Consider the following 115,343-nt stretch of genomic DNA (forward strand, 5'->3'; position numbering starts at 1 on the left):
ACATGATCGCAGCTAAGCTGTAATCACTCTTACCAATTACAAATAGGGGAACGTTCAGTTCCCCTACTTTTATCAATTTTGTTTTTCTTAATTTTTATTCGGAAGTTCTTATGAATCGCAAACATCTAGCTAACGCTATTCGTGCTCTAAGCATGGACGGCGTACAACAAGCAAACTCTGGTCACCCAGGCGCACCTATGGGTATGGCTGACATCGCTGAAGTACTTTGGCGTTCTCACCTAAACCACAACCCAGCAAACCCAGAGTGGGCAGACCGCGACCGTTTTATCCTGTCTAACGGCCACGGCTCTATGCTGATTTACTCTCTGCTTCACCTTGCAGGTTACGAGCTTTCAATTGAAGATCTTAAGAACTTCCGCCAACTGCACTCTAAGACTCCAGGTCACCCAGAGTACGGTTACGCACCAGGTATCGAAACAACGACTGGTCCTCTAGGTCAAGGCATCACTAACGCTGTTGGTATGGCTATGGCAGAGAAAGCGCTAGCGGCACAGTTCAACAAAGAAGGCCACGACATCGTAGACCACTACACTTATGCATTCATGGGTGATGGCTGTCTGATGGAAGGTATCTCTCACGAAGCATGTTCTCTAGCGGGTACGCTAGGTCTTGGTAAGCTAGTTGCTTTCTGGGATGACAACGGTATCTCTATCGATGGTGAAGTGGAAGGTTGGTTCTCTGACGATACACCTAAGCGTTTCGAAGCTTACGGCTGGCACGTAATCCCATCAGTAGATGGCCACGACTCTGACGTTATCAACGCAGCGATTGAAGCAGCTAAAGCAGACCCTCGCCCTACTCTAATCTGTACTAAAACAGTGATTGGCTTTGGTTCTCCAAACAAAGCAGGTACGCACGACTGTCACGGTGCACCATTAGGCGCTGAAGAAATTGCAGCAACACGTAAAGAATTAGGTTGGGAGCACGGTCCTTTTGAAATTCCGTCGGAAGTTTACTCAGAGTGGGATGCGAAAGAAGCAGGCGCAGCTAAGGAAGCAGCGTGGAACGAGAAACTTGCAGCTTATGAAGCAGCATACCCTGAGCTGGCAGCTGAATTCAAACGCCGCGTAAACGGTGATCTTCCTGCTGAATGGGAAGAGAAAGCAAACGCAATCATTGCTGACCTACAAGCTAACCCAGCAAACATCGCTTCACGTAAAGCGTCTCAAAATGCTTTAGAAGCATTCGGTGCTATGCTACCAGAATTCATGGGTGGCTCTGCTGACCTTGCGCCTTCTAACCTGACTATGTGGTCTGGTTCTAAGTCTCTTGAAGCAAACGACTTCTCTGGTAACTACATCCACTACGGTGTACGTGAATTCGGTATGACGGCGATCATGAACGGTATCGCTCTGCACGGTGGTTTCGTACCATACGGCGCAACCTTCCTAATGTTCATGGAATACGCTCGTAACGCTATGCGTATGGCTGCTCTGATGAAAACTCAGAACATCCAAGTTTACACACACGATTCTATCGGCCTAGGCGAAGATGGTCCAACTCACCAACCAGTTGAGCAGATCGCTTCTCTACGTCTAACGCCAAACATGAGCACGTGGCGTCCATGTGACCAAGTTGAGTCTGCTGTTGCTTGGAAACTAGCAATCGAGCGTAAAGATGGTCCTTCTGCACTTATCTTCTCTCGTCAAAACCTTGCACAGCAAGATCGTGACGCTGAGCAAGTAGCTAATATCGCTAAGGGTGGTTACATCCTGAAAGATTGTGAAGGCAAACCTGAGCTTATCCTTATCGCAACAGGTTCTGAAGTTGAACTAGCGGTTAACGCTGCTGCTGAACTAACGGCTGAAGGTAAGAAAGTACGCGTAGTATCTATGCCTGCAACTGACGCATTTGACAAGCAAGACGCGCAGTACCGTGAGTCTGTACTTCCATCTGACGTAACTGCTCGTATCGCTGTAGAAGCTGGCATCGCTGACTTCTGGTACAAATACGTTGGTTTCGGTGGCAAGATCATCGGTATGACAACGTTCGGCGAATCTGCACCAGCAGGTGAGCTATTCAATATGTTCGGTTTCACTACTGAAAACGTAGTAAACACAGCGAAAGAGCTTCTAGCTTAATCTTGAATACAGTGTCTCGCCCTCAAATGGGTTGATGCATACAGAAAGCCCCGCATGAAAATGCGGGGCTTTTTTGTATCTTTGCGCCTTTAGCCGCTAAAACGTAAACCGCGCCCCCACTCGAATCGTATTCTGCTTTAGGTTTTTGCTATAAGTATGGTCATATCCAGCATCGACAGCGAGCCAAGAAAGAATATCAACTGAACTCACAATCCCGAAATTATTTAGACCATGTTGATGGGTATCTGAATAGCGATAAAAAGGTTGCAGTGACCAACGATCATTGAGTGAAACGACCGCCCCCGCCTCACCAATAAAACCCTCATCGTAATTTTTAATGGTCTCTCGATCACACGGTTCCCAAATGGTGTCATTACGGCACGACGAACGTCTCTGCGGCATAACCCAATTCACCCCGCCAGAAGCGTAAAGCTCAACCTGCGAAGTAATAGGATGATACCAACCCAACTGAACAGAAAAATCAGACAGTGTCGTCGAAGAGCGTGTCGTCGCAGACGAATCAAAACCTAAGAATACAGCATCGTTTAAAGCATAGTTTCCACCGAAATAACCACCGTAAAGCTGCTTACTTCCTGAATTATTGTAGGCGCCATCAAAGTAATCTTGAAAACCATCATCACTCACTCGCGTATTCTGATAGCCCGTATAAAGGTAATTGGATCCTTTTGACGCCAAACAAGGGACGCTCATAAAACTCAAGCAAATGATAGTAACAATAAGGGGGCGCATACTGATGCTCTAACTTTGAAGTGGAATACAGGAAGTGTAACTCAATCACAATTGAACGGTGTTTTATTTTTGTTTCAAATTTTTACAAATAGACATTCCCACTTCCTTGTTATGCAAACCAACACCATCTGTGCATACGCTTGGCTTCTTACATTTACTTAAAGAACTTAAAAGTACCGCAATATAGGATCGGATAGAGTAATTAATCAACAATGGTAACGACATGCTTAGAAGACTATTCACTACATTTACAATAATGCTTTCCTGTAGCAGCGCCAATGCAGCTTTTTTCGAAAAAGAACTTTATACGCCTTTAGCTGAAGCTTATTCTTCTGATAAATCGATAGACAAATTCTTCTCATTGACGTGTAATCCGTGTTGGAACATGTCTACACTGTTCGAAAAAAATAGTCGACTAAAAGAGCTAGAAATCAACCTTATCCACGCGGTTTTTGATGATCTGACTGAAACTTCGGCAAGGCTTTACTATACAGCTAAAGTGCAAGTCGACCCGGTTCCGCATGCTTTGCTTTACGAACTATTTGCGATCGTACAATCAACTGGTGAACTGAGGCTTTCGGATGCTGATTTATTATTTTCTGATTTTAAATTGCTCAATACACAGCAGTTGTCAGAAGATCAACTCGTTGAAGTCGAATCAATGATCCACGACTCTATAAATCTAACAGAGACCGCCCGAATCTCGGCAATTCCCGCATTTGTCGTCAATGGCAAATTCAGCGTAAATTTATCGAACCATCGTTCTATTGATCAGTTTATTGACACACTTAACCGTCTAAAAGACGCATAACGTATAGGGTTCTTAGGAGGAAGTACACTTCCTCCTAGCAGCAAGACTACCCTCTACGAATCACGAGTGTGACTTTTCCTCCAACGTTACTGTTTGAAAGCAAAACAATCCCATCTAAAACCTTCGTCAACTCAGATATGAGTATTAATCCAATACCATATCCTTGCTGTGATTTAATTTCCCCTAGCGTCCCCGCATTGAACGCGCTGATGATTTTCTCTTCTATGCCACAACCATCATCGCAAAAACGTAGTACGTCATGTTTGGGATAACGAGCTAAAGAGACCATGATTTCTGTTTTAGCATGCTTCAACGCATTCGAGATAATGTTGAGAAATACAATTCTTACGATAGCGCTATCTGTCTGTACCAACGTATCACATCCATATGTTGTTAACGTTTGATGTGAACCAAGAACATTGTTGAACGATGATAGAATAGTTTGCAGGTTAACTTGTCTTTTTACCGCTTGGATATCTCCGTTCATCAATTTAAACAAATACAAACTGCTCTCACATAAGGTGTTCAAACTATCAACTTGAGTTGCCAATTTCTTTGTCAGATACTGATTATCACCTTGTTCATAAAGGAGCATATCACTAGTCAGTTGAATCGAAGCTAGCGGAGTACGAATGTCGTGTGGCAAAGATGCATAAATAACTTTTTGTTTGTTTATCAAGCTAGTCAGAGATTCTGCCATGATATGCTGGTTATCGATTAAGTTACGAATAGGTTCAGGGCCTGTTCTACAAGCGCGACTCGAAAAATTTCCTTTCATATACTCGGTTGATAATCGCTGCATTTCTTTCAAGCCATTCGACCAGGTCCTCAGTGATATCAAGAGAACAAATAATGTACAAGTAACCTGTAACAAACCATCAAGTAAACCTAACCACCTAAGTCGCTTAACGTGTGCGTCATCCTGATATGCTTTACTGTTAAAAGCACCGAGAATAAAACGGTCAGTATCGTAACGTTTTACAATGGTATGGATGTCGCCTTTCGATTGAATTTTGTCAGTATCTGAAACAACGTCACACTGAAATCGCCAAACATTATCAGCATCTATTTGTCGGCTCTGATCATGTTCAATGAAACCTTCAATAACCATTTCAACACGTTTAAGGTTGAGCTCACGCTCTGCATCTTTTTTCAAGGGCATAATAAGGCTAAAAGACAACACAGAACTAATCAAATAGCCTATAACAACGGATGCAACGATTTGAGACAAAAAAGCATTCATAACTTGCTCACTGGATACGCTAAATAGAACCCTTTAGCCCTTCGATTTTTAATTAGCTGTACCTCGGGTAAGTAACGAAGTAACTTTTTACGTAATGATGAAATACGCATATAAATAGAGCGATCTTCGACATGGTAACTAAACCCATGAATCTTCTCGAAAATATCACTAACCATCATAGGCATATTTGCATCGATTAAAACCTCGACTAGTTCGTATTCTGAAGGGATCAAGCTAACAACAATGTCGTTATAAATAAGAGCTGAATCTTGCTCGCGCAAGTAGAAGTTGTTTGAATCACAAGAGATAGTTGCTTTTTTGTCAACCGCACTTAGTTGACGTTTAATACGCTCTACTAGTACATTACTGCGAATAGGCTTCGAAACGTAATCATGCGCACCTAACACAAGAGAATTCGTCTCACATAATTCACTATCATTGGCTGTCATCATGATAATCGCAGACGGTATATTTTTTCGTTTTACTTCGCTTAGGATTTCCAAACCAGATTGCCCGGGAAGTTGTATATCTAACAAAATTAACCTAGGCTTTTTTGATTCAATGTGCTCTATCGCTCCTTCTCCCGTTGCTAAAGAATCAACGTTAAACCCCTCAACAATTGACAGTAAGTAACTGAGCATTTCTCTCAACTCGTTATCGTCTTCAATAATTAATATGTCTAACATTTAACCAACCTCTTTTTATGCTTACTAAACAGCTAAAAGTATACCTTAAACTAGCTTAGGTTTCTTTAAGCCAATATAAGATAACCTCTGACTTATGCTGCGTCGTTACTTCATTACTCTTTAACTCGATTACTATCGATACGAGTACAAGTGATGTAATTTGACGTGAATAATAATTTGACGGGGGTCATATCAATTGAGCAAAGAAATAACTTTTCCTGCTAGTTTTAACTTACTATCAACAACAGATTTACATAGCTATATTACTTATGCCAGTGACAATTTCTGTACCGTTGCGGGTTTTAGTTATGAAGAACTAAAAGGGCAACCACATAACTTGGTTCGTCATAAGGATATGCCAAAAGCTGCATTTAAAGATATGTGGTCGCATTTGCAATCTGGAAAATCTTGGATGGGCCTCGTAAAGAATAGAACTAAAAACGGCGATTACTATTGGGTGGATGCATATGCAACCCCAATTAAATTGAATGGAAAAACTGTAGAGTACCAATCTGTTCGTCTAATTGCAGATCAGGAGAATGTTTGCAGAGCTAACAACATATACAAACGCCTAAATAATGGAGAAAAGATAAAAAGATTATCACTACCAAAGCTAAAGCTTTGGCAAAAAATAACGCTATCGAATTCTCCTTTATTCTTGGCGCTGGCCTACGCAACACCGGTGAATTATAGTTTAGCTTTTGGGCTATTTACGCTACATATGACATCGACTTTTGTTTTAACAAGACGACTAGATAAGTTAACAAAAAATGCGCAGAAAATTTATGACAACCCTCTAGCACAGTTAATATATACCGGTAGTCTAGATGATGTTAGCCAAATTGAACTTGCACTAAAAATGCGTAAGTCAGAGTTAAACGCCGTAGTAGGAAGAATCCAAGCCTCCAATACAGATACGCTAAATACTGCGAAAGACAATATGACTGCTGCTAATATTACATTGACTAATATTAGTCAGCAAAACGATCAATTATCACAAACCGCAACCGCGATCACTGAAATGGGCAGTGCGATTTCAGAAATTGCTGAGAACGCGTCTAGCACATCGAGAAATGCAGAAACTTCTATAGAGTCAGTAGACAAATGTAAAAAAGCAGTCAACGAAACAGCACAACACATATCACGAGTCTCTGATGAATTAACTCAAACATCTAGCTCTATTATCAAGCTAGTCGAAAAGCTCGACAGCATAGACGAAGTCGTGGACTTGATATGTAAAGTTTCAGAACAAACAAAACTGTTAGCGCTAAATGCTGCAATTGAAGCTGCTCGCGCAGGAGAACATGGTAAAGGGTTTGCGGTGGTAGCAGACGAAGTGAGAACTCTTTCACAGCAAAGCCAAAATGCAACCTTAAAAATCACCACTCTGACGTCTGAAATTCAAAGTCAAACTCATAAAGCCGCAATGTTAATAGATGACGCTATTGTTGCATCTAGCTCATGTATCGAGGCTTCTGACGAAACAGAGCGAGAGCTTAATGATGCATTACTAAACGTGAACAACATATCCGATAGAAGCATTCAAATTGCAACCGCTATTGAAGAGATGACTTCAGTTAGCCACGAAATGAACCAGTCGATACAACAGATATATGACAAATCGGTTGAAAATCAGCTTGCTGCCGAATCTAGTACCAAGTCAAGTGACCAACTGACTCAATATCTAGAAGACCAACAAAACTTAGTTGCTCAATTTAGGCAAGTTTAATATAGCTTAACAAAGCTCAATCCAAGGTTTTTTAACCCTAGCTTTTCACCATCGTAATCACCATGCCAGTAGGTAGCGAATCCTGACTCATTGGCATGGTGGTCTTCTCCTAATAAATAATACCTCCCCCCCCAAAAAAATTAGGCTTCGTTCTCAAATACAAGTTCAATATTCACAATAAGTTCGGCAACCTAAATGTGTTGGCAAGCAAAAGTAAAAACTTGGCAGACTTAGGCTAGACATTGCCCCGTTCGGCGTGAAATATATTCAACAATACAGAGCCTAATCTAAGCGTGTACATAAGTAAGTATCGCTATACCTCGAAATATTTAACCTGTTACGTCGTTACAATATTCCTCGACTATTTGAACTATGTAAAACTTATTAATACCAAACACCCCGAATAGGTCAGAATGGCTGATGGGTTTAAATGAGTTTCTTAATACTCTAAAAATGTTAATTACAAAGAAAAAGAGACATGAAGCAGTATGATTGTGAGACAACAGTCAAATGAATTACTTCGCTTCACAGCCTCCTCTAAACAGTGTTAAAACAACACTAACTATCAATCTTAGATATTTTGACACTTACTTTTCTTATCTTGATACATGCGCTTATCGACCACTGCAAGCGCTTGCCCCAAAGATAACTTATCCATATCAACAATCAAGCAACCTAGTGAAGCCTCAATATTCATTTGTATTCCATCAAGATTGATCTGGAAACACCTTAACTGAGTAACAATACCACTCAAGCCTGGAGTAACTTTATCGCATATCAGAATAAACTCATCTCCACCGATTCGGTATGCGTTTCCCGGCCACATTGAAGAGATAATCTGTGCATATCTCGCGAGTATACGATCTCCAGCCTCATGACCATAATTATCGTTAATATACTTAAATTCATCAATATCGACATAAAGTAAGACCGAGTTTTTCGGGAGGCGATTTTTGCCTTTACGATAAAGTGCTCTCCTATTACCTAGATCTGTTAACTGATCAGTCAGTGACTCTTTGTATAGTGCAATAATGATTACAAACATAACAACGCCAGCTATAGCAATAATTGCCGAGCCAATGATCACAAGATTCTGAACCTCGACCATAGATGTTCGCCAGTTCTTCCTATAATTATAGCGACCAATTAACTTCTGGAAATCAACGATTTGCAATGCTTCAGAGAAAAGTTTTGCATAGGCTTCACCTTGTTTGTTATTTTGAAAAGCAGCAGCGATGCCATATTCGATTGGAAGTTTGAATTTTCTCATGACCTCAATCGGCAGTTTATAATCTGATTCAAACATCAATTTATGAAAATTCGCCGAGCCTATAGGCATAATATCAATATGTCCCTCTATTAATGCTGTAGTTAGATCATCTTGTGTTTCATAAAGGTATAAAGACTTACCTACTAATAACTCTTTTAACAGCTGTTCAAAATAGTCTCCCTTAATCACACCGATACGCTCAGAGACTACTTCAGACAAACTTAGCTCGCGATCACTGTTCGAAATATCACTAACAAAATATACATTGGGGTAATAATAAATTTCACTAAAGTTAAAGTGTGCTTCTCGCTCTTGTGATACGGCCATCGATGAAATCATGTCTATCTCCTGTTTCTTAAGACTGGAATAGATGCTCTCCCAAGATTCATCAATGTCATTCGTAAATTTACACTCAAAGCCAAGTAAATCGCAGGCTCTCTCGACAGCAATCCGACTCACACTTGAATCTCTTACTATCCCATCTTTGTAGAGATCCTCCGACTTATAGTTTATAACTGGTGCGGTATTGAGCCCATGCAGGCTAACAGACGTCCTCAAGGCCGATATACGAAGTGCGTTCTCCCAGTCTTCAACAAAACGTAAGGATCTAGATAAATATTGATTTTTATCAATAGCTTTATTTAATAAAGAAATGTAATCGCTATGCTTTCCTTTTAGAGATGCAAAACCAGCAGGTGGAACAAACCATGATTTGAGAAGCCTTTGTGCGTAATAACCTTTAGATAGTAGCTCTTCAAGTTCATTGAGGCTGCCAAGAACAGCTATGTTTTTGTTACTTCTCAAAATCGAAGAAACTTTCTCGGAATGTCCATAAGAACTGATCTTTAAATTTGCGTCTGCTCGTCTTAAAAAATCTGGATATGCGCTTCCCTTTTTGACAACAAACTCGTCCACATGACTGTTAATAATGGGAATATTACTAAATACAAAAGAGTAATCCACTGAAAATGGAAGGGTAAAATCGAGAAATTTATCGCGCTCTGCAGTAAAATTTATGTTTGATATAAAATCTATTTTATTCAATTTTAACGCTTTAATTGTAGATTCATAACTATTAAACCTCAAAACCTCGAACCTTATTCCAGTATCCATCGATAATTTTTTTAGAGTTTCATCTACTACAATATCATCACCAGCAACACCAATTTTCAATGTATTAGAATACGTAAAAGGAACCCAAAGCGTAACGAATAAAATAACAAATAACCTAATCATCATTTATATACCTCACGTTTACTACCTAAGTTCAAAAGATTTACAAATGACGTTAAGTCCATAGGTTTATAAAAATAGTAACCTTGGACTAAGCAAGGGCCTAAATTATTAATTAGGTTCAATTGACTTCGGTTTTCAACCCCTTCAACAACAGTAATAGCACCTAACGCCTTAACCATCTGTATGGTAAGGGTAAATATTTCTTGTCCGATACTTGAATCAACATTTTTAGTCAATATTCTATCGATTTTAACCTTATCAAACTTATACTTAGAGAGGTAACCTAATGAAGAGTAGCCAGAACCAAAATCATCTAAAGCTATAGATACACCTAAATCTCTAAGTTCTGATATTTGTAGAACTGTGCGAGACTCATTATTTATTAGGACATCTTCCGTTATTTCTAATGTTATTTTTCTATAATCAAAGTTATTTTTATTTACAATATCAACAAACTCTTTCTTAAAGTTTCCAGACAAAAATGTTGAAGGTGAAACATTGATTGAAATGTTTTCTATCTCCGTCTTGCTACTCTTTTGTAGAGAGTTAACATCCGATAATGCTCGATTGATTACCCATAAATCTAGATCAACGATCATACCAGTAAGGTGAAAATCGGAGATAAATGTTGGTGGCGTTATCACACCCTCTATTGATTTATGACGAATTAATGCTTCTGCAGAAACAACTTCTCTTGAGTTGTTGTCACAGATAGGCTGATAAAACAGCTCAAAACTCCCCGTAGACTGAAGTTTTTCGATTCTACGCTGAGCTGAAATGTTTTTATTTATCTGCCCTACTACGTCACTTACACCGACTGATTGGCGACTATCTTCATAGTCAAAAAACTTGTCATTAGTTACCTTCGAACTAGAATTCAGAGTTAGTCGACTGATTCTCCTAAAAAAAGGATAATAAATTAACATTCCAATTACTAGGTTTAACAGTTGAACCAACATTTCATTAGATGCCCATCCGTTGAAAATATAAGTATTATAAAATACTGGCATCATCCAAGAGTAACTCTCGTAGACTGGCTCAATAATCCCGAACTCTAACAAGCAATATGACAATGACAGTTCAACAACAGGTGCTAGCATAAACGGTATCATCATAAACGGATTAAGCATTATAGGAACACCAAAAATAACAAGTTCATTGATGTTAAATATGCTTAATACCAATGAAATCGCTCCCACAGTTCGGTAACGTTCATTAGCACTTAAAATCATACATATGACCAAGCTCAGGGTGCTTCCTGATCCTCCTATTGATGAATATTGATCAATGAAGCTTGTAAGAATTACAGAACCATCAGGCACATATGACTCATAAGTACCGATAAAATTACCACCATTAACTCCAAAAAACCAAAACATGTTTTTGAGAATTATGTAAGTAACAAGGCTCAAGTACTCCGGCACTTCCCAAGATTGCCCTTCAAAAAATTCTGAGAATAAATCATATATCGCGCTAAATAATACATACACACTATAAAACCCAATAACAAATGTTGTGATCATACAAATAGTCCAGATCACTAAATTCATCGTTTGCTCAATTGCTAATGGTAAGTTCGAACGAAAAAACAAGCCCATATCATTTATTTTACGCAATGTTTTAGCTATAAATATAGGAATAACTATTGATATAAACACTGCTGATGACATAAATGTTTGCATAAGGTTAATTTGATTATTGTCAACCATCAGCAAATCAGAAAGTATAAACATAACTGAAATTGAGGGTGTAATTACAAGAGCTCTAGATATTTTATACTTATTGCATAGAAAGAGTGAAAAATACACACATAATAGAACTGGATATAAATCTTGAACCGTTCTATATGCAAAAAACAAATTCGATGAAATACTGTGATTACCAGTTATAGAAAATGCATGTGATAATAGAGCAAAAATACCTGATATAATAGGAATAGGAATCAATGTAACCATGACATTACAGATACCTAACAACAGATTACTCTCTAATTTTTTACTCATATTTATACCAAAAACTTTTTATAGATATCGTAAAACTCAATTTTATTCATTGGCTTACCGTAATACCACCCTTGCCCAAAGTCGGCATTCAGTTCGCGAGCAATTGCCAAATCATCTTTATCTTCAATACCTTCAACACACACAGTGCTTTCCTTGCTTTTTATATAATTGACAATTTCTTTTATGTGATTATATCCACCTTCGTTTTTTCTAAGTATTTCCAAAATGCTTCTATCCATTTTAACCGTGTCAAAGTGTATTTTATCTAGTACTAGCAACGACGAATTCCCTGTAGAAAAATCGTCGAGTGAGAATTTTATGCTAGATATTTCTCTCACCTCAAGTATAAATTTTTGAACGAGGTCGAAGCACTCTCTAGTCAATGTTTCTGTTATCTCAAACTCAATATTATCTAAATCATTGTTAATTGAGATCAGAGCTAATACTTTTTCTCTAAAATCATCACTCGCAATACTTTTTGAACTAACATTGACAGAAAAGTTTACATCAAACATTGATTTTTCATAGATATAATCAATCGTTTTCTTAATCATGATATAATCAAGATTATGAATCTTTTTCTTCGACTCTAATATTGAAACAAATATATCAGGTGAAATAGTCTGATTATTAACGCTTAACCTCGCTAGTACCTCGACACCATACATCTCACTGCTATCTAACTTGATTTTGGGCTGAAAATAACAATCAAATCCTTCATTAATCAGAGATTCATTGATTGAATTTTCTACTAACCTATTATCCATATAGCTCTTAGCTATTTGAGAGTACTCGTAATGGCAATAATTTTTGTTTTTTTCAGCACTGTTTACCAGCATCGCAGAGCTTGATAATTTAATATCAGAGCAGCAGTCCCCTGTGGTTTCTTTTATACCCACATCTATAATTAGGTGATACTTTGAAATTTGATGAGAAACTTCATCTATACACTGATAAATCAACATATCATCATGACAGTCGACAAAAATAATAATAGCATCATCTAGGTACCTAAAGGCTTTATAGTTAATACACTTAAAAGGGGCAAGTTGCTTTGTAAGTAGAACTACACTATCGTTACGATGCCTAGATAAGTCATTTACATCATCATAATTATTATTCACCCTTATAAATACAATATGACTATGATTCTTCTTTCTATAAAATAGATTGATCATTCTCTTATTGTATAATCCATTGATGCCGTCGGAGAAATAACTTTTTATTCGGTACGCACAAAGAGTCAAAATCAACACTAACGATATGATATATGTTATGTGCAACTTTCGCCGTTCGACTAATTTACCCTGTGTCGTCTCCTCAATCATATATGTATTAGCCACATCTTCTCTATCAATAAACCCTGTACTTTTAGCGGTAGCAATCAAGTCTGATATAGAGTCATAAATGACTTTTGAGTCTTTCATATTTTTAGGTATTGCAAACACAACAGACTCATAACCAACCAGTTGATTTTTATATTGTTCATAGCCGAGGTTAGCCATAGCTAAATGACCATCTAAATCACTAGCTATAAATCCATTAACCTCTCCGTTTTCAAAACCCTCAATCAAATCATTCGAGCACTTATAAGATATCGTCTCTCTACCATATTGATATGCTACCCGCTCGTTTCGTTGCAACACACCGACACGACCTATTTGCTCATTGTCTTCTAATGTAAACAGACTCTGCTTTAACAAGCCTATGCTCTCAGTAACATAGAAATCCTGTAATAGATCTTCTGCATAAATTGTAAGACGTGATAATTTATTACTTCCTAGCTCGCACTCTTCATCGTCACACTCTCTCGGTGCTATTTTCAAAATCCCCATTTGATTCGATAAATATTGATATTTTGAAAGCACGGAGACGTCATTATTGTCATGACTAAAAAATGGCCTTACATCGACATCTACAATTAAATCCACCTCGACCAATTTACTATTTTTTATTTCCTCTTCTAAATATATATCCCCGACATCCGATAATGCCGAGTTAAAAGGGTCTAATAAAAAATCAGCGTATTGTTTTATAATTCCAACATGTATTGATTTATTAGACGTAATAGGTGCCTTATGTGGATATAGTTTTAGTAAACTTGTGTTACCCGCTACAAAGATTGGTTTGCTATAAAGATCCGACATGCTTTCTACATAGTAGACCTTATTACGAAGGCCAATTGAATGTAAGTAGCTCTGTGCGTCCTCTCCCCAAGTTGAGCCTTTCAACGCATATACTTCATCGCCTCTTTGAAAACCTTCTTCAAAGTCTAACTTGCTATATATGAAAACAATCTCATCACGGATAGGGTTAGTGAATGAGAAAGTATCTTCTCGCCGTTCATTTTTGGATAAGTCGAATACCGCATGAACTGCACCTCTTTTTGCTAAGTCTAAAAGTTCACTTAGTGGTGCTTTTAGTAACTCTACTCGTATTCCTGGTGGTAAATATTTCTCTAAGCTATCCAAATACTTTTCGTAAACTCGCTTTTTACCTGTATCACTCACATGCTTATCGGAAGCGCTGCCTGTGATGACCCCAACTCGTAAGGTCTTAAAGTCTTCATACACAGTTGGAGTCTCATTGAAAATATTCGTGGCAAAACTCTTACTCACCGAGAGCACGCAATATATAAATGCGATCAACACACTTTTATATACATACGATTCGTTCATTCGCATCTAACAGGTTCCGGAGTGGATAAAAATAACCTAGAGATTACCGAAGCCCTCCCCCCATAAAAACTAATGTAACTTAAGGAAAGTTAAGCGAAAATTTAGCTCTCGGAAGAAGGTTGTACAAAAAGAGGAATTTTGAGGTGACAAATCTTAATTAAAATAACGTTAAAGCTGAAAATAGGTGGGGTGGTAACGGCTCCATGACAGGTGACATCCAGCAACACTGTGAGGCGGTTTTCTTTTAGCATACAGCCAAGTTGAGGGCTGATACTTGCTCTCGCAATAAACGAGCACTCTTTGCAACTAATGTGCGCATTACGAACTTTAATACAGGATGCTGCGTATATTACTTGCAGTTAATAATATTTTTAGGGAAGTGACAAATCACCATTTTTGTCAACTTCCCATTATTTCAATAGGTAGCCAAGCTACAGACAGGTTAAGCTATGAATTTAGTCGACATTACCTGTAGATGTCCAAACTTCTGCTCGTCTGTTCTCTGCTCTTCCCTCTGAACTCTCATTAGAGGCGATCGGCTTGCCCTCACCAAAAGAACGAATAACCAAGCGATTCTTCTCTACACCATCAGCAACCAAAGCATTTGATGTTGTAAGTGCTCTTTGTAGCCCCAAAGCTTGGTTGTAGCCTTCATCACCAGTGCTGTCTGTGTGCCCATCAACAGTGACCGAGTTGCCACTAGCCTGCAATTCGCTAGCTAATTGAGTTAAGGCTTTGCTGCCCATTGGCGTTAAGTTGTGTTGATCAAACCCAAAGTGAAGACGAGCCAATAGCCCGTGACGCTCTTGGTTACTTATCCAAGTCTCACATCCTGATTGATTCACACCCATGTTGGACTGTCTGGCTAAGGCTTGCTTCAATGCACTACTATCAGATTGCTGTTCGATCTGTAGAACGCCCTGTCTGTGCTGGGCAATACCCACCACATCATCAACCCTAACGCTATGTTGGTATTCACTGAATGCCGTGTCGCAATAAACGTTGATACTTTGTTCCGCGTTGGCGTGTAGACTATATTGTAACGCCGATAGGACGATGGAGCCGATCATTAACTTTTTCATATTTTCCTTTAGTACAGCTTAGTTGTTCCGCTTGTTTTTGAGCCTTTACGGATGAGTTCTTCAATCTTTTCAATTAGTTCATCTAGATTGGATACATCAATGATGTCTTCATTTGGATCAACTACGCAGTCTTGGAATCCGAATTGGTTAGACGCATCAAAATCGATACCAATCACGCCTATGTATAAACCTGGTATGGCCTCTCTCGCTTGGTTACACATTCCTCTATCAACCAACTCTTTGAGGATTCCATTTGGAGGGTTCTCTTCCCCATCGCTCAAAATCAACAGCATCTTTACCTTACTATCGTAAGCCTGTTGCTCTTGTGCATTGTCGCTGTGAGGGTTCCCATCATTTAAAATTTGAAGCCCTCTCAATATACCTTGATATGCCGATGTTCCACCGGACGGCCACATTCTATTAATCACTCCTACATCAGACAGCTTATTTGACATTGGTAGCGTATAAAACTGCATTGGGTCAGAAGCACCATGCCATTTAAATAGAGCATTGTTTTGTGCATGGTAGAAATTTGACTTTAGCGCTGATTTATCGGTGAACATAGTCGACAAAGTTGTCGGGAAATCAACGTAATCAAAAACATCCGGCGATGTTATGCGGGTTAAACGAAAGACATCCATGATACGCCTAGCTGCGTCATAATTATCTTGTCTTGGTTCATCACAATGAAGCTTATTATAGGCACAGTTGCGTATCTGTTGTTTTGAGTACTGACTCCAATAAACCCAATCCAAATCATTGTAGGAATATGGCGACAAATAGTTGTTATAGTTGCTTTTATAACTTAACTGACTCGTTACATTTGTATCGTATTTTGCAATTTTTTCTCTCGTTCTTACGTTAAAAGGTGCAAAACCAACGCGATTGAGCAACTTATTTGCGGAATTAGCTTCTTTCGGCTCAGCGCAAACCTCTTGCCACTCACCCTCCACATATACCCGACGAGTAGATGTGCAAAGCAATTTTCTTGAAATTTGATCAACTGCAGTCTTTAGGTCATCGATCTTCTTAGTATTGTCGACACCCCACCGTAGAGCCATTGAGCCAGAGAAGTCCAACACAAACGCAAGATCGATGTTATTGTCACCAAGATAAGTAGAGTACTTTCGAGCAAGAGACCGTCCCGCTAGAACTTGCTGCTCATCAAATGAAGGGATAAAACGGCTCGCAAACCAAGAGTCATGCGTCGTTTTTGCATTAACCGTGTATTGGATATATTCAAGAACTCCTGCTCCCTCATCTTCTGCTTGATGAAACCTCTGGGTAGAAAGATTCGTTGACTTAATGTCTCTCACGTAATTCTCGACATATTGGATCGCTAGCCCGCGCGCTAGATCAAGCTCATCTTCAATGGTCACTGCTATCGCTGCCGCCTCTGCAGAGTCTCTTAGGCGACTGGTCTCTTGTACGTAGCGTGTGCCTTCAACCGCCCAAAAGGTTACTCCCATGATAGGAACAAGTAATAAGCCCATCCATACCGCAGCAACCCCTTGTTGTTTTCGAAGGCTGGGGTGCTGGAGATTGATTTTCCGTTCAAGCTGCATTTTCATCTCCTTATCTCCCCGGCATGATTGAAGAAGATGTAATCTTGACGGAAGTGCTAGTACCGCCGTTAAAGAAAGGTTTGAACCAGGAGCTTTCTTCTTCACAAAGGCTAACGCGGTATAAAGGGTAAACAACACCTTTATCTACCGGCGCTAAATCCGCATGATCAATAATTGAGTCGGTTTGACAGTTTAAGCTTCTGAACTTACTACTACTAAACTCAGCAACATTATTGTTGTTGGTTAACGACTCTATCTTGATGGCAACATTGTTAACGGGCGTATTCAGCATTCGACTTGCAACTTTCACCATATCTCGTAATTCTTTCTGTGTAACGGAAACGTTTTGCCCGGCTAGCACATCGCCATCAAAGTAACGAGAGCGTTCTTTGATAATATTCACCAAAGCAAAACTCGATCGATCAAGCTTTGCGCGGGTAAGTAATTGATTGCTCAAATCAGCAGCAAAAAGGTAAACACCCCAAAGTGCGATCAGTACAAACAGTAATTCAATGGTAAAAGAGCCCTGTTGACGAGACGCGGAGCAAACACGTTGTTTACAACTCATCATCTTTCCAACCCTCATGTTCTAAATTCAAAACCATGGTACGAGAGATATCTCTATCTGCAGCACCTGCTAACATAATGACCGGCGTGTAGCGGTAGGTTATAGTGATTTCGGCAAGGTCATAGTTGAAGTTCAAACTTTGCCCAGCGTGTCCTCTGTTCGCCACGAAATCATCATAGTTTTTAAAATACCTTCCTTTGATCGAGAAACGTGAACCGTCAATTAAGAAGCGCCATAAGTTGTCATCATCTTCAATTAAGGTTCTGAACCTTTTCTCGTACTGCTCGTTGATCCCTTTACCCTCATAGATCTTGGCGTTTCTGATGGTTTCTCTAAGCGAGTACTCGGTCATGTTCACGACGTAGATTCGATAGCTCGACTCGAAAATTGCGAAGGTTGCAAAGAACAGAACCAGAGCACCCAATACAAACTCAATGGCAGTGACTCCCTTCTGCTTATTAAGGCGCTTCATTAGACGCTCCCGTTTGAGTGAGCTCGGCAGTAATAGCCTGAATTTCTTGCGTCGAAAAGTCGTCTTTTAGTAGTTTTTGGGCTGAGTTGACTTTGTCCGTTTTCATCAATGCTATCGCCAAGTTTGCTTTGACGATCTTATTAGCGGGATCTTCTTTCAACACCGGAGCTAACGTTTCAATCGCCTGATGATACTCACCATTAGCTATCTGAATCATCGCGATATTATTCTTTATTACAATGTCGTCGTAGCCACGTAAGCGAGCAAGACTCAGCTCCTGGTATGCTTTTTCGTACTGACCTATTTTTGCATATGACACACCGAGTAATACGTGGATTTGACCGGAATTGTTTCCGGCCTCAACCGAATTTATATAAGAGGAAATAGCACGGCCAATGTCATTTTTATCATCGAAAACTTGGCCCTCTAGCTGATACAAACTTGGGTTAACGATGCCCTCTTGATGAAGGTGTTGAACATAGAAATTTGCCGATTCGATATCACCTTTGTGAAAGTATGCCCAGGCCAGTCTCTGTTTCACAGCTGGATCTTCCGAGCCCTGCTCCAATTGGTATTTGTAATAGCTGATAAGACCATCGTAGTTTTTAACCTTCTCCATATTGGTCACATCAGCGTACAGTTGTTCTTGCTCAGTAGGTGTCGATTGGCAACCCGCTAACAGGCTTAGCGTTAACAACATCAAATAAGTGCGCTTTTTATTCATTCGACCGGCCCTCTAGATACTCAATGTCATTTGCATTATGCTCGGTGCAAGAATCAAAATGACGATTGGAAACATGATAAATAAGATTAAAGGCACACTCATTTTGGCAGAGAGCTTACCGACCTTCTCCTCAACCGTAAGCATTTGCTCTTTACGCATATCCTCAGCAAGGTCACTGAGTATTTGTGCGACGGACGTTCCGTATTGCAAGTTCTGAATAATAGTCAGAACAAAACTTCTCACCGCAGGGGTTGGAATACGCTCCGAAAGGTCATTCAAAGCCTTTTCGATACCATGTATTTTACCTGAGTCAGATGTGCGCTTAATTTGGTAGCAAAGGTCAGAGTCGAACTCTGCAAGCTCTAGAGCCAAATAGGCTAAACCAGCCTCTATAGTCATACCGGTTTGTACACATACTGACATCATGTCCAAGAGGTAAGGAAGCTGTGAGGAGGTTTTTCGGATAAGTATCTTACGGCGCACTTGCAACAAAGTATCTGGAAGTACAATTACAGTAATTAAAGAGGTAATCGCGACCAACAGTTGGTTACTCGAAGTCATGTCTCCCATCAGAATCAAAATAGAGACCAAAACCAATACCAATACCTTCGCGGGAAAATAGAACTTCGCCCATTTCGTGTTGTAATATCCCGCTTCGATCAGTTTCTGCTCGAGCTCATCATGATGCTCCTTGCCAAATCTAATGAAAAATCGATTCAAGCGCGAAGGCGGTTTAATAGCATCAGTCGCTAGATAATTCGCTAATTTCTGTCTGCGCTGTTCGGCCTGTAACGACTCGATGATCAAAAAGAGCAGCGACAAAAACAGCACAATAAGTGCAGCTAGTATCATCATGCGCGAACACCTCTTACTAATAACCAAACAATAAATAAGCCGATAAGCTCACTGCCCAGCACATAAAACAACACGACTCTCCCCTCGGGATCATGAAGTACAAAATCAACATTAGACGGATTGATTTGGTTAAGAATAACCATAAAAACCATAGGGATAGCAGCAACTATCTTGGCTGATATTCGGGCTTCCGAAGTCATTGCCATCTTCTTTTTTTCTAACGTTCTAGCATCGACCAACACACGAATTAATCGAGCCAACACACCTTTAAGTTGTCCGCCTCGCGCAATATTGGCTCTAAGCGTTACAGTAAAGAATAAAAACTCTGAATACGGGTAGTTTTTACACGAGCGTTTAAGTACTACTTCCGGAGACTCACCTAACTTAAGTCGGTCTCCCATCAACTTAAACTCACGCCCGATAGGATTGTGCATCACTTCGCCGACATAGCTAATGGCGTGCATTAAACTGTCACCCGCCGTCACGGCACTCATCAGAATATTCAACGCGTCAGGGAAGGTATTTTCGAAATCTCGGCGCCTTTTAGTCACCAAGAAACGATAGCCGAAAAAAGTAAAAACGAGAGCTAACACAGGTACACACCAAGCTTTAGTCATCGATAATAGATTTATCACGACGTACCAAGAGACGACCAAACTACCCATGATGTATAAAGCGATATACAAGGTTGAACGCGGCCCCAACACCATCAGGGTAGGTGAAATAGACTCTCTAAACCTGTGCCAAACCTGTCTCCCAACTAATGATTTCACGTTAATAGCGTCAAAACTTTCAACTTCTACGTCTTCAATATTGAAGAATTGATTGACTTTTTTTACCTTTGAATCTCGGATCAAAAGAAGTAAAAGAGCGAACAGGATCAATGAAATCCAAAGCATGCTAGACTCCCTTGAAGGATTCGATAAGCTCTTCATAAAGCCCAAAGAATTTCGCTTTTTTCACTAACTCAGAGCGCTGCATGATCCCATTGGTGACAAACTCCCCTTTCACATTTTCGCCGAAAAGAGCATCGTCGTGCCGAAAGCCATAAATCTCTTCCATCACCACGCTATCGCCTTCAAGTCCAACAATTTCCGATATACTGGTAATTTTGCGCGTGCCATCACGAAGCCTATTAACTTGCACAACCATCTGAACGGCACTCACGATTGTTCTTCGAATCGCATCTAACGGCTGATTCAAGTTCGCCATCATCACCATTGATTCAACACGGGCAATTGCATCTCTCGGCGTGTTCGCGTGCAGTGTAGACATAGACCCATCGTGGCCGGTGTTCATCGCTTGCAACATCTCAAATGCTTCCGAGCCACGACATTCACCGAGAATAATTCGATCAGGACGCATACGAAGCGCGTTGATCACCAAGTCTCGCTGAGTCACAGCCCCAGTTTGTTCAACACTGGAGGTTCGCGTCTCAAGTCGAACTAAGTTAGGTTGTTGCAGACGCAGTTCAGCGGCATCTTCAATCGTGACGATACGTTCATCTTCCGCAATGTATTGAGACAAAGCGTTCAATAAGGTTGTCTTACCGGAACCAGTACCACCAGAGATAAGCACATTAATACGACAGCGAGACGCTATCATTAATACTCTCGCCATATCAGGTGACATCGAACCAAAATCGATCAAATCATCAAACCCGATATTCTGCTCTCTAAACTTTCGAATAGAGATCGATGTGCCATCCAGCGCAATCGGTGGAATCACGATGTTCACACGGCTACCGTCATCTAACCTGGCATCAACCGTTGGAGAGAGGTCATCAACGCGTCTGCCTACACGTGAAACGATACGCTTAGCAATAGCCAACAACTGCTCTTCATTCACAAACGAAACTTCGGACTTTTTGACCTTGCCATGTCGTTCGAAAAAGATGTTATTGGGCCCATTAACCATGATATCGGAGATAGACTGGTCTTCGACCAGTGGCTGCAAAGGACCAAGCCCAAACAGCTCGTCGATAAGGCTTTTCACTAAACCAGATTTCATCATCGATGTGATGGGTCTCTGGTAGCTATTGGCTAATAAGTCTACTGCCGCTTGTATCTGTGATTCTAGTTCTTTGCGGCTCATTTTCTGAACCGCTTCGGCGTCTAGCGCTTCAAAAATTTGACCACGAAAGGCGAGATATAAGTCTTTATTAGAACTCATTTAACACGCACCTTCTTTAACCAAGAGTTCATCGCTTTCTGGTCGATCGGCTGGCCATTAATAAGTTTGACCAACTGCTCCATAGAGTGACTAATATTTCGGTCGTGTTTATGTCCTCGCTTGCCATCAATAATGATGTGCGCAAGCGACTTACAATAATCAAACTCTAGATCAACACTCATTCCCAGATACTTATTAAGATCCGACTTTTCCAACACAAAAGAATTTTTAGGACGATGGTAGTTAGCGACCATAATGATGCGAGTACGCGACGACAAAGTCAGCTGTAAGCTCTCTATCTTTTCATAGAGCCGCTTAGCATTTCTCACCGATGACACCGATGCGTCAAACACCAACACAACCACATCAAAATTTTCTACCAAGAGTTGTGGTTCAACTTTGAAGTCCACAGCCCCAGAAAAATCTTCAATAATGAAGTTGGTGTTTCTCGCCAACAGTCCACATAAGGTTTGGCTATAATTAAAAATACCACTTGGGCTCTTCTCACCATCAATCGCTAATAAACGAAGATGCTTACGAGCATTAAAGAGGTAGCTCAATGCACCCTCTTCGTCCATTTCGTGTAATGGCGTGGTAAACTCATCAATGGTTCGCGGCATAAAATCTTTTAGCCCAAGCAAAACATCAATATTAGTACCAGCATTTTGATGGTCGACAAGAATCGTATCTGAGCCTTGTGTCGATAACAGTGACCCAAGCTCAGTAGAGATAAACGACGCGCCCACACCACCTTTGCTACCAACAATAGCAACGTGCTTTGCTTTACGTTTCTGGCTTACACCAGAAAAGGTTTTGAGGTTCTTACTCACGTGAGTTAAGAAGTCCGCAAATTCTTGTTTATTCACCGGCCAGAAAACGTAGTAGAACCCCATCTCTTTAAGAGAGCGAAGCGTTGAAATAGCATCTTCTTTACCTATAACTACCACGCCTTTATGAGTTGGTAGTTTACTAGCGAAAGCTTTTGCATCTTCTACAACATTGCTCGACTCATTAAGCTCAAGAATCACAATATGACTGCTTTGTTGCTCGGTAACTTTGGTTAATCCGGCCGTTGTGTTTACGCAAGCTGGCTCATCCCACCCTTCAAACAGAAATACTTCTTGAACTAGATTCAAACACTCTTGTGATTGATAAAATAACGTACACCCTGCCACACCGCTCGAGGTTGTCAGAACTGGCTTGGCCTTGGTTGCTAACGCTTTTGTCAAATCAAACATTATTGTTCTCCTACCAATCTTGATTTGTGCGCCACTTGCTTCAATCTCATCGACTCAACAAAACAGTCAGACTGCCTCAAATTGACATGTATTTGGGCTGGCTTGCACGTTTGTGTCTTCAAGCGTGTTAGCGTTACTTTGATTCCTAGGTCACTTGGCAACGACTGGGCATACCGATAAACAACTCGTTGTGGTGTGATAATATGCGATGGGTACTTTTTAAAAATACTCTGTAGCAGCTGTTTGTTCGCAGCTGACTTATAATCCACCACATAGGTAGCCTCTTTATCGACCGATTCAATTTCCTGTATCAAGTCACTAATCTGCTGAACTGTTTTATCGCGTTTTTTTATCACAAACTCAAAACTATGGTGCTCTTTGTAAACTAGAGCTTCAGCACCTTGACCAACGAAATACTGTTCAGAAGCACAGCCAAACAGTGAGGCAGAGAACAAGGCTATCAATGCTAATTTCTTCATTGGATAAATCCTCCTTGCGACAGCAGACGAATTGTTGCATCAGACGACGTCACTTCCTTACCATCCCATTTGATGTTCAACCAACGTGCCAATGTCGATGTCTTCTTAATGTACGGAAGTTGAATATCTTTTGGCTTCATTGGCTCCACTAGATTTACAGTAGCGACAATAACCAATTCGGTACGTTTTCTTTCGGTGGTTGCTTTTCTGAACGCGGCGCCAAGAACTGGAATATCACCAATAAATGGGATCTTTTGCATTTTTTCCAAATCAGCGCTGCTCATCAAACCACCCAGAACAAAGCTATCACCATCGGCCAGCTCCACCGTTGTCATTGCACGACGAGAAACAAGCTGTGGCACTTTGATACCAGCGGCTTCAACATAACCCTCAACTTCACTCACTTCAGGTGCCAGTTGCATTCGGATCTTGTCTTGGCTCAACACTTTGGCCGTTAGATCCAGCTTGATACCGAACTCTTTGAATGAGATGTTGACGTTATTATTGGAAGACATGATTACAGGTACTTCCCCACCAACCAGAAAACTTGCTGACTCACCGGATAATACGGTTAAGTTCGGCTCAGCCAGAACCTCTGCGATCTGGTCATTTCCTAACGCTGTAATTAAGGTAGTGAGATTAGCCGCATCGAATTGGTCAAAAACAAATTGCCCGACACTTGAACCTACCGTGCTCCAATCAGAACCGATGGTTTGTCCAAACGATTCTGTCACTTGCGCGACCGATATTTTGACGTTCACCTGCTGAATCGTGGCGACTTCAATTCGCTCGATGATCCCTTGCCACGTCATATTGCGAGCAAACACCATGCTTTCAGACTCTTCATAATCCGAACTGTCGGATTTAAATTTTAGCTTTTGTGTTTTGTCCCATTTCTCCATTTTTTCTCGGTTTAGTAACGTCGCGACCAAGCGATAAATATCGTCACGCGTTTCTTCTGAATCAACGATACCACTCACTGCAACTTGCTCACCTATTGACTGAACCTTTACTTGAGCGTCAGGAAAATGGAATTTAAGTTGTTTTCTAACGTCCGTTAAGTTCAAATCAACAATAATACGGTCGGATAGCAGCACATCGTTATCCACTCCATAGACAATCAATCGCGATTGGCCCACACTGTTCGCAAACACAACAAGAGTGCTATCGTTGATTACCTTGTAATCGACGATGTTAGGGTTGTTTATGAACACTTGACCGATTGGTGTTTTAAGTTGAATGTGTTGGCCATCATTTAAAGTGATAGAGCGATCAGCAGCGAAAGTGTTTGTTGTTGAAAGTAAGCCAAACAGCGTTACTAGAATGGAGCCAAACAATGCTCCTTGATGGATAATCCTCATCACAAAGCCTCTCTTGGGTTGTTCTCATTACCACGTAACTCATTAACTCCTGTGTAGTTATCAATGATGTTACGCACCTCGGCAAACTCAGGCTGACTATAGGTTTGGCTGCGATAAATTTCGATGTGCATGGTTCGTTGTGCAAGGGCAAGTTTGGGTAGATCATCCGGGCTTACTTCAATAACAACCGTCGTTAAGCCAGCTTCTTCACTTGGAGAGCGAGCAGTAACCGATCTGTCCCCTGTGTCATCATTTCCGATATTGAGCACCTTGACATGTTTCAAAAACATCGACGCCTTCACTCCGCGAAAACGCTTCGGCTTATCTAGGTTGCCAGCCAAATTGGCATGAGGAGAGCTCACCGTAAGCACATCGACAAAAGACCCCGGCCGGATGTAGTCATTAATCAAGTTTTTATCGCTAACTTTCAATGGGTACAATGTCATGTTCTCGGTAACGAGAAGATCGATGTAGCCAGGTCTACCAGGGCTCACTTGATATTCAGGTAATACCACATCACCAGAGCGCAGGTTTCGATTTAATAGAATGGAAGGCGAGAAACTGATTTGTGTATCTTCTCTGACACCAAGTTTTAGTGCTTCACTAAGAGGCAATTGTTGTTTAACAACGTCTTGTGCATTGACTGCATGCCCTTTTTTAAGCGCTTCAGTTGCAATCCACACTCCCACATGTTCTTCGCTTTTTTCTACGACCACTTCATCAGCAGTGTTCGGCTCGGTTTCAGTCTTAAACAAATCGACAGCGCCTAATGCGCCCACGATTAAAGCAGCGATGGCAACAAGTAATACCAGTCGTGATCTCATAATATTCTCATTTTTTGAGGTTATATATATGGCGTAGATTTGGTTAAAATAACCAAATAGAATCCGATACTGATAGCCACACCGTACGGAATACCTTTTTGATCATTCAACGTTTTTTTCGCTAGTATTTTGTTAATCAACTTTGTCTTTACGAGATAAAAAACAACTAAAATCCCACCAGAAAAAGCCATCATAACGAGTGCCCCAACTAGATCATGAACAGGAATGGTAAGTGATAAGACAGATGCATATTTAATATCACCAGCACCAATCCAAATTAGCTTATAAAGAACAAGCCCTATACTTAGCACAAGTAGAAAGCTGATCGTTTGAATGTCTAATGGGGATAAGGAACACTGCAAAAGCAGCAATACGTATAAGGCGTTATTTTGTATTTTTCGGTAGAGAAAGTCAGTGGCTGACACATATATAATCAATATCGCCAAACCTACTAGATAAAATTCATGACTAAAAATAGGGACGCCACATAGTTTGAGTAAAATAATTTCATTTTATAGCGAAAATAAATTATGCCAGACATCTTTAACATGGTACTGGCATAATGATTTGCTATATTAAACTTCCTAGCGAATAAGATTTATTATGACTTATCACTTGCAGTGTCGATAGAAGTTGCTACTTGTGCGAACGCAGCCTCAAGCTTGCCAATGAAACCTGTAGGGCCCACAGCTGTAGTTACTAATACAGCCATTGCAACAGCAATCAGGCCATATTCGATCGCAGTCACGCCGCGTTCATCGTTTTTAAATGAATGGAAAAAATTGCTAGCAGACACGTATGCTTTAGTTAACATTAGATCTTTACCTATACAGTTGAATATCAATAATTGACTCGCTTTGAGCAAGTTAATCATCACACTAAAATTCAAGAATTAGCACATAGCTAAGTTAAGCAAGTTTAAGGCAAGAGTTTTATCCTAATTACTGAATAGCCAACAAACTGAATGTTATAAACATTAAACTCCTTGATACTATGTAACAGATAAATAAAAGCCCCGCTAAAAAGCAGGGCTGAACATTTACATTTTGTTTAATTTTGACATTTTTAATAGAGATTAAAACTTAATACATCGCTACTTTTCTTCAAAACGTTTAGCTAACTGATAGAACTCGTTTACTTGTTCTTTAAGCTCTGTCGAATGATCCTTCACAGAATGAGTGGCAACTAAATTCTGTTCTGCAGTCGACGCGATAGATTGCATGTGAAGATTAACCTCGCTCGAGAGAGTACGTTGCTTATGTGCTGAGTTTTCTACCGACTGCATCAATTCATTCATGGATTGCATCAGGTTTTCAACGTCAGATAAACGCTCTGCGCTCACCTTCGCCACATCACCGCACGCATCGGTCTGCTCTCTGTTCGCCAAAATATCTTTCTGCCAACCTTCAATGGTTGTGAGCATGGTTTCAATGCTCTCTTTAATTTGTACTGTCGCGTTCGAGGTGCGCCCAGACAGCGCACGTACTTCATCAGCCACTACGGCAAAGCCTCGGCCTTGTTCACCCGCTCTAGCCGCTTCAATCGCAGCGTTCAATGCCAACAAGTTTGTTTGTTCGGCGATTCCACCAATCTCTTCCATAATCTTGCTTACGCTCTGCGCTTGGTCGCTCAGTTGGTAAGTCGTTTGCGTCGCCTTTTCGGCCTGAGAAGCTAGGCTCTCTAAGTTTTGATGAGTTTGATTAATGCTCTCTTTAGCGCCGGCACAGGTTTGCAAAGTCACATCAACAATCTGGTGCGCTTCTTCAGTACGAGAAGATACCTCGTTCGCGGTGACTTCAACCTCTTCCGTTGCTTCACGCACTTGTAGAATGTCTTTTGTTTGTTGATCTAATGCTTCTGATACTTCAAATGATGTGGCATTCAGATTATCGGCTAAGTCCTGCAGCGGTTTCGCAGAATCGGTCATACGGCCGAGTACCGTGCGAATTCGAGCAGACAAAAGTTTTAAGTGAAAATCGGCCACGGAGAATTTGCTGTTACCTGAATAAACAAGGCGGCTCACACTGTCGAATTTCGACTGCAGTTTTTTCAGCTGTAAAGGAGTATCAATCAGCTCTTGTCGGAAAAGCAGAGCTAATGCTGAAACAGGCAGCAAGCTAAGAAGCCATTGGGATACCTGCCCTACTTCGACAAGGTTTGAAATCAGAGGCGCAGCCAGAGAACCCAACAACACCGCATAGCGAACACTATCACTGATCTGCAATGACCATTGGCGGCCAGATTTCTCAGCCTTCAATAAGCCTTGGTAGGCCTTATCTGCAACCTGCACCCACTCGTTCTTCGGTTTAACACGAACAGACTGATAACCACTCACCTTGCCGCTCTCGTAGATTGGAGTAACGTAAGCATCGACCCAGTAATATCCACCAGATTTAGTCTTATTTTTTACAATCCCGCGCCATGCCTTACCTTGCTTCAGATTAACCCACATATCGGCAAACGCCGCTTTAGGCATATCACCATGCCTAACAATATTGTGGTGTTGCCCTAGCAATTCTTGTTGGCTGTATTCTGCGATGCGACAAAAAGCATCATTACTATAAGTAATCACGCCTTTAAGGTCGGTGGTTGATACGAGTTGTTCGTTTTCGCTGAGAAGCGTTTCACGAGATTGAGAAGATGAGCTGACAGTCATTATATTAACTTTTGTTAATTATTATTTTAGGCGAGGAATATATACAATTATTAAAGTTATGACAAAATGTGAACATCACATTTTGTGTAAATGCCTGCTATTTAAACAAAAATAAGCCAGGTACCTCACAAAGCTCAATGCCTCACGTCTCTTCAATCTAACGATTACGACTCATCTAAGTTCACGGCGGTACTAAACTTCACAGTTCTCATTGACACAGAGGTGTGGAACTTACGAATGTTCAAATCTTTACGCAGTACCCGCTCAACAAAATCTTCATAAGCTTGAATGTCTTTGACCGTAACAATCAACATGAAGTCAAAGCTGCCTGAAATTTGGTAACACTGAGTCACTTCCGCAGCCTTCGAAATAGAGTAGCGAAATATCTGATAGATGTCCCCTCGATCTCGCTCCATTTCTACAGACACAACCAAAGTCATCTTACTGCCTGTAAGCTCAGGATTGATGATAGACACATCACCGACGATTACGCCCTCCTCTCTCAAGCGCCTTACTCGCTTTAAACAAGCAGGTGGTGACAAGCCAACAACCTCAGCCAGCGCCTGATTAGGAATTCGGTTATTCTTTTGAAGCTCTACGAGAATGCTTCGATCTATTCGGTCTATTTCCATAATTTCTTAGAACCACAACTTTGTGACTTATAATTTTCAATTCTACGACAATTAAAAAATTTCACGCAACTTCACAAAGCAATTTCAAAATTATGATCACAGCAATCGCGATAAGATCTTCTCATACAACATAATCGAACAATGGTCGTAACAATGAAATTCACTTATCAATTCTTTAAAGAACTCCTTAAAGAAATTTTCGATGTCACCTCGACGCTTTTTCGAATCATGATTCCAATCATCATCGTTATAAAGGTAGTTGAAGAGCTCGGCGGCATCATGATTCTTAGCGAATGGCTGAGCCCAATAATGGAAAGTGTTGGCTTACCGAAAGAAATGGGGTTGGTATGGGCAACCACCATACTCACTAACATCTATGCAGGGTTGATTATTCTCATCAGTTCCGATGTTCCCCTTACTGTCGCTCAAGCCTCAGTATTAGGCAGCATGATGCTTCTCGCCCATTCATTGCCAATTGAAGGCGCAATAGCGAAAAAAGCAGGCGTAAGCTGGCTTGCCACCTTATCAGTCAGAGTCGGCGGCAGCTTGGTATTGGCATGGCTACTGAATCTCAGCTATCAATACGGAGATTTACTCAACTATCCAGCAACCGTTTTATGGCAGCCAGAAGTATCGTCAGATAACAGTTACATCGGTTGGGCTATCGAACAACTCAAAAACTTTGCAGTGATATTCATGGTGATTTCAGCACTGCTACTGTTACTTAAAGTTTTAAAGGTTCTTGGCATCGAGAAGTTAATGGCTCTGCTGCTACGACCATTTTTAAGACTACTAGGCATCAGCAAAGATGCGACCAATCTAACCATCATAGGGATCACGCTCGGTCTTTCGTTCGGTGGCGGGTTATTGATCAACGAAGCAAAGAAAGGACATATAGCCGCAAGAGACGTGTTTACCGCCATTATGCTACTCAACCTGCTCCACAGTTTGATTGAAGACACCTTGTTGATCTTGCTGATTGGGGCTAATTTTTACACCATATTCTGGGGAAGAATCGTATTTTCAGTCCTCATCGTTGCTTTAATTTCGCACGCTATTAAACGTGTCAAACCAACGATTTGTGAGCGTTACTTTTATCGCGACGTATCCCAATCATAACAGCGAAAACTCACCTTAAACCTTTTAGCAAAAGAGCCGACACACAGGCTCTTTTATCATCAGCTTTTTCACTACCCAACTTGTTCGCCGCTCCAACCCAAAAATTTGCGTAACATTGCGCCCACAAGCGCTTTCACCTCTCCTCAATCGAAGAAATCGTGATAATTCGAGTGAAAATAATTTAAACACGAATAATCCATCATTGGGCTGACAATAAAATTCACTATTCTTATATCAACACAAAGTATAAAGGTATTTTTATTACTATCTAAAGCCTTACCTCTATTAACACGAGAGACAATAACCATATTATCCACACTGATACTTACTATTAAAACAATCAACTATAAATTCACCAAAATGAAATAAATAACTGACAATAAGATAATTATCTAAGGCTATTTGATATTAACTCTTAATGTTGAAAATAGGATAGACAATAACTTGTAAAAATTTACAGTTTGATTGGTTAATTTTATAAATATATTTTGTTACACAATCGAAACAAATGGCTAATTATAACAATGTCACATAAAACAATGGCTTTAATGGTTCTGTCCTTATCCTCACTGTCACAGGCTTCCACTATAGAGAATGATGAACCATTGCTGAAGTCATTGATTGAACAAGGCATTATCTGTCCCGGCTTAAATTATAAGGACAACCAAGAAGCTTTGCGTATCTATCTCAATGCCAAAGCAAATAAGAACCATCAGCCTAATTTCGATTTAAATAAAGATATAAAAAACCAACGTCAGGTAAATAAAGCACCAAAAGAGTGCATTAGACCAATATCGGTGAATAACACCGGTGAAGGAAGTTGATATTAATATCGACATGGAAATATAAAAAGGAAATGTAATGAAGATAATGAGAAAGACGTTGCTGGCTTCAGCAATGATTACTCTATTTAGCGTCAACAGTTATGCTAAAACACCTATTGATTTAGGTGTTGTTAATGAAGATAAGCTAATTGAAATGCTAGTAAGACAAGGCTTAGTTGATGAAAACGCTAGCGATCAAGAAAAACACAGCGCCCTTGATCGTTACCTAAAAAGTAAAATCAATTCGGGTTTTAAAGGTGATGCGCAATTTGGCAAAAAAGCCATGGAGCTGAGAGCAAAGATTCTAAAAGCCATCGAAAAAGAGTCCGGCGTCAAAAAAGCGAGTGTTTTCGCACTGGAAGTGGGTACCAAGCGCACGGACAAAGTGCTCGCGCTGCTTGTCGACTTCCCTGATCTAAACTGGGACGATAACAAGCTCACTAAAGAGCACACGCAAATGCTCTACGAGAGCTACAACCCAGAACACTACCAAGAGTTACTGTTTTCTGATTCAGGCTATACCGGACCAAATGGTGAAAACTTAATCTCGATGCGCCAGTATTATCAAAGTGAGTCAGGCGACAGTTACAGTGTGGCGGGTCAAGCCGCAGGTTGGTATCGAGCTTCTAAGCCAGCAGCTTTCTACGGTGGTAACTCCCCGACAACGGATAACGACCTAAATGCTCAAGAGCTCGTTCGCGAAGCCCTCAACCAGTTAGCTCAAGACCCTAGCATCAACCTCGCTGATTACGATATCGAAGATCGTTACGATTACGATGGTGACGGAGACTTCCGTGAGCCAGACGGCGTAATTGATCACCTAATGGTGTTCCATGCCTCTGTAGGTGAAGAAGCCGGTGGCGGTGTGTTAGGTCCTAATGCAATTTGGTCTCACCGATTCAACCTTGGGCGCACACATGTGCTAGAAGGCTCCTCTAGCTCGCTTCCAGACCGCTTTAATGGCCAGTACGCGGCGTTTGATTACACGATTCAACCGATTGACGCAGCAGCCGGTGTTTGTGCTCACGAATATGGCCATGATTTAGGCCTTCCAGATGAGTACGACACACAATACACGGGTAAAGGTGAACCTGTTTCTTATTGGTCTATCATGTCTTCAGGCAGCTGGGCTGGTCAAATTGGCGGTACTCAACCAACCGCATTCAGTTCTTGGGCAAAACACTTCCTACAGAAGTCTATTGGTGGTCGTTGGATTAATGATGACCAAATCTCAATTGATGACCTGGAAGACAATCCACAAATTTACACCCTGTTCCAAACGACAGATAACTCTCGTCCGAACATGATTAAGGTCGACCTTCCAGAGAAACAAATCGAAGGTTTGAAACCGTTCGAGGGTGAGTACTCATTCCACTCTCAAAAAGGCGACGACCTGAAAAATAGCATGACCCGTAAGCTGGAAATCCCGGCGGGCGATTCTGCAATGCTTACCTTCAAAACTTGGTACCAAATCGAGAAAGACTATGATTTTGCTCGTGTCCTTGTGAACGGACAAGCCATCGCAGGCAACATCACTTCTATGGATGACCCCTACAATACCGGCCTAGTTCCTGCGGTTGGTGGAGAGTCTGACGGCTGGATTGATGCTGAATTTGATGTTTCTCAATGGGCAGGACAAGAAGTCGAGCTTTCGTTCGAGTACATCACCGATGGCGGCTTAGCCATGGAAGGTTTCTACTTAGACAACCTGAGCCTTGTCGTTGACGGCGGCACGGTTGCGGTAGATGACGGCGAAGATAACTCTAGCTTTGCGCTTAATGGCTTCAAATTGAGCAATGGTTTCCATCAAGCTCAACACTACTACCTACTGCAATGGCGCAGTCATATGGACGTGGATGAAGGCTTAGCGAATATCAAGCGCATGGGCCAGCTCATGTCGTTCGATCCAGGTCTGATCATTTGGTATGTCGATGAGTCGCTCACTGATAACTGGGTAGGCAAGCATCCAGGAGAAGGCTGGTTAGGTGTGGTCGATGCAGACCAAAATGCCATGATTTGGCAAAACTCAGGAAAAGTCGCTCAAACACGTTACCAAGTCCGTGATGCCGCGTTTTCACTGAAAGACCATACTCCTATGCGTCTTGTGAACAGTGACAACGATGTGCTTCAGGACACAAGCCTAGTGGGTACAGCAAGCTTCTCTGATGATCAAGATTACACATCACCACAAGCTCCTGATTCGGGTCGTATTTTGACTAAGTTTGGCTTGGTGGTAGACATTGTTAACCAAAGCGATGTCAACGAATACGGTGTGGTACGTCTGTCGAAAGTAAGCCAACACAACATCGCGCCAACAGCGAACTTCGAACTCAATACAGATGGGTTGAACGTCTCAGCTCGCAACTTCAGTTCGGATCAAGATGGCGAAATCATCAGCTACCTATGGGACTTCGGCAACGGCGTAACAAGCAGTGAAATAGCGCCAACGTGGACTTACGAGCAAGCCGGTGATTACACGGTGATCTTGACTGTTGTCGACGACAAAGGTACCACAGGTTCGTTCAGCTCTGTAGTGAGTGTTGAATCTCCAAACGCCCTACCGGAAGCAAGTGCGAAGTACATCCACTTGGGACGCTGGGTAACCATGTGGTCAACAAGCTCAGACAGTGACGGTCGTATTGTTGATACTGAGTGGACGCTTCCAAATGGAAAAGTAAAACGAGGTCGCACATTCACTTCTATCTTCCCTTCATACGGGAAACACGAGGTGACCTTGAAGATAATTGATGACCAAGGCGGGATCACGACTAAGACCATTATGGTCGACCTATAAGTCGCTTCCAGCTCAAATCATTGAAATAAGTACGTAGACAATAACGTGCGTACTGATAAACCAACTTAAGTACTGCTGTCTTTGGCATGAGTCAGGACAGTAGTTTTAAGAAAACGTTATTATTTAAGCCGTAAGCAAAAGCCCTACCGTCATCGGTAGGGCTTTTTATTGGTCTGTGCTTCGGAAAAGCTAGCCTAACGCTCTGTTCAAATGAAGAGGTCTATCTCACCCAAACAGGTGACAACTACTCACACCGGCTGCTTTTGAATGCGAGATTTACGTGCGCTAAATGCAAACAATAAAATAACGGCTAGCACAAATGGCAATACGTAGATATTGAGGTTTTGCCAGCCCGCAGTCGACTCTAACCAACCAGAAAGCAACGCCGTTACTGTCACACAGCCAAAGACAACAAACTCATTAAACGCTTGAGCCTTCGCTTTGTTCTGCGGTTGATAAGATTGACTGAACAAACCGGTTGCCGCGATGAACATAAAGTTCCAGCCTACCCCGAGTAAAACCAAAGCCGCTCTGAAATGCCAGATTGATTCGCCATGAATGTTGATAGCAATACAAACAACGAACAACACCCCACCCGCCAAAATCATCATTCGTGAACCAAACTTCTCAATAAGTGAGCCAGTAAAGAATGCCGGGACAAACATACCCAATACGTGCCACTCAATCACACCGGCGGCTTTAGTAAAGTCGAATCCACAACCGATCATCGCCAATGGTGTTGCCGTCATTAGGATATTCATCACGGCATAAGCGACCATTGCAGCAAACACAGCACCAATAAAGTTAGGCGCTTTCACTATCACACTAAGAGGATCGGATTTAGGAGCCTGACTATTAAAAGAGGCTGTTGGAAATTGAATGGTTTGTAAGATGAGTAACGCAAGAATGTTCAATCCAATCAAAGAAGCAAAAGCGCCAATATACAAGCCATCTTGCGACCATTGCTGCGACATAATCGCCAAGTTTGGCCCTAATACCGCAGCTAAAACGCCACCAGCCATCGATATAGAAATTGCGCGATGTCGTGCATTTTCATCACACACTTCGATAGCAGCGAAACGATAAAGCGTACCAAAACCAATACCTATCCCGAGCAAAAATGTGGCGAAGCAAAACAAGTAGAAATGCTGCTGAGATAAAGCGTAGGTAGCAAGGCTTGCCCCTGTAATGCCAACGACATTACCAATGCTAAACCCTCTCTTTCGTCCTAGCTTACCTGAAATTAAAGACGCAGGAATCGTGGCAGCCATTAAGCCTAAAAACTGAAGCGCAACGGGCAAAGTAATCATGCTGACACTGGGTGCAATCTGCTTGCCTATCAAGCCAATCACCGAAATCAGTAAGATGTTCCCCGTCATCAATAAGGCCTGACACAGTGAGAGCAGCCAAACATTTCTATTCATCTTAGTTCCTAAATATGAGCACAGTTGGTCAATAGACCAAATAATCAACAAAGTCGCAACACTTTGTTACTCAAAACAACTCCAGCAAACAACCGAAAGCTCTGCTTCGAACAATATTCAATCCAGCGTACTTTGATCTTCGAAGCTTTACACTCTAGAGTTGAAGTTATCATTATTTGAGATAATAATAATTTTTTGTTATTTATTAGGGCGTGTTGATCTTTCGAGCTGATTTTTGCAGCGAGTTGCTGGGTATTTATACAAGGCAGAGGCTTTGATGTGTAGCTAGCCTACATGATAAGCCGATAACGCAGTAGAAATGACCAGCAAACGCTGCCCGGAGGGTTCGAGCTGGGCGCCCCCGCAAAAAGCGTTTTACTCTTTGTTGAGGGAGATTTGCTTAGAATGACTAGGCTGCTTCTCCCTCGCCGCGATTAAAACGCTTTTATCTCGAACAAAATTTAACCACGAAAGTTCAACACGCCCTAGCGCTGTTTTACAAACTTCGGCATTAAGAGGCGAGTATGATCAATCCGCTTTGGCTCAACACATTCAAGACTCTGGTTGAAGTTGGCCATTTCACGCAAACGGCTGAAAAGTTATACATGACTCAACCAGGTGTCAGCCAACACATCAAAAAGCTTGAGCAAGCATGTGATTGTGACCTGCTTTCTCGAGAAAATAAGAGCTTCGAGCTAACCGAGCAAGGTCGGATTATGTATCGCTATGCGCTCAAGCTAGAGAAAGACCAAGAAGATCTTTTCGAGTCTCTGAGTTTTGATAATCCTTATGCAGGACAATGTCATTTGTCTTGCTCTGGCTCACTCTCTTTACGTCTATATCCCAAGCTTCTTGAACTTCAGCAGCAACACCAAGATCTCAGCATCAACCTGGAAGCGGCTCCAAACAAAAAGATATTGAATGACCTACTCCAAGGCACTACCGATATCGGCATTGTTAGGCATTCTCCTAACGACAGCTACTACCAAAGCCAAGTCATTGGCAAAGAAGCACTATGTCTTATTGTCCACCATAGCCACGCCGACCTAGAAATAACACCGCAAACGCTGCATGAGATTGGACTTATCGCTCACCCAGATTCAGCGCACTACCTCTCTTTGTACTTCGACCTATGCGGTGATAAATACTTAGCGAATATTAACGTCAATGAAATTCCAAAATCTGGCTACATCAACCAGCTTCATCAGATATTGCTACCAGTATCAAAAGGATTAGGTTTTACGGTATTACCGGCTGGCGCAGTTGAACACTTCCCAGAGAGAGACAAATTGCACGTTGTGCCGCCAAAAGTAGAGGTTGAGGAGACGCTGTATTTGGTTCAAAAACGAAACCGGAAACTGCCGCACCGATACAATACAGTTATTGATTTGATCAAACAAAATGTGAGTGGCTAACGCGTTGATTCGCTGACTAAATTAAAGCCTTTAACCCCTCAGGTTAAAGGCTTTAAAGGTTATATGATAGTGATTACCACAAGCGACTTATCCCAAGTTGCTTATTCCAAGGATCTGAGAACTTCGCTGGCTCGCTCGAAATCATAGCTAACTAATGCACTTTGAATATCTTTAAGCACAGCAGCATGTGGATACTGCACGAGTAACTCAGCCACGTATTGCGTAGCATCGTTATCATAAGCTTCGAGCAGTGAGAGTAGCTTAACCTTGTGATCTTCTGTGAGCACGGATTCCATCACACTCACTTCATTCACGCATTCAGCTTGTGGCTTTACAATCTGGCTATCCGTTGCTGCAATGAGCTCAGCTAACCTCTCTTCACCTTCTCTGAGGTCTTGCTCATCACACAAACTGTTATGCGCTTTACCTTCTAACTCTCCCATTAAATCAGCTAACTGGAATCCACCAATCGACGCTGCCATGCTTTTCAAGGTATGCAGGTTTCTTTCAAGCGTAATCCAATCGTTTTGTACCAAATTATCAAACGCATCAACCATCATGCTTGGCGCAGTGCTATGGAACTTCCCAATCAATTTGTTTTGAAGTTCCGAATCATGAAGAGTGAGTTGTTCGAACCGCTGTTGAGAAAATACACTGATAGCATCATTGCTCTTGGGTTTACTTGTTAGGCTTTCAAGTGGCTCTGTCTGCCTATCTAACGGAGCTGCCTTTCCTTCTACCATCACCTCCGGCACTATATATTTGACGATCAAAGAAGTCGCTTTATCGATGATAATAGGCTTGTCTAAGAAATCCGTTACACCTGCGTCCCTTGCCTTTTGCTTAGCATCAGCAAACACATTGGCAGACACCGCTATAATAGGGACTTTCGTATCAAACTTACGGATCTGACGCGTCGCTTCAAAGCCATCCATAACGGGCATTTGAAGGTCCATTAAAATCATTTCATAGTCATTATTTTTGGCTAGCGCGACGGCTTTTTCTCCGTTCTCAGCCAAGTCAACATTCAAATTCGTACGCTTGAAAAATGCCAACGCTAAGTCTTGATTTAACTCATTATCTTCAACCAGCAATATCTTTTGCCCCTTAAACTCGATGTGATAATCCAGCTTGAGCTCCTGAGATTTAAAGTGTGCCAGTTCTTCAGCATCCGACCTAGGCAGAGTAAGAACGAAAGAAAACTCACTACCCTCTCCCAATACGCTCGTAACTGAAATCTCACTGCCCATGGCTTGTACGAGCTTTTGACTGATATTCAGCCCCAAGCCAGTACCTCCAAACTTTCTCGTGGTAGTACTGTCTGCCTGGCTAAATGCTTGAAAGAGCTTGTGCCTATTTTCTTCTGAAATCCCAATCCCTGTATCAGAAACAACTACCTTCATACTCACGCTTCGATCATTGGATTCGAGATGAGTAACATTCAAAGTCACGTTCCCATGCGATGTAAATTTGATGGCGTTCCCAATCAGGTTCAGAATGACTTGGAATAGTCTTAACGGGTCGCCAATCAACGGGGTATCTAACTCTGGGTCTATCGACATAGACAACTTAAGTTGCTTCTCATCCGCTTTCGATTCCATCAGCTCAATCACATCATTAAAGGTCGTCACGGGATCAAACGGGATGTTATCAATAACAAGTTGCCCAGCTTCTATCTTTGAAAAATCAAGGATGTCATTGATGATACCGAGTAACGAATGGCCAGAACGGTGCACTTTCTCAATATAATTTCGAGCGACAGGATTAGATATTTCGCCAATTGCCAAATAAGACAAACCAATTATTGCGTTCATTGGTGTTCTAATTTCATGGCTCATGTTAGCCAGGAACTCAGATTTCGCTTGGCTCGCTAGATCCGCTCTCTCCTTTTCCTCTGCCAACTGCTCGTTGAGGTATTTCATTTCCGAAATATCGAATGCCCAAAACAGTGTGGCGATATCCCCATCAAGCTCAAACAAGTAATAACTCGCGAGAGCCACAAAGCGAGTGCCATCTGATTTTCTCAGCACTAACTCTCGGTTTTCTACCTTACCATTGAGCTTAAGCTCCTTGTGTACCTCTTCACGTACCGCTAACGAGTCATGAATTGCAGCTACATCAAACGCATCAAGCTTTTTACCTTCTACGACGAACAGGCGCTTTGCGGTGTCATTGGCATAACGAACCTGCTCCTCAAATACCACCGCAGCGGCAATCGGAGAACTATTGAGCATATTGTAGAGTTGATTCTGCGCCTTTTTGAGGGCTTCAGTCGCTTCATTAGCAATACTGATCTGCTTCGCTAATTTTCGATTCCAGAAAATAATAAGTAGGAGGATCACTAGCGAGAAAACCGAAATGGTGTAAACCAACTGGTAGTCAACTCTTTCTATCGCTTTTGGCGCTGCCCACTTTGCTGAGATCTTCTGATGTTCTTCTGCGGAAATACTCTCAATCGCTTTATTCACAATGGAATAAAGCAAAGGTTCTGATTTGATGACATGTAAAGTTGGCGAGAGGAAAAAATCGAGTCTTCCGATAATTCCGATCTCCCGGTGACCAAATGAGTCAATGAGATAATTGAGGACGTCGACAGTATCGATCATGCCATCTAAGGTATTATAGTCCAGTCGGTTGAGTCCATCTTCTGTGGATTCTACCAGCACCCATTCAACGTTCGGGTATTGTTCGATAACCGCATCTGTATTTGCTGCATTCTTCAAGATACCGATTTTCCAACCCTCAGCTTCTTCAAGTACCAAGCTGCTGATATCTCGTCTCGATGCGATCGCTAAGCGGCTTGAAAACAAGCTTTTGACTGCTTTGACATTGTCTCCTAACGAACGGTTTTCTTGAGCCGCGGAGACCAGTTCTACTTCATGGTGATCAACCAAGCTACGGGTCTCTGACCAATTTGCAACGTCTACATGGTTAATATTTAAACCTGTTTTCTGCTCAATCAGTGTTAGATAGTCATCAATCATCCCGATGTATTCACCGGAATTGGATACCGCCTCATAAGGCAACGAATTGGGATCGATACCTATCCGAACATTCGGATTATCTTTGATCCACTTTCTCTCTTTTGGGCTGAGATTTAAGATTTCTCCAATCAAACTATTCGCTTGATAAACATCCGCTATATAGCGTTTCGCCGCATCTCCGAATGAACTGAATTTTTCGACCGAGGGAAAATAAACATGGTTCCGCTCTAACGACTTAACATCAAAATAGAAAGTCATCGAACCAGAGTTGGTGTTTCCTCCTTTGGTTCGATAATTTGCCACCTTGGTGACAGACGAAAAATGAGAGGTGTTTTTCTTCTCTCCATATTCATCAACTAGGTTGCCGATATACCAAGATTTAATCGGGCGATTGTTATTATCCGCTTGTGCGGTGATCACCTGAAATGAACTGTATGTATCAAAAATTTCAAAAACTTCCGTTAACTCTTCAAAGCGGTCATTGACAATAAAATACGCGGATACTTGCGCAATAATATTCGCTTTTTTAAGCACTTGACTTAAATCATTCTGAACCTGCACATCGATAATTTGGCTTAAACCATCATCGGCCTGTTTAAGGTTTTTAATCGCGGCATTGAAGCTGTCTCTAATTTCCTCACTCTTAAAGTCCACATAGATCGGATACTCAACTTTATACTCGTCATGTAACATTAACTCTGACATTTCGATAAAACGAGTATTGGTGATAAACCACTCTAGTACTCTTCGTTCAACCATTAGCAAGTCGACATTTTGAGCCCTCAACTGCGAGAATGCTGATTCAAGATCTTCGTAATCTTCGACACGATCAATGTCTAACTTACCCTTCAGAACTTCAACAGAGTTTTTAATTGGGGATGTTTCGTCGAACAATAACGCCCCTAATGATAGGTCTTTTTGGGATTGAAGTTGGAGTTTGCGTCGCACGAGAGACACAGGAACAAACTCAACATTAAGAACGTTATCACTTAAAAAGTGCGCATTAGGATCATCAAACTGAACACCAGATACAAAGGCAATAGAATTATTGTTATCGATAGCCTTTCTAGCGGCACTAGGAGGAAGGGTGACAACGTCACCTAACTTATACCCCATATCATTAAGAGCACGCTGAAGAATGTCGTGTTCTAGCCCGACCGCTGTGCTGTCTGGGTACATATACGGAGGGTTACCAAAGCCAAATACGCCTTTCAGTGGCACTCGATAAGAGGAGCTATCTAGCCACTTTGATAGAATCTGGTTCTTATTATCAATGTCGAAGGTTTCAATTTGTTTGTTGATTAGCGTCAGTAGCTCTGGTTCGTCAGTTCGAATCACCATTGACGCTTCTAACTTTTTCCAATGTTCCAAAACATAATTGACCGCTAGATCATGAACGCCAATCTTTTTCGCAAGATCCATGGTGGTAATTGGTTCACCGACTATGCCTTGAACATCGCCATCCCCTAACGCACGTACTGCATCAATAACGTTGTCGAACTCCACTCGTTCAATAGCGCTCAATTGAACACCTGCTCTTTGTAAGTCGATATTTTCATTAACCATCGCGATGCGGCGCTTGTTATTTTGCTCTAGGTTTCCATCGAGTTTATTGTCGATAGGTACTATTACAGCAACCTGATAAGGAACATAGGGGTCACTTGCAAGAAAACGCCCTCCTTCACTTGGGTCAAACTGTTGAAATGGGAATACATCACCTCGCCCATCGACTAACGCCGCTTTGGCCTCGACGCGCGAGTTAACTGTGATAAACCGAACATGGACACCAAAACGCTGTTCAAGATCCAATGTCCAATCTTTGATGATCCCAGAAACCAGCCCATCGTCATCGATGAATGAGTATGGGTAATGGTCGGAAAGTGCAATAAAGGTGATGGTCGGTTGGTTTTCCAACCACTGATTTAACTTTGCATCAGTCACTTCAGCCGCGTTTACACTGCGAATGACCAGTGACCACACCACTATGCCAATGACAAGAGGTACTGCAAAACGATTTAGCGACAGCATCCAGCGATCACTCATCTTTGAACTTCTCTTTAATTGCTAGAATCTCAGGTAACTTGAGGAAAAAAAGATCGACGATAGTTGGGTCAAAGTGTTTACCCTTTTGCTCTTCAAACAAGGCCAGCGCTTCATCAACGCTCCAAGCCTTTTTATAAGGCCTTTCTGCTGTCAAAGCATCAAATACATCCGCAACCGCAGCAATGCGCCCGACCAGAGGAATCTCTTCGCCCGCTATTTGATTTGGGTAGCCGCTGCCATCCCATTTTTCGTGGTGATATTGCGCGACTTGAATGGCCATTCGCATCAACTTAGAGTCACTCTGCCTGCCGAGTATCTCTACGCCGTATTCGACGTGTTTTTGCATGGTGGCCCACTCGTCCGGGTCTAATTTACCCGGCTTAAGTAACACACTGTCAGGGATACCTATCTTGCCAATATCATGCATGGGTGCAGCATCACGCAAGGTTTCCGCGTCTTCGTCTGTCATGCCCAAGGCTTTGGCTAATATTTCGCAATAATGGCTCATGCGCATAACGTGCATGCCCGTTTCATTGTCTTTGAATTCAGCCGCCCTACCCAAGATATTCAGCGTCTCTAGCTTACCTAGATTGATCTCTTGGGTTTTCTCTTTTACCTGACTAAACAACGCGCGTTGTTGGTCATAAAGAGAAATATGGGTTTTTACACGCTGAAGTGCGATTTCTGGGGTAATGGGTTTCGTTAAATAATCAACAGCACCTAAAGACAACCCTTTCACTTCAGCTTCAGGATCCATTTTGGCGGTCACAAATATAATCGGTATATGCGCGGTATTGGGTTGAGCTTTCAGTTGACGGCATACCTCGTAACCATCTATATCAGGCATCATGATATCAAGGAGAATTAAGTCAGGCTGTGGCACCATCTTCGCTATTTTGATACCGATAGTACCGTTGATCGCGACCTTTACTTGGTAAGTATCTTTGAGAATTGCAGTTAGCACATCCAAGTTACTTGGGGTGTCATCTACGACTAACACTATAGGTTTACGACTCATTGACACCTCGTATAAAAATCAAACAGTTATAATCATAGTGTAGATGGGTTTTCGCACCACTCAACATGAAAATGACAAATGATTGTTAAAAATGAAGAGTAGATCTTCGAGTGACGTCAAACTAACGATTTGAGTCTAGTTTGATGTCAAAAATTCGGCAGAAATTAATGTCTAACACAAGAGAAAATATGCTCTCTTGGACATATGAGCCAAACGAAAAGAGCTCCTCATAGGGGAGCTCTTTTATTGAACAGTTAGAAAACAAACAGCTTTGATTATTCAGTAGCCTAACGACCTGAGTAATACATACAGATTCGAACGCCATCGAACTCGCGAATCTCAAATGGGATCTCGTAGATAGACTCCATCACTGACTTTTCAACCACTTCAGAGACCTTACCCGACTTAACCACTTGGCCTTTTTTCATCGCGACGATGTTATCTGAGTAGCATGAAGCAAAGTTGATGTCGTGAATTACAATAACGACCGCTTTGTTAAACTCATGCGCTAAACGACGCAGCGTCTGCATGATTTCGACAGAGTGCTTAATATCTAGGTTGTTCAGTGGCTCATCTAAGAACACATAGTCCGTATCTTGCGCCACAACCATTGCGATGAACGCCATTTGACGCTGACCGCCACTCAACTCATCAAGGTATTTGTTTTGAATATCAGTAATGCCAAGGTGCTCGAGCGCAGTGTCGACGATCTTATGGTCTTCGTCTTTCAAGCGACCTTGTGAATGTGGGAAACGGCCAAAACAAACCAATTCGCGAATCGTAAATCGCATGTTGATGTTGTTCGACTGCCTTAACACAGCAAGGTGTTTTGCCAGCTCTTTGGTATCCCATTCAGCCAGTAGCTTGTCGCCAATAATGACTTCACCGGCATCACTTTCGGTTAAGCGACTCGCCATAGAAAGCAGTGTACTTTTACCCGCACCATTTGGGCCAATGATAGAAGTCACTTCTCCTTTCGGGAACATGGCACTGGCATCATCCACCACAAGTGTCTTGCCATACTTCTTACTCAAACCTGTTAATTTAATCACTACTTACTACCTTTACTGAATTCTGGTGCGTAACAACAAGAACATAAAATACAAACCGCCGACCAAGTTAATGACCACGCTCACAGTGGTTTCAAACGCCATTACTTTTTCGATAAACCATTGGCCTGAAACCAATAGAACGACCGCTAACAAACTGCTCGCAATGATAAGCACGCGATGTTGATAAGATTTGAATATCTGACGAGCTAAGCTCACGGTGATTAATCCAAAGAACAGCACAGGGCCAACCAAAGCCGTCGATACCGCGACCATCACTGACACAATCACCAAGGTAATTTGAGTCAGTCGCTTGGTGTTCACGCCCAAGCTTGTTGCGTTATCGACACCAAGCCAAAGCACATCAAGCTTAGGCGCTAACAACCACAGGCCAAGCAAGCTCAAACCCAATGGAATAAGGCTGAGGTAAACCAGTTCACCTTTCACGTTGTTGAAGCTCGCGAACATCACATTTTGCAGCACGGCAAACTCGTTCGGATCAATCAACATCGCCAAGAAGTTAGACAAGCTCGAGAACACGCTGCCACACACGATGCCTATCAGAAGCAGTGTGAATACGTTGTTTCGCTTGCTCTTAAAGTAGAAATGGAACAGAGCAAACGAGAACAAGATCATCACAGTCACAGACATCGAAAAGTTTGCGATTGAATCAACCACCCAGAAGCTAGCACTGCCAAACACAAACAAAAGAACCGTTTGAACCAGCAAATACAAGCTGTCAAAGCCCAAGATGGAAGGGGTTAGAATTCGATTATTCGTGATGGTTTGGAAAACCAATGACGATGCAGAAATCGCCACCGCCGCCAACACAATCGACAGTAGTTTAGGTAATCGCAGAGACAAGAAAAACTCGTAGTTATCCCAAGTAAGTCCCTGCCCCACAAATACTGTGGCCATACACAAAGACGCGATAGCCAGAATCGCAATTTTTACTGAATCACGCATTCGACTTGTCTCTCATGATTAGGTAAATAAAAATCAAGCCGCCAAAGATGCTGATGACCATTGAGATTGGAATCTCATAAGGAAAGATAACGATTCGCGCTAACAAGTCACAAGCCAATACCAAGATCACACCCCAGTAGGCTGTCCAAGGCAGAATCTTCTTCATGTTATCACCCATCATCAGCGACACGATATTCGGCACGATAAGGCCAAGGAATGGGATAACACCAACAATCATCACCACCGAAGATGCACAGATCGCGACAAGAGCAACACCAATGAAAACGATCTTTTGATAATTGAGGCCGATGTTTTTTGCGAAGCTTTCACCAATACTTGCCGCACTGAACTGACTCGCAAAGTAATAAGCCAACACACATGCAGGAATCGCGAGGTAAAGAATTTCATAGCTGCCTTGCAATACACTCGCAAAGTTCGCCATCGTCCATGCCGACATGGTTTGTACTAAATCGTATTTGTAAGCAATAAAGGTTGTTAGAGATGAGACAACGTTGCCATACATGATGCCAATTAAAGGCACCAACACCGCATTCTTAAACTTGAGGTGTTGTAAGAAGCGAACCAATAACATGGTGCCTAACACCGCAAACGCAAAGATAAAGCCTAAGTAGCTCCATTGAGCGGCATTACCCAGCACCAGAATACCGACGATGTAACCCAACATGGCGCAATCAATCGTGCCCATCGTAGAAGGAGCAGCGAACTTGTTCTGAACAATCTGCTGCATGATAAGGCCAGAAACACTTAAACCCGCCCCAGCTAGCACGATCGCGAACAGTCGAGGTATCCGACTAACAACATAAATGGAATTGGCATGTTGGTTACCATTGAAGAAGTCACTAAAACTGATTTCAGCGACCCCAATCATCAACGACGTAACGCATAACACAACAAGAAATACAGCAGCGGCAATGGGTTTCAACATAGAAATAATACTAAAGGTAGGGCTCTTTGAGTCCGTATGAAAAGTGAAAAAGGGCTTATAAGAACGTTCTTATAAGCCCGAAAATCTGATGATTGGTGACTATTGAATCGTGCGTTCAATATCACCCAACATTCTGTGAATCGCTGTCACGCCACCACCCGCCAAATACCAAGCACTTGAATCAAGGTAAACGATGTTGCCTTGCTGCGCTGCAGGTGTCGCCGCAACTAATGGGTTATCAAACAGCTGTTGTGCGCGACCTTCTGACTTACCAATCGCTTTTTCACGGTCGAGAACATAAAGTACTTCAGGTTTTGCATCGGCAATGTATTCGAACGAGATTAAGTTACCGTGTGTACCTTTAATTGGAACCACTGTCGCACTCTTTGATTCAACGTATCCGAAGTCATCAAAGATGATTGAGAAGCGACTACCTTTGTTGAACATCGCAATGTTATTGCCGTTGTTCATCAGCATCATCGCAGTGGTTTCGCCAGACGTTACTTTATCGTTTACCGCTGCAATCGAATCTTGAGTCTCTGTGATGATCGCTTCAACTTCATTTTGTTTATCAAACAGTTGACCTAGTGCACGCCAGTTTTCTTGAGCGTCAGCCCAGTACTTATCGCCCTCAATAGAGAACATGATCGTCGGAGCAATTTGTGCCAACTTGTCGTAGACCTTTAGCATGCGGTTTTCAGCAATGATAACGTCAGGCTTCAACATGTAGATAGCTTCAAAATCAGGTTCGCTCAACGAGCCAGTGTTTGCTGTCGTTGCTTTGTAAGACTCTAGGTAATCAGGCATAAGGCTATGAGGTGCGCCGACTGGCTTGACACCAATTTTATCTAGCACATCCAAGCTACCAAAACCAAGAACCACGACTCGTTGCGGCACTTCATCAAACTGCGCTGCGCCCTTCACGTGTTCAATAGTCACGGTTTCCGCTTGAGCGGTCATCATGAATGATGATGCAAGAACGATGGCAAGCCCGCTCAATAACTGGCGAACTGAATTGATTGTTTTCTTCATGTTTCTTCCTTTGCCATTGAGACAAACCACCACTCATGACAATGAAAGTCAGATGACTCATAGGTGAGCATGGGGCCTACACAACGGCTAAATAACGATAATTTAAAGTCTGTCATTGCTTCGACGACAAACCTGTAACGCAAGTGAGAATTATTATCAATTATATTTGCGTTAAATTAGCGACACAACAACTTTATTATTCAGAAACGTAAAAGTGAGTATTCATGTTTTGCGTAGTCAAGAGAAGTATTAGGAATCAGAAATAACAAAAAGACGCGAAGAGGAAAATGAGCATTAATCTGGAGAGGAAAATTGATGGCAAAAAGTGACCAACTGTTCTGTAATCATAACGCTTAACCCAAAAGCTACGACTTACAGTTTACAATGTAAAGCCTAAACATAACAAAGGCTTATGTTAAGATTAATCAAGCTAGCAATGAAAAGAACTAATTACAAAGAAGACGAAGCGGCGCAAAGCCAAAAATCTGTCAGATATCATAGTAAATATCCTAACCGTCGCTCATTTAACCTTCAGTAAGCGATGATAAGTCACTCAAAAATATTTTTTAATTTAATTGAAAATAGGGTTGTAATTTTAAAAACTAGGCGTATAGTTCGCCACCTGGCTCTAATCTATAGAGCTGTTAATGCTAAAGTAAGTCCAAGTTCCACATAGACAGTTCTCGATTCCCTCGTTACACCATCTCTGCGTCAGCTTTCACCTAGATAGTCATTCAATAGCTTCTCAATTAGATCCCACTACCGTTCTATTCGTCATTTGCTTTCTTTTTAGCGAATTCAAGATAGAGCGACTACTTAAATACAAATGTAATAAATACAAGGCACAGTTATGTCACGCAGAACAACACGACAAACCCATTGGTACCAACTATCACGCGAAAAAACAGTCAATAAACTAAAAGGTAATAAATGCTCAAGATTAAAATAGACTTACACAAAGAAGAGATTTCATGGGTCACCGAGATTCGACAGCTCAATAGCGATATACTCCACCGCCACATATTGCCCAAGCTACAACATCACAGTTATCTCATCGACTTTGAATTTAATGAACGAGAAAGCATCGGAACTATCGTTTCAGGCAACGGAAACACCCTAGGACATTTCACACTCCTATAGCATTTCCCAAAGGCGACAAAAAGAAACATCGCCTAGCTCCAAAGATATAAAAGATGTCACCCTCAATTCGCTCTAGCAGAACAAAATAGAGTAGAAGTAAAACAGATCAGAAACCTAGCCCTTTTTGCATTTCACACGCGGCTAACGCTAGCTAGGTTATCGTGCTTCTATTGAAACCAACTTATATCGAACTCTGAATCACCAATGAGTCATTATCAGTGCATTCATGGACTAATAAGTTAACGGTATCGACCTTAACTTCTGATCAAGAGTATATAAGTGTTCTGCAGCTTGCATGTGTTGAGGGTAATCACTGAATTTCTCACGATTCTCTTCATTCATCTTACATGTCTCATCCACCAGCATTAACTTCCAATACAGCTTTGTTGTATGCAGCATCGCCAGTAAAGGTTTGAATACCTCTTTCTCATAAGCTTGAATCAACTCTTCAATCAACTCGTCACGTTCGTCTTCACTTGCGATTGAACCCTCGGTTGCCGACAACACTTTTTGATACTTCAGGTTTTGTTGCAGCTTATCCATAACCGTTTGGTTTTCTTCCGCTAACTCAACAAGTTTCGACTTAATGATATTTATCCAGTTCGCTTGGCTCAGTACTGTGTCATCAACGTTGGTAAAGTCTTCTCTTATCTGTCGTTCCACATCTTTTTGAGCTTTCTTTAAAACCGCACGCACCTTTTGGAAAGGCAACTGATATTCCTTACTTAGCTCGATAATCAGTTTATGAAAACCACCATTGGGCAGGTGTAAGTTTTCCTTAAACGTCGCCATTGCAGCTTCTTGCTGTTCGGTAAGGTGAGTCATTCTGTTTCCTATTCTTTATCACTTATGGTGCTGAGCCCGGGATCATACCACTATTACCCTCGCTTTTTCGGTAACTTGCTCAGTTACACCTAGGTACGTACTTAATTTCTCTCAACTCGTTATCTTTTGACTAGTTTTCACACTACTTGGCATGAAATGGTAAATCTCATTCGGGGAAAGTTCGTACATTACGCGCTCAGGGTATATCGCCAGACAGGAGTCGTTACTTACATATGAAAGATAACAGCCAGAAGTGAGAAAACACATGACCTATTCAGAATTCAAAGAATCCGATTTGCATAAGTGCGTGAGTATTGGTGCAGAAGCAATGTTATCAGTCGCTAAGTTTGCCTTTAGAGCCTCGACCCTTTTATTTCAATTTTTCCGTTGGCTTGTCGTATCGGCCTATTCTTATGTGATGAAGTAATTCTATATTGGAGTCGTTGTTTTCATTACGACTTATCCAAATACCCAAAAGCGCGCCCTATTAGGTCGCGCTTTTTTTGTGCCCAGTTTTATACCTAGCTTTATGCCAAAAACCCGAGGACATTTGATATTGTCAGTGGCGCTAAATGGTAAAACTGATAATCGAATAAAAACCATACTACACCTGTTCCAACAAAACAGACTTCTAACTTATACAGGTACTAAAATGAAAAAGATTGCACTTAAAATTGTAGGACTAACGGTTTTGGCTTCTGCGCTAACGGGTTGTATCGGCAGTAACGCCGTAACAGGGAAAGTGATGAAATTTAACGTTGAAGTTGTCGATAACCGCTATGCTCGTGCAGGTGTAAACTTCTTATTAGCGCCTGTATACGGTATTACAACCGCAGCCGACTATGTCGTATTCAACTCACTTGAATTCTGGACAGGTAAAAACCCGATCAGCGGTTCACCACACGTATTTGATACAAAAACAGATACTCACTTCAAAGTAAACGATGAGCTAGACCCAAGCCTTAAAGAAGCCCCTGTAGGCCCAATTTCAAACAATCGCACTATTGAAACGGGTGAGATGATTATGATCGACGAGAATACGGTTCAAATGGACATCGTCTATACATCTGGTGAAACGGCTACTCTAACGGGCATCAAAGATGGGTCAAAACGTTAGCTATTACATGGATAGTCAACTTGTATCGCAAACGACTATCGCTGAATTAGAGAAGATTCAAGGCACTGAAGCTTAAGGTTTGTAGCTCACACTGAGTTCAGACTTAAAGAGACTTTGAAGCTCATAAAATAGAAGAAGCCCGGCGATTGCCGGGCTTGTTTGTATGTGCTCTATTATTTGTAAGTGTTCTATTGGGACTGAGACTGTGCAAGTCGAATGCTCACCAAACTCGCCACCATAATAGCCAAATAGAAGCTGCCGATAATGGATTCCATAAACACAAAGAATTGAGCAATAGGCAGGGCCGGTGATATGTCGCCATAGCCAACCGTGGTCAAGGTGATAAAGCTAAAGTACATCGCATTGAACAAGTTGATTAGCCAAATTTGCTCTTCTAACCCATTAAATGCATTAGGGAAGATCTCTAAAATCAACAAGTAGATGGTCGACCAAGCAAACCCTAATAACAAGTAGATACAGATTGACCCGATAATGTGATTGGGCGTCACCGTTTTTGCTTTCATCACCTGTTTTAACGCCGAGTAAATGTGTGAAAACAAAAATACAGCCAACGCCGATAACGTCACTATCGACAGGTTATAGCCTTCCAAAAATGAAAAAACGCCAGACACTAAAGCCGTAATCAATAACAGTCCATACCAAGAGCGATACAAGGCTCGCTCCTTATGAATGCCGACAATTGAACTCGCCAGAGTAATGATGATGAGAAATAGTATTGTTTTTTGGCCTTGCGGATAAAACTGCTGCATCACCGCGCAACCAAAAAACAATACCAACAGTGCATAGAATAAGAAGTAGAAGTTGTCGTCTTTAGAGACTGGCTTCATCTATTTCTCCTCTGTCTCTGCTTTGTTTGTCTCAGCATCTTCTTGGCTTTTCTCTTCAAGCCCAAGCCACGCCATCATCAGCTCATAGCTTAAACTCAGAATCACAGCACCAACAAACAGACCAACGATTCCTGACATCGCCATTCCGCCCAGTGCACCCAATAAAATAACCAGCATTGGAATATGAGAGCCTCGGCTTAGGAGGACAGGCTTCAAGATAGCGTCACTGCCGCTCACCAAAATACACCACACTAAGAACAAGCTCGCCGCCAGTGTCGATTCAACACTAAACATGTAGATGATCGCAGGTAATAGAGCAAGAATCGGTGGAAGTTGGATGATTGCAATTAACAGCACAGCTAGCGCCCAAAACGCAGCAGCAGGAACGCCAGCAATCACTAAACCGATTGCCGACATCATGGATTGAATCACAGCAACACCAATCACACCTTGCACAACACTGCGCACAGTCGATTTAGAGAGCTGTACCAACTCTTCACCTTTGCCGCCCGTCAAACGCGCCACTAAGTGAGTCACACCCGTTTTGCATTTATCGGCATTACTCATAAATGCACCAGCAATGATGGTAGAGATGATGAACTGAATAAAGCCACCACCCAACGAGCCAAGAACAGAAGCAGCTTTCGTCGCGAACTGTTTAAGTTCATCAGCATACTTTATGAAAGTGCCTTCAATATTGTTGGAGGCGGCAACCAAGGTTGAATAAACCTTCTCACCTATGAATGGGATATCTTGTAAGGACGCTTTCGGTTTAGGCAATGACAATGTGCCATCTTGAAGCCCTGTCATCAGGTCAGTAGCGCTGGTGTAGATACCAGAAGAAAGCGCCGCCAAAGGAATAAACAAAAGAATGACACCAATAAAGCTCAGCAATGCACTGGCTTTACCTTTCGACATCCCCGTTTTATTTGAAATTGCGACCGCCACTGGATACAACGCAGTCGCAATGATCGCACCCCATATCACTAAAAGAATGAATGGGCGCAAAATCGAAAAACACCAATACACGAGCATGGCAATCGCTGCGATCTTGATGGCAGCGTCTATCGCCTGTTTTGAAAAATCATCGGTTAACTTCATGAGACGTCCTTGTTAGACAAAATTAAGGCTGATTCTGTAGGAACTTCCAATTCCGTGTTTCTAGGAATAGAGAAGCCAAAATCATATATATGCCAATTAACACTAATTGGAATATGCGTATAAGGGTGTTGCTATCAATGTCGCCTGAGCTCATCAATGTGCTACCAACCAGTACTAACAACGTACTAAATGCAGTGGCGAAAATAGGTGCTTTTTCGGGAACCGTGTAGATCTTGGTTGCCATAAGAATGGCAATAAGTCCTATAAACAAAGAATAGAAGACAATGTTGGGTACAATAGAAAGAATTGAAAAAGCAGCAATCGCCAGCAATCCCCCGATACCGTTACTTATCACAAGAAAAGCGCTCAACTTTATCGACTTCTCTGACGTAATCATCAACGATAGCAACGCAATAAACATCATTGTCAGTAAAGCTTCAGATATTTGAAAAATAAAGAAAAAGCATACTACTGGGTAAGAGATAATCATCGCCCTAAAGGCCGCATACCAGCGCTGTTTCTTTTCGAGTGGCGCAGCAGCGAAACCAGAGAACTCCGATTTAGGCTCAGGAAAAAACACATGCACTAACGCGAAAATCATCACTGAAACCACACCAGAAGTCGCTAAGCCAGATGCTAGCATTACTGAAACGCCAGGGTTATCAATCGCCATGAATGGCAACATCAAAACAGCAATCAAGAGTATGGTCGCGAACAAGTTCCATTTTGGGTCGACAAACAAGTAGTAACCCCAAAGCATCATTAACCCCACTAAAATTAGCAATGGGATTGGGTAATGGGTAATTCCTCGAGACAACAATAAACCTAACCCCATAGTCACCACAACGGCCAAGAGCAATTCGTAGACCGTTTCCTTATGGAGGTTTGTTTTATCAATTAAGAACTTAGCAGTGAACACTGGCGCTACAAACGCAAGTGGCCAGTTTATCCACGCCGCCAAGAAAACAGCCAACGTGACCCCGACGGTATACCGCAGGATCCGTTGCTGTGTTTGTTGGTCAGGAATCGGCTTATCGGACATAAGACAATACGCTAATCAAACGAATCCATACTTTGCCTATCGCGTTGAACACAAAGTTGTCGCCGCTATAAACAATCACATCCGCTTGGCCGCCAACTCGGAGCATGCCTTGCATCTCATCTCGTTCAAATTCGATGGTAATAGGAAGCATCTGTGTTTGACGCAACCAACCCGTTTGTTGGCTAGCCTGAGCAAGCTTACCTGCTTGATCATTTTGCCCCCAATCAACTCCCCAATCGATACTGCTTACTCGCCCTTTTACCACTTTGCCCGGTGCGAAATCCAACGCCACTTCAACTTCATCACCTACCGTTACATTACCTAGGCTATTTTCACGATAATAAGCTTCAATCCAGATATCTTCGGTTGAAACGAAGGTCATGATCGGTTGCCCTGCTGATGCATAAAAACCTTCAGACAAGCTAAAGTTAGAAACCCCACCTTGTGTCGGTGCGGTAATCACGGTGCGTTCTAGGTTCAACTGAGCTTGTTCAAGAGCCAACAACGCGGCTTTCACTTGGCTATTTTCTTGGCCTTCTTTACCCATTTGCTTCTTAGCTCGGTCAAGATCAGCTTCTGCATTCACAACCGCAGCTCGAGACGTTGCTAATGCTGCTCGTGCTTTATCTGCATCTGATTTAGAAACCACACCTTTATCGGCCATCTCTAAAACACGCTTGGCTTGTAGTTTAGTATTTTGTCTTTCAACAATCGCAGAAGTCAGTTTCGCTTGAGCTGAAGCAATGCTCGCGGTTTGAGCACCGACATTTTGCCCAGCGATCTCTAAGTTTTGCTCAGCTTGTTGTACGGCGATGAGGTAATCAGACTCGTCGAGAATCGCAAGCTTATCGCCTTGATTAACAAGTTGGTTAGGTTGAACAAGAATATCGAGTACTTTACCCGACACCTCAGGCTTGATTGGAACGATATAGCCTTTTACACGAGCATTATCGGTAATAGGGATGATGCGGTCTGAAATGACACTGAAGATCAGCATGAACGCCACGAACAACAATAAGTAGTTTGTGACCTTTCTTACTTTGTCTTTTCCGTTTTCTTGCTGGCCAACGTCTTCCTTGGCTTCTTGCGTATTCCCGTCGACTTCTGACATGGGACTCCCTTCTAGATAACTAACATCAACAAAATTAATACTTTAAAAATAAACCCAGCAATGGAAAACTCAAGTAAATGAGGTTAGATTTAGTAAACAAAACGTTGCAAATGATATGCTCGTCTAATAACGCGACAATATATACAGGATTGTATTCTCATGACCTCTAGTCACTACCAAGTCCCGGTAATTCAAACGAACTACGCTAAAATTCTGGTTCAAGTTTTTTCTGACTATGGTCTTGATTTACATCTGTTGCTCAAAGATTCCGGTTTACCGCCCGATCTCATCGAATCTGAAAGTGACTTTGTGCCGTCAGAATCCATTAAGCGTTTGATCTATCTCACGTCGGCACAACTTGGCGTATCACGGTTCACCGATATTCTTGGACTGGCATTTCGACGTCGAATCATCCCAAACGTCTTGCATCAATTTACCGAATTCGAAACCATTGGCGATGCACTAAAACAGATCAATTCAATCTTTGCCTACGACTCCCCAGGCAGCAAGGTCGAGTTTATTCAAGAACACGGTCAGAGCTGGTTTTGCAGAACCGCACCTGAAGACAATTCCCCTATGTTTCAATGGGGCGAAGCTTTCGCTGTTATTTATATCATTGAATTAATAACCATTTTATCTCAGTCGCCATGGTTACCTACTAAGGTTCGCTTACAAGGCCATGATATCGATGTCGTCAAAACACTGGTGCCAAGTAGCTGCCAACTGTTCGTTGATCAATCATCGTCGGCTGTACTTATTCCTGAAGAGATCTTACAACTCCCTATCCGTCTTACGTCTAAAGAGCTCAGTGCAAAACCGACACTTATTGAGTGGCATACCAGCTTTACCGATAGCGTTTATGAACTGCTAAAGCCGTACATGAAAGAACAAGACCTTTCTCTTGAAGAGGCGGCAGAGCTGCTTAACTTTTCATTACGGACGTTCCAACGCAAACTCAAAAATGAAAACACCACATATCGAAAGATCAAAGAGAACCTGATGTTTTCAGTAGCCTGTGAGCTGATGGAAGAAGGTCACACGCTGACCTACATTTCTAGCCAGCTCGGTTACACCAACATCTCGCATTTCTCGAGAGCCTTTAAACGGGTGTCTGGTCTTACGCCGAAGATTTACCAACGATCAATCTCGGCTTAGACTCCGCTCAATTGATTAACCAACAACAATTGGAGCAGGAATCACCGAGCTAGGGCTACACACTCTATTTCGCCCGTTACCTTTGGCGCGGTAAAGCGCCTTATCCGCACTGCGATAGGTCGCTTCGGCTTGCGCCTGTATTTCAGACACACCACAGCTCACAGTCAGGTTCAATGTTGTTCCTTTGGCAATCACTTCTTTCAATCGATACATCGCCTCAAACGCTTCTGGCAAATCAGTTTCTGGCATCAAGATAGCAAACTCCTCTCCGCCTACTCGCGCAACAATGTCGGTGTCTCGGCAGTTATTTCTCAACAGTTCAGCGACCTCTTTTAGCGCTGAATCACCTTGGTCATGACCATGATTATCATTGATAGCCTTGAAGTGATCTAAATCGATCAACGCCAGGCAAGAATGCGTGTAACCATAACGCTCCGCTAGGTTTGAGTAATGTTTTAAGTCGTTATCAAAACGGCGTCGATTCCAGCACCCTGTTAATGAATCCGTTTCCACCAGCATTCTTAATCGGCGCTCCAATATCTTGCGTCGGCTAATATCCGTAAAGGTCACCACGTACTTATTATTGTGCGGTAGGATGTCGGTTAGCTTTTCCACTACAACGTTAACGGTAAACTGCTCACCAAGTCGACTTACGCCACTCAACTCACCTTTCCATCTCTGGTTTTCCTTAAGTGAGCGAGTAATGGTCGCGATTAGGCTGTTGTTATTCATAAAGCAGAGGTCAGAAATCGGGCGAGATTCGACTTGGTCAAAGGCATAACCTGATACCCGAAAGAACTGTTGATTAACTTGTATAACCCTCAATTGACTATCGAGAACGATAAAGCCTGCGACACCATCAATGATCGCTTCCGACAAGTTACTCTTGCTTTGAGCCATTTCATGCCGATAAAGGCGTGCGGTAATGAGAGTGCTAAGTAAAAACAACGCACACACCGAAAAAACCATGGCCGTCGTAGCTGCATTACTCAGCAACCACAAGCTAAATGCCATATTGATGACAAGTGCTGACATCACGTATAGCGGCATTTTTCGGTCATAACTTAACTTGTTCATAGTTTGCTCTAGTGATGGGCGAATGACTATAATGGCTAAGTTTTGATCAAGATATTTACCATTTTACGACACATATGAATTCAAATTAAATGCCAACCAGTAAGCTCACTGACTTATGCTAATTATTGAGTAAGAAGAGTAAACTGCCACCACTGAGCGAACTGCCGTAGTTGAAGTTAATCCCAACACCGAAGTTATCAAAGAAGTAGGAATCGTAGGGGACATCGAACACCAATCCTGCGCCAAATTCATAGTAATAGTGCGTATCAAGCGGGTCAGTGAGATCCCCTGCTACGTCTATTCTTCGAAAGTTGTAGTGAATTTGAGGGTTCTTTAACGACCAAGCATCCAATGCCACATTTTGTCTGAATTCAATTTCATTGATAAAGCGTAAACCTTCAGGGTTGCCGATATCGCCATCATTGGCTTCGCCCCATCCTGTTCCATAGAAATAACGCGCTCTTGATGACACATTCCAACTTCCCCACTCTTGTTTCTGTAGGTATTTGAGTTTGACCGACGGCTCGCCAATCAATGCCCATGCAGAAGTATTCAACGCGTATCCATCGAGCTGAGATTGAAAGGCTTGAGAGTAGCTGTTTTTATATTCGTATTTATTGCGGTAGTAGAGTAAGTGAGTGCCTAGACCATAAACGATAGACCAATGTTGATTTAAATGGCTTTGAGCACCGAAAAAGCCATACAAGCCCAATACTGAGTCTTTATTAGGGTTAATTCGGCGGTCCGATGTAACATCAGATGAAATCTCAATATCCTGCTCAGACAGCGCATAAGAGCCTCGCACCGACCAAATCAAATCTAGGTCAGGATCATCGGTTTTAATCACGGAAGAATAAGGGATAGAGCCGACACTGACTTGACTTCGAGTGTCGATGGTTTTATCGGAGCCAAAACCACTGTCGTTTAGATTAATGAACGAGTTAGGATCGAAATCCACAAAACCAATAGAGACGGCATCGCTATCTGTAAGCGCAATTGAAACGGCAAATATCTTTTCCAAACGATGTTGAATCGCCTCATTGGATGCATAGGCCGAGGAAGAAATAAGGCCCGTTAAAAGTAAAGTAATAGAAGGGGGATATAGCGATTGGGGTGAAAGCATTAAGTTGACTCCATTCAAACTTATGCTTCAAGTGTAATTGGTAATTTAACTATTTCAATCAGATAGTTAATAGCGTGGTTGATACCCCTCTCAGTTCCGATTGTAAGAGTGTCGCCAAATCTATTGAGCCCCAAAGCTCTTCTACGTCTTGGATTCTAAAATGAATAATCATATGCGCCTCTGTCTAAATTGGAGTCTTATCTTGGATCATTCTGAAACCGGGAACTTACCATAATACGCCATACCCAGTGAAATGACTGTTTACAACTCTGATAGGCGAAGTGATTGTTCATAAGAACTAATTAACGCTGGATGACACGCAGGAACGCAAAAAGTGAGCCACCATGGGCTCACTTTTTAGGTCTAAACAAGATAATAAGTAGCGGAATTAGATAAAGACTCTCGCTCTAATACCAAACACCCAAGCGCTGCTTTCATTTGAAAACGCAGGATCTTTTATGTACTGGATGTCAGGCGTGACTTGGAAATGGTCACCAAACTGCATGTTGTAGTAAATCTCCGCTGTCCATTGCTCTGTGCTACCGCTTATTGCCTTCGCATCAGCTGCAAAAGAATCACCATTCACTTCCGCCCAGTTTAGCGCTACACCTAGGTTATTCGTCGGTTTTCCTAACCCGAAATATCCCATACCAACCGAGATTGATTTATCGTAAAGGGCAACATCCCCTTCAGAGAAACCACCACGAACAAACGGCATAACTTGATCAGTCATGAATTGACTCCATGAAAAGTTAACGCCCGAGCCACCTTCCGCAGCAAGGCTATTACTGTGGCGCGTATCATCACCAAAATCCCAGAAAGTCACATGGAAGTTATCGGTGTAGATCTGCTCTTGCGAAGCCGTCCAACCTAATTCCAGTGTCGTAAAGTAAGACGCATCGCTGCCAAAAGCGGTATCAAAACCATCAAGAATATCATCTGATTGACCATTTGCATCCGCGATACCACCGACGACATAAAAATTCTCGCCCAACATATGACCAGCAGAAAGCGCAAGTACACCATCATCTGGTAAGCCCATTGCGCCTGAGCCTGTCGAGAACGCCAAGTTAGTAAAACCAGACCACGGGCTTGCTAGAGCGTAAACATCTGCATAGTTCGTTACATCCTGCCAACCGACAACAATAGTGCCTTTGCCATCGTTGATTTTTTGCTTCCAATTTAAGTCCGTAACACGGAACCCTTGGTCACTGTATGCAGGGCCAATTGCACCAACATAGCCAAGCGGGCCGAATGAATAGTCTTTTGGCGCAGTATCACCATAGGCATGCCTATGTTCCACCTTCCATACCAAGCTACCTGAGTTCTGTGTGCCATTTCCTAGTAGGTGCCATGACCCGTATAGCCGTGCGACGCCGGATGATGCATTAACGCTATCGCCACCAACGCCATCTCCAGAAATAAGGCCTAAAGCAAAGTAATCTGCCCCAAATGTAAAACCATCCGCAGCAAGCTTTTCACGCCAATCCAGTTGCTGATATTTTTGTTTTGAAATTGTATTTTCAACAGAGTCTGGACCTTCAAAATTTGCGCTATAAACCGCTGGGCTCATTGACGTTGCTAGAACCATCACAGCCATACTTACTTTAGATAATCTTGAATTCATCTTGTCACCAATGCTTTTTGAGTGAGTTCTATTTTATTCATTGCTCACATTGAAAATTGTCATTTGATGACAACCATTAATTTTCTTTCTCGTAATAGTCTTCAATCATCGAAGCTTTCATTTCATAACCCATGGTGAGGTTACTTTTTCCATCGACTAAGAAAACTTCTTCAGTCACTTTGTTCGAGCTAAAGTCACCTTCTACCCATACTGGATACTGAACGTTCTGTACCTGAAAGCCTTCAGGGAAAAACACACGCACAATCTGGTTTGCTGGCGGAGGTGGCATGTGAATACATGCGCCCGCCACTGGCACTAAAAGAAACTCAATTGCGGTCATACCTTCTGAGAACTCTAAAGGCACGATGAAACCCGGAACTCGCACTTTCTTGCCGTCAAATTCTGTCGTGATAGCTTCAGCGTTCGCCTTCATGGTTTTCATGTATTCGTCACGCAGCGCGATCATTTCGTCTGCATCAACGCCCTGCTCATTTAGCGTTTTTTTGAATAATAAAGCCTGTTGTTGAGCTTGCTCTTCCTCTGATGCACTCATTGCTATCACACCTTGTAATAGACGCATTTTCTGATCGGCAAGATCTGGCATTTTTAATTTCATTTCGTGAGATTCTGAATTCAGATCTTGCCACTCAAGATTCATCGCTGTTTCAGCAAAGGTAGGTAAAGCGACGATAGTCAGTGACATCATCGATAAGATAAGAGAAAGCGTTTTTTGCATAAGGGACACCTTGAAGAGAGGTGACCTACCGAAGTAGGTCGCCTATTAAAGCTTAACTTTTAACTGAATAGTCGCGCTGTGTTACAGCGTGTTTTTGTAGACTTTGCCATCTTTCATGATGACTTTGATGGTATCGATTTCAGGACTACGCGGCTCTGCGTCAAACCATTTTTCGTTTGCACCAATCACTGTTAAGTCTTCAAGTGGGTTGCCTTCTACAATGATGATATCGGCGTATGCACCCGCTTCAATCACGCCCAACTTACCCTCTGGATATGGGTCCATCACACCAGACAACTTAACGATCTCGCCGTTTACTGATGTCATGCCTTTCAGAGTGAAGAAGTTACCAAGCTCTTTGCCCGCAAGGTAAATCGTATGGTCGGCTTGCTTAATACAAGAAACCACGTCACCAACACAGTCTGTGTGGAAGCCCCATTTAGGTTGGTATTTGTTTACGTTCGAGATGTAATCTTTGAACGCTTTGGTTGCAGATTCCGCTTTACGCTTAGATGCAGGGTTCGAGTTAATCGCTTCGATCTGTGTTAAGTAAGGGGAGAACGCAGTCATGTTGGTTGTGATGTAAGCATCTTTATCTTCCATCTTGTCAGCGATATCACCATCGAACATGAAGCCGTGCTCGATTGTTTTAACACCCGCATCCAAGTTACGCATGATCGCTTTTTTACTGTAAGCATGAGACATCACGTAAGAACCGTAAGCATCGGCAATTTCTACAGCTGCCTCAATCTCTTCCGCAGACATCGCATTCAGTTGCCAAGGGTCAAATGATGAGGCTACACCACCCGATGACATGATCTTAATTTGAGTATTGCCTTGCTTGAAGTTTTGACGCGCAGCGGCTTTGATTTCGGTAATCCCGTCAGCATTAAAGCTCACGCTATTACGAGCCATATTGGTCGATGAACCAAAGAAGTGTTGGTTAGCCGTGGTTAGATTACTGAAATCGGCGTGTGAACCCGTTGGCCCAATAAACGCGCCTGATGTGTAGAGTCTTGGCCCCGGCAACATGCCTGAGTCGATTGTTTTACGTAGGCCCGTGTTCAAACCACCCGCATCACGCCACGTGGTAAAGCCTGATTGAAACGCAGCGTTAGCGTTGACTGTTGCTCGAGCGGCCAGTTCTTCAATCGTACGGTTGTTTTCGTGGTCACTTAGATTACCACCATTCATCAGCAAGTGACCATGGCCTTCGATTAGTCCCGGCATTAACGTTTTGCCTGTGCCATCAATCACTTCAGCTTCGCCAGCCTCGATCGGGCTTGCAGAGATTTGTTTGATTAGGTTGTCTTCGACTAATACGTGATGGTCTTCGTACAATTTGTTTTCAGTACCATTGAACACATCGACGTTAGTAAATAGCGTTGATGCTGCATTTGCAGAAAGAGCAAATGAGCACGACAGAGCAACAACAGAGAGCTTTAAGCCTGCATTTTTCATTTTTACACCTTGATTCCGTTTGTTAGTGGCGTCCACTTCCCATAACGATTCCGTAACTACTAATGAGTGTTATGAGGTTTCAAAGATGTTTTTATTGGTCGTGACACTCACAAAAATCTAATCAAAATTCTGTGAAATAATCGAGGCAAAAACAACTCATCAACATTCAATAACTTAGTAGTGATACTGCCAGTCTTCAAGGTTGATAAATGGCCATTTGATGACAATAAATCATTCTGCGTTCAGGCTCCGGTTTCTGCTTACAGGCTGGAATTTTTAGTCACTGGCTAGAGCTTCACTCCGGAGCTGTTATTGCCGGATCTCTTACTGATAGCTTTGTACTGCTGCTTACCGACGTTAGCTGTGCTCTTTTCGGTACTGTCTTGGCGTCATGTTCATCTGTCTTTTAAAGGCTCGGGTAAAGTGGGAAGAATCGGAATAGCCCATCTTTGCACCAACTTGCGTGATCGATAGATCGGACTGCTCAAGCAATTCCAAAACCAGCTCAAGAACCATCTCTTCAATCAAGCTCTTGTAGACCACTCCTTCACTTTCCAGACGACGTTGAATCGTCCTAACGTGGATATTAAGAATCTCAGAAGCCAAGCTAATCGGGAGTTTCCCCATCGTGAGGTAAGGCTTGATCACCAACTTGAAGGCATTGAGAAACGTACTAGGTAAAGGGGCGGTTGGCTCAAGTACCTCAGCAACCTTTGGCAAGACAATCGGCGCAAGCATGATTTCTTCTGGAATTTCAAAGGCCGTAACGGGTCTCTGTGTATAAAATTGAGCAGTGCCCATTTGTGGAAGAGATTGAAAACATTCGAGATCGCCACTTTGAATGCCAACCTCAGACGGCTTCCAACGTCCTTGCGTTAATACTGAAAGTAGCTCGTTTATGAAAATGACAGAGAACAATTCGGCGAACTTAAACCAAGGCGCGTTCGTAAATGGCTTCTCGCGAACAAACCACCACTTACCACCTGCGTGTTTGGTATAGACATGAGCCCCATTGGATACCAACTTTAACTGTTCACCAAATTGATCGAGTGCACTTTTCAGCGAATCCTTTTGGTTCAGTTTTGCCACAAACCTTGGTACATAAATTTGCTTGCAAAAGCTCCACATAAACAACGAGAACTCCTCTCTCGACGCCGACTCCCCCATAATCTTGACCACATTTTTTATGGTGGTCTCTGGGAGGTAATCGTAATGGTCATTGCTGGTGAGAATGTCATTGGGGATTTTGGCACTGCGTAACAAGGTGTAGATTTCACCATCGATATGTTTGAACAGTTCCGCAAACAGCTCTACTTCCTTCTTATCAACCACTGTCATTATCTGAGAGGTATTTGGCATCCTTTCCTCTTAATCTGTTCTTTCAAGAACTCTAATTATCACCTTCTTTAAGATAGCAGAACAAACGACGAGTTACCTAGGCCTACTAACCGAATGTCTCTGTCAAAATAACGAATAAACAAACGGTTAGTAGTTAAACACGTGTTTACTGACTTGGTAGATTACTGAACGGCTAGATCCGCTCGGCGTACCCATAATGCTCGGACATGATCGTAAATCAGATTAAACACAAACGCGTAAATGGTAATAAAAATGGTCACGCCGATATCCATCAAAAATGCCCGCCATAACCCCACATTAAGCAAGTATGCCATCACAGGGATCGTCGCTATCAACAAGCCAGCCTCAAATAGCACGACATGAAAAACACGTAACTTGAGTGAACGCTTGGATTTTTCACCCGTGAAATAACGATCGAAAATACGGTTAAAACAGTAGTTCCAAATCATCGCGATGGTCGCAACAACTATCATGGTTCCTGATAAGGCATTTACATCGTGCTCAGTAAATATCGCTAAACCTATAATTGACAGTGTGACAGCCAATACTTCAAATAATACAGAGTGAAACACTCTTTCTAAGGTACTCATACATTCCTCTAAATAATCTAATGCGTGTTGGATTAGCCGAGATTATGTCACCGGAAACAATAAGAGAAAGTTAACAGCCATCACGATTAGTGATAACTTAAGCATGAATAACCCATTTTGTATTGAGCGAGAGATAGCATGTACAGTTTTGAGCAACTAAAAGTCTTCGTCACAGTGTGTGAAAGTGGCTCTTTCTCTGCCGCCGCACGCAAGTTGAAACGCGCTCAATCCGGCGTCAGCCAGTCGATCGCCAATCTAGAAATCGCCATCGACCAAGAGCTGTTTAACCGAGAGAAAAACATCCCCGTTTTGACCAATACAGGTAAAGCGCTATTGCCTGTGGCTAAGTCGATTCTTGACCAGCAAAAGTATTTCGATCAAAAAGTAGAATCCCTGACACAGGAAGATGAGCACGAACTGATCATTGCCATTGACGAAAGCATCATAGATAAAAATTTCATCAAGATAATCAGCTCACTAGCCGATCAGTTTCCAATCACACACTTCGATATCATTACCACCTCAACCTTTGATGTTGAAGATCTAGTAAGACGCGGAAAAGCACAGATTGGCATCATCTACGCGGACGGTGAGCTTAAGGTTGATATGGATTTCTTCTTGCTGGGCCAAGCGCGTTTCCTAACCGTTAGTTCAGCCACTCACGAACTGAGTCACATGGCCGTAGTACAAGACTCAGACCTCAAGCGCTATCGCCAATGTGTGCATCGTAGTTCAAAACAGCGCGAACTGTGGTTCACCTACGGTATTAGCTCGATGCTTTGGTATGCGAACAACCACAAGACCATTGTTGATCTCGTTGAACAGAACGTCGGTTGGGCAAATGTGCCCGAAATGATGGTGATGGAAGGCATTCACAAAGGCGATCTTGTGGCATTGCCTGTCTCACACGAGCATGGTGGTTGGATTACTCCTGTGGGTTGTTTAGTTTCTCGCAGCCACATCAATGGCCCAGTTCTCACCAGCCTTATTGAGCAGCTTAAGGGACACTCACTGCAATACAATCAATGGCAGGCAAACTAACCTCCCCTATTCTTCACACATCGTCCATTCAGAGATTCAATATCGGCGTGCAACTCACCACAGCTACCTCATTTCTGCTTATCTTGCCGATAAATATCTTTGTCGTCTGGATAAAACACCCTAGTTGATGTCCAAAAGTGACCTAACTACACTGCGATCCCAACGGGTTTATCTTTTCAAACAAATTTAGACAGACCCAAATCGCTCTTTAACACCACTGACCCAACTTCAAGTCTCTCAGATAAACGCTCTGCCTTGCAGTCGCTTATTCCAGTTTCAAATAGATCACTTTTTGAATATTAATTCGCCCCAGTTTATGAGCGCTCATCGAGTGCTTTTTTATATCTAAATGAACCTTTTGGAAAATTTGTCGTGAACGTTTTAAGAAATATTTGCCCTGAGAAAATGGGTAAAGAGCGTAACAAACGAGAGTATGATTTACGCGTACTTAATTGTGTCAGTGAAAGCGAATATGAATCGCGTATGGCGGTTTGGAATAGTCTAGCGTTAACTGCTACTCCGTCAGCTTCGGAAACAAAGGGCTTCATCGATGAGTCTTTCAACAAGCTTCAACAAGACCTGAAAGAAGCTAGCCGTGAGTTGTCGATAAACTACACGGACTTCATCGCAATGGCGCATGAAGAGATCAACTACATTAAGGTGTTTGTTGCTGATAAAACCGCACAATACGGTTGGTACGCTGCGATCGTTCTTATGATCATCGGCACCGTTGCTCTGTGTATTCAATAGACCCAACAGTGTGTTAGATAGAGCACCTTAAATGCTCAGTCGATAAGCACATCTACCACTACTTTGTACTGGTGCTTTCACTAGAAAACAGATGACTAGCCTCATTTGTTTTCTAGTCTATAACCTCTTCACTCTCCCATTAGAGATAGTAAGTCTTGGGTCGCTTCTTTAGGGCTTTCAGCGTGACATATCGCCGACACCAAAGCCAAGCCGTGAATACCCGTCTGAACCAACTGCGGAATGTTCGACTCGTTGATGCCACCGATACCCACAATCGGCAGTTTGGTCGTTTCTAACGCTATTTGAATGCCTTCGTAACCCCAGTGTTTCTTTAGATTTGTCTTGGTAGGTGTCGCGAAAATCGCACTAAGGCCAATGTAATCAATCGGCAAACTATCGGCTTCTTGTAACTGCTGCTCAGTCTCAATCGACAAACCAAGAATCTTATCAGGGCCAATCAGCTTGCGTGCTAACGCGGCAGGCATATCCGATTGCCCCAAGTGCAAACCATCGGCATCAACGGCCAATGCCACATCAACTCGATCATTAATGATCAACGGCACACCTGAACCAGACAAAATCGACTTAACGGCCTGCGCTCGTTCAATAAAAGCTCTCACATCTCCATGCTTCTCTCTTACTTGAACCATAGTGACACCACCAGCGATTGCTTGTTCAACCACGAACTTAAGCGTTTCTAAATCTTGTTGGTCATCCGTTACTAAGTAGAGCTTATAAGGGTTCATATCGTGCCTTTGGAGTCGGAGTCTAAATTGAGTTGCTACCATTTTACCGACAATTCGCATCATGTGCATGGAAGTTAATACTAAATTAGCTCAATTAAGCGCGCACCATTGAATATACAACTCGTTGAAAGCATACCGAAAATCCTGAAATTTTTAACGAAAGCGTTACTTATTACACAAACTATTCACTTAAGCCTACCCAGAACGCTGTTTTATGGAATACTTCGCTATGAAGGAATCAGGTAAATATAGGGATAGTTATGCGCCACCTTTCTATAGCGCTCAAGATCAAGCTGGGTTATGCCATCTGCTTGCTCTTTTTCGTCATTTCAGGCTTTGTGAGTTACAAAGGTATCCAAACCTTGTCGAACGGCTTCAGCCAATACAGTGAACTCAGCCATAAAGCGACACTCTCAGGCAACATTCAAGTGCACTTTCTTCAGGTGCGTTTGGCTTCTGAACGTTACTTAGAGTCATTGGATGAACAGTACGAAACGAATTATCAATCAAGTAAACTCGCGATTGATGAACTGCTGAACAACTTAATCCAAACCACCACCAACACCGATAGCTTGTCGAGCCTGCAATTAGTGCAAGACAGCGTTGCGGCCTTTGATGTGGCTTATGGGTCAATGAAACAGAGTGAGCTCCTCATTGAACAACTGGTAAACGTTGAGATGGTCAAACGAGAGACCAACGCACTGAAAGCTGCTCAGAGCTTGTTGTATGAGTCTTACAATAACAATGATCCAAACGCGAGCTTATACGCCGGCATGTTGATGGAGAACTTCCTCGCAGCCAAGATCACCGTGCTCAGTTACTCAAACAACAACGACCTCAAAACCTATGAAGCGGGCAAAGATATCTTTGAATACGCGCTACCAGGTATCGAAGGCGACATTGAATCTCTCAAATCCTCACCTTATCAAAGTGAGCTGATTGAAGACTTCTCGAACCAACGCGAAGCGTATGCAAAGGGCTTTGAGCAAGTTCATCAACAAATGATTGAGAACACTCAAAGAACCGCTACCCTCGCCTCTATTGGCGACAGTTTAGCGATTGCGGTCGCCGATGCTCAAAGTATTCTTGAACAACAAAAGCAAGCGCTCACGCCTGTACTGCAAGCCAGTGAAAAGCGCTCGATTCAAATCATTATATTGCTGACAGGAGTTGCCTTAGTTATTGGCATGACGAGCGCCGTGTTGGTGACTCGCTCTATTACCACAGGCATCGCGCAGGTTAAACAAATCACCAACGAACTTTCTCAGGGCAATCTGAATGTTGAAGTGAACATTGAGAGCAAGAACGAGATTGGTGAACTGCTAACCAACATGGAGATCACCATTGAGTCTCTGCGCGATATTGTTGGCCAAGTGAACCGCTCTAGTGTGCGTATTGGCGAGATGTCAGAGTCGCTTAACCAGGTGACCAATAATAGCTCGACCAACGCAACACAGTTGAACAGCGAAATGCTCAATATCTCTTCTGCCGTTGATCAATTGGCTTCCAGCACATCAGAAATTGCTGCAAGTGCTAACCACGCCTCTCAAGTTGCCAACCAAGCAACCGAGAATGTGGCGATGGGACTCAAAGAAGTAGACAAAACACTGCATGAGATTGGCAGTGCCGATGAAAGCATGCAGGTCAGTAGCCAGAAAGTGACGGACCTACATAAAGAGTCGATGAACATTGGTGCCATTCTTGAAGTAATCAAAGGCGTTTCTGAACAAACCAACCTACTGGCATTGAATGCGGCTATTGAAGCAGCGCGTGCAGGTGAGCAAGGTCGAGGGTTTGCTGTCGTAGCGGATGAAGTAAGAACTCTCGCTAAGCGTACTCAAGATTCTGCAAGCCAGATCGATGAACTCATCACCTCGCTACAGCGCGGTGCTAAAGACGCACTCGAGTCGATCAAAGAGAGCCACAGCACGGTTTCCGATGCTTCGACTCAGGCACAGCAAGCCTCTCAGAATTTGCATGTGATTAACCAACACATCCAGGATTTGAATCAGGCCAACAGCCAAATCGCGATATCCGTCGATGAGCAGGACTGCTTAACCAAATCACTGGGTGAAAATGCGCAAGGTGCCAATACTATCGCACAAAGTAACCAAGAGTCTGTAAGCAGTATTTCTGGCGCAGCGAGCGACTTAACTGAGGTTGCTCATCACCTAGAGAGCCAAGTGAATCGATTTAGAACCTAGCATAAGCTGCTTTATCACAGCTGACATAGTTCTGAGTCACAAACAAAAAGCCCCCTACACATAAGTGTCGGGGGCTTTCTTTTAGTTAAAAGCTTTAAATTAAGAGCCATTAACTTCGAACTATCAGTTTTGAGCTTAGAACTAGATTAAGCCTACTGAATCTTCAGACGCTGAATCAGTGTCTCTTCATCTAGTTGATACAACTCATCAAGCAAGTTCATTTGCAAGCTACCTGGGCCACGAGAGTTCTCAGCCGCGATTTCGCCAACCACACCCAACACCGCTGCAGCAGCCAAACCACTTTCATCACCGACAGCAGCAAACGCGCCCGCCAAAGTAGTTAAGGTACAACCCATGCCCGTCACATACGGCATCATTGGGTGCCCGTTATTTAACGTCACAACACTGTCTTTCGTGACAACGTAATCCGTCTCACCAGAAATCACCACATTTGCGCCATATTCAGCCACTAAGCATTGCGCTGCGCCTAATGCAGCATCACTGCTATCTAGTGCATCAACGCCTTTGCTCTGTGCTTGCTCACCCGCTAACGCGATAATCTCAGACGCGTTACCACGAATGATCAACTTATCCGCTAAACGTGCGATTTCACGAGAAGTCTCAGTTCGCAGCGTACTTGCACCACAACCCACAGGGTCAAGAACCACCACCTTGTTGTTCGTGTTTGCTTGTTCTACCGCGAAGCGCATTCTTGGCGTCCAAACGCTGTCTAACGTGCCAATGTTAATCACCAAAGCGCCATAGAATGACATCATCTCAGCCAGTTCTTGTTGTGAGTGTGCCATGATAGGCGAAGCGCCAATTGCCAATAACGCATTGGCCGTGTTGTTCATCACGACGTAGTTGGTGATGTTTACAACCAACGGTTTTTGCTCTCGAACTGCGCGCAGTGATTGGATGATTTGTTCAGTTAGCATGGATTAATCCTTATTCGTGAAAATCGCTTTTAAGCCGCTGTTGAGTCATTAAGTGCATTCAGACCTTGCTGCCAGAAAGCCACTTCCATACGTGTTGCGGTTTTGAAGATATGAACGATGTTCTGACCGCGCTCGTTGTTAATATCAATCTCAGCCAGTAGCTGATTGAAATATTCCGCGCCCGTTGCCACGCCAGACTGGAACTCTTCGCCGCCGTAAAGCTGAAGCCAGCTTGCGTATGGGTTACCTTCCAAAACAGTATCACTGCTTTCTAACAGCGCTTTACCAATCACAGCATAACCAATTGAACATGGAGCCAGTGCCGCATAAAGATCAACAAGATCACCCGTCATACCTGCATCTAGAACGTAGCGCGTGTAAGCAACTGTGCCGAAATCTTCAGGTTCGTTTTCTAAATCCGATTCCGTCAAACCCCACTGACCACAGTAAGTCACATGGTGAGAGATTTCAGAATCTAATAAAGCATGAACACTTGGCAGTGCACGACGCATATCAGCCAGTGTTTTTGCCTTGTAAATCGCCAATGCATAAGCGCGAGCATACTGCTTCAAAAACAGAAAATCTTGTTTTAGGTAATGCAGAAAACACGGCTGAGCGAGAGTGCCGTTTGCCAGCGCTTTAACAAAATCATGCTCAGTGTAGTCTTGCCAATCTTGTTGACAGGCTTGGATTAAGTCTTGGTATTTCATGAGATTCCTTAGTCAAAAGTCGGTACGTAGTCAGCGGCTTTTGGTAGTGATTTAATAATACCTTTGTCAAACATGAACTGCGCGTAATCATCGTAACGCTTCATATCTACTGCAGAAGGGCGAAGTGCGAAACGGGTTAGTGTGTCGTTCCATGCGCGTTGGTTAAGCTCGTTGTTCAACGTATCTGGTGAATACGCCACAAACTCGCTCCATGACTCTTTTGGATGGTTCACGATGTAAGTCGTTGCTTGTTCCAATGCTTTGTTGAACGCTTTGATCGCTTCATCGTCGTGCTGCTTTGCGTTCGCCACAAAGATAAGCTCATCGTAAGCTGGCACACCGTGCTCTTCTGGGAAAAACGCTTTGGCTTTAAAGCCTTCAAGAGCTAACTGGTTAGTTTCGAAGTTACGTAAGCCACCCCAGATTGCGTCTACCTTGCCTGATGCCAATGAAGATGAAAGTGCCCAACCAACATTGATGGTTTGCACATCTGTAAAAGCAACGTTTTCTTGCGCTAACATAGTGCCGATAGTCGCTTCTTCGTTGCCAGCAATCGCAATACCGATTTTTTTACCTTTAAGATCCGCTAGCGAATCGTTCTTGCCGTTATCCAGTACCATTAGTGTGTTCAGTGGCGTCGCGATAAGAGTTGATGCACGAACGAGAGGCAAGCCTGCCGCCACATCCATGGTTAAACTTGGTTGGTAAGTTACCGCTAAATCGACCTTACCTGCCGCAACCAATTTTGCTGGCGTGCTTGGGTCAGCGGGCTCTTGAATTTCAATCTCTAAGCCTTGATCAGCAAAGTAGCCACGCTCTTGAGCGATCACAATCGGGCCATGGTTCGGGTTCACAAACCAATCCAACATCAGTGTCAGTTTCTTTTGTTCAGAATCCGCCAATGCATGACCTGAAACCAATGAAGCAAGCAGTGCCACTGCACCTACCAATTTGGTATTTTTCATAGTTAACCTTTCCTTTTGAATATTATTATTGTGTTTATCGAGCTAATTTTTAACGAGGTTTGTTTAGATAAATAGCCTTGAGCGAAGCTTTATTAAACAAAGAGTTATTGAGCTAACCATTACTGGTTCTCCCAAGGGATAGCTTTTTTGAGTAACTTGTCTGTAATGAAGTAGAGCGAGATAGACAGCACCGCCAAGATGAACAAGGCGGCAAACATCTCATCGATGATCATGCGCGCGTTGGCCTGCAGCATTAAGTAACCCAGCCCCTCACTCGAACCCACCCACTCGCCGACGACCGCTCCAATTGGCGCAATCACCACAGCGACACGAATACCAGATGCCAGTGTTGGCAGTGCAGCAGGCAGTTGGATGTGACGAAGCAGTTGCCATTTCGATGCACCCATCGTCTTAGCAAGATCGAGATAGCCTGTCGGTGTATTACGCAAGCCGTCGTAGCTACAGGTCGTTACAGGGAAGAAGATTATGATTGCCGCCATCACCACTTTTGAAGCGATGCCATAGCCAAGCCACAGCATCAATACTGGCGCGATCGCGAATACAGGAATCGCTTGGCTAGCAATTAAGATAGGCAATAGCCAACGTTTCAATGGATCAAACATCAACATCTGCAGAGCAAAAAACAGCCCCATCGACAAACCTAGCAGTAGACCAAGTAAGATCTCTTGCGCAGTCACCCAAGTGTGTTTGAGTAACACATCGTAGCGTTCAATCAACTTGAGGAAGACTTCTGCGGGAGCTGGCAGAATGAAGCTTGGCATCTCGAAAATAACTACCACCATTTGCCATAAACCCAGAATAACAGCACTGCTGATAAGCAAACGCATCACGGGGTTCATCTGACGAGGGCGTGTAGTGGCAGCCTGTCCGTTAGTTGAATGAGCCACAGCTTCGCTTCGCGTTAGATCATTCATAATCACGCTCCAACTGGTCTAAGATCGCCTGTTGCAACTCGGCACACTCACCATCGAGCACTCGTGGCGTTGACGTGTGAGGAACAGATAAAGAGTGAGCACTCGCCGGTGTGCCTTGCAACACATACAAGTTATCCGCCAAACGCACCGCTTCTTGTGGATCATGGGTGATCAGGACAACGGTTTTATCCCTTAACAGTTCACACGCTAAGGTCTGTAACTTGTGTCTCGTTACCGCATCCAGCGCAGAGAACGGTTCATCCATCAGCACCACTGGCTTGTCTTGCATTAAAGTGCGAGCCAAAGCGACTCGCTGACGCATGCCTCCAGACAATTGATCCGGCATCGCATTCGCGTAATCTGCCAAACCAACCGCAGAAAGCAACTCGAGTGCTTGATTGGTTTGTAGCGCTTTATCAGATGCTGGATTTTGAAAGCGATGACTCAGGCAAACATTGTCGATGACCGATAGCCATGGCAGTAACAAATCCTGCTGCGCCATGTAAGCGGTGCGATCCGTTAATGGCAATTCATCGGACGTTGCCAATGTGCCCTGCCACTCCACCTTATCGTCCAGCAAGCCTGCCAGATAACGCAATACCGTGGTTTTTCCGCAGCCACTTCGACCCAACAATACCGTCCACTTACCTGCGTTTAAGCTAAGCGACAACCCAGACAAGGTCGCGTGCTCACTGTCGTTATAGCGTAAGGAGGCATTGCTGAGTTGAACACCAACCGTATTAACGGACATTGCCGTACCCAGCAAAAAAGTGATTTACCGGGCCATGACCCTGACCGACTTTCAACTCGTCAGCATGCGCAATCGCGCTTGAAATGTATTGTTTACCAAGGTCGACAGCCTCTGGGAGCGTGTTACCTTGAGCCAAGAAAGAAGCAATAGCAGAAGAGAGCGTGCAGCCCGTGCCATGAGTGTTTTTGGTAGGAAAACGCTTCGCGCTAATCACAGCAGATGTGGTCGGTAGAATCAGTAAGTCATTACTGTTTTCATCTTTCTCTAGATGACCACCTTTTAGCAGAACGGCTTTAGCACCTAAAGCGCGCAAATCTTCAATCATATCCTGCATTTCGGCTTCGCTTTCAGGAACGGCCTTTCCTGTCAGTGCAGCGCCTTCCGGCAAGTTAGGGGTAATAATGTCGGCGAGCGGAATCAGCTCTTGTTTTAGCGTGGTTATAGCCGAGTTTTCTAGCAGAAGGTCGCCGCTTGTCGCGACCATTACAGGGTCAATCACTAAGTGTTTTGGCTGGTATTGTTTGACTTTGTCTGCAACGACTTTGATGATTTGCGAATCCGCCAACATACCAACTTTTACCGCCACGATATTCAGATCGGTGAACACCGCATCTAATTGGCTGGCAACATGCTCGAGTGGAATTGGGAAAATGGCTGATACGCCTTGAGTGTTCTGGGAAGTGATCGCGGTAATTACCGAACAAGCGAAGCTACCGGTAGCAGACATGGCCTTAATATCCGCTTGAATGCCCGCGCCGCCGCCACTGTCAGAACCTGCGATGGTTAAAACAATCGGAGTATTGATCGAAGAAGATTGGTTTTCTGGTGTTTGAGTGTTGCTAGGTGATGCTTGAGAAATGGAATGCAGTGTCATGGTCGCTCCTACTGTCTAAAAGACGTAAGAGAACCGAACTTTGGCCGCAAAGAGAATGTGGAGGTGAAAGCAATGAGAGATCATTGTTGAACCACGTAGGCAAAGTAATCATAGTTCCCTACGCCAGTGTTAACTGAATCAGGTTCAACGGGTCTCGAATAACGATCTCAGCAAACACCAAATAAGGTATATGCCCCCCGACTATTGATAGCGATAGTAACAGCACTCTCACAACTGAGATACTGATTTTATTCAATTATAAGAATTACGCATGAATAAATTTCAATTAGGCGCTACAAAACAAGTACTTATAACGCTATTTAAGATGGCTTCGACTGTATCAACAAGCACAGTACAATCAGGGACATACCAAACCACCCTGTAAAAGGAATCAGCTCACCGACAACGCAGACCGCGAGCACCGCTGCGACTACCGGTTCAAACAAAGTAAGTAGATTGGCACTACTCGCGGTGACATGGCGTAAACCAAAACTGAAGGCGACATAGCCCAAACATTGTGGGATTAACGTCAGATAACTGATGACTAATACGTTGGTCTGCGAGGAAAACAGGTTCTCACCAGTAAACCAGAGCGTTGGCAACAACAGCATCGCACCGAGGCCAAAAATACTGCCCATCGCCGCTTGTGACTTAATCCCTTTATCGATCAGTGCCTTTGTCGCCCAAGAATAAATGGCATAGCACAGGCCTGCCACCAAACCTAATCCAATCCCCAAAAGCTTCAGGTCGTCGCCAGAGTCACTCGCCGATGATGATTCTGAAAATACCAACAACCCAATACCTACTACACCAATCGCAAAGCTAGTGAGCCAACGTTTGTTGATATTATTAGTTTTGCTAATCAGACACTCTAGCAGTGCAGAAAAGAAAGGTGCGGTAGCAATCGAAACTACGGTACCTATCGCCACACCTGATAATTTCATTGAAGAATAGAAAGCTAAGGGATATACCGCCAAAGCCAAAGCGCTCACTGCCAACAGCTTCTTGTTCTGCAAAATTTTGTCGAAAGCGAATAGGATTTTTCGATACGCCAAGCCCGCTTGCATTAGGCCACCGAAACCCATAGAGAAAGCGCCAATCGCCAATGGGCTCAGATCGGGAGCAAAGCTTGCGGCGGTGCCTGTCGTGCCCCATAAAATAGAAGCAAACAAGATGGCTAAAGTGCCCGTTTGGAATTCATTAACGCGATTGATGGCAAGATTCATTTCTATTATCCAATTTTCATTTTTCAAATAGATAATAGTGAATGTTTATAATATTTAGTTTGCTGAAAGGACGCTATTATTGTTTCTAAAGACTGTCTTTCATGGAGCCTAGAAAAGCCCTTGGAGACATCCCAAAATGCTGAGAGAAGCGGCGACTGAAAGCAGAAACATCACTATATCCCACATTTTCGGCTATCAACTGAACGGGTAAATCGGTATGGGTTAACAAGGCTTGAGCTTTCTCCATACGATAGCGAGTGATGTATTTTAGCGCACTGATTCCAATACACTCTTTAAAGCGCTTCTTAAACTGAGTGGGGCTCAAACAGGCCGTTTCTGCAAGTTGTGAAATGGATAACGGCTGCGTGTAATTATCCGCGATCAGCCTTTGTACCGCACGAATTCGAGGGTCGATGCTCTTGCTTACTTCTTGTTGTTCTAAAAGCAGTGAAAACACATCCAAGATAGATGACTCAATACCACTGTCTACTTGGTATTCCAACTGCTTTTCAACAAACAGCAAGAAGCTCATTAAAGGTGGCGTTATCGTGAAAACCGAGAGCTCATGCTCCAACAAGTGCTGCGGCAACTCTGCCATATCTGCGACAATAAACCGCGCTGCTTCATCCGCCTTAAACGCATGCGCTGTGGTTACCGGAATCACCACACATTCACCCACGGCCACTTTGCCGACATACCCTACCATCTCGATATTGATACTGCCTTGGATCGGCAATACCAGTTGATGATGGTCATCATGAGCATGGGTATTAAATTGCTTAGTGTAAGATCGAATGCTTAAGCTAGATTTCATGAGCAACGCCGGAGTGCATTTCGCTAGGTTAAAGTAAGAGACACAAGGTTACATTATCACTTCCCTAGAGTCACACTCAATACTCATCAAATTCATGCGAGCTAGGTGACATGATCAAAAACGGCCTCTAAATAAGAGACCGTTTTTATTAAAAATCGTCATTCACATCAAGCTTAGAATGACACTTGGCTATCTTGACCAACCGTTACTTGCACGCCGTTTTGAACATCATAGATTTCAAAACCATCAGCAACCGGATCAGCATTATCTTCACCACTGTCATGTTGCGCAGTACAGGTATAACCCAATGAGTAAGTACCTGGGTCAATGAAGCCCAGTGAGAACTCATAGTCGGTCTGTGCTTCATTCATTGTCACTGACGCTGAAGTTACCGGTTTCACTTCATCACTGCCGCCAATTGGAACCATGTCAGCTTGTTCAACATTACCTTCATACAAGTAGATCGACTGAACAAATGTAGTGTCACCACCGTTACAAGTGTCATAAGTAGAAAGAGCAACAGTGCCTTCAATATTTCCGGTCTCAACCGTATTGATCAGGCTCACAGACGTTCTTTGAATGGTGTAATCAGGGAAAGTCGAACTGTTCTTTAGGCCACGTCGAAGATCGAACTCGACAACAAAATCGTTGCTTTGCTGGTTCACGTTAAAAGAGTTGTTGAAGTACAGTACGCCAGCGTTATCTTCTTTACCTACACCTTGCGGGCACGCGCCATTACCTTTCACCGTTAACTCACGATTCGTATCATCATTTTCTATCACGTAAGATGGATCTGTTGGATGATCACCATCATTCGCGAACACACACAACTTATAGCTACCTACTGGAACTACCTCATTTTCAATCAAAGGAAGCGCATCGCTGCCTTGGTAATCCAACAAATTAACACTTAACGGAATAGGATCTGCGCCATCAGGTAATGGATCGCCATTTTCATCAACGTAGTTACCGTTTTCGTCCGTTTTATACACATCATAAATCAGAGGCGAACCTCCCCCTTGAGGAAGTAAAGCGACCTTGCTAAATGTCACCGTCACATCTTTAACATCATCGATGGGCGCATCACTCACGCTCAAGGTAATCGGTGTCGTGCTGCTTGATGAACCTGAATCACCACCACAACCGACAAGCCCAGCCAGCACAAGGCTCGCCAAAGCGGTTTCCTTTAAATACTTCATAACTAATTTCCTATAAATCACTGCTCAATAAAGGGCTTAGTTTGTTGCCCTCTTATTCTTTTCCTTAATGTGACTCATAGACAAACCGCGCTTATGGCCCAAATCGGCTCGCCCTATTATTTAGGGCTGTCTTCATCCAAAAACTCTGTTCATCAAGGTGCACATCTCAGGTCGCACATAGGTTAATTAAGTCTAGTAATTAAAATGTCAGTAGTCGCACATATTTGGCAAGGTTGCTGTCAATTGTATTGGAATAGTCGGCATGTATAGGGGCTGAGAGGATGATTGAAAGCAATCAAATCAAAGTCAAAAATCGCCCCCAAGATCAAAAAAGGCCGTTAAGACAGCCTGTTGCTGAACTTAAACGACCTTTTTATTGAATGTGGATAAAGCTAATTCGATATTAGCTCATTCAAATTCACTTATTTTTGAAGTTGCTCTTTAGCCGCTTCAACCTTAGAAAAATCTAGGCCAAGCTCTTCAACTGCTTCTTTGATTAGCGCAGGGTTTTGCATTACCTGACCCATCAGCATTTGAAGTTTGTCTTGAGGTAAACCAAGTTGGCTGATCGTCGCCATTGCTGCAAGAGGGTTCTCGGTCAACGTCTTGAATAGCTCGCTGATCTGCTCGTCGCTAATATTGTTCTCTTTCAACATTGCTAAAATCGGGTTCATTTTTTTGCCTTTGAAACACTAAATTAAGTAGGAGCACAGCATACCATCTAGCTGTGCTCGATTGTACTAGCAACTTATACTTTGCCTACTATGAAATAACCCTAAGCCTAGCGAGACTCTAATGGGTAAGAGCGGTAGCTCCACATACCATACGTTCTCAGTGCGTCACGGTAGATGCCTAGAAGCTCACCACTGCTCGCTTTCTTAAGATCTTCTAGCGGCTTGTCTGGGTAAGAAACCGTATCGAAGGTGATACCTTGAGGACCCGTTTGCCAGCTCGCGATTTCAAACAGAGTTTGACCACGACGAACATGGCTTGCCGAGCTGATAATGGTCGCGTGCTTAATATCATGACGAGCAAGCGCATAGCTACTGAATAAGGCATTGCCTACCGTGCTGGTCGCGTAGTTCTCTTCAATGATGCGATCTTTACTTACCCCTTTTGAGATAAGCCAATCCGCCATTAACTTGCCTTCAGTCTTATGGTTCTTCGGCACGCCACCCGTTAACACGATCATCGCATCTGGGTTCGCTTTAGACATCGCCAACGTTGTCTCAAGACGTTCGATCAAGATTTGATGCATAGAACCATCAGGGTTAAGTGCGTAGCCCAAAGTGACTATGGCACCGTGGTCGCTCAACAGCCCCTTATCTGCAGACTCTTTCAGCGGTGTTTCTAACACGCGGTCGACCGTTGCAAAAATACGTTTGATGTCTTCTGCTTTGCCCTTATTCAGGCTTTCCAGTTTCTCCATGTGCTTGTTGGATTCACTATCATTGCCTTCAAATCTCTGCCAAACCGCAAGGTAAGCGTGAAGATCAACATCGTCTGGCGCAACCGTCAGTGCTTGTTCAAACAACTCAATAGCGCGCTCCGCATTCTTGTTGTAGATCTGAGCGTTCGCTGCCGAGATCAACAAGTCAGTACGGTAAGGTTCTAGCTGGTACGCTTCTAACAATCGGTTAGTCACAATTTCCATGTTGCTTGGCATTTTAGCCGTGAAGCCCGCGTGTGAAATTCTTGCCGGAGACTTAAACGCCTGCAACGCATCAAGAAGTAGTTGGTCGACAACTTGTCGCTTAGTCACCAACTGCGCGTAATCTGCTGAAGCCTGTACTGCGCCATCGTTAGCAGCAAAAGAATAAGGTGTTGCGCCAAAAGCGAGCATGCCACCAAGAGCTAAGGCGATAATGTTCTTTTTCATGGAAAGATCCTGTGTCGTTAAGTGTTCACATCAGATTTGCTCACCAATGTAAGTCCCTAAGATTAAAAAACTGTGAACCACACCAGAATCTCCGAGGTTAATATTCATTTGTTGCATAAGGTGTGGCAACAGATCACGATTTTGAACTTACCAATAAGCCTGTATATCCAGATAATTCTGGTTTGAACCAGTGCTCAACGTTTTTGTTGGAATATCTGACTGCGGATTTAATACGCCCTATTCCACCGAAAACTACCCATCACAAACCCGAACTCCGCAGAAAACAACACGCCAAACAGCAACTTTAAGCTCATTTTTTCAACAACTTAAAATCCAACACACCGAATTGTTCGATGTTAATCCTCACTCAAATAACGAAGTTTTAAACACATAGACTTGGAATACGAATCAACAGATTTTCAAATAATTCAAAATCAATTATTGAACGACCGTTCAGGTGATGCTTTAATGAATCACCAATACAAGGAGTTACCCCATGCTTAAGTTCTATTTTCACCAAACACCCAACCCAATGAAGATCGCTCTATTTCTAGAAGAGACAGGCCTAGATTTTGAACTTGTTCCTGTTGATACCTTAAAGGGTGAGCAGCACACTCCGGAATATCGTTTGATTAACCCGAACGGTAAAACACCAGCCATTGAAGACGATGGGCAACGCGTGTTCGATTCTAATGCCATCCTTTTGTACCTATCTGAGAAAACAGGCAAGCTAGCCGGTCAGCCAGAAGACCGAGCTGAACTATTATCTTGGATGATGTTTATCGCCAGCGGACTTGGTCCATACTCTGGCCAATCAGTACACTTCCGTCATGCTGCGCCAGCAGGCTTAGATTACGCGGTAAATCGTTATCTACGCGAAGCACAACGTCACTACGAAGTGTTAGAGAAACATATGGAAGGTCGTGAGTTTTTCGTCGGAAATGAGTACACCATCGTCGATGTCGCGGCATGGGGTTGGATTGATAAAGCACCGGTTGTGCTTGGTGAAGAAGGCTTAGAACCTTACCCGAACTTGAAGCGCTGGTTTAACGCAATCAACACTCGCCCAGCTGCAATTCGCGCCCGTGAAACTGGTAAAGACGTTGAATTTAAAATAGAACGCGATGAAGAAGCGAAACGAGCACTGTTTCCTTCGAATTATGCGAAATAACTAAACGTAAAATAACTACGCGCAAAATAAACAAGCTGTACGCAATCTCTAAGTTAAACGAGTACAACTCAAACAACAAAAGAGCGGCTAACATGCCGCTCTTTTGTTGTTCAATTCATATACGCTGCATGAGCTTACTATTCAGGTCTCGCCACAAAGTTAATCTCTCCAGAACCCGTTAAATATGGGTCTTTGATCTTACCGCTTATCTCATTCTCAGAAACAAAGTCAATCAACAATCGTGAAGCAAACTCGGAGTAGTACAAACTCTTAAATGTGCCATCAGTTAGTAAGATTGAGGCTGACGCTCGAGTACGACCGTCAACACTCAATCGGTAATAACGACCGCCGCTAAATGTTAATACCGCGTCTGGGTAAGAATCAATCTTCCATGACTTACTTTCTAAAAATGAAAACGTAGTTTGATTAATTTCAAAACCTTGAACCGCATACTTTAGTTCACCATTAGAGTTAAGAAATACGATCTCTGGCCTACCGTTACCATTTAAATCGGCTAATTCGAACTGCTGAACATCTTCACCAGGGAGCAGTGCTTTAGGAGCTATATATGACATCTCATAAGCAGAAGCTTGAAGTGATATAAATGAAATTAAAGACGTCAATAAGACTCGTGCATTCATTGCTACTTTCCTTTATATATTAGTATTTTTTAAAAAATTCACGAACTGAAAAGTAAAAGCACTTACATACCAAGAAGGCTTTTCATGTCACCAGACATATTAAGCATCCAATATTCGCCATCGCTTTTAAGCGTAATAATTTCATATTGAGTAGTGATTCGGTCGCCGAACTGCTCTTTTTTCTCAACCGTAATATACTTTTGACCTTGGTAATCAAAGTCATTAATTACACTGAACGAAGATAATTGAGCAACATTGGAGCCTTGAGCAACCTTCCGAATATTCAAGAAAGTATTCATAAAGACTTTTTCGTCCATAATCGCGATATCTTCTCTGGTAACTCCAGAACCAAAGGCAATATTCGCAATATCAAGAACATTCTGATTTTCGTTTTGAAGACCTTCAATAATGATGGATTTGAGGTCTCTAATGACATCCGTATGATAAAAACTTGCAGACTGGTTAAAACCGACCTTAGTGATGAAATCAAAATACTGCTCAACAAACTCAACGGGATCTTGAGACAAAGATAGATCCCCTTCAACCACGACATCGACGTTTTCAATCAACGCGAATACTGAACTGTAAGGCGTAAAGTTGATACGTTTGTCAACCAACCAATTCTTGTAAACCCACGATGATTCGTCCATGCAATGCTGTGAAACTTCTGCCAACGGCACTCTGTCGCCAATAGTGGTATTGTGCGTTTTTTCACCTTGAGTGTTTATCGCATACGTGTAAACCAAAACACCAGATTGTGGATAATGCGCCTCTCCATCTATCTCACTAAACGTAGTGTTGATACACACTCTATCTATGCTATTTAGCGCTATTGGCAATAAGACACTGGCTTCAGCCCTCTTTGTCAAATATCCCTCACTAAAATCGAAAAAATCAAAGCTAGGAGCTTGATACAGATCGGGTTCTTCAGTCAGTGTAGGGAGACCATGTTTTAAATTTGGACTAACCGTGTATGTTTCACTCGCAGCGTTCGCTGATAATAATAACATTGTTAATGGTGCGATATTTTTCATTATTTACTTCCTTTATTTTTGGCGAGAATATCTTTTATCCTGATAAAAAATTCAACCGTATAAACAGTAAAATAATCAATAAAAAACTCATCTGTGATTACAATCAACTATATAAGCATAATAAAATACAATTAAAACAATAAATATACAAAACACTATAAGTTATAATTAACTATTGATAGCATTAACTAAAGTTACAACTGTAGATATAAACCTCTATTTATCTCTTTCGCATTCTAATTAATTTAAATTAAAAATTGGATCATAAAATAAAATATTGATAAAAATAAAAAAACGATTACATTCACTTCCTGTACTAAATAAGAAATTACACAATGTTATTATTAACATCACTTTCAAATACCTTATATCTCAAAGTTATTAGTAGCTAACCGAAAATTTCACACCATAAGTGAAAGATAAAATCTATAACCTACGTGATTTCAACCTATCTTAAAGAGCCACTCCAAATGAAAAGCAAACTCGCATTATTAGCACTACTCTCGTTCAACACAGCTTCAGCCAGCGACTTATTCTTATTTGAACAAGTCACCGCTTTCAAGTTAGGCGGTGAGCAACATAGCCTTAGTGGAATAGAAAAGCACACGCAGCAGAGAATTCGTATTGAGTGGCGAGAAAACCCTTACGAGAATTCACAGCGTTTAGACAGATGTATTACAACGTTCCAACAAGCAATGAACCAACCGGAACGTTATTACTTGCATGTTGAGCTCGCCCAATCGACGTTCATAGGCTGTGAGATCGGAGTGAAGGAAAGCTTGTTAGCGAATTGAACTCAATAAGATTAAGATCACATGGTTGGTCGTGAATTTATCGTCGGTAGTGAGTACACCATTGCCGATGTATCCGCATGGGGTTGGATTGATAAAGCACCTTTCGTGCTTGGTGAAGAAGGCCTAGAACCTTACCCGAACTTGAGTAAAGACGATGAATAAGACCTAAAACAGAAAATGGCTTCAAGCCGTGGTGTGGGCAACTTCCGTTCAATGTTCATCAACATTCCAAACGGCAATGAGAAAGGGATTCAGCTTATCCCCGTTGGCGACATTGCAACAAAAGATGAGTACGAGAAAATTAAGAACGTCACCGTACAAGAGGTGCTCACCGGTCATCGCTTCCCTGTTGAACTGGCCGCAATCATTCCAAACGGTGGCACTCGTGGTGACCCGATTAAATTTGATTACGTTTACTGTAAAAACGAAGTGATACCCGCTTGCGAAATGTTCATGGATGCCGTGAACAGCGACCCAGAAGTACCAGAACAGCTGCATTTGACCTTCAATTTGGACAATGTAGCGGCCTAATTAGCGTGATGTTTTTTGCAATTATGTTTTTCACTGTAATTTACGCTCAGCCCTTTCTTCATAAGGGCTGAGAAACAACTCAAACGATCGTCATAAAACACAAACGATCATTAAAAAACCGACCAAAAACACAAAAACCATTATATTTCAGTAATTTAAAAAAAAACAGATCAACACAGATCGTCAGAATTTCAATTCCTTGCAATTTTTTGCACTCTTCGCAATTTTGTTAGGCGCTCTGTAAGCCATTTTGAGCGCTGCTAACTTGCGGCAAGCCCTGTTATTCCTGAAGGGCTAGCGGCTTGTTAGCCTTCCATAGCCGCGACAGAATTTCACTGAAATAGAATTGCGAAAAGACGAGAGCGAAAACGCTTCAGGTGGGGAGAAGGAGTGCGTTTTCTGTGGGTTGGGCGTGCTTTCGGTGGGGCTGTGAGACAGGCGTAAAAAAGCCACCGGGTGCGGTGGCTGTCTGAGCAAGTCTTGCTTTAAACTAGATTTTAAAATCTATTTTTTCTTTTTGAGCAATAGGTTCAACATCTTTGAGTGGTTCATATTTCCATTTTGACAATGCTTGTACAGCTACCTTTTCAAAGATCCCCTTTGGGATGGATTCGATTACAACAATATCTGTCACATACCCTTGCTTGTTGATGTTAAACGTCATGACCACATATCCTGATAGATTATTCTCATATGCTACTGTTGGGTATCTTGGATTTACAACCTCAATTGGAACCAAATCTACATATTCTGGTGACCCCGTATTGTCCTGAAAATTCGAACATCCAGCTATTAAAACAAGGGGAAATAGTTTCAAAAATCTCATAATCTTCTCTCTGATACATAACACCGTTAAGAGGGAGCGACTTTACCTCCAAACTTCGACACAATGACTACACCAACTTAGATTTATTTAAAATAGAAAACGCTAGGCTTTTCTTAAGCAACTTGTAAATTATTCATACTCGTATTCTGGCTCAATAAATAAGACTAAAGTCTTTCCATCTCTGAAGCCAGCACTGATCGAAACCCCATCAAAAATGGACTTATAAGACTTCTCCGCCTTGAGGCTTTCGTAGATACTATTAAACAAATGCTTTGTTCTGACTCCTTCCGTAAACTGAAGAATTGAACCAAGATACATATATTGCGTTAGTGTCATATAGCTACCACATTGCTCTACCCTATCATAAGGAGACGTCAATTGGAGTTCTATTACCATTTCACGTTTATCTTTCATAACTGTAAAAATAGTCACTTTGGCACAAGCATTATCATAAATATATTCATACACCTTGAACTTATCATCGTCGATATAATCGATTAATTGAGACGGTGTCTCTATTCTAAATTTATGTCCAATAGTGCCTTCAATATCTTTGATTATATTCAGAGCTCCTTCAAGGTTAAGTCTCTCTGTTTCACTAAGAGATGTTAGGTACTCTGATACTAAAGATACCTTAACGTCTGTTTTCATTACCATTAACTCAGGCTTAATTTCGACAGCCAAATCATTATAAAAATCAAATAGATTTCCAATGCTGACTTTCGTAGTGCTCACGTACAAGCCACTTTCAATTTCTGCTTGTGCATTTAAGTTCAAAATAAGAAATACTGATAGTATAATCTTCCGTAAAATAGACATATTTCACTACCACTAGGTTAATTTAATTTTCGTTACATAAGGTCTAAAGAGCTTCATTAGACTGAAAATTTCTGCATTTAAATACAAAACTTTTCTATGTCGTAATCTGATGCGAGGGAGGATACACATTGATTTGTGATATGATCAATAACTTATCTGTCGCTGATGATTGTTCACTTCACAAAATGCAGAATTTCACTTAAATAGAATTGCGGAAAGATGAGATCGAAAGCTCTGCAGATGAGCAGGAGTGCGTTTTACGTGGATTAGGCATAGTACCCTCCGCTCTTGAAGCGCCCACTTCATATCAATTTGACCTTTCTCGCTCCCCACCCAAATACGCAATTGATGTCACATAAATACGTAAAGCTTTCTTACTTAAATATACATATCAATTAGATAGCCTTATATTCACACCACAAATGCAACCAACTCATAGTAATGAACTCAGTTATGCTAAAAAATACCCTTTTATTATCAAGCTTCATATCTCTAGGTGCTGCAGCTTCACCCATTCAGATCGACAGCTGTGAACAGTTACTCAATCTTGAAGACAAAACCAACTCTGACTACGTGTTAGTTCAAAACATTGATTGCTCTGAATTCGTTCATACCAAGCCCAAATCGTTTGCGGGAAACTTTAATGGTAATGGTTACGCGATATCAAATTTAACAATTTCAGCAACAAAAGGTGATGTTGGCTTATTTTCCAGAATTAGGTCTGGGGTAATCGAGAATCTAAACATCAATAACTTTCAAGTTGATACACAAAATAAAAAAGCAACAACAGTTGGAACTTTGGCCGGGCTTCAAGACGGCGGGCTTATTAAAAACGTTAAAATTACCGATTCATCAATTTCAAATGCTGTAGGTTCTTGGGCTATAGGTTTGCTTGTCGGTAGAGCTGATAGTGCTATGCTGAAAGACATCGTTGTTCAACATAGTACTTTAAGCGCCTCAACAGATTCTGACAAAATTGGGGCTGTATCAGGATGGTTAATAGAGGGCGCTGGCGCAAACAATATAAAGGTTAATGACGTTCATATAACTGTCAAAAATAACGATTTTAACTACGTTGGGGGGGTATTTGGAAACGTAGTCGAAACACCACTTAGTTTACTCGAAATCACAGATAGCTCAGTTAAAAGAAATGATTTAGGAAAAAGTGGAAAAAACGGACTTCTAGTAGGACAACTAGATAAATCAACCATCAACAATGGCAGTGTCGTAAACGTTGTCCATAATTTGGTGCTTGGTAAATATAACGGCATTGCAGCTGGAGTAATAGTTCAATCCGAAGGTGATGAAATTGTGTTAGATAACATATCTCATAATGATGTCGATAACACATTACAATGGCACTACGTTAACCCGAGAAAAACATATAGAACCAACAATCTATACCTCAATTTGAGTAACGAATCTACATTACCGCCCCCTACATGTCGCTTCTGAGCATAAGTGTTTATCCCTTCAGAACGCTGTATAAATCATCACCATAATTTAGTACTATGAGCCTATCATTTGGATAGGTTCATGGTGTCATATGAGAGTAGTTTACCCCGAATGTGGCGAGAAAGCCCGCATACAGAAATCAAACCGTATTTCAGCGGGTTATAGCGATTTATATTGTAGTTGTAGTGACCCAGAATGTGGCCACTCTTTCGTGATGAACCTGACGTTTAGCTACACTCTCAGCCCAAGCTCAAAGACCACCTCGCAGATGGCCTTTGAGTTGCTCAAAGCACTTAGCCCTGAGAAACGGGTTGAGTTGAAGAATCAGTTGTCGATGCTTTGAGGTATGGGCTCTCCTTGAAAGTACACTTACCTTTCGTAAATTCAGGGGAATCACCTTCTTTGTATATTGATATTCTGTCTTTCGACAACAGCGCAATCTTTACATCTAGATCATTATCGATATTTTCACATAACGATGCGTCAGAGTAATATGCACCCTCCAAAAATACTTGTTTCAATTGGTTCTCAAATTTATCACCAGCCAGATACGACAGCGAGTGCGTTGGCAAGACTTGAAACGAAACATGAATAGCAAGCAGAGCAGCCCCCTAATGAAGACCTTCCTCTGAAAGTCATCAACACCTATTGCCTTCACGGTATCATTGATGACAAAGCGACACACACTTCTGCCGAACGCTGTAGAAAAAAGAGCTAACTTCACTATTCCAGAGATCAGCATGACAATGCGCTATGCCCACTTCGCACCTGATCACCTATCTGAAGCAATTATCCATAACCCTCTTTCTAACCTGTAACCTGTCGCCAAAAAAATTTTTGCTCGGCTGTCGCCACTTGCCAAATTTCAGGTAAAAAAAGAGCCACTCTAAAGTGGCTCAATTCTTAAAATTTTGAACGAGTGTTTTAAACGTTACTCTTTACCGAATACGTTGTTTTCTTGCTCTTGCACTCGGATGAAAGTCGTACGCTTAGTTAGCTCTTTAAGCTTTGCTGCGCCTACGTATGTACAAGTTGAACGTACACCACCAAGAATGTCAGAAATTGTGTTGTGAACTGAACCACGGTATGGAAGTAAAACAGTTTTGCCTTCCGCAGCACGGTACTTAGCCACACCACCTGAGTGCTTATCCATAGCCGACTGTGAAGACATGCCGTAGAACTTCATGTATTGCTTACCGTCTTGCTCTACTACTTCACCGCCCGACTCAGAGTGACCTGCTAGCATGCCGCCTAGCATTACGAAGTCAGCACCGCCGCCGAACGCTTTAGATACATCACCCGCACATGAACAGCCACCGTCACCGATGATCATGCCGCCAAGGCCGTGTGCTGCGTCGCCACACTCGATGATTGCAGACAGTTGAGGGTAACCAACACCTGTTTTAACACGTGTAGTACAAACTGAACCTGGGCCGATACCAACCTTAACGATGTCTGCACCCGCTAGAATTAGCTCTTCAACCATGTCGCCTGTTACAACGTTACCCGCAGAGATAACTTTGTTCGGGAATTCAGCACGTACTTTTTGTACGTACTCAACTAGGTGCTCTGAGTAGCCGTTAGCGATATCAATACAGATAAATACGAAGTCTTCGCTAAGCGCCATGATTTGCTTAGTCTTCTCAAACTCAGCTTCAGATGTACCTGTTGATACAAATACGTTGTTCAGTGTTTTCTTGTCTGCTGTTTTAGCGAACTCAGCCCACTGCTCTACTGTGTAGTGCTTGTGTACTGCAGTCATAACACCGTGCTCTGCTAGAGCAGCTGCCATTTCAAAGCTTGCTACCGAATCCATGTTCGCTGCAATTACTGGAGTACCAGACCATTGACGACCGCTATGCTTGAATGTAAAATCGCGGGTTAATTCAACTTGAGAACGGCTTTTAAGGGTAGAACGCTTCGGACGGAAGAGTACATCTTTGAAACCTAACTTAAGTTCTTGTTCGATACGCATGGTGTTTTCCTTGATTCATAAAATTATGTGTCTCTCGCGAAATGCGTAGTAAAACCGTTGGCAGACGAGTTTACTTTTCTTCGGACACAAAAAAACCGGAGCGTTGGCAGACGCTCCGGTTTTCAGCATTATAGGTCGTGATTTAGTAACAGCAAGTCTGATATTTCACTTTTTTTTGTGCTATCCTCTCAAAGATTCCATACCTGCTTCAAACCCCTCAGCTTTACTTTTCCACTAAATTCTTATTAATTAATAACTTAGCGAACTATTTACGCAAACGCTGTCGGTTTATTGCGCAATCGTTTTCCTCCCTATCTCACTCAATATCACCCTCATTAAGCAATAATGTGAAGAAAGTGCCTCGAAATCACATAAAAATCACACTTTTCTCCAACAAAAAAATGTCTTTTTTCTTAAATAAATTCGATTTTTTTCCAAATTATTTCTGTTTTCGTCCAAATTAGGCAAACTCATCGTGTTGCTGGTTAACCTCACCTAAGAGAAACACGCTTCAATGCACTCGATTTTGAAGGCAAGGTTCATTTGATTTCGACAATCCAAATCCCAGCCTTTATTAAAAGCCCCCTAAAAAGCCAAACTTTATAAACCACCAACAACCAAAATCATGCATCTTTGGCGTCTGGTAGTTCATTCAATCTAGATTCTTGAGGAAGAAGGTTCTAAAAAAAAGAGTTCGCTGAGCGAAAAGCAGAGTAAACATTGAAAATTTAGAGTGAGTAGATGAAAGAGATCGAAGCCTCTAAGGTCAATTGAAGAATAAAAAGCAAAAAAATGGCTAAGGTCGTTAACCTTAGCCATTTTTATTCACTCTTTAGGTTCAGTGCTAGTTCTTTTGAGAGACTAACGCTTCTGCTGTCGCATCTTGAATAGACAAAAATAGAGAGGTGACTTGGCCTGTTGGTGAACGCATCGGGTTTAGCGTGACGTTCTGATACATGAAATCAGCTTGCTGGGTTACTGGCCTAACGTTGCGACACTTAAACAGATACGGCCTTTGTTGCCATGTAATGAAGCTGCGACAGCCTAGATCGTAGACTGGCTTAGTTTTCAGTCTAAACCACTCTTCTGGGATTTCAGGGAATAACTCAAAGATCGACTTACCAATAGCATCATGCGATTGCTTTCCGCTATGGTGAGTCATGAAGCCATTCCAGACTTGCACCTGAAAATCACGGTTAATGACCACCAGTCCCATGTCGACGTTTTGAACCATGTCCACCATCCAGTGGAACTGTTCAAATTCAGCAGGAAGATTCAGCATATTAAAACTCCTCCATTAGGTAGGCCAATTTGTTGTCTAGAAGCGGCAGAGACTCATCAACAAACATAAATAGAAGGTCACAACGGATAGAAGTGCCATCAATGTTATAGCTGACTTCGAAGGTCATGGTCTTCTTAAACGAACCACTGGTATTTTCAATCACAGAGTCAATCGAGATGTGTTGACCTAGCAGTACAGGAGAGCTCTGGAAAAAACGAACTTCTGATTGCTCCCCTAATCCATTCAAGAATGAGCCAACTAGGATGTTCGACACATCCATAAGCAGTTCTAACTCTTCAAGCTGTTCGCTTTCGGTTGGTACCTTCATGAGTTTCTTAAGGTCGCTCACGCTGGAGTCACTCAGCAATACTAATGCTTCACCTGCGATGCCTTCTCCGCTGAAGCCTTGGCAAACACCCGATACTTGGTCGTTGTCGGCTAGGTCACGAAGTGCCATGTGCAATTCACTCACTTCGAAGATGTTGACGTTCGGCAGCGGTAGGTGAACAAATACATTAAAGTGGCGCGCCAATGCATCGGCTGCACGGCCTATCGCTACGTTCGCGACTTCCATATAGATATCACGTCTGCGAAGTATTGGCAGTTCTAAAGCGGTTGGAGTAATGATTTGAGGTTGTTTTGGCGGCTCGACATGCTCACGCAAAATAGCTTTGAGCGCTTCTTTATCGATCGGCTTTTGCAAAAACGCTTTGGCGCCAAGATCCATCACCTTCTGTTGTGCTTTTGGTTGTATGTCACCCGAAACAACGACAACAGGCGTGGTGTCACCTAAACGTTGCATCTCTTCCAATGTGCCATAGCCATCTAATTCCGGCATGGTGAGGTCGAGGAACATCAGTTTGAATTGGTTTTGAGCGAGCTCTTCAAGTGCATTAAGCCCATGAACAGCAAAAGTTATATCTGCATTTAGAGAACTAGGCAGTGACCGAGCCATCTGCTTCCTTGCTAATGCAGAATCATCACATATAAGAACTGGGAACGACATAAATGCACCACCGACAAATTAAAGCTAATTCGGACGAGTGTAACAGAACATTATGGTATCAGGTACGGGGTGAATGGATTTATGTGTAGATTATTAGTAAGAATGATGAAACAAGCAGGTAAGCTATTATCCGACATTATTCTTCATGAAAAACAATATGCTACAAAGGTAATAACCTTTCGTCATTATAGAGTAATAGCACTTTTTCATGGAACAACAGCGCTAATTTATGAAATGACAGCCTTAATAAGTGAGTTTATTAAGGCTCAATCTCGTCATGAATGTATCGGTTTTATATGCTCTATATAAAAGAGCGAATACAAAGGACTAAAACTGGTATGAAGGCCATAGGATCAGTAATGCGAAACGTATAACCACAGCAAACACCAACAAAGCAATGCCCAAACGGTACCATTTGTATTCTGCAATATTCATTGGGATACGCTTGTAGAACATCGTAATTACGCCTTTCCAATCGCTACTGCGTCTTCCGTACTGCATCATGCTCGTCAAAACAAACAGTGCGCCAAGCACTAGCATTCCTTTTTCAGCCCAGAACAATCCAACTTCCATTTGTGTATTCCTCGATAAAACAGTGAGCGACTTAAGTCATTCTAGTCACCTTTTAGCTCTGTTTCTGTAAGACCAAGGTCTAAGTCGTGCCGTGCTTAGATGAAGGTAACTAAATGAACGCAATGAACTCAGCAAATTTAACTGAACGACATGTTCATATCGAGTTCAGCTTACTCACCTATACTCATGTTTCCACTAACAGGAGAAACTCAATGAAATCACTGAAAAAGTCACTTTGTGTATTAACTGCTTCAGCTCTACTCGTTACCGCTCCGTTTGTGAGTGCTTCATCACCACAACAACCGCCACAGCCAGCAGAGAGCCCACTGCAAATGGTTATTGCTTCTTTGAATCTAACCGAAGAACAACATGCGGAAGTCATCGCCCTCATTGAAGACTACCAATCTGATAGAACAAAAATCGATATGGATAGTGCGATAGAACTTAAGAAAAAGCAGATCGCCTTAGTGACACAACCTGAGTTTGATGAAGCTGAGATGGAAAAGGTCATCGACACCGTTCAAGCCACTGAGAAGTCGATGGTGATGCAAGAAATGCGTCTTAAGAACAACATCTATAACGTATTAACTGAAGAGCAAAAAGAGCAATTTAAGACGATGATGAAGTCAGCTCTGTCTGGTGGAAAGTAGTTTGGTTGAAAGTAATCTGGTAATAAATCATCTGGCAGAAAATAGCTGATCCTGATATTGATTCACTCCCCCAAGAATCAATTTAGATAAACAACAGCCGCAGTCGTTTGATGACTGCGGCTTTTTCGTTATCAACTAACTTAATTAAGAGTAAGCTGAACAATCTAAGTCTGGTGTCTTACTGCTCTTGTTTAGAACGACCATCAAATGGATCAGCAATAGAATACCTGTCACACCCAAGCCAACACCGATCCCGCCCCAGATCCCTGCTAGCTCGAATTTCGGCATCAAGTACCAAGCAGCAGGCAAACCAAACATCCAGTAACCAATGGCTGTCATCACGGTTGGCATAGAGACAATCTTCATCCCTCTTAGCAGGTTAATCGCCAACAGTTGCCAAGCATCAACAATAAAACACAACGCCACTACCCAGATAACAGAAGCCAATAGCGATGTCATTGCGCCAGTACCGTCATCTAATTTGAAGATAGAGGCAATCATTTCAGGCCATATGATGAACACAGCAGACAAGGCCACACTCAATACCGACACTAATATAAAGCTTTGAATCGAGGTTCTTTTGATGCCTTCGTAGTTGCCTGCACCATAATCACGGCCTACTAAAATTGCGGCAGCTTGCGAGAAACCGAAGTTGAAGTTCCAAGTAAAGCTCAAGCATTGCAGTAATATTTGGTGCAGCGCCAGAGAAGCAATACTGATCGTGCCCGCCATTAAGGTGCCGCCGTATATCAAGCCATGCTCAAGTAACGCCGCCAAGCCGATAGGTAAACCCATTAGCAACAAAGGGCTCATCAGCTTGATGGAGTACTCTTCGGTATTTAGCCAAGGTGCGAACTGTTTGAACTCGTCACGTTTAAACACCCACACTGTGTATCCAACCATCACGATGAATGCCGCGATAGCCGTGCCTAAGCCTAAGCCTGTTAGTCCCATATCGAGTTGGAACGTGAGGAAGTAGCTCACTGGTACATTCAGAATCACTGTGATTATCGACATCACTAGAATCGAACGCACATTACCAAATGCACTGGTTAAGCCACGCAGCACCAACAAGATAAGCGAAGGCAACATCACCCACTTCAAAGCGTGCACATACTCCATGGCTAAAGTGATCACTTCTGGCGGTTGTTTGGCTGCTTCTAATACCAACGGAGCAAACCAGAAGCTCGCCATTAAGGTCACACTGAGTACGAACGCCAACATGGTTGCGCCTTTCACGGCCAATCTAATTTGAGTATTACCAAACTCTGGGCGTGCGACACGCTGACCATAAGCAATTGCGATCAGGTTTGCGACACAACCGACGGTGCTGCTCGCAATAATAAAGATGAAGAAGTAAATAGAGGCACCTAAGCCACCAGCCGCAAGGGCTGACACACTGATACGCGACATCATCCAAACATCAGTAAGGACTAAAGCCATGGATATCAGCTGTGAAATGATCAAAGGGAATGCAAGAGTGAGTATTTTTTTCATGAGCGCCTCAGTTAATTTCGCCCAAAATACGATCGATGGGGCTAGCGTTCAATTGATAAATTTGCGACCCTAGCATTCTAAAAACTCATGCGAACGAATTATGACCCCATATCCTAGCTTGCCATCGTCACATAATGGCTTAAAAGCTTTCGAAGCTGCCGCAAGGCTTATGAGCTTTACTCTGGCTGCCGAAGAGCTGCATGTAACGCAAAGTGCGATTAGCAGACAGATCAAACAGCTTGAAGATGAGTTAAACGCATCACTGGTTATTCGTAAGCATCGAGCCATAGAATTAACGGTACAAGGTCATGATTTGTATGTCGCTTTGCGAGAAAGCTACGGCAATATCGAAGCTGTTATCGCCTCTTGGAGTGAACCGAAGCAGAAACGTATCGTGATCAAAGCAACCTTGAGTTTCGCAACGCGGGTATTGATCTCTAAAGTCAGAGAATTAAACGAGCGTTATCAGGAATATGAGATCGTCATAGTTCCTGTGATTGAGGAAGACGAATCAATCAACAGCAGCGAATATGACCTACTGATCTTCCACACGCGCTTCAAAAAACGCTATGACAAGGCACCAGACATCACCTTCTTGCGAGAAGAGTTCATGGCGCCGGTCTGTTCTACTAGCTTAACCACTAAAGACACCGACCTCGATTCAATCTTAACCTTACCAAGGCTGCACCCGACCTTAGATCACCATGATTGGAAAGTATGGCTAGCTGATGTTGAATCCCCACCGAAGAAACCCGTCAGAAATACCAGCTTCTTATCTTTAGATATGGCACTCAGTGCCTGTTTATCCGGTGAGGGGGTGACGGTCACAGATCTGTTGTTAGTTCAACAAGATCTCCAACGAGGCTTCTTGTACTGCCCTAAGAATGCAAAGATCCAACACAGTGCTTGGACTTACTTCATTCACCAGCGTAGTCACACGCCTATCATCAACGACCTTATTGAATGGCTTAGAGAAGAGACAGAAAAAGAGATCGAGTTACTGAAAGCACTGTCTCATCAGAATCATTGGTTTGGTGTTATTAGCGATCAACAGTAACGATAAGCCTTAAGCTTAGATACAAATAAGCCGCAGAACTTACTGCGGCTTATGCTTTTTACCAGTGGTGTTCGCTCTAGAGAATAAGCATTAAAGCTTAAACATACGTGCACTGCGCGGTGGTAGATTGAACGTATGGTAGCGAGAAGAAATGGTTTCTGTCGCGCTGCTTAATACGTCTTTGTATTGAACATGCCAATTGAACTCATGTTGGTAGGTATCAACCGTCACGCCACGCGTTTCGCCACACTTGTTAATTCCAACAACGCCTTCTTTGCCACGCTTAAACAGCAAAGTACATTGGTCGCTCGAAATTATCGTCATCGACTTACCTTGCATCGCGTTATGGAAACTAAGCATATTCTTCATATTCGAGCTATTCCAAACATTGCCCCAACGACCATTATCTTTGTCTTCTGAATCCGGAAGATCATCACTGTAGATCAGCGGCGTGCCGCCATCTTTCCCAAGGATATAAACGTAAGCAAGCTGCTCATCTTGTGGATCCATAATTTGGTAACGGAAGCCGTCGTTGGTTGGAATATCATGTGTGATCGCGAAGGTGATCGAACGATTGTCATCGAGTGCTTGGCCGTACGCTTTTGGATCATGCAGTTGGTTCAAGCCACCGCCCATTGAGAACGCCGAACGAATCGACGCAAACAACGGGAAATCATACGCGGAGTGATTAGTATTATTCAGGTAAGGCGCTAAGAATGACTCATAGCCACTGTTCCCTGCCCCGCCACTGGTGATCACTTCACCAAACACATGCATGTTCGCTGTAATTTCAGGCGTGAACACTTGGTCGATTTGGTACTGGCTCATGTGTTTGACGGCATCAATTCGGAAACCTTTGATACCCATATCCTTCAACGCTTTTAGATATAAGCGCTGCTGCGAAACTACCCAGTTATTTGGATCGAGATCAGGCAAACCTACATCGCCATCAGCCCCGCACAAACGCCAATATTGAACATGACCGGGATCGTTCCAATCTGAAATACAGCCCGCGGCATGGAAGTCATTAGCGGATACAAAACCTTGAGCCAGATTGCCAAACAGAGTCTGGTCAGCATAATAGCTTGAACGGCTCGCATAATCGTTTAGTACTTCGGCTCCCGGATAATCCAAGTCACTTCGCTTCCAGCTTTCGTTTGCCATATGGTTGAGCACCACATCGGCGTAAACATCGACGCCCACACCTTTGAGAGCGGCAATCATTGCGGTTAGATCTTGTTTGTTGCCGAGAGGTGAATCAATGGTGCGAAGATCTTGAGGTTGGTAACGCGCCCACCATTGGCTGCCGCTCGATTTCATTGCGGGAGCAACCAGTACTTTCTTATAACCGGCTTGAGCAATTTGATTGGCGTTGGCTGTCACATCTGAATACTTCCAGTTGAAAGCGTGCAAGATGGTATCTGCATAAGTAGCTGGACTGAAAGAGCAAAGCGCGAGCGTGGATATGAGTAGGGTATTGAACGGTTTCATAGAACATATCTCTTATTATAAATTCACGAGAATGATATGACTAAGAAAGACAATTAAAACGACCGATAAATCAGAGTTGAATTAGCGTCACCTTCTGTTGATGTTGATTTTATAAAATTGAGCTATAACCGATCTTATGTGAGATAAAAAAACGAAGTAATCTGAAATGAGAATTAATTGAATCAAGTTGACCAGAACAGGACAAAGACTTTGGTCGGCTCTTCTAAACTACGTTATGATTCCTGTTCCCTCAACCGATTGATATTTTTATGCCTTCTTTCTCTTTTTCAATGATCCCTGTAGGGGTTAGGTTCATGATCCTCTCTGCTTTTGGATTCGCACTGATGTCAGCGTGTGTGAAATACATCAGCAACTACGGCATACCTGTATTCGAAATTGTTGCAGCAAGGGCTTTGGTGTCTTTGATCATCAGTTATATCGACGTTAAACGAAAAGGCATTTCGATCTGGGGAAATAACAAACCTTTGTTGTTTGTTCGAGGTGCAGTTGGCACCGCAGCACTGATGTGTGTTTACTACGCTGTGACCACGCTACCGTTAGCAGAAGCGACCATTCTACAATACGTACATCCCGTATTTACCGCATTGCTCGGTGTGCTATTTCTGAAAGAACGCGTCCAAAAATCGACCATGATCTGCATTGCGTTCTGCTTAGCAGGGTTATTAGTAATGGTTCAGCCAAGCATGAGCAGTGGCACGAGCAGCGAGTTACCGCTATTTAGCATAATGGTGGCGTTATGTGGCGCATTTGGTAGCTCAATTGCTTATGTGATTGTGAGAAAGCTGAGCCAAACGGAAGACAGCTCTGTCATCATCTTCTACTTCCCACTGGTTGCCCTACCGATCTCTACAGCGCTTATCTGGAACGACTTTGTATGGCCGAGCCTATTCTTAACCGTGATGCTCGTGTTAGTCGGTATTTTCACTCAAATAGGCCAATACGGTTTAACCAAAGCGATGCAAACTCAGGCCGCAGGCAAGGCTTCAGCTTACTCATACGTTCAGATCGTATTCTCAGCAATATTAGGAGTGTGGATCTTCAATGAGATTCCATCAGTTTGGACTTACCTAGGTGGTGGTCTAATCGTAACTGGCGCGCTAATCAATGTGTTTGGCAAACAACTATTGGTGCCATTTAAAGCTAAGTAGACAACCAAACTAACCCTCAGCTAGTCAATTGATCTAAAAAAGGGCATTGCGGAAAATTCCACAATGCCCTTTAAGTACTTTCTACCCTACTATCATTCTACTAACTTGTCGCATTACGAAGTTTGGGATCATCACTCAGATATTCAACGAACTCGATTTCGAAGCCAGCCGGATCCACAAAGTAGACGTTCTTGCGATAAGGTTCTTCGGCACCGGGCTTAGCAATCGGGAAACCTGCATCAATAAGGCGTTGAGTGACGCTTTCAATGTTATTGGTTACATAAGCGAAGTGTGCGAGGCCAACAGAATGCCCAGCCAAATCTCTGTTCTCACCCTCTCCGTGATCACTCAATGCGATGTATTGGTACTCGTCACCAAAGTGCAGCCAGTTACGTGGCTTGCCCGACCACTCCCCTTTTCCCTCGTCACGAACATACCAATGAGGGAATGCCGCTTTATAGAAAACCAGCATTTCTGGGATGTCTTTTACCACTAGATTTACATGTTCAAGTTGGATCATTCTTCTCTCCTTAAAATATTCTCGTAAGCAACGTTGCATATCCTAATACCTCAAGTTAAGTTGAGGTAAAGCACTAATTTGCATTTATTTCGAGAACGTCTTTAGAGCCCAAATTGTTCTACTTTGACTACATACAAACTTTAAGTTTAGACGACCTAATCTAATGTGGCTTCCTTGCCAGTGTTCTGTTCTTTGTACCTTGGTGATCTCGTTGTTCAGGCAAATAACTAAATCGCGACACACATTGGCGTATTAGAAATAGGGTCACGAAACACGCTCGCTTTGAGATCAAACACGTTACTGAGCATGGTTTCGGTCATCACCTCATCAGGCGAGCCCTCTGCGATCAAGCATCCCTTTTCCAAAACCACTAGATGGTCGCAATAACGACTGGCTTGGTTCAGATCATGCAACACAACAACCACCGTTTTTCCTTTGGCATTCATCTGTTGCATCTGGTTCATTAATTCCACTTGGTGAGACATATCAAGGTATGTGGTCGGTTCATCCAACATCACTACATCAGTGTCTTGTGCTATCACCATCGCAATCCATGCTCTTTGACGTTGGCCACCAGACAGTGACTCGACAGGCTTATCAGCAAACTCAAGCACACCGGTATCTCGCATTGCTTGCTCGACAATCCTTTGGTCGTCCTGTCCTAACCTTCCCCAATGAGAGACATAGGGCGAACGGCCATATTCGACCAACTTTCTTACCGTGATCCCTTCCGGGCTGACCAAGATTTGTGGAAGAAGTGACAACGAACGAGCAAGCGCTTTATCGCCATAGCTTGATAGCGGTTTGTCTTCAAACAACACATCTCCAGCCACTGGCTTGTTAATTCTGACTAACGTCTTCAATAAGGTGGATTTACCGCAACCGTTAGGTCCTATCAATGCGGTGATTTTTCCCTTAGGGATAGAAACCGACAGGTTCGGTATGATCGTTTGTTTGCCGTACGCGACGGAAAGATTCTGCGTTTTAAGCATGGTTACCAACCTCGATAACGATAGAGAAGAAAGATGAAATATGGCGCGCCAATCACGGAAGTTAGAACGCCTGCTGGTAATTCAATCGGTGGTTGTAGACCTCTAGCTAACCCATCAGCGCTGGTAACCAGAATTGCCCCTACCAGTGCAGATGCAGGGATTAACAACTTATGATTATGCCCAAACAACAAGCGTGCTAAGTGAGGTGCTAATAAACCCACAAAACTGATCGTTCCAGCAACAGAAACGCTAACACTGGCAAGCAATACAGCGGCCAATAACGCGAGAGCCTGAATCTGTTTTGGCTTAGTGCCCAATGTCGTTGCACTTTCCTCGCCAAGCCCCATCACATCTAATCGCCAAGCAAGCCATAATGCCATGGGTAATAACAAGAGCAGAGCACTCCAAATAAACGGGACTTGCTGCCAATTTCTGCCCCAAAGACTGCCTGTTAGCCACACCATGGCCGTGTTGATCTCTATTGGGTTGGTGACCAACAAGAAGTCGATACAACTGGCCAGAAACGCACTCACCGCAATACCAATCAGCGCCAATTTGGCGGGTGTTGGCCTTGACCACCAGGCCAATGCAGCAATCAGTCCAGCAGCCAATACCCCACCGGATATCGCCAGCACAGGAAGCACACTGACTGGTGCATTTGGGAACCAAACTAAACTCGCTGTCGCAGCAAGTCCTGCCCCAGAACTAATACCCATAAGATCAGGCGATGCTAACGGATTACGTATCACGCCTTGCACTAATACCCCTGAAAGCCCTAACCCTGCGCCCACGCTTATCGCGAGCAACATACGTGGTAGCCGATACTGATGGATAACAAAGTCGTCGCTGGAAAACGCGACCAAATGTTCGATGACTTGAGAAACAGAAAGCGAAGCTGCGCCGACAAACAAACCTGCGGATGCCACTAATATGAGAATCCCTGATAACAAAACAATCTTAGTGTGATGGTGCATTAAGATCTCCTCGTCGCAATCAAAATAAAACAAGGTGTCCCGAGCAAAGCAGTAATAACACCAACGGGTGTTTCAGTCGGGAAAGCAATCGCTCGCGACAGCGCATCTGACCAAGACACTAATGCTGCGCCTGCCAATGCTGAAATAGGAATCAGCACATGGTAATTGTGCCCAACCATAGGTCGAACCAAATGAGGCACTAACAATCCAACAAAGCCAATTGGCCCTGCGATAGCGACGCTTGCTCCGGCAAGCAACACTATCGCTAGTCCACTAACGAGGCGAGTAAACCTGATATTACTGCCCAGCCCCACTGCAACCTCTTCGCCAAGTGCCAGCAAGTTGAGGTTGCGAGCAAGACTCATTGCTAACACCAAACCAATCACTAGAGGCGGCCAAAGCTGTTGCCACTGTCCATCATCCACACTAGACAGTGAACCAGTAAGCCAATGCAAGACGCTATAAGCCATATCGTCGGCAAGAATCAGCGCTGCTCGTGTCAGTCCGAGCAATAACGCCGTAATGGCGATCCCCGCGAGAACCAAACGTAACGGATGAGAACGTGCGGAGAAAAAACCGCCTAGAAGCATTACAGCACCGCCGCTTAGCAATGCACCAAGAACCGCATTAAGGATTGGATTTAGCTCACTAACCACAGGTATACCTATTGCAGCTAACGCCATAAAACAGGCCGCGCCTGCGTTAATACCAAGAATCGACGGAGACGCCAGTGGGTTACGCGTTAATCCTTGCATCAATAACCCAGCGACAGACAAACTCGCACCAATCAAGAGCCCCGCATAAGCTCTTGGGGCTCTTAATGTCGCCAATATTTGATGAGTCATGTTGCTTTCATCAAACGCAAAACAGTAGTGAATCAAGTCACTCAATGTTAATGAGAAATTAGACCACCCGGTCATAGAGGCCGCGTAACCAGATAGTGCCAAACACGACACTAATACCGCAAATAATGTGACTCGCCACGACAGTATTGGCCAGAATCGCTTACTTTTAGAGAACAACATCGTACTCATGATGGATCCAAGATCTGCTCAAGATTTTTCGCCATTTGTTCTGCCGCTAACATGCCTCGATTCAATGACCAAAGTGCTGGTGACACTTCTACAACTTGCTGTTTTTTTGCAGAGGTTAGTACATTGAATAACGGATTTTTCTGCCAATCATCAACAATATTTGGATGAGAGTAAGCGCCAAGGAGTAACCAATCCGGGTTGGTTTTCAACAACAACTCAAAGCTGGTTGGCAAATATGCCTTCTCTGTTGGTTTCACAATTGGGCTCGCAATGCCTAATGTGGTCAGCACGCCTCCTGCGTAAGACGCTGGGCTATGTAACCACATACCCTTATCCGACACGACAGCGAACTGAACGGTTTGTTTGAGCGAGAAATGACTTTTGAATTCATCCATGGCGTGTTGATGTTGTTGAATTCGTTGTTCCATTGACGATTGCTTGTCGAGAGCGATGCCAATCTTGAGCGCAGACTCCAAATTCTCTTGATACGTCTCGCCGCGGCTTTTGAGCAGCAGAGTTGGTGCGATGCGTTGTAGATCTTGATAGACAGTACGATGACGCTCTGCATCTGCAATGATCAGGTCAGGCTTTAATACCGCAATGGCTTCCAGGCTTGGCTGAGAACGCATGCCAACCGATTCCCATGGTTGAACCAATTCACGTACCGCCGGAATCACTCGCGAAGCATCATTGTCATCAGCAACGCCAACAGGAGAAACACCCACCGCAGCGAGTGCATCTACAAATGAAAACTCCAACACCACAATACGTTGCGGGGTAGTCGCTATCTCAAACTGACCCTGCTCGTCTTGTATGATCCTAGTTTGTGCTGAACTGGAGATTGAGAACAAGCTTAAAATCAGCAAAGCTAAGGTTATCGCTATCCTGCTGAATAAAAACGGCCGATTAAATGACAACAGTCCGTTCGACAGCTGCAATGGATTCGAAAACAAGAGTCGGGAGCTGTTTTCCATATTTAATTTTCCTTAAACGCTAGAACCGTGAAAGCCGCCAAGAGTATTGGCGACTTTTATTCGTTATTACTTTCAATAAATTACGTATTAGAACTGATAATTCAGATCCAAAGTGTAAGAACGTCCCGGTGCTGGATAACGACCAACCGGGCTGGTATCAATACCGCGGAAGTAATAGTCCTCATCAAACAGGTTGTTCACCGCAAAGTTCATGCGCAGCTTACTGTTCTCATCTTTGTACAAATCCGAGCCTAGGTTGAAGTTCCAAACCATGTAAGCAGGCACTTTACCTGTCGCGCCCGTTGAATCTTCAGCACTTGTATTCGCATTGTCAGAATAAGATTCGCTAAAGTAATAACCAGACAAAGTCGTATCTAACTTGCTAAACGCGTAAGTCGCATCCCAGCTAAATTGATGCTTAGACGTATATGGAAGTTGATTACCTTTGTTTGCACCCTCTTCCTCTAACGTTGCATCTAAGTAGTTATAGCCAGCGCCTAAACTCAGAGCTTGCATCGCTTGAGGAATATAACGACCAGAGAGTTCAACACCTTGATGGAGGGTTTTACCAATATTGTCGAAAGTTTCAGTCGCTTTTTGCCATTGAAGCTGATCTTCAAAATCGATTCGGTAAAGCGCTACATTGAAACTGGTTGAATCTTGGTTGTAGCGAGCACCCAACTCATAACTCCATGCCAGTTCACTGCCCTCTTCACCTTTACCACGGATGTAAGCAATTTGTGGTGCTCGCAAAGATTTCTGAGCATTGGTATAACCTACCCATTGTTCAGTTAGATGGTACGCCACCGTTAAACCAGGCAACCATTCTGTCACTTTGTTATTTGTCTTTTCTGCCTTACCTAGATCGTAAAATGCCATATCTATTGATTCATAGCGAATACCCGGCGTCACTTTCAGTACATCATTGAACAGGCCGATTTCGTTACTGATGTAACCAGCAAAAGCGTCAGTATCCAAATGCCAATCGCGTGGCGTTGTGGTTACTCCACTAGAAATTGATGTTTGAGTGAGCTTGTAATCAATGTCTTCGTTAACATAGCGCGCACCCACAATCACATTTTGCGTCACGGTATTACCGTCAAAATACATCGCGAGTTTCGGCTCTACCCCATACACCTTAAATTCACGTGGTGACGTACGAATATCAGTAGATGGCTGCGACGGATCAGACCACTCCACACCTTTAGTACTGTTGTAACCCCACTGGAAGAAACGCTCAGAACGATGGCCAAAGGTCAGTACTTCTAGCTCTGCACTATCAGCAATATTCAAATCATGTAAGTACTTTAAGCTCCAACGTGTCGATTTACCTTGGTACTCATCATAAGGGCGCTTAGATTGGGTACGGTCATTCTCGTAATCTTCTGGCGATAAAGCGCCCGGCATTTGCGTGTCGGCATCATAACGCTGCACGAAAGCTTGTAGTTCTTGAGTATCACTCAGTAACCATTGCAACTTAGCTTGGAAGTTTTTGACATCGGTGTCTGAATGTTCACGGAAGCTTTCACCTTTTAGAAAATTACCTTCGACTTGAAGCGCAAGCGTATCGGTTAACCAGCCACCCGTGCGCAGGTAAAAATCATTAAGTGGCGTATCGCCACCCTCGAATACAGTAAAGCGATTACTTATTTCCGTTTGCCACTCGTGTGGAATAGGCTTAGTCACCAAGTTAATCACACCACCCACGTTGTTTGGCCCATACTGCACAGCAGCGCCACCACGCACGATATCAATTCGTTCAAGCATCGACAGAGTCGCAGGGAAAATAGATTGTCCGGTATGACCATAAGGCGCAAGAGTCAGTGGCACACCGTCCATTAGAAATTGAGCATGACCACTGCGGCTGGCTTTCAAGCCACGCACCGAGATGTTAGGCAATACACCGGTACCCGTTTCGTCTTGAACCTTAATGCCCGGTACACTTTGGAAGGCCGAATCAATCGAAAGTGCGCCAGTCTTTTTAATTTGTTCGTTAGTTAGAACGGTACGCGCTCCCGGATACTCTTTCACATCCTCTAGCTCTGAGTTACCGATCAAGCTACCTGTCACGACAACCGTTTCCATAGTCGTTGTTTGAGGATCAGACGCTGCAAATGCGCTCATGGAAGTCACTGAAGCGATGGCCATTGCAAGGGTACTTAGACGCAACTTTTGGTGTGATTGAGTACAGGGTTTACCATCCAAATTCTGGTAAGGCATGAAAATCTCCTAAGTAGGCAGGTTAGGATCAAAGGACGTGTTTTCGGTTATATCGGCGCTTTGACCCTATGGGCTAAATGGCCTCAAAATAAGACCAACTGTTCACTCATTCGTAGCGAACAAAACAATCGTTTTTAGAGTAGAAAGAGCTCTTAGAAATGAACTCATTCTTAGAACATAATTAGCTTTTAAAACTGATAGCCGTAGCTGAGCATGAATTCGGCTGGCGCTCCGTAACCAATCTGGTTAGTACCAGACGTGCCGTTGGTTGCACCCAGAATGTATTTCTCATTAAGCACGTTGTAAGCGTTCGCTTGAACTTTGTGACGACCCGTGGTGTACGCTGCCATCAAGTCAACCGTGGTGTAGTCACCCAGCGCTACAGCTTCATCATTACCCGCGTAACGGTCACCTACGTATTTCACGCCACCACCTAAACGCCAGTTATCGTCTAGCTGATAAGTGCTCCAAAGCGAAAACAGGTGATCAGACACATCGTTCGGCTTTTTGCCTGTCTCTTTGTTTTCTGCATCGAGGTAGCTATAACCCACAGAAATATCCCACTGCTCAGTAAATTGACCGCGAGCTTCTAGCTCAATACCTTGGTGGCGAGCTTCGATCTTGTTAACAACGTCTCCGTCTATATTCGTTTCTGGTTGCTCTTGATCAATTTGGAAGACCGCGGCATTAAGCATCAAGGCGTTATCTAGTAAGTAAGCTTTTGCACCCACTTCTTTTAGATCCGTATGGAAGAATTCAGCCAATTTAGGATTGATATAAATACCCGAGTAAGGCAATTGCCATGAGCGAGCTAAGCTTGCGTACACTGACATATCGTTGTTGAGACGGTAGACTAAACCACCACGGTAGCTCACTTTGTCATCGTCTAGATTTTCTTTTGCTGAGCCCGCTTTTTGCTGTTCAAGCTCCATCGAGTCGTAACGCACATTGCCGATCACTGAAAGATCACCAAAGGTATAAACATCTTGAATGTAAACGCCAGTGGTCGTTGTGGTGTTGTCGCGGGTAGGTTTAAACCCCGGATCAGGTGTAGGGCCTGCTACAGGGTTGTAGATATCTTTTGGAGGTAAGGTTTCATCTCTTGCGAGCATTAGGTCGATATTGATCTGATTATAATCCGCACCGATCATCATTTGGTTCGAATCCGTTTCCCAAACTAGCTCAGATTGAAGAGTCGTCGTGGTACGAGGGTCGTAACCGAGGTTATTTACACTCTGAGATACTCCATTCCCAGTTACCGTCCCTTGGCGTGTACCCTTTTGCTCAAGTTCGATATGGTTGTATGCTGCGCGGTTTGTCCATGCCCATTCGCTATTCAAAAGCCATTCATAATTAACGCCAACACGAATGCTGTCTGACTCTTGATAGTCATTCGTGCCACCGTAAAACGTGCTTTCAGAGACGTCGACAGGCTTACCATTCTTTGATGGAACACCACGATATGGCACTAACTCTTGGTGCGCATATTCGACATCGAGATCAATAATGTGTCCATCAGAAGGCATCACTCGAATTGTTGGCGCAATAAAGAAATCATTAGAGTCGACATGGTCTACATAGGAATCAGACTGTCGACTTTCCACGTTGATACGACCACTGACCTTGTCACTAAGCGCCATCGAACTATCAACTTGGCCAACAAACAAATTGTTGCTGCCAACACTGCCATTTACGTTGGTGAAGTTATCACCGTTAGCTCGCTTGGTGACCAAGTTAATGATACCGCCCGCGGAGCCTCGGCCATAAAGTGCGCCCGCAGGGCCTTTTACCACTTCGACACGTTCGATATTCGCTAGGCTTCGGTACGATTGCAGAGTCCCGTCATCACGCATACCATCACGGTAGATATCGTTGAGTGCATCAAAACCACGAATCACAAATTGGTCTCGGCTTCCCTCACCCAAGGTGTTGTTAACTCCAGCAACACCATCAAGAGCATCCACCAAACGTACAGCACCGCGGTCTTGCATTTCCGTTTTTGTGACAACAGATACTGCCTGCGGTACATCCAACCATTCGACATCAGTTTTGGTACCCGACTGAGGCATATGCTCCGCGTAACCTTCGTACTGATGACCAATAACTTGCAGAGTTTCATCCACAGCTACACCTTCTGCTGCCATAACATTTGGCACAATAGATACTGCTGTTAATGCACCTCCAATTGCCAAAGCGAGTGGGGACAAGGCCAATCTAATGTTCATCATCTAATTCCATTTTAGTTTATAAAATCACAATAGCGCGAATGAAAACAAATATCATTTATATTTGCAATATATATTTTTTGATCTATATTTGCCTTGCAATATGCAACACCACTAATGACATAAGAATCAATAAAAACAATAAGATAGGAAAATTCTCTTTCTTATATACCCGAAAGAGAGCACTTGAAAGCGAGTTGTGAGCAGGCGACAACAACGTTTTGAAAATTAGGAAAGCCCCATGAAATCTACGATAATCATCGTCAGTCACGTCGTGAATGATGCGATCACTCACGGCTTTGTACCGACAGCAAAAGCGATGGGTCTCCACGTCGTTTTGATCACAGACCACAAACTCAACCACTTAAAACTGGCCACTGATGACGACCGCTTTAATCCCGATGAAATTTTAGAATGTGATGTTTTTAATCCTCTTGATCTTATCGAGACCATCACAGAACGAGACCTAAAACCCGTTGCTGTATTCAGTAACAGCGACCATTTACAAACCTCCACCGCAATCTGTGCACAGTTCTTTGGTGTGCCTGCTAAAGATTGGAATGTGACGCTTAAGGCGAAAAACAAATACTTAACTCGTCAGGTTCTCAACGAAAAATCGTTACCTAATACTCGAAGTGTTTTGTTAAGTCGAGAGAGCGCTCCTGTATTAGATTTCGATTTTCCTGTCGTTGCGAAGCCCAAGGAAGGCGTGGCTAGTTTAGACGTGCAGCGCTGCGATTCTGCGGCTGAGCTGGATAACTATTGCGATACGTTTTGGCAAAGGCACCCTACTACTCCCATTTTGGTTGAGGCGTTTTTACAAGGTCCGCTTATCACTGTCGAAACCATTGGCGACGGGGAAAATTTAGTCGCACTTGGGGGGTTCGATGTGGAACTCTCGGCGCCACCTTACTTCATCGAAACAGCCGCGAGTTGGAATGGTATTAACAGCGTGTACTACCGTGATGAATGTATACGTCAGCTTCAAGAATTCGGGGTGGGGTTTGGTGTCTGTCATAGCGAATTCATCATCACAGATTCGGGGCCGGTACTGGTCGAGATCAACTATCGAAGTATTGGTGATGGCCGGGAATTTTTGCTTGATAACCTCAGTGGCGGGAATTGGTTCAATACCATCTTGCGCCTTCACTTGGGTCACAAACTTGACCCTACATTTCGCATTGATGGCAACGCCCATGTGCACTATGTAGTGGCGCAACAAAGCGGTTTGATTGAAGGGTCATCAACCTCTTTCATTCACCAAGAGGGCGATATTGTCACTCAACAGCAAGTGCTTAAGAAGGTTGATGAGACGTTCCAACAAAGTTTCTCCAACAAGGATTACCTAGCGAGAATTTCGGTCGTTTCTCCTTCTGGTCAAACTCTAGAACCCGCGCTACAACAGGCAATCTCTCGCTTCAATCTAACAGCAAAAAACGAGGTAACAGCATGAATGAAAACGCGTTATACCTCACTCAGCGATTAGTCGATACGTGTTTGCGTGAAGACTTGTTTGGATTGGTTTCTCAAAGCCGATTTAAATCTCAGCTGCCGAGTGAACTCAAACTATCTTCTTATCCTCGTAATCAAATTTGGGCTGTTTTTGCAGGTTCAGACTTTACACTCTACTTGCCCGTTACTCCGAGCTATTACATGCAACGTTGGGTTTACGGCCAACCAGATGGCTCGAAAGGTGATGGTTGGTTCATCGAGAGAAATGGTGTCGTTGAAACCCAGCAGCACTATCAAGATTGGATCGAATTATTGAAAGCAGGTGCTCACGAAAGCTCGCATTCGTTATTAGATGGTTATTTGCAAGAACTCGAATGCGCCGAAAAACACAAAGGATTGTGTGATAGCGCCTTCAGCCAGCACTCGGAAGCACTCATGCTGCCAATTTCTCAACTAGAACGTTGGGAGCAAAAGCTATTACGCGCTGATCAAATCGCATCCTATCTTGATCACCCTTACTACCCGACAGCACGTGCTAAGTTCGGTTTAAGCGATCACGATCTAGAGCAATTCGCGCCAGAATTTGCACAAAGCTTTGAACTTCGTTGGCTCGCAATCGAGAAGTCACTCGTTACATTGACCAGCCCGCAGCCGGAATGTTGGCCGACGATGGAGCAAGTGGGCCTGCCCGCCGATTTTGCTCTTAGCCATGAGTTATTTCCTGCACATCCATTAACCCTTCAAAGCCTTGAAAGCCTCCCTGATTGCGTCATTGAAGCGCCGGGTGCTTATCTTGAGGTGACTCCTACCCTGTCAGTGCGCACAGTGGTCGTGAATCAAGCACCACAGGTCCACATCAAGGTGCCGCTGATCATGCGATCTTTGGGTACTAAAAACATTCGCCTAATCAAACCCTCCACGCTCTATGATGGGCATTGGTTTGAACGTTTATTGACGCACTTAGAGCAAACAGATCAAGACTTACACGGCACGCTTTTCCATTGCAATGAGAAACATGGCGGGCATGTTGGAGACGATAAAACCTTTGCTTACATTGTGCGTGAATACCCAGTGAGCTACTTCCAAGACAAAGCACTGGTGCCTGTGGCTGCCCTTGCCAGTCCAATGCCTGATGAACGTTTGTTCTTGGAACACCTCGCCGAACAGTATTATCAGAAAAACACGCTGACTTGGTTTAAAGATTACGTTGATCTACTTTGCAAAGTGCACCTTACATTGTGGATTCGTTACGGTATCGCTTTGGAGTCTAACCAACAAAACGCCATCATCGCATTCGATGAGCAAGGCAAGATGACCTTAGCCATGAAAGACAACGATGCTGCACGTATTTGGCCAGAGCGTTTCCAAACGTTTGAGCAACAATCACCCGTAAAATGCGATCATCTTTTAGACCAACGCATCACTGTAGATAACGAGCTTGCTCTTGGTCAGATGTTTACCACCATTACTTTGCAGTTAGACATAGCCGCGATTGTGGAAGCAATGGCGACGAGAGGAATCGCCACGTCAGCTTATCTGTATGAAGTGGTCGCCAATAGCCTCTCACAACAACTTAACCAGTTGGATGAACAAGGACACAACACCAAGCTCGCAAACGAGATGTTGTTTGAATCACCCAACCTATACGCTAAGTATCTATTGAGCTCGGGTAGCTTATTGTCTAAAGAGGCATCTGGCGCAAGCGATATCAATAAATTTTATGGCTTATCAGCACCTAACTTCTTATTGCTAACCAGCGAAGAAGCACAACACGCTTACCTTGAAAACATCAAGCAGAGCGTGAGTTAACCCGTCATGACCAAACTCATCTATTGCGTGCTTTTAAGCCACTTTATCGCCGCGTTTGCAGCTTTAGGAATGCCGTTGTTTTTGCCAATGGTATTACCGACATTGGATGTAAACATTACTGCGGACTGGGCAGGGATACTGTTCATTTTACCCACCTTTTGCACTGCCGTTGCGGCACGTTTTTGGGGACAGTTTGCTGATAAATATGGCAGACGTCGCTCTCTATTACGAGCTCAACTCGGGCTTGCAGCAGGCTTCGCGCTGTGTGGCTTAGCCGATAATCTATCCATGTTTGTGTTTGGTCTTGTCGTTCAAGGAACCTTTGGTGGCACCATGGCCGCCTCAAACAGCTACTTATCCAGTCAAATCAAGGATGCGAAAGCACTCGGTAAATCACTCAATAAAACTCAGCTTTCTGCCCGTCTGGCGCTAATTATTGCTCCGATTGGGCTTGGCTGGAGTTTATCAGAAACAAACCCGCTGAACGCGTACCTGTGGCTGTCCGCTTTGCCGCTATTCGCGCTAGTGATCACCTTAACATTACCCATTGATGACTTAGCGAAATCTAAGGGAATTGTAAAAGATCAGGCATCGAAGAAAGCTCAATGCAGCCAAGCCAATTCGTTAAATACGCTTTACTGGGTGTTTGGCGCGCAGTTCAGCTTTGCTTTCGCCATGGTCGTCACGTTCCCCTATTTCTCGCCTTATGTGCAGCAATATGGCGTGACAAATCAAGCGTGGATTGGATTTCTATATGCCCTCCCACATGGTGTTTATCTGCTCTTTGCAGGGAAAGTTCATCTGTTCTCTGAATGGGTTGATCGCCACCAGCTTGAACACAATCAAGCGCAGCGTACTTTATGGCTAGGCTTTGGTTTGCTTTCACTCAGTGCAGCAATGCATCTCACGCCATATCAAGAAGTGTTGATTATTACTCGTATTGTTTTCGGACTTGGCATGGTTTGCTGTTATCACGGCTTGCATCAAGCATTAGCAAACCAAATTGATCGACGACAAAGCGGCAAAGTATTTTCGCGCTTTGACGCTATGTCTAAATGGGGTGGCGTTGCGGCTGGATTGAGCGCGTCTTTCATATCAAGCCAGGGCTGGCTTGAGGTTCCTTTCATACTTTCTATGTTGGTCAGTGGCATTGCTGCTATCGCGCTGATCATCCATTCAAAATTTGGACATCAACATGTTACAGACTCAATTATCTCCAAGTGAATATTCCGCTGAAGACCAAGTTCTTCAAAATCGTAAAAAAGTACTGCTAAATCGAGAAAAAGCCCAACTCAATACCATCATGGGCGTGGTGAACTGTTACTTACGTGAATACGCGATACCCAATGAGCAGGTTGATTGGTACTACAGTTCTTCCTCTCTTCCTCTAACTTTGAAAAGAAACTACAAAGCTCACCAACGCGTGGCCATTCACCTACCTCATCAAGATCAACCTCAGAAAAATGGTCTGATGGTTTTACCCGTTGAGTACACCAGTAAACTGGGGAAAGTGAAGCTCAGTGATACACCTTGGGCTAAAATGCCCGGTGCAGCTTGGTGCAAATTGGACGCAACGCAAACCCTGACGCTTCTACTCAGTTACCTAAAACAAGTGCTGACGATTCCATTCAATCACGAACTGGTCGAGCAAATGGAAAACAGTTTGTTGATCACCGAGCAGTTCCTAAACTCTGACGGCTCTCCTCAGTATCACAATGCGTTTATCGCATCAGAGCAATCGTTACTTTGGGGACATACTTTTCACCCAACGCCAAAGAGTCGATCAGGCGTAAGCATAGATGATCTGCTCGCGTGTTCCCCTGAAGTTGGCGCTAAGGTTCCTCTCTATTGGTTTAAGATCGACACAGAATTGCTTGATATCTTAAGTTCAGATGACCGAACTTCACCAACGACCATGCTTGAACAACTTGCGCCAGACGAGAACAATTCAGCAACTACCATGCTTTACCCTTGCCACCCTTGGGAAAGTTACACACTTTTGCAAAACCCGGTGGTCAAAACGGCCATTGAACAAGGCAAAATCATCCCCCTTGGATTAGGGGGTAAAAAACTCTTACCTACTTCATCCGTGCGCACTCTGTATCACCCAGATATGGATTGGTTTGCTAAGTTCTCTATCAATGTACGTTTAACCAACTGTGTACGTAAAAACGCATGGTATGAACTCGATAGTGCCGTTCAATTAACCTCAATTCTTCATCCAATCAAAGAGAGTGAGCAGCTACGCAATCCAGTATTCAAGGTAATGACAGAACCTTACGCCACCACATTGAATCTAGAATCTGTGGCTGAACAAGAACATGCGGATGTTATTAAGGCTCGAGAATCATTTGGTATTTTATATCGAGAGAATTTCAGTTTAAGTGAAACCGATATTTTGCAACCAACGTTAGCGGGTGCGCTCTTTGCTTACGACACTGACGGGAACAGTTGCATCGCCACTCAACTCAAACAAAAAGCGCAAACAACACAAAGCCAATATGCAAATATCGCCACGCTGTGGTTTGAACGCTATCTGCATTGTTTGATTCCTGGTGTCTTTAACTACTACTTCAAACATGGAGTTGCGTTTGAACCTCACCTACAAAACACGCTGATTGGTTTTGAAAAAGACATGCCATGCTGTGTATGGATTCGAGACTTAGAAGGCACTAAGCTGCTACCCGAATTTTGGCCATCAGAGACACTTCAGCAACTTTCAGAGCGTGCTCGTCAATCGGTGTACTACAGCCGTGAGCAAGGTTGGAACCGCATAGGTTACTGCACCTTCATTAACAATGTTAGTGAAGCTATTTTCTTTATCGCTGAGGGGGACTCGGCACTTGAGAATACGTTATGGGGAACTTTAAAAGACGCTATCGTCCGCTGGCAGTCGATCAATGGTCAGCAACCAGAACTGATGGCATTGATTAACGATGGCCACTTCCCAAGTAAAAATAACTTCACAACCCGTTTGATGCAAAATGCCGATAAAGAGTCTGGGTACACACTAGTTGCTGCACCTTGGCCGACTCATAAAAGAGGAGCTCACCATGCTTAATTCGCCTCAACTTCCTGAGAACATCCATCAAGAAATCCACCAATTGGCCAAGCAACAAACTCAACCATTATGTGCTTATCTTTATGATCTCGATGCATTGAAGCTGCACATTAAGCAGATGCGCCATGTATTACCAAAAAACGTAGAGCTATTTTACGCAGCGAAAGCGAATCCTTCAGAACCAATATTACGCACTTTAGCTCCTTATGTTGATGGTTTCGAAGCGGCATCAGGCGGAGAGCTTACACACCTCCACCAGCAACAACTCAATAAACCACTGATCTTTGGTGGTCCTGGGAAAATGCCAAGTGAATTAGAGCAAGCAATTGAACTCGATGTTGATGCGATTCATGTCGAGAGCCTCACTGAGCTACAACGCATTGGTGCTTTAACTCAGAGGTTGAATCGGCCTGCTTCGATCTTTTTGCGTATGAACATCGACATTGGTGACATCACACTGAGCAAATTAGCCATGGGGGGAAAACCCACTCCGTTTGGACTCGATGAGGGTGAACTCAATAACGCCTTGATGTATCTACGCGACTTTCCCTTGATAAAGCTAAAAGGCTTCCACTTCCACTTAATGTCGCATCAACTTGAAGTCGATCGCCACCTCGCCTTGATGCAACGTTATTTCCAAGTCGTCAAAGAGTGGCAAAAGACATTCTCACTCGATGAGCTGATCATCAATCTAGGTGGAGGTATGGGAATCAATTACCAAGACCCGCAGCAACACTTTCCTTGGATGGAGTTCTGCGACAAGTTGGAGTTCTTGATTGCTAAAGAACATATACAAGACTGGACGCTACGTTTTGAATGTGGTCGCTACATCTCTGCACCATGCGGTTATTACGTGATGGAGGTACTGGATATTAAGCAAAACCTTGGTGAGAACTTCGTGATTGCTCGTGGTGGAACACATCATTTCCGTACACCTGCTGCACAGAACCATGACCACCCTTTTGTTATCGTGAAAAGTAATCAACAACCTACTATTTCACATCCGATAAGTCATGCTACAGCCACACTAGTTGGACAACTTTGCACTCCAAAAGATGTGATGTCACGAAATCAACATATCGACCAGGTCGATATCGGTGACTATGTGGTGTTCACCCTAGCAGGCGCTTATGCTTGGAACATCTCGCATCAAAACTTCTTAATGCATGAACCTCCGGTGTTTCATTATTTCTAGGCACCCCGCTGTGCTCTATGATTTCTAACTGACGGTTTGAGTTGAACATCCATAGAGCCAGCTAAAGACACTAAATGAAAAAGGCGTTAGTAAACTCAGGTCTACTAACGCCTTTCTTATGTTTATCTTACTCTTTTACCAAACAACTACGGCGATTGAGTAACCGAATCCCCACAGTGATCGCAATGCAGAACCAAACCGTAGTTAATTTAAATACAAGCACTTAGCATTTTTCATCGACTGCGTAGAGGGAATGGTACATGGACAACAGAATCACCATTTTAGAGTTTCTCAGAGTGTTCGATTGCATTCGCTCCTCGGGCAAGCAATTGGATAGCAAATATCAATTGGGCGAGATGGTAGCTTGGCATGATTACGATGGTTACACCTGTTGGTTAAACTACCGAGACGTTACCGTGACCCTGATGTTCCACGGCTCATTGAAGATCGAATACGACAAAGCATCGAACTATGAAGACTTCATCAAGCGTTGTTTAGCTATGCTTGAAACTGAACCCTCTCCTTAAACTATGCATCGCTATCGAGCGAATAACGCATAGCCTACGAGGAAGCAGTGGAGAAAATGATGAACGGAACCCATTGTAAAAAGCGGTTACCCCTTAGGCTAACCACACCTTTACTCCTTCTACTCAGCCTACATTCGTTAATTCTTAAGGCAGATGCAACAGGGACAAACATGATCGACTTTACACAAGCGAGTGAGCATCAAAACTGGACAGTGACCAACGACAATGTAATGGGTGGCATCTCAACAGGCGAGCTCATTTATCTTGATAATATGAGTCGATTTAGGGGAGAGCTATCGTTAGAAAATAATGGTGGATTCAGTTCCATAAAGCGCTCCATTGAATCACCTGCCTATGAAATAGATAGTGCAGAGCTAATATTCGTTGGTGATGGACGCACCTACCAACTGAGGTTCACAACATCGAAGGACGGTCATCGCGTTCAATACAAACACGATTTCGATACCATTAAGGGAGAGCAATTTAGCAAGGTGTTCCACTTCCATGATTTTCAAGCGGTGTTCAGAGGTCGGCTACTGAGCGATGCGCCGGAACTTAAGGCACAAGACATCAAACAAATCGGCTTTTTGATTGCAGACAAGCAGCCCTCTCCTTTTGAGCTGGACCTAATACAGTTTCACTTCAAAACATCGCAACCTATCACATCACCAGAAGCTGACTAATCCGCAAACAAAAGCCCGTGATACCTTTTGACTAGCAATCAGATATCACGGGCTTCTTCTATTTAAACCGTCAACGATTAGTATTTGATGGCCGTTTTACCAATCGAGGCACTGCTTTCAATACGTTGGTGTGCATCTTTAATTGTATCCACACTAAAGCCATCTAGGGTCGTGGTTAGCGTCGATTTAATTCGACCAGCATCAATCAGATTCGCAGCTTGGAATAAGATGTCTTGCTGCTTCTGGATATCGTCGGTGTTAAACAGTGAACGCGTGAACATCAGCTCCCAAATAAAGCCCGCTGATTTGCCTTGCAGCGCTGATAAGTCAATGCCACCGTCAAATTCAACAATCGAACTAATCATGCCTTGTGGTGCGATCAACTCAACCATCGCATCCCAGTGCCCTTTTGTATCAGCAACATTGAAGATGTAGTCGACATGTTGAATGCCCTGCTCTCGCACTGACTCGACAAGGTTACGGTGGTTCACCGCATAATCCGCTCCCATATCCCTTACCCATTGTTCCGTTTCAGGTCTTGAAGCTGTTGCGATAACTTTTAGGTTGGTCAGCTGCTTAGCCAGTTGAATAGTGATCGAACCTACACCGCCCGCTCCACCAATGATCAGAATAGACTTTTTATCTTCTGGACGAACACGTAGGCGGTCAAACAATGCTTCCCATGCAGTCAGTGTTGCTAGTGGCATCACTGCTGCAGCTTCATCTGAAAGGCTCTTAGGCGCTTTAGCGGCAATACGGTAGTCCACAGCTTGGTATTCTGCGTTAGCACCCATACGTGTTACGTCACCCGCATAGTACACACGGTCACCGACTTCGAAGCCTTCAACGTCAGCACCTTTACCAACAACTTCGCCGACTGCGTCATAGCCCAGCACTTTTGGTTGTTCGAGTGTTTTGCCTTTGGCATTACGAATACGAATTTTTGCGTCAGCAGGGTTGATAGAAGTCGCACTCACTTTTACCAACAAGTCATTCTCTTTTATTTCCGGTAGGCTCGTTTCAAATTCAAATAGGCTTTCTTGTTCTGTAATCGCTAGTGACTGAGTAAATCCGATTGCTTTCATTGTTAATGGTAATGACATGATACTTCTCCTTAAATTCGATAATTGAAGCTTAGAGACTTTTCTCTTTAGATAAACAGCCTAATATTTGAATTATTATCAAATAACTTTTGATAATAAGATGTATATGCGCTGACAAAATACTAAGATTAGTAATTAGAAAATGCCTAATTTATCGGTAACAAAACAACCGATTCAAGGTTCAGAACAGGGAAACGAAATGCTTCTTGAAGACCTACAAGTGATTTTAAAGGTAGCGGAGTTTCGCAGTATCACCGCTGCAGCCACCAACCTTGATATGCGTACTGCCACCGCGAGCGCTGCCGTCAAACGTGTTGAAGCCGCACTGGGCGCTGAGCTGTTTGTAAGAACCACTCGCCATTTAAGGCTCTCTTCAGCAGGTGAGCGTTATTTGCCTGAATGCGAACAAGCCTTGAAATTGTTAGAGCAAGCGAAGCTCAACATGCGCGAGGAACTCGGTATTGTTGACGGTGAAATTCGTATAGCGCTTTCATCGGATCTAGGACGCA

Annotated in this window: 98 protein-coding genes, 4 pseudogenes and 1 riboswitch (1 of these 103 running past the window's edge); of the genes and pseudogenes, 31 read left to right on the plus strand and 71 right to left on the minus strand. The window is 43.1% G+C overall.

Annotated features, from left to right (window positions below):
* The first annotated feature begins 110 nt into the window (after positions 1-110).
* On the plus strand, positions 111-2,102 hold the full coding sequence (tkt, locus tag CWO08_RS00005) for a transketolase (RefSeq protein WP_108019371.1): 1,992 nt from the start codon (positions 111-113) through the stop codon (positions 2,100-2,102).
* A 96-nt stretch (positions 2,103-2,198) separates the two neighbouring features.
* On the opposite strand, the gene CWO08_RS00010 is transcribed toward tkt, so the two are convergent.
* Positions 2,199-2,852 (minus strand): outer membrane protein, encoded by a 654-nt coding sequence (locus tag CWO08_RS00010; RefSeq protein ID WP_108019373.1) that lies wholly within the window; start codon positions 2,850-2,852, stop codon positions 2,199-2,201.
* Positions 2,853-3,075: 223 nt separating this feature from the next.
* Here CWO08_RS00010 and CWO08_RS00015 point away from each other — a divergent pair, with 223 nt between their 5' ends.
* The gene (locus CWO08_RS00015; RefSeq protein ID WP_133146201.1) at positions 3,076-3,663 is read left to right on the plus strand and encodes a hypothetical protein; all 588 of its coding nucleotides are present in this window, start codon (positions 3,076-3,078) and stop codon (positions 3,661-3,663) included.
* A gap of 46 nt (positions 3,664-3,709) precedes the next feature.
* Here the strand turns inward: CWO08_RS00015 and CWO08_RS00020 are convergent, their stop codons facing one another.
* Positions 3,710-4,906 carry a sensor histidine kinase KdpD gene (locus tag CWO08_RS00020; protein ID WP_102530390.1) on the minus strand — a complete coding sequence of 399 codons (1,197 nt, stop codon included), beginning with the start codon at positions 4,904-4,906 and terminating at the stop codon, positions 3,710-3,712.
* Positions 4,903-5,592 (minus strand): response regulator transcription factor, encoded by a 690-nt coding sequence (locus CWO08_RS00025; protein WP_102530391.1) that lies wholly within the window; start codon positions 5,590-5,592, stop codon positions 4,903-4,905. Before CWO08_RS00025 ends, CWO08_RS00020 begins: the two co-directional genes overlap by 4 nt.
* A 196-nt stretch (positions 5,593-5,788) precedes the next feature.
* On the opposite strand from CWO08_RS00025, the gene CWO08_RS00030 reads away from it, so the two are divergent.
* Complete coding sequence (locus CWO08_RS00030) at positions 5,789-7,321, plus strand: PAS domain-containing methyl-accepting chemotaxis protein (protein WP_102530392.1); 1,533 nt, start codon at positions 5,789-5,791, stop codon at positions 7,319-7,321.
* A gap of 571 nt (positions 7,322-7,892) precedes the next feature.
* Here the strand turns inward: CWO08_RS00030 and CWO08_RS00035 are convergent.
* The 19 genes from CWO08_RS00035 to CWO08_RS00125 form a co-directional block, all read right to left on the minus strand.
* The gene (locus tag CWO08_RS00035) at positions 7,893-9,830 is read right to left on the minus strand and encodes a GGDEF domain-containing protein (protein ID WP_102530393.1); all 1,938 of its coding nucleotides are present in this window, start codon (positions 9,828-9,830) and stop codon (positions 7,893-7,895) included.
* Positions 9,827-11,830 (minus strand): EAL domain-containing protein, encoded by a 2,004-nt coding sequence (locus CWO08_RS00040; protein ID WP_102530394.1) that lies wholly within the window; start codon positions 11,828-11,830, stop codon positions 9,827-9,829. The genes CWO08_RS00035 and CWO08_RS00040 overlap by 4 nt, the downstream gene beginning before the upstream one ends.
* Before the next feature lie 2 nt (positions 11,831-11,832).
* Positions 11,833-14,448, minus strand: a complete 2,616-nt coding sequence (locus CWO08_RS00045) for an EAL domain-containing protein (RefSeq protein WP_181360028.1) — start codon at positions 14,446-14,448, stop codon at positions 11,833-11,835.
* A 515-nt stretch (positions 14,449-14,963) separates the two neighbouring features.
* The gene (locus CWO08_RS00050) at positions 14,964-15,590 is read right to left on the minus strand and encodes an OmpA family protein (RefSeq protein WP_102530396.1); all 627 of its coding nucleotides are present in this window, start codon (positions 15,588-15,590) and stop codon (positions 14,964-14,966) included.
* 8 nt (positions 15,591-15,598) lie between these two features.
* Entirely contained in the window at positions 15,599-17,155 is a 1,557-nt protein-coding gene (locus tag CWO08_RS00055; protein WP_108019377.1) for a pilus assembly protein, read from the minus strand.
* A 10-nt stretch (positions 17,156-17,165) separates the two neighbouring features.
* Positions 17,166-17,723 carry a tight adherence pilus pseudopilin TadF gene (gene tadF, locus CWO08_RS00060; RefSeq protein ID WP_102431314.1) on the minus strand — a complete coding sequence of 186 codons (558 nt, stop codon included), beginning with the start codon at positions 17,721-17,723 and terminating at the stop codon, positions 17,166-17,168.
* Positions 17,713-18,195: a TadE/TadG family type IV pilus assembly protein gene (locus CWO08_RS00065; RefSeq protein WP_102431315.1), complete on the minus strand. Its 483-nt coding sequence runs from the start codon at positions 18,193-18,195 to the stop codon at positions 17,713-17,715. The genes tadF and CWO08_RS00065 overlap by 11 nt, the downstream gene beginning before the upstream one ends.
* The gene (locus CWO08_RS00070; protein ID WP_102530398.1) at positions 18,182-18,919 is read right to left on the minus strand and encodes a lipopolysaccharide assembly protein LapB; all 738 of its coding nucleotides are present in this window, start codon (positions 18,917-18,919) and stop codon (positions 18,182-18,184) included. Before CWO08_RS00070 ends, CWO08_RS00065 begins: the two co-directional genes overlap by 14 nt.
* A 12-nt stretch (positions 18,920-18,931) precedes the next feature.
* Positions 18,932-19,774, minus strand: a complete 843-nt coding sequence (locus CWO08_RS00075) for a type II secretion system F family protein (RefSeq protein WP_102422951.1) — start codon at positions 19,772-19,774, stop codon at positions 18,932-18,934.
* On the minus strand, positions 19,771-20,673 hold the full coding sequence (locus CWO08_RS00080) for a type II secretion system F family protein (RefSeq protein ID WP_102530399.1): 903 nt from the start codon (positions 20,671-20,673) through the stop codon (positions 19,771-19,773). Before CWO08_RS00080 ends, CWO08_RS00075 begins: the two co-directional genes overlap by 4 nt.
* Before the next feature lies 1 nt (position 20,674).
* Positions 20,675-21,946 carry a CpaF family protein gene (locus CWO08_RS00085; protein WP_102530400.1) on the minus strand — a complete coding sequence of 424 codons (1,272 nt, stop codon included), beginning with the start codon at positions 21,944-21,946 and terminating at the stop codon, positions 20,675-20,677.
* A complete protein-coding gene (locus CWO08_RS00090) occupies positions 21,943-23,184 on the minus strand; it encodes a P-loop NTPase (protein ID WP_102530401.1) in 1,242 nt (413 codons plus the stop codon). The genes CWO08_RS00085 and CWO08_RS00090 overlap by 4 nt, the downstream gene beginning before the upstream one ends.
* The gene (locus CWO08_RS00095) at positions 23,184-23,663 is read right to left on the minus strand and encodes a hypothetical protein (protein WP_102424947.1); all 480 of its coding nucleotides are present in this window, start codon (positions 23,661-23,663) and stop codon (positions 23,184-23,186) included. Before CWO08_RS00095 ends, CWO08_RS00090 begins: the two co-directional genes overlap by 1 nt.
* Positions 23,660-25,024: a type II and III secretion system protein family protein gene (locus CWO08_RS00100; protein ID WP_108019379.1), complete on the minus strand. Its 1,365-nt coding sequence runs from the start codon at positions 25,022-25,024 to the stop codon at positions 23,660-23,662. Before CWO08_RS00100 ends, CWO08_RS00095 begins: the two co-directional genes overlap by 4 nt.
* On the minus strand, positions 25,024-25,848 hold the full coding sequence (gene cpaB, locus CWO08_RS00105; protein WP_102530403.1) for a Flp pilus assembly protein CpaB: 825 nt from the start codon (positions 25,846-25,848) through the stop codon (positions 25,024-25,026). The genes CWO08_RS00100 and cpaB overlap by 1 nt, the downstream gene beginning before the upstream one ends.
* 20 nt (positions 25,849-25,868) lie before the next feature.
* Positions 25,869-26,324, minus strand: a complete 456-nt coding sequence (locus CWO08_RS00110; protein WP_102530404.1) for a prepilin peptidase — start codon at positions 26,322-26,324, stop codon at positions 25,869-25,871.
* A 125-nt stretch (positions 26,325-26,449) separates the two neighbouring features.
* A complete protein-coding gene (locus CWO08_RS00115) occupies positions 26,450-26,662 on the minus strand; it encodes a Flp family type IVb pilin (protein ID WP_102530405.1) in 213 nt (70 codons plus the stop codon).
* A 279-nt stretch (positions 26,663-26,941) separates the two neighbouring features.
* On the minus strand, positions 26,942-28,504 hold the full coding sequence (locus CWO08_RS00120; RefSeq protein WP_102431325.1) for a PAS domain-containing methyl-accepting chemotaxis protein: 1,563 nt from the start codon (positions 28,502-28,504) through the stop codon (positions 26,942-26,944).
* A 164-nt stretch (positions 28,505-28,668) separates the two neighbouring features.
* On the minus strand, positions 28,669-29,136 hold the full coding sequence (locus CWO08_RS00125) for an Lrp/AsnC family transcriptional regulator (RefSeq protein WP_102431673.1): 468 nt from the start codon (positions 29,134-29,136) through the stop codon (positions 28,669-28,671).
* A gap of 153 nt (positions 29,137-29,289) precedes the next feature.
* On the opposite strand from CWO08_RS00125, the gene CWO08_RS00130 reads away from it, so the two are divergent.
* From CWO08_RS00130 to CWO08_RS00140, 3 genes are all read left to right on the plus strand, one after another.
* A complete protein-coding gene (locus CWO08_RS00130; protein WP_102431672.1) occupies positions 29,290-30,255 on the plus strand; it encodes a hypothetical protein in 966 nt (321 codons plus the stop codon).
* A gap of 524 nt (positions 30,256-30,779) precedes the next feature.
* Entirely contained in the window at positions 30,780-31,079 is a 300-nt protein-coding gene (locus CWO08_RS00135; RefSeq protein ID WP_102432304.1) for a hypothetical protein, read from the plus strand.
* A gap of 37 nt (positions 31,080-31,116) precedes the next feature.
* Positions 31,117-33,873 (plus strand): immune inhibitor A domain-containing protein, encoded by a 2,757-nt coding sequence (locus tag CWO08_RS00140; RefSeq protein ID WP_102432282.1) that lies wholly within the window; start codon positions 31,117-31,119, stop codon positions 33,871-33,873.
* Between the two features lie 248 nt (positions 33,874-34,121).
* Here CWO08_RS00140 and CWO08_RS00145 read toward each other — a convergent pair whose 3' ends face one another.
* The gene (locus tag CWO08_RS00145) at positions 34,122-35,297 is read right to left on the minus strand and encodes an MFS transporter (protein WP_107898456.1); all 1,176 of its coding nucleotides are present in this window, start codon (positions 35,295-35,297) and stop codon (positions 34,122-34,124) included.
* A 524-nt stretch (positions 35,298-35,821) separates the two neighbouring features.
* Here CWO08_RS00145 and CWO08_RS00155 point away from each other — a divergent pair.
* Complete coding sequence (locus CWO08_RS00155) at positions 35,822-36,712, plus strand: LysR family transcriptional regulator (RefSeq protein ID WP_107898455.1); 891 nt, start codon at positions 35,822-35,824, stop codon at positions 36,710-36,712.
* 101 nt (positions 36,713-36,813) lie between these two features.
* Here the strand turns inward: CWO08_RS00155 and CWO08_RS00160 are convergent, their stop codons facing one another.
* The 6 genes from CWO08_RS00160 to CWO08_RS00185 all read right to left on the minus strand — a co-directional run bounded on the left by CWO08_RS00160 (position 36,814) and on the right by CWO08_RS00185 (position 46,750).
* Positions 36,814-41,739, minus strand: coding sequence for an ATP-binding protein (locus CWO08_RS00160; RefSeq protein ID WP_108019382.1), 4,926 nt, complete (start codon positions 41,737-41,739; stop codon positions 36,814-36,816).
* Complete coding sequence (locus tag CWO08_RS00165; protein WP_108019384.1) at positions 41,732-42,757, minus strand: two-component system response regulator; 1,026 nt, start codon at positions 42,755-42,757, stop codon at positions 41,732-41,734. Before CWO08_RS00165 ends, CWO08_RS00160 begins: the two co-directional genes overlap by 8 nt.
* 287 nt (positions 42,758-43,044) lie before the next feature.
* Positions 43,045-43,809 carry an ABC transporter ATP-binding protein gene (locus tag CWO08_RS00170; RefSeq protein WP_102300158.1) on the minus strand — a complete coding sequence of 255 codons (765 nt, stop codon included), beginning with the start codon at positions 43,807-43,809 and terminating at the stop codon, positions 43,045-43,047.
* Positions 43,810-43,821: 12 nt separating this feature from the next.
* A complete protein-coding gene (locus CWO08_RS00175; RefSeq protein WP_102432287.1) occupies positions 43,822-44,772 on the minus strand; it encodes an iron chelate uptake ABC transporter family permease subunit in 951 nt (316 codons plus the stop codon).
* Positions 44,765-45,718 (minus strand): ABC transporter permease, encoded by a 954-nt coding sequence (locus tag CWO08_RS00180; protein WP_102432288.1) that lies wholly within the window; start codon positions 45,716-45,718, stop codon positions 44,765-44,767. The genes CWO08_RS00175 and CWO08_RS00180 overlap by 8 nt, the downstream gene beginning before the upstream one ends.
* Positions 45,719-45,817: 99 nt before the next feature.
* The gene (locus CWO08_RS00185) at positions 45,818-46,750 is read right to left on the minus strand and encodes a siderophore ABC transporter substrate-binding protein (protein WP_102432289.1); all 933 of its coding nucleotides are present in this window, start codon (positions 46,748-46,750) and stop codon (positions 45,818-45,820) included.
* A 930-nt stretch (positions 46,751-47,680) separates the two neighbouring features.
* On the opposite strand from CWO08_RS00185, the gene CWO08_RS00190 reads away from it, so the two are divergent.
* On the plus strand, positions 47,681-47,890 hold the full coding sequence (locus tag CWO08_RS00190; RefSeq protein WP_004731601.1) for a hypothetical protein: 210 nt from the start codon (positions 47,681-47,683) through the stop codon (positions 47,888-47,890).
* 231 nt (positions 47,891-48,121) lie between these two features.
* Here the strand turns inward: CWO08_RS00190 and CWO08_RS00195 are convergent, their stop codons facing one another.
* Positions 48,122-48,715, minus strand: coding sequence for a hypothetical protein (locus CWO08_RS00195; RefSeq protein ID WP_102432290.1), 594 nt, complete (start codon positions 48,713-48,715; stop codon positions 48,122-48,124).
* 652 nt (positions 48,716-49,367) lie between these two features.
* On the opposite strand from CWO08_RS00195, the pseudogene CWO08_RS00200 reads away from it, so the two are divergent.
* A pseudogene (locus tag CWO08_RS00200) lies at positions 49,368-49,908 on the plus strand (DUF3332 family protein).
* Positions 49,909-50,020: 112 nt separating this feature from the next.
* Here the strand turns inward: CWO08_RS00200 and CWO08_RS00205 are convergent.
* From CWO08_RS00205 to CWO08_RS00220, 4 genes are read right to left on the minus strand one after another with little or no spacing between them, the layout of a single operon-like run.
* Positions 50,021-50,680 (minus strand): potassium channel family protein, encoded by a 660-nt coding sequence (locus CWO08_RS00205; protein WP_108019386.1) that lies wholly within the window; start codon positions 50,678-50,680, stop codon positions 50,021-50,023.
* Positions 50,681-51,781: an AI-2E family transporter gene (locus CWO08_RS00210; protein WP_108019388.1), complete on the minus strand. Its 1,101-nt coding sequence runs from the start codon at positions 51,779-51,781 to the stop codon at positions 50,681-50,683.
* 22 nt (positions 51,782-51,803) lie between these two features.
* Positions 51,804-52,823, minus strand: a complete 1,020-nt coding sequence (locus tag CWO08_RS00215; protein ID WP_108019390.1) for a DUF2955 domain-containing protein — start codon at positions 52,821-52,823, stop codon at positions 51,804-51,806.
* The gene (locus tag CWO08_RS00220) at positions 52,813-53,934 is read right to left on the minus strand and encodes an HlyD family secretion protein (protein WP_108019392.1); all 1,122 of its coding nucleotides are present in this window, start codon (positions 53,932-53,934) and stop codon (positions 52,813-52,815) included. Before CWO08_RS00220 ends, CWO08_RS00215 begins: the two co-directional genes overlap by 11 nt.
* Positions 53,935-54,093: 159 nt before the next feature.
* Between CWO08_RS00220 and CWO08_RS00225 the strand changes: the two genes are divergently transcribed.
* Positions 54,094-55,089, plus strand: a complete 996-nt coding sequence (locus tag CWO08_RS00225; protein WP_108019395.1) for an AraC family transcriptional regulator — start codon at positions 54,094-54,096, stop codon at positions 55,087-55,089.
* 15 nt (positions 55,090-55,104) lie between these two features.
* Here the strand turns inward: CWO08_RS00225 and CWO08_RS00230 are convergent, their stop codons facing one another.
* The 7 genes from CWO08_RS00230 to CWO08_RS00260 all read right to left on the minus strand — a co-directional run bounded on the left by CWO08_RS00230 (position 55,105) and on the right by CWO08_RS00260 (position 63,062).
* Entirely contained in the window at positions 55,105-56,166 is a 1,062-nt protein-coding gene (locus tag CWO08_RS00230) for a GGDEF domain-containing protein (RefSeq protein ID WP_108019397.1), read from the minus strand.
* Positions 56,167-56,284: 118 nt separating this feature from the next.
* Entirely contained in the window at positions 56,285-57,289 is a 1,005-nt protein-coding gene (locus CWO08_RS00235; RefSeq protein WP_108019399.1) for a Solitary outer membrane autotransporter beta-barrel domain, read from the minus strand.
* A gap of 388 nt (positions 57,290-57,677) precedes the next feature.
* Positions 57,678-58,916 (minus strand): carbohydrate porin, encoded by a 1,239-nt coding sequence (locus CWO08_RS00240; protein ID WP_258185268.1) that lies wholly within the window; start codon positions 58,914-58,916, stop codon positions 57,678-57,680.
* Between the two features lie 76 nt (positions 58,917-58,992).
* Complete coding sequence (locus CWO08_RS00245; protein WP_108019401.1) at positions 58,993-59,652, minus strand: DUF3299 domain-containing protein; 660 nt, start codon at positions 59,650-59,652, stop codon at positions 58,993-58,995.
* A gap of 81 nt (positions 59,653-59,733) precedes the next feature.
* Entirely contained in the window at positions 59,734-61,113 is a 1,380-nt protein-coding gene (locus CWO08_RS00250; protein WP_108019403.1) for an amidohydrolase family protein, read from the minus strand.
* Positions 61,114-61,470: 357 nt separating this feature from the next.
* The gene (locus CWO08_RS00255; protein ID WP_107898479.1) at positions 61,471-62,451 is read right to left on the minus strand and encodes a helix-turn-helix transcriptional regulator; all 981 of its coding nucleotides are present in this window, start codon (positions 62,449-62,451) and stop codon (positions 61,471-61,473) included.
* Positions 62,452-62,633: 182 nt separating this feature from the next.
* Positions 62,634-63,062 carry a PACE efflux transporter gene (locus CWO08_RS00260; protein ID WP_108019405.1) on the minus strand — a complete coding sequence of 143 codons (429 nt, stop codon included), beginning with the start codon at positions 63,060-63,062 and terminating at the stop codon, positions 62,634-62,636.
* 138 nt (positions 63,063-63,200) lie between these two features.
* On the opposite strand from CWO08_RS00260, the gene CWO08_RS00265 reads away from it, so the two are divergent.
* The gene (locus CWO08_RS00265; RefSeq protein ID WP_108019407.1) at positions 63,201-64,103 is read left to right on the plus strand and encodes a LysR family transcriptional regulator; all 903 of its coding nucleotides are present in this window, start codon (positions 63,201-63,203) and stop codon (positions 64,101-64,103) included.
* A 405-nt stretch (positions 64,104-64,508) separates the two neighbouring features.
* Complete coding sequence (locus tag CWO08_RS00270; RefSeq protein WP_048659932.1) at positions 64,509-64,853, plus strand: hypothetical protein; 345 nt, start codon at positions 64,509-64,511, stop codon at positions 64,851-64,853.
* A 128-nt stretch (positions 64,854-64,981) separates the two neighbouring features.
* Here CWO08_RS00270 and thiE read toward each other — a convergent pair whose 3' ends face one another.
* A complete protein-coding gene (gene thiE, locus CWO08_RS00275; RefSeq protein ID WP_048659931.1) occupies positions 64,982-65,599 on the minus strand; it encodes a thiamine phosphate synthase in 618 nt (205 codons plus the stop codon).
* Positions 65,600-65,859: 260 nt separating this feature from the next.
* On the opposite strand from thiE, the gene CWO08_RS00280 reads away from it, so the two are divergent.
* Entirely contained in the window at positions 65,860-67,803 is a 1,944-nt protein-coding gene (locus CWO08_RS00280; RefSeq protein WP_048659930.1) for a methyl-accepting chemotaxis protein, read from the plus strand.
* A gap of 152 nt (positions 67,804-67,955) precedes the next feature.
* On the opposite strand, the gene thiM is transcribed toward CWO08_RS00280, so the two are convergent.
* From thiM to CWO08_RS00335, 11 genes are all read right to left on the minus strand, one after another.
* Positions 67,956-68,741 (minus strand): hydroxyethylthiazole kinase, encoded by a 786-nt coding sequence (thiM, locus tag CWO08_RS00285; RefSeq protein ID WP_108019409.1) that lies wholly within the window; start codon positions 68,739-68,741, stop codon positions 67,956-67,958.
* A gap of 29 nt (positions 68,742-68,770) precedes the next feature.
* A complete protein-coding gene (gene tenA, locus CWO08_RS00290) occupies positions 68,771-69,451 on the minus strand; it encodes a thiaminase II (RefSeq protein WP_102432295.1) in 681 nt (226 codons plus the stop codon).
* An 8-nt stretch (positions 69,452-69,459) separates the two neighbouring features.
* A complete protein-coding gene (locus CWO08_RS00295) occupies positions 69,460-70,416 on the minus strand; it encodes an ABC transporter substrate-binding protein (RefSeq protein ID WP_048659927.1) in 957 nt (318 codons plus the stop codon).
* Positions 70,417-70,535: 119 nt separating this feature from the next.
* The gene (locus CWO08_RS00300; RefSeq protein ID WP_102432296.1) at positions 70,536-71,351 is read right to left on the minus strand and encodes an ABC transporter permease; all 816 of its coding nucleotides are present in this window, start codon (positions 71,349-71,351) and stop codon (positions 70,536-70,538) included.
* Entirely contained in the window at positions 71,344-72,102 is a 759-nt protein-coding gene (locus CWO08_RS00305; RefSeq protein ID WP_102530411.1) for an ABC transporter ATP-binding protein, read from the minus strand. The genes CWO08_RS00300 and CWO08_RS00305 overlap by 8 nt, the downstream gene beginning before the upstream one ends.
* Positions 72,092-72,976 (minus strand): bifunctional hydroxymethylpyrimidine kinase/phosphomethylpyrimidine kinase, encoded by an 885-nt coding sequence (gene thiD / locus CWO08_RS00310; RefSeq protein WP_170960896.1) that lies wholly within the window; start codon positions 72,974-72,976, stop codon positions 72,092-72,094. The genes CWO08_RS00305 and thiD overlap by 11 nt, the downstream gene beginning before the upstream one ends.
* Before the next feature lie 98 nt (positions 72,977-73,074).
* A riboswitch (TPP riboswitch) is annotated at positions 73,075-73,186 on the minus strand.
* A gap of 110 nt (positions 73,187-73,296) precedes the next feature.
* Positions 73,297-74,202, minus strand: a complete 906-nt coding sequence (locus tag CWO08_RS00315) for a DMT family transporter (RefSeq protein ID WP_102530412.1) — start codon at positions 74,200-74,202, stop codon at positions 73,297-73,299.
* 85 nt (positions 74,203-74,287) lie between these two features.
* On the minus strand, positions 74,288-75,016 hold the full coding sequence (locus CWO08_RS00320; protein WP_102530413.1) for an AraC family transcriptional regulator: 729 nt from the start codon (positions 75,014-75,016) through the stop codon (positions 74,288-74,290).
* A 173-nt stretch (positions 75,017-75,189) separates the two neighbouring features.
* Entirely contained in the window at positions 75,190-76,215 is a 1,026-nt protein-coding gene (locus tag CWO08_RS00325) for a DUF4382 domain-containing protein (RefSeq protein ID WP_102530414.1), read from the minus strand.
* 422 nt (positions 76,216-76,637) lie between these two features.
* Positions 76,638-76,889 (minus strand): DUF2999 family protein, encoded by a 252-nt coding sequence (locus tag CWO08_RS00330; RefSeq protein WP_004731647.1) that lies wholly within the window; start codon positions 76,887-76,889, stop codon positions 76,638-76,640.
* Between the two features lie 107 nt (positions 76,890-76,996).
* A complete protein-coding gene (locus CWO08_RS00335; protein ID WP_102432301.1) occupies positions 76,997-78,094 on the minus strand; it encodes a YdcF family protein in 1,098 nt (365 codons plus the stop codon).
* A 496-nt stretch (positions 78,095-78,590) separates the two neighbouring features.
* On the opposite strand from CWO08_RS00335, the gene CWO08_RS00340 reads away from it, so the two are divergent.
* Positions 78,591-79,265: a glutathione S-transferase family protein gene (locus CWO08_RS00340; RefSeq protein ID WP_108019411.1), complete on the plus strand. Its 675-nt coding sequence runs from the start codon at positions 78,591-78,593 to the stop codon at positions 79,263-79,265.
* A gap of 137 nt (positions 79,266-79,402) precedes the next feature.
* Here the strand turns inward: CWO08_RS00340 and CWO08_RS00345 are convergent, their stop codons facing one another.
* Positions 79,403-79,906 carry a hypothetical protein gene (locus CWO08_RS00345; RefSeq protein WP_017105147.1) on the minus strand — a complete coding sequence of 168 codons (504 nt, stop codon included), beginning with the start codon at positions 79,904-79,906 and terminating at the stop codon, positions 79,403-79,405.
* Between the two features lie 62 nt (positions 79,907-79,968).
* Positions 79,969-80,940, minus strand: a complete 972-nt coding sequence (locus CWO08_RS00350; protein WP_108019412.1) for a hypothetical protein — start codon at positions 80,938-80,940, stop codon at positions 79,969-79,971.
* Positions 80,941-81,410: 470 nt separating this feature from the next.
* Between CWO08_RS00350 and CWO08_RS00355 the strand changes: the two genes are divergently transcribed.
* The 3 genes and pseudogenes from CWO08_RS00355 to CWO08_RS00365 all read left to right on the plus strand — a co-directional run.
* A complete protein-coding gene (locus tag CWO08_RS00355; RefSeq protein ID WP_102529995.1) occupies positions 81,411-81,734 on the plus strand; it encodes a hypothetical protein in 324 nt (107 codons plus the stop codon).
* 18 nt (positions 81,735-81,752) lie between these two features.
* A pseudogene (locus CWO08_RS00360) lies at positions 81,753-81,884 on the plus strand (glutathione binding-like protein); the annotation flags it as partial.
* Positions 81,870-82,265 (plus strand): annotated as a pseudogene (locus tag CWO08_RS00365) (phage portal protein); the annotation flags it as partial. The pseudogenes CWO08_RS00360 and CWO08_RS00365, both read left to right, overlap by 15 nt.
* A gap of 490 nt (positions 82,266-82,755) precedes the next feature.
* Here the strand turns inward: CWO08_RS00365 and CWO08_RS00370 are convergent.
* Positions 82,756-83,091 carry an energy transducer TonB gene (locus tag CWO08_RS00370; protein ID WP_108019416.1) on the minus strand — a complete coding sequence of 112 codons (336 nt, stop codon included), beginning with the start codon at positions 83,089-83,091 and terminating at the stop codon, positions 82,756-82,758.
* Between the two features lie 129 nt (positions 83,092-83,220).
* Positions 83,221-83,910: a hypothetical protein gene (locus CWO08_RS00375; protein ID WP_108019418.1), complete on the minus strand. Its 690-nt coding sequence runs from the start codon at positions 83,908-83,910 to the stop codon at positions 83,221-83,223.
* 453 nt (positions 83,911-84,363) lie between these two features.
* On the opposite strand from CWO08_RS00375, the gene CWO08_RS00380 reads away from it, so the two are divergent.
* From CWO08_RS00380 to CWO08_RS24335, 3 genes and pseudogenes are all read left to right on the plus strand, one after another.
* Positions 84,364-85,365, plus strand: a complete 1,002-nt coding sequence (locus CWO08_RS00380; RefSeq protein WP_108019420.1) for a hypothetical protein — start codon at positions 84,364-84,366, stop codon at positions 85,363-85,365.
* A gap of 91 nt (positions 85,366-85,456) precedes the next feature.
* Positions 85,457-85,708, plus strand: a complete 252-nt coding sequence (locus CWO08_RS00385; protein ID WP_108019422.1) for an ogr/Delta-like zinc finger family protein — start codon at positions 85,457-85,459, stop codon at positions 85,706-85,708.
* Positions 85,709-86,096: 388 nt separating this feature from the next.
* Positions 86,097-86,183: pseudogene (locus CWO08_RS24335) on the plus strand (integrase); the annotation flags it as partial.
* Positions 86,184-86,296: 113 nt separating this feature from the next.
* On the opposite strand, the gene CWO08_RS00390 reads toward CWO08_RS24335, so the two are convergent.
* The 4 genes from CWO08_RS00390 to CWO08_RS00405 all read right to left on the minus strand — a co-directional run bounded on the left by CWO08_RS00390 (position 86,297) and on the right by CWO08_RS00405 (position 90,201).
* Complete coding sequence (locus CWO08_RS00390) at positions 86,297-87,340, minus strand: GMP reductase (RefSeq protein WP_060980457.1); 1,044 nt, start codon at positions 87,338-87,340, stop codon at positions 86,297-86,299.
* 844 nt (positions 87,341-88,184) lie between these two features.
* Entirely contained in the window at positions 88,185-88,622 is a 438-nt protein-coding gene (locus tag CWO08_RS00395; RefSeq protein WP_048606084.1) for a PAS domain-containing protein, read from the minus strand.
* Between the two features lies 1 nt (position 88,623).
* The gene (locus CWO08_RS00400) at positions 88,624-89,628 is read right to left on the minus strand and encodes a response regulator (protein ID WP_019821697.1); all 1,005 of its coding nucleotides are present in this window, start codon (positions 89,626-89,628) and stop codon (positions 88,624-88,626) included.
* Between the two features lie 327 nt (positions 89,629-89,955).
* Positions 89,956-90,201, minus strand: coding sequence for a hypothetical protein (locus CWO08_RS00405; protein ID WP_029223306.1), 246 nt, complete (start codon positions 90,199-90,201; stop codon positions 89,956-89,958).
* 212 nt (positions 90,202-90,413) lie between these two features.
* Between CWO08_RS00405 and CWO08_RS00410 the strand changes: the two genes are divergently transcribed.
* Positions 90,414-90,851: a Spy/CpxP family protein refolding chaperone gene (locus CWO08_RS00410; protein ID WP_108019424.1), complete on the plus strand. Its 438-nt coding sequence runs from the start codon at positions 90,414-90,416 to the stop codon at positions 90,849-90,851.
* A gap of 144 nt (positions 90,852-90,995) precedes the next feature.
* Here CWO08_RS00410 and CWO08_RS00415 read toward each other — a convergent pair whose 3' ends face one another.
* Positions 90,996-92,348 carry an MATE family efflux transporter gene (locus tag CWO08_RS00415; RefSeq protein ID WP_108019426.1) on the minus strand — a complete coding sequence of 451 codons (1,353 nt, stop codon included), beginning with the start codon at positions 92,346-92,348 and terminating at the stop codon, positions 90,996-90,998.
* Between the two features lie 100 nt (positions 92,349-92,448).
* On the opposite strand from CWO08_RS00415, the gene CWO08_RS00420 reads away from it, so the two are divergent.
* Entirely contained in the window at positions 92,449-93,405 is a 957-nt protein-coding gene (locus tag CWO08_RS00420; protein WP_048659890.1) for a LysR family transcriptional regulator, read from the plus strand.
* 90 nt (positions 93,406-93,495) lie between these two features.
* On the opposite strand, the gene CWO08_RS00425 is transcribed toward CWO08_RS00420, so the two are convergent.
* Positions 93,496-94,896 carry an alpha-amylase family protein gene (locus CWO08_RS00425; RefSeq protein ID WP_108019428.1) on the minus strand — a complete coding sequence of 467 codons (1,401 nt, stop codon included), beginning with the start codon at positions 94,894-94,896 and terminating at the stop codon, positions 93,496-93,498.
* A 269-nt stretch (positions 94,897-95,165) separates the two neighbouring features.
* On the opposite strand from CWO08_RS00425, the gene CWO08_RS00430 reads away from it, so the two are divergent.
* A complete protein-coding gene (locus tag CWO08_RS00430) occupies positions 95,166-96,065 on the plus strand; it encodes a DMT family transporter (RefSeq protein ID WP_108019430.1) in 900 nt (299 codons plus the stop codon).
* Between the two features lie 100 nt (positions 96,066-96,165).
* On the opposite strand, the gene CWO08_RS00435 is transcribed toward CWO08_RS00430, so the two are convergent.
* The 7 genes from CWO08_RS00435 to CWO08_RS00465 form a co-directional block, all read right to left on the minus strand.
* Positions 96,166-96,585, minus strand: coding sequence for a VOC family protein (locus CWO08_RS00435; protein WP_048659886.1), 420 nt, complete (start codon positions 96,583-96,585; stop codon positions 96,166-96,168).
* A gap of 227 nt (positions 96,586-96,812) precedes the next feature.
* Positions 96,813-97,577 carry a Fe(3+) dicitrate ABC transporter ATP-binding protein FecE gene (fecE, locus tag CWO08_RS00440; RefSeq protein WP_108019432.1) on the minus strand — a complete coding sequence of 255 codons (765 nt, stop codon included), beginning with the start codon at positions 97,575-97,577 and terminating at the stop codon, positions 96,813-96,815.
* Positions 97,578-97,579: 2 nt separating this feature from the next.
* Positions 97,580-98,551 carry an iron chelate uptake ABC transporter family permease subunit gene (locus tag CWO08_RS00445; protein WP_108019434.1) on the minus strand — a complete coding sequence of 324 codons (972 nt, stop codon included), beginning with the start codon at positions 98,549-98,551 and terminating at the stop codon, positions 97,580-97,582.
* Entirely contained in the window at positions 98,551-99,585 is a 1,035-nt protein-coding gene (locus CWO08_RS00450) for an iron ABC transporter permease (protein ID WP_108019436.1), read from the minus strand. The genes CWO08_RS00445 and CWO08_RS00450 overlap by 1 nt, the downstream gene beginning before the upstream one ends.
* Positions 99,582-100,559: a Fe(3+) dicitrate ABC transporter substrate-binding protein gene (locus tag CWO08_RS00455; RefSeq protein ID WP_108019438.1), complete on the minus strand. Its 978-nt coding sequence runs from the start codon at positions 100,557-100,559 to the stop codon at positions 99,582-99,584. Before CWO08_RS00455 ends, CWO08_RS00450 begins: the two co-directional genes overlap by 4 nt.
* An 87-nt stretch (positions 100,560-100,646) precedes the next feature.
* The gene (locus CWO08_RS00460) at positions 100,647-102,779 is read right to left on the minus strand and encodes a TonB-dependent siderophore receptor (RefSeq protein ID WP_108019440.1); all 2,133 of its coding nucleotides are present in this window, start codon (positions 102,777-102,779) and stop codon (positions 100,647-100,649) included.
* A 188-nt stretch (positions 102,780-102,967) separates the two neighbouring features.
* Entirely contained in the window at positions 102,968-105,004 is a 2,037-nt protein-coding gene (locus tag CWO08_RS00465) for a TonB-dependent siderophore receptor (protein WP_108019441.1), read from the minus strand.
* Positions 105,005-105,245: 241 nt separating this feature from the next.
* Between CWO08_RS00465 and CWO08_RS00470 the strand changes: the two genes are divergently transcribed.
* The 7 genes from CWO08_RS00470 to CWO08_RS00500 all read left to right on the plus strand — a co-directional run bounded on the left by CWO08_RS00470 (position 105,246) and on the right by CWO08_RS00500 (position 113,731).
* Positions 105,246-106,457, plus strand: a complete 1,212-nt coding sequence (locus CWO08_RS00470) for an acetyl-CoA carboxylase biotin carboxylase subunit family protein (RefSeq protein ID WP_108019443.1) — start codon at positions 105,246-105,248, stop codon at positions 106,455-106,457.
* On the plus strand, positions 106,454-108,265 hold the full coding sequence (locus tag CWO08_RS00475) for an IucA/IucC family protein (protein ID WP_108019445.1): 1,812 nt from the start codon (positions 106,454-106,456) through the stop codon (positions 108,263-108,265). Before CWO08_RS00470 ends, CWO08_RS00475 begins: the two co-directional genes overlap by 4 nt.
* Before the next feature lie 6 nt (positions 108,266-108,271).
* The gene (locus tag CWO08_RS00480; protein WP_108019447.1) at positions 108,272-109,489 is read left to right on the plus strand and encodes an MFS transporter; all 1,218 of its coding nucleotides are present in this window, start codon (positions 108,272-108,274) and stop codon (positions 109,487-109,489) included.
* On the plus strand, positions 109,461-111,326 hold the full coding sequence (locus tag CWO08_RS00485; protein WP_108019449.1) for an IucA/IucC family siderophore biosynthesis protein: 1,866 nt from the start codon (positions 109,461-109,463) through the stop codon (positions 111,324-111,326). Before CWO08_RS00480 ends, CWO08_RS00485 begins: the two co-directional genes overlap by 29 nt.
* Positions 111,319-112,521: a type III PLP-dependent enzyme gene (locus tag CWO08_RS00490; RefSeq protein WP_107898411.1), complete on the plus strand. Its 1,203-nt coding sequence runs from the start codon at positions 111,319-111,321 to the stop codon at positions 112,519-112,521. The genes CWO08_RS00485 and CWO08_RS00490 overlap by 8 nt, the downstream gene beginning before the upstream one ends.
* Before the next feature lie 260 nt (positions 112,522-112,781).
* Positions 112,782-113,048, plus strand: a complete 267-nt coding sequence (locus CWO08_RS00495; protein WP_102432967.1) for a DUF3081 domain-containing protein — start codon at positions 112,782-112,784, stop codon at positions 113,046-113,048.
* Positions 113,049-113,095: 47 nt separating this feature from the next.
* The gene (locus CWO08_RS00500) at positions 113,096-113,731 is read left to right on the plus strand and encodes a CIA30 family protein (protein WP_102479256.1); all 636 of its coding nucleotides are present in this window, start codon (positions 113,096-113,098) and stop codon (positions 113,729-113,731) included.
* 77 nt (positions 113,732-113,808) lie between these two features.
* Here CWO08_RS00500 and CWO08_RS00505 read toward each other — a convergent pair whose 3' ends face one another.
* Positions 113,809-114,834 carry a zinc-binding alcohol dehydrogenase family protein gene (locus tag CWO08_RS00505; RefSeq protein WP_108019451.1) on the minus strand — a complete coding sequence of 342 codons (1,026 nt, stop codon included), beginning with the start codon at positions 114,832-114,834 and terminating at the stop codon, positions 113,809-113,811.
* Between the two features lie 199 nt (positions 114,835-115,033).
* On the opposite strand from CWO08_RS00505, the gene CWO08_RS00510 reads away from it, so the two are divergent.
* A protein-coding gene (locus tag CWO08_RS00510; RefSeq protein WP_108019772.1) for a LysR family transcriptional regulator crosses the window boundary here: on the plus strand, positions 115,034-115,343 show its beginning. 623 nt of this gene lie beyond the right edge of the window; only the first 310 of its 933 coding nucleotides appear in the window; the start codon lies at positions 115,034-115,036; its stop codon lies beyond the right edge, outside the window.

The sequence above is a fragment of the Vibrio sp. 10N.286.48.B8 genome (assembly GCF_003050085.1).
Taxonomy (GTDB): domain Bacteria; phylum Pseudomonadota; class Gammaproteobacteria; order Enterobacterales; family Vibrionaceae; genus Vibrio; species Vibrio crassostreae.

What these genes read in the sequence shown, in the direction of transcription:
- CWO08_RS00280 (WP_048659930.1), top strand. Translation starts at nt 65,860, where the DNA reads ATGCGCCACCTTTCTATAGCGCTCAAGATCAAGCTGGGTTATGCCATC.
- CWO08_RS00140 (WP_102432282.1), top strand. Translation starts at nt 31,117, where the DNA reads ATGAAGATAATGAGAAAGACGTTGCTGGCTTCAGCAATGATTACTCTA.
- CWO08_RS00385 (WP_108019422.1), top strand. Translation starts at nt 85,457, where the DNA reads ATGAGAGTAGTTTACCCCGAATGTGGCGAGAAAGCCCGCATACAGAAA.
- CWO08_RS00470 (WP_108019443.1), top strand. Translation starts at nt 105,246, where the DNA reads ATGAAATCTACGATAATCATCGTCAGTCACGTCGTGAATGATGCGATC.
- CWO08_RS00090 (WP_102530401.1), bottom strand. Translation starts at nt 23,184, where the DNA reads ATGTTTGATTTGACAAAAGCGTTAGCAACCAAGGCCAAGCCAGTTCTG.
- CWO08_RS00095 (WP_102424947.1), bottom strand. Translation starts at nt 23,663, where the DNA reads ATGAAGAAATTAGCATTGATAGCCTTGTTCTCTGCCTCACTGTTTGGC.
- CWO08_RS00025 (WP_102530391.1), bottom strand. Translation starts at nt 5,592, where the DNA reads ATGTTAGACATATTAATTATTGAAGACGATAACGAGTTGAGAGAAATG.
- CWO08_RS00010 (WP_108019373.1), bottom strand. Translation starts at nt 2,852, where the DNA reads ATGCGCCCCCTTATTGTTACTATCATTTGCTTGAGTTTTATGAGCGTC.
- CWO08_RS00315 (WP_102530412.1), bottom strand. Translation starts at nt 74,202, where the DNA reads ATGAATCTTGCCATCAATCGCGTTAATGAATTCCAAACGGGCACTTTA.
- CWO08_RS00490 (WP_107898411.1), top strand. Translation starts at nt 111,319, where the DNA reads ATGCTTAATTCGCCTCAACTTCCTGAGAACATCCATCAAGAAATCCAC.
- CWO08_RS00350 (WP_108019412.1), bottom strand. Translation starts at nt 80,940, where the DNA reads ATGAAAAATATCGCACCATTAACAATGTTATTATTATCAGCGAACGCT.
- CWO08_RS00420 (WP_048659890.1), top strand. Translation starts at nt 92,449, where the DNA reads ATGACCCCATATCCTAGCTTGCCATCGTCACATAATGGCTTAAAAGCT.
- CWO08_RS00130 (WP_102431672.1), top strand. Translation starts at nt 29,290, where the DNA reads ATGAAATTCACTTATCAATTCTTTAAAGAACTCCTTAAAGAAATTTTC.
- CWO08_RS00485 (WP_108019449.1), top strand. Translation starts at nt 109,461, where the DNA reads ATGTTACAGACTCAATTATCTCCAAGTGAATATTCCGCTGAAGACCAA.
- thiD (WP_170960896.1), bottom strand. Translation starts at nt 72,976, where the DNA reads ATGACACTGCATTCCATTTCTCAAGCATCACCTAGCAACACTCAAACA.
- CWO08_RS00325 (WP_102530414.1), bottom strand. Translation starts at nt 76,215, where the DNA reads ATGAAGTATTTAAAGGAAACCGCTTTGGCGAGCCTTGTGCTGGCTGGG.
- CWO08_RS00450 (WP_108019436.1), bottom strand. Translation starts at nt 99,585, where the DNA reads ATGAGTACGATGTTGTTCTCTAAAAGTAAGCGATTCTGGCCAATACTG.
- CWO08_RS00320 (WP_102530413.1), bottom strand. Translation starts at nt 75,016, where the DNA reads ATGAAATCTAGCTTAAGCATTCGATCTTACACTAAGCAATTTAATACC.
- CWO08_RS00065 (WP_102431315.1), bottom strand. Translation starts at nt 18,195, where the DNA reads ATGAAGCGCCTTAATAAGCAGAAGGGAGTCACTGCCATTGAGTTTGTA.
- CWO08_RS00120 (WP_102431325.1), bottom strand. Translation starts at nt 28,504, where the DNA reads ATGACTGTCAGCTCATCTTCTCAATCTCGTGAAACGCTTCTCAGCGAA.
- CWO08_RS00410 (WP_108019424.1), top strand. Translation starts at nt 90,414, where the DNA reads ATGAAATCACTGAAAAAGTCACTTTGTGTATTAACTGCTTCAGCTCTA.
- CWO08_RS00175 (WP_102432287.1), bottom strand. Translation starts at nt 44,772, where the DNA reads ATGCGTGATTCAGTAAAAATTGCGATTCTGGCTATCGCGTCTTTGTGT.
- CWO08_RS00480 (WP_108019447.1), top strand. Translation starts at nt 108,272, where the DNA reads ATGACCAAACTCATCTATTGCGTGCTTTTAAGCCACTTTATCGCCGCG.
- CWO08_RS00300 (WP_102432296.1), bottom strand. Translation starts at nt 71,351, where the DNA reads ATGAATGATCTAACGCGAAGCGAAGCTGTGGCTCATTCAACTAACGGA.
- CWO08_RS00070 (WP_102530398.1), bottom strand. Translation starts at nt 18,919, where the DNA reads ATGAATAAAAAGCGCACTTATTTGATGTTGTTAACGCTAAGCCTGTTA.
- CWO08_RS00355 (WP_102529995.1), top strand. Translation starts at nt 81,411, where the DNA reads ATGAAAAGCAAACTCGCATTATTAGCACTACTCTCGTTCAACACAGCT.
- CWO08_RS00220 (WP_108019392.1), bottom strand. Translation starts at nt 53,934, where the DNA reads ATGTCAGAAGTCGACGGGAATACGCAAGAAGCCAAGGAAGACGTTGGC.
- CWO08_RS00295 (WP_048659927.1), bottom strand. Translation starts at nt 70,416, where the DNA reads ATGAAAAATACCAAATTGGTAGGTGCAGTGGCACTGCTTGCTTCATTG.
- CWO08_RS00115 (WP_102530405.1), bottom strand. Translation starts at nt 26,662, where the DNA reads ATGTTAACTAAAGCATACGTGTCTGCTAGCAATTTTTTCCATTCATTT.
- CWO08_RS00335 (WP_102432301.1), bottom strand. Translation starts at nt 78,094, where the DNA reads ATGAAAAAGAACATTATCGCCTTAGCTCTTGGTGGCATGCTCGCTTTT.
- CWO08_RS00205 (WP_108019386.1), bottom strand. Translation starts at nt 50,680, where the DNA reads ATGAAGCCAGTCTCTAAAGACGACAACTTCTACTTCTTATTCTATGCA.
- CWO08_RS00145 (WP_107898456.1), bottom strand. Translation starts at nt 35,297, where the DNA reads ATGAATAGAAATGTTTGGCTGCTCTCACTGTGTCAGGCCTTATTGATG.
- CWO08_RS00395 (WP_048606084.1), bottom strand. Translation starts at nt 88,622, where the DNA reads ATGCTGAATCTTCCTGCTGAATTTGAACAGTTCCACTGGATGGTGGAC.
- CWO08_RS00100 (WP_108019379.1), bottom strand. Translation starts at nt 25,024, where the DNA reads ATGAGGATTATCCATCAAGGAGCATTGTTTGGCTCCATTCTAGTAACG.
- CWO08_RS00165 (WP_108019384.1), bottom strand. Translation starts at nt 42,757, where the DNA reads ATGAGTCGTAAACCTATAGTGTTAGTCGTAGATGACACCCCAAGTAAC.
- CWO08_RS00210 (WP_108019388.1), bottom strand. Translation starts at nt 51,781, where the DNA reads ATGAAGTTAACCGATGATTTTTCAAAACAGGCGATAGACGCTGCCATC.
- CWO08_RS00475 (WP_108019445.1), top strand. Translation starts at nt 106,454, where the DNA reads ATGAATGAAAACGCGTTATACCTCACTCAGCGATTAGTCGATACGTGT.
- CWO08_RS00050 (WP_102530396.1), bottom strand. Translation starts at nt 15,590, where the DNA reads ATGAAAAAGTTAATGATCGGCTCCATCGTCCTATCGGCGTTACAATAT.
- CWO08_RS00305 (WP_102530411.1), bottom strand. Translation starts at nt 72,102, where the DNA reads ATGTCCGTTAATACGGTTGGTGTTCAACTCAGCAATGCCTCCTTACGC.
- CWO08_RS00425 (WP_108019428.1), bottom strand. Translation starts at nt 94,896, where the DNA reads ATGAAACCGTTCAATACCCTACTCATATCCACGCTCGCGCTTTGCTCT.
- fecE (WP_108019432.1), bottom strand. Translation starts at nt 97,577, where the DNA reads ATGCTTAAAACGCAGAATCTTTCCGTCGCGTACGGCAAACAAACGATC.
- CWO08_RS00260 (WP_108019405.1), bottom strand. Translation starts at nt 63,062, where the DNA reads ATGAGTACCTTAGAAAGAGTGTTTCACTCTGTATTATTTGAAGTATTG.
- CWO08_RS00390 (WP_060980457.1), bottom strand. Translation starts at nt 87,340, where the DNA reads ATGCGTATCGAACAAGAACTTAAGTTAGGTTTCAAAGATGTACTCTTC.
- CWO08_RS00330 (WP_004731647.1), bottom strand. Translation starts at nt 76,889, where the DNA reads ATGAACCCGATTTTAGCAATGTTGAAAGAGAACAATATTAGCGACGAG.
- CWO08_RS00405 (WP_029223306.1), bottom strand. Translation starts at nt 90,201, where the DNA reads ATGGAAGTTGGATTGTTCTGGGCTGAAAAAGGAATGCTAGTGCTTGGC.
- CWO08_RS00505 (WP_108019451.1), bottom strand. Translation starts at nt 114,834, where the DNA reads ATGTCATTACCATTAACAATGAAAGCAATCGGATTTACTCAGTCACTA.
- thiM (WP_108019409.1), bottom strand. Translation starts at nt 68,741, where the DNA reads ATGCTAACTGAACAAATCATCCAATCACTGCGCGCAGTTCGAGAGCAA.
- CWO08_RS00455 (WP_108019438.1), bottom strand. Translation starts at nt 100,559, where the DNA reads ATGGAAAACAGCTCCCGACTCTTGTTTTCGAATCCATTGCAGCTGTCG.
- CWO08_RS00415 (WP_108019426.1), bottom strand. Translation starts at nt 92,348, where the DNA reads ATGAAAAAAATACTCACTCTTGCATTCCCTTTGATCATTTCACAGCTG.
- tadF (WP_102431314.1), bottom strand. Translation starts at nt 17,723, where the DNA reads ATGAGTTGTAAACAACGTGTTTGCTCCGCGTCTCGTCAACAGGGCTCT.
- CWO08_RS00265 (WP_108019407.1), top strand. Translation starts at nt 63,201, where the DNA reads ATGTACAGTTTTGAGCAACTAAAAGTCTTCGTCACAGTGTGTGAAAGT.
- CWO08_RS00340 (WP_108019411.1), top strand. Translation starts at nt 78,591, where the DNA reads ATGCTTAAGTTCTATTTTCACCAAACACCCAACCCAATGAAGATCGCT.
- CWO08_RS00445 (WP_108019434.1), bottom strand. Translation starts at nt 98,551, where the DNA reads ATGCACCATCACACTAAGATTGTTTTGTTATCAGGGATTCTCATATTA.
- tkt (WP_108019371.1), top strand. Translation starts at nt 111, where the DNA reads ATGAATCGCAAACATCTAGCTAACGCTATTCGTGCTCTAAGCATGGAC.
- CWO08_RS00235 (WP_108019399.1), bottom strand. Translation starts at nt 57,289, where the DNA reads ATGCTTTCACCCCAATCGCTATATCCCCCTTCTATTACTTTACTTTTA.
- CWO08_RS00370 (WP_108019416.1), bottom strand. Translation starts at nt 83,091, where the DNA reads ATGAGATTTTTGAAACTATTTCCCCTTGTTTTAATAGCTGGATGTTCG.
- CWO08_RS00255 (WP_107898479.1), bottom strand. Translation starts at nt 62,451, where the DNA reads ATGACAGTGGTTGATAAGAAGGAAGTAGAGCTGTTTGCGGAACTGTTC.
- CWO08_RS00020 (WP_102530390.1), bottom strand. Translation starts at nt 4,906, where the DNA reads ATGAATGCTTTTTTGTCTCAAATCGTTGCATCCGTTGTTATAGGCTAT.
- CWO08_RS00495 (WP_102432967.1), top strand. Translation starts at nt 112,782, where the DNA reads ATGGACAACAGAATCACCATTTTAGAGTTTCTCAGAGTGTTCGATTGC.
- CWO08_RS00035 (WP_102530393.1), bottom strand. Translation starts at nt 9,830, where the DNA reads ATGATGATTAGGTTATTTGTTATTTTATTCGTTACGCTTTGGGTTCCT.
- CWO08_RS00075 (WP_102422951.1), bottom strand. Translation starts at nt 19,774, where the DNA reads ATGATGATACTAGCTGCACTTATTGTGCTGTTTTTGTCGCTGCTCTTT.
- CWO08_RS00380 (WP_108019420.1), top strand. Translation starts at nt 84,364, where the DNA reads ATGCTAAAAAATACCCTTTTATTATCAAGCTTCATATCTCTAGGTGCT.
- CWO08_RS00155 (WP_107898455.1), top strand. Translation starts at nt 35,822, where the DNA reads ATGATCAATCCGCTTTGGCTCAACACATTCAAGACTCTGGTTGAAGTT.
- CWO08_RS00160 (WP_108019382.1), bottom strand. Translation starts at nt 41,739, where the DNA reads ATGAGTGATCGCTGGATGCTGTCGCTAAATCGTTTTGCAGTACCTCTT.
- CWO08_RS00055 (WP_108019377.1), bottom strand. Translation starts at nt 17,155, where the DNA reads ATGCAGCTTGAACGGAAAATCAATCTCCAGCACCCCAGCCTTCGAAAA.
- CWO08_RS00195 (WP_102432290.1), bottom strand. Translation starts at nt 48,715, where the DNA reads ATGACTCACCTTACCGAACAGCAAGAAGCTGCAATGGCGACGTTTAAG.
- CWO08_RS00465 (WP_108019441.1), bottom strand. Translation starts at nt 105,004, where the DNA reads ATGAACATTAGATTGGCCTTGTCCCCACTCGCTTTGGCAATTGGAGGT.
- CWO08_RS00240 (WP_258185268.1), bottom strand. Translation starts at nt 58,916, where the DNA reads ATGAATTCAAGATTATCTAAAGTAAGTATGGCTGTGATGGTTCTAGCA.
- CWO08_RS00015 (WP_133146201.1), top strand. Translation starts at nt 3,076, where the DNA reads ATGCTTAGAAGACTATTCACTACATTTACAATAATGCTTTCCTGTAGC.
- CWO08_RS00190 (WP_004731601.1), top strand. Translation starts at nt 47,681, where the DNA reads ATGCTCAAGATTAAAATAGACTTACACAAAGAAGAGATTTCATGGGTC.
- CWO08_RS00270 (WP_048659932.1), top strand. Translation starts at nt 64,509, where the DNA reads ATGGGTAAAGAGCGTAACAAACGAGAGTATGATTTACGCGTACTTAAT.
- CWO08_RS00250 (WP_108019403.1), bottom strand. Translation starts at nt 61,113, where the DNA reads ATGAAAAATGCAGGCTTAAAGCTCTCTGTTGTTGCTCTGTCGTGCTCA.
- CWO08_RS00080 (WP_102530399.1), bottom strand. Translation starts at nt 20,673, where the DNA reads ATGCTTTGGATTTCATTGATCCTGTTCGCTCTTTTACTTCTTTTGATC.
- CWO08_RS00245 (WP_108019401.1), bottom strand. Translation starts at nt 59,652, where the DNA reads ATGCAAAAAACGCTTTCTCTTATCTTATCGATGATGTCACTGACTATC.
- CWO08_RS00430 (WP_108019430.1), top strand. Translation starts at nt 95,166, where the DNA reads ATGCCTTCTTTCTCTTTTTCAATGATCCCTGTAGGGGTTAGGTTCATG.
- CWO08_RS00040 (WP_102530394.1), bottom strand. Translation starts at nt 11,830, where the DNA reads ATGAGTAAAAAATTAGAGAGTAATCTGTTGTTAGGTATCTGTAATGTC.
- tenA (WP_102432295.1), bottom strand. Translation starts at nt 69,451, where the DNA reads ATGAAATACCAAGACTTAATCCAAGCCTGTCAACAAGATTGGCAAGAC.
- CWO08_RS00460 (WP_108019440.1), bottom strand. Translation starts at nt 102,779, where the DNA reads ATGCCTTACCAGAATTTGGATGGTAAACCCTGTACTCAATCACACCAA.
- cpaB (WP_102530403.1), bottom strand. Translation starts at nt 25,848, where the DNA reads ATGAGATCACGACTGGTATTACTTGTTGCCATCGCTGCTTTAATCGTG.
- CWO08_RS00215 (WP_108019390.1), bottom strand. Translation starts at nt 52,823, where the DNA reads ATGTCCGATAAGCCGATTCCTGACCAACAAACACAGCAACGGATCCTG.
- CWO08_RS00185 (WP_102432289.1), bottom strand. Translation starts at nt 46,750, where the DNA reads ATGAAGAAAACAATCAATTCAGTTCGCCAGTTATTGAGCGGGCTTGCC.
- CWO08_RS00230 (WP_108019397.1), bottom strand. Translation starts at nt 56,166, where the DNA reads ATGAACAAGTTAAGTTATGACCGAAAAATGCCGCTATACGTGATGTCA.
- CWO08_RS00085 (WP_102530400.1), bottom strand. Translation starts at nt 21,946, where the DNA reads ATGAGTTCTAATAAAGACTTATATCTCGCCTTTCGTGGTCAAATTTTT.
- CWO08_RS00400 (WP_019821697.1), bottom strand. Translation starts at nt 89,628, where the DNA reads ATGTCGTTCCCAGTTCTTATATGTGATGATTCTGCATTAGCAAGGAAG.
- thiE (WP_048659931.1), bottom strand. Translation starts at nt 65,599, where the DNA reads ATGAACCCTTATAAGCTCTACTTAGTAACGGATGACCAACAAGATTTA.
- CWO08_RS00375 (WP_108019418.1), bottom strand. Translation starts at nt 83,910, where the DNA reads ATGTCTATTTTACGGAAGATTATACTATCAGTATTTCTTATTTTGAAC.
- CWO08_RS00180 (WP_102432288.1), bottom strand. Translation starts at nt 45,718, where the DNA reads ATGTTGAAACCCATTGCCGCTGCTGTATTTCTTGTTGTGTTATGCGTT.
- CWO08_RS00135 (WP_102432304.1), top strand. Translation starts at nt 30,780, where the DNA reads ATGTCACATAAAACAATGGCTTTAATGGTTCTGTCCTTATCCTCACTG.
- CWO08_RS00225 (WP_108019395.1), top strand. Translation starts at nt 54,094, where the DNA reads ATGACCTCTAGTCACTACCAAGTCCCGGTAATTCAAACGAACTACGCT.
- CWO08_RS00125 (WP_102431673.1), bottom strand. Translation starts at nt 29,136, where the DNA reads ATGGAAATAGACCGAATAGATCGAAGCATTCTCGTAGAGCTTCAAAAG.
- CWO08_RS00435 (WP_048659886.1), bottom strand. Translation starts at nt 96,585, where the DNA reads ATGATCCAACTTGAACATGTAAATCTAGTGGTAAAAGACATCCCAGAA.
- CWO08_RS00345 (WP_017105147.1), bottom strand. Translation starts at nt 79,906, where the DNA reads ATGAATGCACGAGTCTTATTGACGTCTTTAATTTCATTTATATCACTT.